Source organism: Streptomyces sp. NPDC055013 (assembly GCF_053608645.1).
In genome coordinates this window covers 54171-165725 of record NZ_JBSGVW010000005.1, presented here as the reverse complement: position 1 = coordinate 165725, position 111555 = coordinate 54171, and the positions used below count along the sequence as shown (strand labels likewise).

The window sequence follows — 111555 nt, the reverse complement described above, 5'->3', positions numbered from 1 at the left end:
GCGATCTCGCTCGTGGGCGAGCCGCCCTCCACCGACACCCCGTAGTCGTTGACGACGACCCGCGCACCCTCGGCGGCAGCCGCGACCGCGACCGCCCGGCCGATGCCCCGCCCGGCGCCCGTGACGGCGACGACCTTGCCTGCCAAGAAGTTCCCCATGCCCCGGCCCCTTCCCGCAGTTTCTGACGGTCCGTTAGATTCGACTTGATTCTACGACCCGTCAGATACGCGGAGACAAGCCCCCGGGGAGGACTCATGTCACTGCCGGACGCGTTTCACGAGATCGCCAAGCGCGTGAACAACTGGGGCCGTTGGGGCGCCGACGACGAGATCGGCACCCTGAACCTGATCACCGACGAGGTGGTCCGCGAGGCCGCCGCCTGCGTCCGCACGGGCCGTCGCATCCCCCTCGCGCTACCCCTCCAGCAGGACGGTGTGCAGACCGGGATGATCCCCGGACGCATCAACCCGCTGCACGCCATGGTGCAGATCAACCAGGAGATCTTCGGTCCGGGAACCGTCGCCTGCAGCGACGACGCCGTGACCATGGGCCTGCAGGCCGCCACCCACTGGGACGCGCTCACCCATGTCTCGCACTCGGGCCGGCTCTACAACGGCCGCCCCGCCGACACCATCACCCCGCACGGCGGCGCCGAGTTCAGCGGCATCGACAAGGCGCGGCACATCGTCTCGCGCGGGGTGCTGCTGGACGTGGCCCGGGCGCGTGGCGTCACGCGGCTCGACGGCGGACACGCGGTCACGCCACAGGACCTGGAGGCGGCCGAGGAACTCGCGGGCACGCGCGTGCGTGGCGGCGACATCGTGCTCGTGAGGACGGGGCAGGTCCAGGTCTATCTCTCCGGCGACAAGCACGCGTACGGCTATCCGTCGCCCGGTCTGTCGATCCGGACACCGGAGTGGTTCCACGCGCGCGATGTGGCGGCCGTCGCGAACGACACCCTCACGTTTGAGATATTTCCGCCCGAGAAAGATGATTTGTGGCTGCCCGTGCATGCGCTGGACCTGGTGGAGATGGGGATGATCCAGGGTCAGAACTGGAATCTCGAAGAGTTGTCCACAGCCTGTGGACAAGAGGGCCGCTATGCGTTCCTGCTGTCGGCGATGCCCGAACCCTTCGTCGGCGGCACGGGGACTCCGGTCGCACCCGTGGCCGTGCTCTGACGAGGCCGGTTGGCGGCGCGGCTTCCCCAATCGGCTCCACCCGAGCGGGAGGTGCCCCCATCCGCCCCGAGCACGGCACCGCGCGCCGCCATCCGACTCCGGCGCGCCCGCCCCTGCCCTCCTGGCCCCCGGGAGAACCGACGCCGAATCACGACCCACACTCGGCAAGGGCCTCCGTCACCGAAGCCCTCGTCGTCCCCTCGCGGCGAATCGCTGACCACCAGCGTGATCAACCGAATACGCGGCGTCAACACCCAGTCGGGGATTTGTTACTTACGCCCTATTTGCAGGAGACGCGCATAGGAGCATGTCCAGGCGCATCGATGCCCGCCCGAGCTGGAGGTGCAGCGCGTTCTGCAACCGTGCACCGGATTCGGCGAAATTGCAGCCCTGTGCGCCGTCACACCGCTTCGTAGGCGAACCCTTCGTAGGCCGAGGCCCCGCTCCCGTAGGCGGAGGCCGCCCCCTGCGCCTTCGCGCCACGGTCCAGTTCGCACCAGATCCGCTTGCCGGCACCTTCGGAGCTCCAGCCCCAGCGATCGGCGAGGCCGTCGACGAGGGCGAGTCCGCGGCCGCCCGTCGCGTCGCCGTCGACACATCGGGGCACGGGCGCACGGTCACTGCGGTCGGCCACCTCCAGCCGCACGGTGGCGCAGCCCTGGGCCGCCCCCTGCAGCGACAGCCGGAGCACGGCCGGACAGCCGGTGTGCACCACGGCGTTGGTGACCAGTTCGGAGACGAGCAGGATCAGCGTCTCGGCGAGCGGTTCGTCGGCCTCTATCCCGGAACCCGCGAGCCGCGAGCGGGCCCACCGCCGGGCTCGTCCCACCTCAGCGGGATCGGGCCGGATCTCCAGCTGCACTTGAAGCACCTGCACCGCTCACACCATCCGAACCGGCGGACACATAGCCCCGCGCCTCACGAGGGCCACGATCCTAGCCATTCTTTTCATGGCCAGAACAATGGCCAAAGCCAGGGTCACGCAACGTGAATCCCTTAGCTGACAGCATGGTTGACGTACAGTCACCCCAACAAGCGCTTCGGGCATATTCCAGCGCGAAGGAGTACCCCTGCGGCATACTGTGCGACGCTTGTCGTGGGGAGTCGAACAGGCGGGGACAGAGCGCCCTCCCGCCCCGCAAGCAGCGGCGAGCACCGCCGGATCCGGGGCCGCCTCAAGGGCAACTCCGGGATGGCTCGTGCTCGGAACCACTCGCATCTCACACAAGGTACCGGAGCGGACGGCCGACTCCAGGCCGTGACGAGTCACACGTAGGACACAACCCGATATCAACGCTCCGTAATTCCGGTATGCCACAATCCGCGACATCCGTGCAGGCGCCTTGGGCGATGCCGCAGACCAGGGGCTCTTAGATCGGCTGTGCGAGGAGTTCGGCGGCCAGACTCTCCTCACTCTCCGTAGTGTCGCCCGCACGGTGTGTCCGGACCCAGGCGCGCTTGAGATGCAGGTGGAGCTCGAACTCCCAGGTGAACCCCATGCCGCCGTGCACCTGGAGGCAGTCGCGGGCGCCGCGCACAGCGGCGTCGTCGGCGAGCAGCCGGGCGGCGTGGATGTCGGCCGGGTCGGCCGTGACGGCCGCCGCGTAGACGGCGGCACGGGCCGTCTCGGTGCGCACGAGCATCTCCGCGCACAGGTGCTTGATCGCTTGGAACGCTCCGATCGGCTGCCCGAACTGCTCACGTGTCCGGGCGTGTTGCACGGCCAGCTCGCACGCGCGTGTGGCGCCGCCCAGTTGCTCGGCCGCGGTGAGGAGGACGGCGACGGGGTCCACGGCGCCTGCCCCGGGCACCCGGTGCAGGGGCGTCAGCGGGTCCACCGACCGCAGGGGTACGGCCCCCGCCGCGTCCCCCCGTACGACGTCAGCCTGCTCCAGCCACTCCACCAGCCCGTTGCCGACGGCCGCCACGACCGCCTCCCCGGTGGCCGCTCCGGGCACCGTCCCGGCGGCGAGGTGCGTCGCCACGAGGGGCCCGGGCAGCAGCGTCCGCCCCGCCTCCTCGAAGGCCAACACCGACTCGGGCAGCCCGAGTCCGACGCCGCCTTGCGCCTCCGGCAGCCGTAGCGCGAAGAACCCGGCCGCGCCCAGCTCCCGCCACAGGGCCCGGTCCAGGCGGCGGGGCTCGTCGATGGCGGCCCTGAGCTGCTGCGGCCCGAAGCGCCGCGCCAGCAGCTCGCGCACGCCGCCCCGCAACGCGAGCTGGTCCTCGGTCAGTTGGAAACGCATCCGTCACCGCCCCTTCGGCAGTCCGAGGATCCGCTCGGCCACGATGTTCCGCTGGATCTGCGAGGTGCCGGCGGCGATCGTGTACGACAGCGAGGACAGCCGGTCGAGCACCCATGACCGGTCCAGGTCCAGTGAGTCCGGGCCCAGTACGTCGGCCGCGCTGTCGTAGAGCTCCTGACGGGCGTGCGAATACCTCAGTTTGAAAACCGAACCCCCGACTCCGGGCACCCCACCCGTCCGCTCCGCCTCGCTCACGTTCCACTGCGTCAGCCGCCACAGCGCCCGGAACTCGGCGTTCAGCCGCCCCAGGCGCCGCCGGAGCACCGGATCGTCCCAGCGCCCGTTCTTGCGGGCCTCGACGGCGAGTTCGCGCAGGACGCGTCGGCACGCGACGACCTCGCCGACGAAGGCCGTACCGCGCTCGAAGGAGAGGGTCACCATCGTCACGCGCCAGCCGTCGTTCTCGGCCCCGACCCGGTTGACGACCGGCACCCGCACCTCGTCGAGGAACACCTCGGCGAACTCGGCCGACCCGGCGAGGGTCTTCAGCGGCCGTACGGTGATGCCCGGCGCGTCCATGGGCATGGCCAGCCAGCTGATCCCGCGGTGCTTGGGCGCCTCGGGGTCGGTGCGCACCAACAGCTCGCACCAGTCGGCCACTTCGGCATGGGAGGTCCAGATCTTGGACCCGCTCACCACATAGTCGTCGCCGTCCCTGCGCGCGCGCGTGCGCAGTGCCGCGAGGTCGCTTCCGGCGTCCGGTTCGCTGAAGCCCTGGCACCAGACCTCGTCCCCGCGCAGGATCGGCGGCAGCCAGCGGGCCCGCTGCTCGGCCGTTCCCTCGGCGGCGATGGTCGGCCCCGCGTGCAGCAGCCCGACGAACCCGGCCCCCACATAGGGCGCGCCCGCCTTCTCGGTCTCCTCCAGGAAGATCAGCCGTACGGTCGGGGAGGCGCCCCAGTGGACGTCCCCGTACCCGGCGTCGTGGAGTCTGCGCTGCCAGCCGAGGTCGTAGGCACGGCGCCCCGGCCAGTCATCGGGGGACGGCTTCGGCGGCAGCGTGGGCAGCACCTGGCGCAGCCACTCCCGCAACCGGGCGCGGAACTCCTCTTCCTCGGGCGTGTACGCCAGATCCACGGGCCGGTCCCCCTTCGCCGGAAGAGCACATACCTGACGGTGCGTCAGATCACATTGCCACGGGAAGGCTAGACCCGCACCCCTGGACCGACAAGGCGGTGAGGCCTACGCTCTGCCCACGATCTGACTGACCGTCAGCTGATGCAGGGGGCTGTCATGAACGACACCGCTCACGCCCTGAGTTCCTCGCGCACCCTCTGGGACCTGGTCACCGGCCGCGCCGACCGCACCCCCGACCGCCCCGCCCTCCTCCAGGAGGACCGCACGCTGTCCTTCGGCGCCCTACGCGCGCGTGCCGAGCGGGTGGCGGCCGGCCTGTACGACATGGGCGTACGCCCCGGCACGGTCGTCGCCTGGCAGCTGCCCACCCGTATCGAGACGGCCCTGCTGTCCTTCGCCCTGGCGCGTCTCGGTGCCGTGCAGTCGCCGGTCATCCCGTTCTACCGGGACCGCGAAGTGGGCTTCGCGCTGCGGGAGTCGAAGGCGGAGTTCTTCGCGGTGCCGGGCGAGTGGCGGGGCTTCGACCACACCGAGATGGCGCGGCGACTGGGCGCGAAGGGCATCTTCGAGGCGTACGACACCCTGCCCGACGGCGATCCCGCGGTCCTGCCCCCGCCGCCCGCCGAGGGCACCTCGGTGCGCTGGATCTACTGGACCTCGGGGACGACGTCCGACCCGAAGGGCGTCCTGCACACCGACCGTTCACTGATCGCGGGCGGCTCCTGCCTGGCGCACGCCCTGCGCCCCACGTCCGCCGACGTGGGCTCGATCGCCTTCCCGTACGCCCATATCGGCGGCCCGGACTACATGGTGATGCTGCTGCTGTACGGCTTCCCCGCGGTGATGTTCGAGCAGTTCGCGCTGCCGGACGCGCTGGAGGGGTACCGCCGGCACGGGGTGACGATCGCGGGCGGGTCCACGGCGTTCTACTCGATGTTCCTGGCGGAGCAGCGCAAGCTCCCGGCCGGTGCGAAGGCCGTCCCCTCGCTGCGGCTGCTGGCGGGCGGCGGGGCCCCGAAGCCGCCGGAGCTGTATCACGCCGTGGTGCGTGAGATGGGGGTGCAGCTCACCCACGGGTACGGCATGACCGAGGTGCCGATGATCACGATGGGGGCGCCGGACGACACGGCGCACAACCTGGCGACTACCGAGGGACGGCCGCCGCGGGAGATGGAGATACGGATCCTGGACGGCGAGGTGCGGCTGCGCGGGGAGGCGGTCTGCCGGGGCTATCTGGACCCGGCGCAGACGGCGTCGGCCTTCGACGAGGACGGGTTCCTGCGGACCGGTGACCTCGGGCGGCTGACGGACAGCGGGCATCTGGTGCTCACCGGCCGCCTCAAGGACGTGATCATCCGCAAGGGCGAGAACATCTCGGCGAAGGAGATCGAGGACCTGCTGCACCGGCATCCCGCGGTCGGGGACGTGGCGGTCATCGGGCTGCCCGACGCGGCGCGCGGGGAACGCGTGTGCGCGGTCGTGGAACAGCCGCCCGGCGCCGCCGGGCTGACCCTGGAGGCGCTGACGTCGTATCTGCGCGGGGAAGGGCTGTCGACGCACAAGCTGCCGGAGCAGCTGGAGGTGGTGGACGCCCTTCCGCGCAACGACACCCTGCGCAAGGTGCTCAAGTACAAGCTCAGGGAGCGCTTCTCGAAGTCCGTCTAGAGGTCACTCGGGGACGGTGAAGTAGCGGGCGAACGCGGTGACGGTCTCGTCCTCGGTCACCTTGCCGTCGCCGTCCGTGTCCAGGGAGCCGGCGGCCGCCTGGGCGACGTCCTGCGCCACACCGAGGCAGCCGAGCACGCGCGCGGTGTCGGTGACGGTGGCGGACCCGTCGCCGTCGGGGTCGGCCACGGCGAGGGCGGCGTGCAGGAAGGGGCGGGCGATCTCGGCGAACCGGTCCGGGTTGTCGCGCAGCCGCTTGACCGCGCCGTTCACGAACTCCTCGCGGGTGATGCGCTGGTCGCCGTCCCGGTCCGCGATCCCGGCCATGCCCTGCCAGAACGCCTCGGCGCCGATGTAGAGCGCCTGGCCCTTGTCGGAACGGGCGGCGGTGTCGAACTCGGCGAGCACGGCCTTGGCCGCCGCGTTGAAGTCCTCGCGGTCGATGTAGCCGTTGCCGTCCTGGTCGAAGCCGGCGAACCGGGCCGCGATCCTGCGCTCGTACTCGCTGCTGACCATGTCTTATCAGGCCGCCTTACGTCATGTGGGGTGCATCTGCCACGGAGCGTACGACGCCGGGAGCCGTCCGGGCGCCGGAAAGCGGCGGTTGTGCCAAGACCGGGGGAATTTTGGGACAACGGTGTGGCACTTGCGAGGGTTCCGGGTCTTTCGGGGGACCGACCGCAGGGAACCGGGGCTGTTCAGGCCGACAGTGGCCGGGCGTCGTCCGCGACCGCCGCCGCCACGTCCGGGTACACCTCGAAGAGCCGACGCACACCCAGCGCCCCCAGCACGCGGTTCACGTGCGAGCCGTCCACCGCGCCCTGCGCCGGGAGTATCAGCCGCAGGCTGCCCTGGCAGGAGCGGATCAGCCGGCGGGAGGCGATGAGAACGCCGACACCGCTGGAGTCGCAGAACAGGACCTCGGAGAGGTCCAGGACGAGACTGTGGCGCCCCTCGGCCACCACGTCATGGATGTGCTGACGCATCACCGGCGAGGTCACCAGATCCAGCTCGCCCGACACCTGGAGCACAGCCCAGTCGCCTCGCTCGCCGCCGGTCACTTTCAACGTCACCACCATGCCCCTCGCTCGCCGAACCGGAAGCGATACCTACGCTTCCTTGCAGCGCGGCTGCCCAGCGGCTGTTCCCTGAAACACCGTCCAGAAAACGGTCACCGATCAGAAAAGGCTTGTTTCAATCGCATTCGATCCTGTTCGATCGAGTCTGATCGCACGATGGTCGGGTAGCCGAGCGGGTGCGAGGGCGGGCGCGAGCTCCTCTATCACGAGTGCGAGGTACGTCACCAGCCATGACTGTTCAAGGGGCGCACATTGCGACAAAGGGGCGTGCGCTGTCGGACGTGCCGACTACATTCGGGGGGACGAAGGACGCACGCTGGACGGGGCGGACCGGTGAGGGGGGCCTGATGGCGAAGAAGGACGCACTGCCCCGCTGGGACCGCAAGATGCAGCAGCGCCTGGCGCGCGGCGAGGCGGCCGCCCTCGGCGAGCTCTACGACCGGTTCGCCTCGCTCGTGCACGGCCTCGCCCACACCGTGCTGGGCGACGAGCGCGCCGCCGACCACATCACCCGGGACGTCTTCGCCCACGTCTGGGAGCACCCGGACAGCTACGACCCCAGGCAGGGCCCGCTGCGCTCCTGGGTCGCCACGCTGACCCACCGCCTGGCCGTGCAGCGGCTGCGCGCCACCGAGACCGCCGCCCTCGTCCAGGCCGGCCGGGGCTCCACCGAGGAGCTGGAGCGCAAGGTGCGGCACGCCTCGGTCGCCGCCCGCGCCGACTACATCGTCCAGTCCATGCCCGTCCCGCTGCGCGCCGCCCTGGAGCTGGCCTACTTCCAGCGCCGCGACTACCGCCAGACCGCCGCCGACCTCGGCGTCACCGAGGACGAGGCCCGCCGCCGGCTGCGCCTGGGCCTGCAGCTGCTGTCCACCGCCCACGACGCGGGAGCCGCCCCCGGGACGCCACCGGGATACGGGGGTGCGGTGTGAACGAGGCGCACGACAACTCCTCCCATGACCCCACCCCGGACAAGGATCATGAAAAGCACCAGGAGGAGAACGGCTCCGGAGAGTTCCCCCAGGGAGCCTCCGGCATGAGCAGCGGCAACGGCGACGACCAGCACCCCACCCCGAAGCCGACCCCCGGCCAGCCGCCCCGCATACCGCTCCCGCGCGCCTCCGTCGAGGACACCGGACGCCCCCTGCCCGCCCTGGCGGACCTCGGCGACCCCACATACCGCCCGGCCGCCCCGCTCGTCCTCGAGCACCGCGTCCTGAAGGCACTCCTCGGCGCCTGGGCGCTGGCCGCGTGCTCGCCGGAGGAGACGGCGGCCGTGGAGGAGCACCTCGGCGACTGCGGTTCCTGCGCGGACGAGGCACGGCGGCTGCGCGAGGCCGTGGGCCTGCTGCACCCCGCCGAGAGCCTCGACCTGGACCCGGCCCTGCGCACCCGTGTCCTGCAGGGCTGCCTGGACCGCCGCCCGCCGCGCATCCCGGTGCCCGAGTGGGCGTCGCCGTACGACGCCGAGACGGCCCGCCTCGACGCCCTGCTGCAGGACTTCGGGGACGCCGAGTGGCACGCGCCCGTGCGGCTGCGGTGGTTCGAGAAGGACGAGCCGACGAGCCGCCGTACGACCGTCGCGGGCGTCATCGCGCATCTGCTGACGGTCGACGGGCTGGTGGCGCTCGCGCTGGGCCTGCAGGATCCGATGGGCGACGTCGCCGCGGACCGGCCGACCCCGTCCGGGCGCACGGAGGCGTACTGGCGGGCCTCGCACTTCCCGCCGACCCGCGCCGTGCGCGCACCCTGGCGCGAACAGACCCACGCCCTGGTCCGCACGGTGTCCTTCGCGGGCGGTGGCACCGGCAAACTGTCCGTGGCCTACGGCGACTTCGAGCTGCCGCTGCGCGACGCGATGCTGGACCGCGCCTTCGAGTGCTGGGTGCACGCGGAGGACATCGCCGACGCGGTGGACTATCCGTACGAGGCGCCGGTCGGCCGCGATCTGCACCACATGGTCGATCTGGCGGCCCGCATGCTGCCGACGGTGCTGGCCGCACGGCGGCGGGCCGGGTTTGCGGCGCCGCCGCCTCCCGGCCCACACCGCCGCCTCGTGCCCGCCGGCGAGCCCGGCCGCAGCCTGCGGCTGGAGATCGAGGGTTCGGGCGGCGGCCAGTGGCTGATCCCGCTGGACTCCCCGGCGGCGGTGGGCTCCGCCGAGCATGAGGTGGCCCATGTCGCACTGGACGGCGCGGAATTCTGCCGACTGGCGGCCGGGCATGTGCCTCCGGCGGAGGCGGCGGCAGGGCAGGTCGGTGACCGGGAGGCGATCAGGGATGTGCTGTTCGCTGCGGCGAGCTTGAGCCGGATGTAGGGGTGGGTTGCGGATTCGGTGGCGGCCGCGGGTGGGTGGGGGCTGGTCGCGCAGTTCCCCGCGCCCCTAAAAGGTGCGTCCACTGCACGTGCCTTTAGGGGCGCGGGGAACTGCGCGAGGAACCACGAACTACCCGCAGCCGCCCCCGGACAGATGAACCCGAGCTACTAGGCGAACACGACCGTCCGCCGCCCGTTCGGCAGAATCCTCCGCTCGGCATGCCACTTCACGGCCCGAGCCAACGCCTGGCACTCCACATCTCGCCCGATCGCCACCAGCTGGTCCGGCGTGACGTCATGCCCCACCCGCTCGACCTCCTGCTCGATGATCGGCCCCTCGTCGAGATCCGCGGTGACGTAATGAGCCGTGGCACCGATCAGCTTGACGCCCCTGGCGTGAGCCTGGTGATACGGCTTCGCGCCCTTGAAGCTCGGCAGGAAGGAGTGGTGGATGTTGATGATCCGCCCGCTCAGCTGCTTGCACAGGTCGTCCGAGAGGACCTGCATGTAGCGGGCCAGCACGACCAGCTCCACACCCTCCTCGCGCACGAGCTCCAGCAGCTGCGCCTCGGCCTCGGACTTGTTGTCCTTCGTCACCGGGATGTGATGGAAGGGGATGTCGTACGACCCCACCAGCTCCGCGAAGTCCGTGTGGTTGGACACCACCGCGGCGATCTCCACCGGCAGCGCGCCGATCCGCGCCCGGAACAGCAGGTCGTTCAGGCAGTGCCCGAACTTGCTGACCATCAGCACGACCCGCATCTTCTCCTCGGCCCGATGGATCTGCCAGTCCATCTGGAAGGAGTCCCCGATCGCCGCGAAGCTCGCCCGCAGCTTGTCCACCGTCACCGGCGACTCCGCCGAGAAGTGGACGCGCATGAAGAACAGTCCCGTGTCGTGGTCACCGAACTGCTGGCTGTCCTCGATGTTGCAGCCGGTCATGAAGAGGTAGCTCGACACGGCGTGCACGATGCCCTGCTTGTCGGGGCACGACAGGATGAGGACGTACTGGTCGGCGGGGACCGCGGCTCGGGTGGACTGCTGGTTCATGCAGCACAGGGTCCCATATCCGGCCCCCTGGGCGGGCAGTCGTCCCGTTGCGCGGACCGCTCACCGGGCCCGGACAGGATCCTCACGCGGAGCGCGTCATGATCCGCAGCACCTCGAGGGTGCGCGGCGGGGCGTCCGGGTCCTCGCCGTCGGCCGTGGCCATCCGGACATGCGCGTCCCGCGCCGCCCGCACCGCCTCCGGCCACCCCTCGTTCTGTACGTACGCGGAGACCGCCGCGTCCGGGCCGACCTGGTGCATGATCCGCAGCACACGCAGCACGGCGGTGTCGACGAGCGCCGCCTCCTGCGAGTCCCGGAAGATCGTGCCGACGTACTTCTCGGCGGACCAGTTGTCCAGCCAGGTGTCCTCGACGAGGCGGTACACGGCGTCGGTGACGTCGCCGTACCCGTCGACACCGGCCAGCCAGACGTCCCGCTGGAACGTCTGGTCGGAGAGCATGTGCAGCGCGGAGCGCACATTGCTGCGCCAGCGCCACCACGGCATGTCGTTGAGTGGCATGCCGCCCATGGTGGAGGAGCGACGGGCGCGACGGGAAGAGCTATCCGAACCTTGCACGGTCATCGATCGTACGTTCTCCGCCACAGTGGCCTCACCAGCCCCCGTAATTCACCTTCCGGTCACCCCTTGATAACCATGGGTGATGCCGCGGTTTGTTGTGTGGCGGAATCGTGCGTGTCCATGACCGGCAGGCGACGCACCCGCAGCACGCTCCTCCCCACGATCACCGACCGGCCCGTCAGAGCAGCCACCCGCTCTGCGGCTGCCGTGGTGGCGTGTGCGTCGCTGGCAGTCGGATGCGGGGTCATCCCCGGTGCCACGGGGGGCTCCGGGGATGACACGATCACCGTCATGACCTGGGCCCCGGAGGGCACCAAGGCGACCAACAAGCCCGGCATGCCCGCCTTCGCGCAGGCGTACGCCCGCTGGATCAACGCCCACGGCGGCCTCGGCGGCCGCAAGCTCGAGGTCCTCACCTGCAACGACCGCAACGACAGCGTGGCCGCGGCCCGGTGCGCCGACCGCGCGGTCGAGGAGAACGCCGTCGCGGTCATCGGCTCCTACAGCCAGTTCGGCGAGACCTTCCTGCCCTCGCTGGAGAGCGCCGGAATCCCGTACATAGGCGGCTACGGCGTCACCAACGCCGAGTTCACCAGCCCGCTGTCCTACCCCGTCAACGGCGGCCAGCCCAGCCTCCTGGCGGGCCTCGGCAGGGAACTGGCCCGCTCGTGCGGCCCCGTGGCGCTGGTCCGCCCCGACAGCATCGCGGGCGACGAGCTGCCGCCGCTGCTCGACTCCGGCCTCCGGGCGGGCAGGCACTCGTCCTCGGCCGACCAGCTGGCCGCGGAGGACGCCACCGAGTACGGGAGCCAGTCGGAGCGGGCGCTGGAGTACACCACCACCGACCTGGTGGAGAAGGGCTGTGTGGTGCCCGCCCTCGGCGACCGCACCAGCACCTTCATGGACTCCTTCCGGCGCTCCCGCGCGGACTACCCCGACGTGCGCACCGCCACCGTCCTCGGCAGCGTCGACCAGACCGTGATCAACACGACGGGCGGGGCGTCGGTGTACGACGGCTCGTACATCTCCGGCTGGTACCCGGTCACGAGCGACCCGCGCTGGGACGCGATGAAGAAGGTGATCAGCGAGCAGGCCTTCGGCGACAACCGCATCGACCCCGCGGACGCCGGCGTGCAGACCACCTGGATCGCCTACACGGTGTTCAAGAAGGTCGTCGAGTCGCTGGGCGACGGCGAAGTGACCGCCAACTCCGTACGAGGGGCGCTGAACAAGGGCCTGAAGGTCTCCACGGGCGGGCTCACACCGGCCCTGCAGTGGAAGTTCCAGGACGTCCTCGCCACCGTCGGCTACCCCCGTCTGGTCAACCGCAAGGTGACCCTCCAGGTCGTCCGGGACGGTCAGCTGGTGGCGGCCCGCAAGGGCTTCATCGACGTGACGAGCACGCTGCAGAACGCCGACGTGAACTGACCGCCCGGCCCTTCCGGGCGGTCGACGTCCCCGCCCCGTACTACAGCTGGGTGGGCTGGCGCTCGGTCAGGCCGTACTTCTTGGCGATCGTGTTCCACAGCTGCGCGGCCGTCTTCTTCTCCGTGCTGGCGGTGCCGCTGGCGCGGTTGCCGGCCTGGGTCTGGCCGGTGGAGCGGGCCTGGCCCTTCTTGCAGAGCTGCCCCTTCTTGGCCGCCACCTGGTCCGCCCACGCCGCGTAGTGGTTGTCGGCGGACGCCGAGGCCTGCCACGCCTTGTTCAGCGCGGTGGTCAGCTCGGTGTGGCTCGGGAGCTGGTCGACGGAGAGCTTGGACAGGTCGGTGACCAGCTGGTTGCGCTGCTTGGCCGCGCCCCGCAGGTCCGTGGCGGCCTGAGCGAGGTTGCCGCAGGTCTTCACCGCGGCCACCGCGTTGATCACGGCGGTACGGCTGTCACCGCTGTCTGCCAGCAGCTTGTCCAGGGCGACCGCCTGCTGCTCGGCCGGATCGTCGGACGGTGACGCCGAACCCTCGGTCGCCGGGGCCGTGGCGGAGACGGGCTTGTTGTCGTCGCCCTTCGGATCGTCCCCGCCCCCGGCGGCGAGCATGGCACCCGCACCGATACCGACGACGACGATCCCGACACCGATGGCCGCGATGAGCGGCACCTTGGACCCCGTACGGCCGCCACCGCGTCCTCCGTGGCCGACGTCGTCGGTGCCCCGGCCGGACGGGCCGGGCGGGAAGTACCCCGACTCGTGCCGGCCCTGCGGCTGCGACTGGGGCTGCTGGATGCGCGGCATCTGCTGGGTGGCGCCGGCGGGGGCCGCACCGGCCGGCTCGCTGCGGAAGAGGTTGTCGAATTCGGACAGTGGCTGCCGGCCCTGTCCCGCCTGCGGCGCCCCGCCCGGCTGACCCGTCACGGGCGGGATGTACTGCGTGGCGTCGGCATCGTTCCCGGCAGCGGCCGGCATCGGCCCGGCGCCGCCGCCCTGCCGGGCCCGCCCCAGGACCTGCGTGTGCTCACTGGGCGCCTCGGGCGGCAGTGCCCCGGGCCCCACCGGCGGGATGTACTGGGTCGCCCCTTCGTCGGCGGCAGGCGCGGCGACGGGCGGTATGTAACGGGTGGCCTGGTCGTCCGCGCCCCCAGGGGCGGCGGCGACCGGCGGTATGTACTGAGTGGCGCCCTCGTCGGCCGCGGGCATCGGGGCGGCGTAGCCTCCCGAACCGGCCTCGGGGAAGGGCGGGTTGGAGCCCGGGGCTCCGTACTGCGCGCCCGGGTCACCGTGCCCGGCGGACGGCAGTGCGCCGCCCTGGCCGGGAGCGCCGTACGCCTGCGCACCGGCGGACGGCAGCGCCCCGTGCGTGCCGTGCTGCCCCTCGGGCGGCAGCGGCGCGCTCGCGTACCCCTGACCGCCCGCGGGCGGCAGCGGCGTCGGCGACGGACCGCCGTGCCCGTACGGCTGCTGCGGCGCGGGCATCTGCGACCCGGCCGGGTCGCCATGGCCGTACGACGGCGCGCCCTGCACGCCCCCGGCGGCGTCCGGCGCGGCGCCCCACTGCTGCGGGGGCGGCGACTGGTACTGCTGTTCCTGCCCGCCCCAGGACGGGTCGGGCGGGGTGCCCCAGGCCTGGCCCGGCGCGGCCGGCGGCGGGGCCGGGTGCTGGTTCTGGTCGGGTCCCCAGGGGGTGCCCCAGGCCTGCCCGCCGGGCGGTGCCGAGGGCGGGGGTGCGGTCGGCGGCGTGGCCGGTACCGACGTCGGCCGGCCGGCCTGCGCGCCCGTCATACCCGGCAGCAGCGGCTCACCACCGTCCGAGGGCAGCACGATGCCTTCGCGCGCGGGTCGCGCCGAGGGCTCCTCGCCCCGTCCACTCTGCGTCACCGGGACTCCTACCAATGGGGGACCTTGTGAATCGTCGGGTCACGCTACCGGCTCCGCCGAGCCGGGTGCCACGCCGCCCAGGACGTGACCTGGGTCCCTGTGACCGCCGTAACAATTCCGGGCCCCCATCCGCTATATACGTCCCCCTTTCGTCACCGTCGCCTTCATTTCCCTGCCGTTCACGCCCTGGTACCCCGCGGTTTCACGCCGCCGCCGGAAGGTCCAGCCGCGCCCCGAACTCCCTGACCACCGGCTCGTCCCGATACGGCTCCAGGCGCTGCTGGAAGTCCTCCAGATACTCGGCGCCCCGGTTGGAACGCAGGGTCCCCAGCAGCTCCACGGCCTTCAGACCGGTGTGGCAGGCCTGCTCGACCTCGCGCTGCTGCACCTGCGCTGTGGCAAGCAGCACATAGCCGATCGCCCGGCGCCGCGCCTTCGTCTCCGGGAGGCCGGCCAGCGACTCCTCCGCGCGCCGCGCCGCCGCCTCGGCCTGGCCGAGGTCGCGGTGGCAGTGCGCCAACTCGTCGGCGAGATAGGCCTCGTCGAAGTGCGCGATCCACGCCGGGTCGTCCCCCGACTCCGGATCCGCCGTCTCCAGCGCGGTCACGGCGCGTCCGGACGCCACCTGGGCGGCGCGCGCGTCGCCCATCAGCGCATGCCCTCGCGCCTCGGCCGCGTAGAACATGGCCTCGGCGCGCGGTGTCACGCGCCCCCGCGCCCCCTCCTGCGCCGCCCTCGCGAGCTGCGAGATCTCTCGCGGGTTCCCGAGCTGCGCGGCGAGGTGGCTCATGGAGGCGGCCAGCACATACCCGCCGTACCCCCGGTCTCCCGCCGCCTGCGCCAGCCGCAGCGCCTGGATGTAGTACCGCTGGGCCAGCCCCGGCTGGCCGGTGTCGATCGCCATGTACCCGGCGAGTTCGGTCAACCGCGCGACGGCGGCGAAGAGTTCCCGCCCGATCGCCTCCCGGTACGACCCGGCCAGCAGCCCGGAGACGACACTGTTGAGGTAGTGCACGACGACCGGGCGCACATGCCCGCTGCCGTACTGATGGTCCAGGTCCACGAGCGCCTGGGTCATCGCGCGCACGGCCTGCACATCGGACTGCCCCACCCGCGGCCCCGCCGAGCGCGCCACCTGTGAGTCGGGCGACGAGATCAGCCAGTCGCGGCTGGGCTCGACCAGCGCGGACGCGGCGACGGACGAGCCGGACAGGAAGTCCCGGCGCCCGACGTCGCTGCGCCACAGCTCGCAGACCTGCTCGATGGCTCCCAGTACCGTCGGCGAGAACTGGAGACCGACGCCGGACGCGAGGTTCTTGCCGTTGGCCATACCGATCTCGTCGATCGTGACCGTACGGCCCAGCTTGCGGCCGAGCGCCTCCGCGATGATCGCCGGCGCCCGTCCCCGCGGCTGCTGTCCGCGCAGCCAACGGGCCACGGACGTCTTGTCGTAGCGCAGATCGAGACCGTGCTCGGCACCGCACATGTTGACCCGGCGGGCCAGCCCGGCGTTCGAGCAGCCCGCTTCCTGGATGAGCGCCTGCAGCCGTTCGTTCGGCTGTCGCGCGACGAGAGGCCTTGCGGCCATGGCGTACCCCCTGTGGCTGCGGTGCCTGCCCACGCACCGAGTTGATGTGTCCTCCACCACCGAATCCGGCCCGGGGCACTGGCTGTGCACCGCAGGATTCCGGCCGTGAAGATCAATGCCCCGTCGGCGTACCGAAAATGCGAGGCTTGTGAGGATTGCCGGGGTAAAGGCGGAAGCCGACCCCACAGTGGGCTACCCAGCTCCGGCCACCGATCCTCCCGCGCGCCCCCACACGTGCACCCATGCGCCCCAGATGAGGAATCAATGCTCCTCCCCCGCGCGCGCGACGCCCGTAACTACAGGTGGGTGCGGGAGTTGTGTTGGGCGTGGAAGAGACGATCCCGGCCACCGAAGCCGCACAGATTCCGAAGCAGCGCGGCGAAACGCTGCTGGAGACCGCCGTTCGCTATGCCGAGGAGCGTCACTGGGACGTGTTCCCCGGGACCTGGCTGGAGGCCGTGGACGGCGTGCAGCTCTGTTCCTGCGACGACACCGCGTGCCCCGCGCCCGGCGCGCACCCCGCACGCCCGGACTGGGCTACGCAGGCGACCGGGAGCGCGACGGTCGCCCGCCGGATGTGGCAGAAGCAGCCCAACGCGTCGATCCTGCTGCCGACGGGACGCACCTTCGACGCGATCTCCGTCCCGGAGACGGCCGGGTTTCTCGCACTTGCCCGGATGGAGCGGATGGAGTTGACGCTGGGGCCGGTGACGCTGACGCCGGACCGTCGGATGCACTTCTTCGTGCTGCCGGGGGCGTCGGTGAAGGTGCCCGAGCTGGTGCGCAAGCTGGGATGGTCGGTCGGGTCGCTGGACCTGGTCGCGCTGGGCGAGGGCGCGTGGGTCGCCGGGCCGCCGACTCGGTTCGGGTCCCGGGGAGCTGTGCAGTGGGCCTGTCGGCCTACGCCGGCCAATCGGTGGCTGCCGGATGCGGAGGAGTTGATCTCGCCGCTCGCGTATGCCTGCGGCAGGGATCGGTAACGCCTGCTCGGCCGCCTGATTGAGGTTCGTCGGCGGCTGCGGGTTCGTCCTGGCCGGTCGCGCGGTTCCCCGCGCCCCTTAGGGTTGGCGTTCATGACGTCGGCCGTGAGTGTGCGTGGGCTCTGGAAGCGATTTGGGCAGCAGGTCGCTGTCGCCGGTATCGATCTGGATCTGCCCGCTGGGAAGTTCATCGGGCTCGTGGGTCCCAATGGCGCCGGGAAGACCACGACCCTCTCCATGGTGACCGGGCTGCTCAGGCCCGATCAGGGGTCCGTCGAGGTCGTCGGGCACGACGTGTGGCGGGACCCCGTCGAGGTGAAGGCGCGGATCGGGGTGCTGCCCGAAGGGCTTCGGCTCTTCGAGCGGCTCTCCGGGCGGGAGTTGCTCGCGTACACGGGCCGGTTGCGCGGACTCCCCGGCGCCGAGGTCGACAAGCGGGCCACCCAACTGCTGGACGTGCTCGACCTGGCGGGGGCCCAGCACAAGCTGGTCGTCGACTACTCGACCGGTATGCGCAAGAAGATCGGCCTCGCGGCTTCGCTGCTCCACAATCCCGAAGTGCTGTTCCTGGACGAGCCGTTCGAGGGCGTCGACCCGGTCTCCGCCCAGACCATCCGGGGCGTCCTGGAGCGCTACACCGCCTCCGGCGCGACCGTCGTCTTCTCCTCCCACGTCATGGAGCTCGTCGAGTCACTGTGCGACTGGGTCGCCGTCATGGCCGCCGGGCGCATCCGGGCCCACGGCCCCCTCTCCGAGGTCCGCGGCGACGCGACCTCGCTGCAGCAGGCGTTCCTCGAACTCGTCGGCGCGAACGCCCGCGACACCGGGTCCGACCTCGACTGGCTGGGCGGGGCCCGATGAGCGCCGACGTGACCGGCGTCGTCGTACGGCTGAAGCTGTCGCTGCTGCGGAACGGCCTGCGCCAGTCCGGTGGCCGGCGGGCCGCCTACATCGCCTCGGCCGTCGTGGTCCTGCTCTTCGCGGCGCTGCAGCTGCTCGGCCTGATCATGCTGCGCGGCACAGCGCACGCCGACTCGGTGGTCGTGCTCCTGGTGGCCGTCCTGGCGCTCGGCTGGGCCGTGATGCCGCTGTTCTTCCCCGGCGGCGACGAGACCCTCGACCCGACCCGGCTGGTGATGCTGCCGCTGCGCCCCCAGCCCTTGGTGCGGGCGCTGCTCGCGGCCTCCCTCGTCGGCATCGGCCCCCTGTTCACCCTGTGCCTGTTCACCGGATCGGTGATCGCGCTCGCGCGGGGCGGCTGGGCGTACGTCGTCGCGGTGATCGCCGTCGTGCTGGCCCTGTTGGTGTGCGTGGCGCTCGCGCGGGCCGTCGCCGCGGCCAACATCCGGCTGCTGACCAGCCGAAAGGGACGCGATCTGGCGGTGCTGAGCGGGCTGGTCATCGCGATCGGGGCGCAGGTCGTGAACTTCGGGGCGCAGCGCCTGGGTTCGTCGGGGCTCGCCCAGCTCGATCCGGCGGCGGATGTGCTGCGGTGGGTGCCGCCGGCGTCCGCGATCGGGGCGGTGGAGTCGGTGAGCGAAGGGGCGTACGGGACAGGCCTCCTCCAACTCGCCCTGAGTGCAGGCGCGTTGGTGGCCCTGATCGCCGTATGGTCACGCCACCTGACCAAGCTGATGACATCCCCCGACGGCTCCACGCTCCAGGCGGCCACGGAGTCCGCCGTACGCGAACGGAACTCGACGGGCCTCGCCCGCCTGCTCCCGCCCGGCCGCACCGGCACCGTCATGGAACGCAGCCTGCGCTACGTCTGGCGCGACCCGAAGACGAAGGCGGCCTGGGTGACCTCGCTCGCCATCGGCCTGATCGTGCCGTTGTTCAACGCCCTGCAGGGCACCGGCTCGATCTACTTCGCCTGCTTCGCGGCCGGGATGCTCGGCATCCAGATGTACAACCAGTTCGGGCAGGACACGTCCGCGTTCTGGATGGTCGCGATGACGATCTCGTCCACCCGGGACGCCTACGTCGAGCTGCGCGGCCGAGCCTTCGCGCTGCTGCTGATCACTCTCCCGTACGCCGTCCTCGTCACCGTCCTGACGACAGCGCTCCTCGGCGACTGGCCCAAGCTGCCCGAGGTCCTCGGCCTGTCCTTCGCCCTCCTCGGCGCCATGCTGGCGACCGGCGCCTGGACCTCGGCCCGCTTCCCGTACTCCATCCCCCAGGAGGGCTACAAGAACGTCGCCCCCGGCCAGACGGGCCTCGCGTGGATCTCGATCTTCGGCGGCATGGTGGCGGCGGCCCTCCTGTGCGCCCCCGTGATCGCGGTGACGATCTGGCTCAACGTGAGCGACGGCGGGGACGACTGGACCTGGCTGCTGCTGCCCGGCGGGGCGGTCTACGGGGCGGCGATCACGCTGCTGGGACTACGCCTGGCGGCACCGCGCACGGCGGCCCGCCTCCCGGAGATCCTGACGGCGGTGAGCAAGGGATAGCGGGCCCTGCTCGGGGGCGCGGAGAACTGCGCGACCAGCCACGAACTACCCGCAGCCGCCGTCGCTCAGCACGCACCGAGCTCACAGGCGCCCGGCGTCACCCCGTGCGCACCGCGTCCAAAAAGGGCTCGATGGCCCCCCGCCATCCCTCGGGCTGGTCGTAGTGCACAAGGTGACCCGCGTCGGCCACCTCCGCATACTCCCCCCGAGGCAGCACCCGCACCATCTCCTGAGCCTCGGCCCGCCCCAGCTCGCCATCCAGTCCACGCACCACCAGCGCCGGACACTGCACCTGGGCAAGCTCCTCCCAGTGCGCGTCGAACACCCACGTCTCCCGGGACCTGAGCATCTGGTCCGGATCGAAAACGGGCCGCCACCCGTCCTCGCACTCGTGCATCGCCTCGGCGTAGAACTCGCCCCGCGCGGGATTCGGCCGCTCGACCCAGGGGTCGTCCTCGCCGAACCACTTGCGCACATCGGCCAGCGTGGCGAAGGGCACGGGCCAGGCCTTGAACCAGTCCGCCCACTCCCGCTGCGAGGCCGAGCCGAGCGCGGACGCCCGCATGTCGCAGATGATCACGCCCCGCACCAGGTCGGGCCGCCGGGCGGCGAGCTGCCAGGCGGTGAGCGCGCCCATGGCGTGGCCGATGAGGACGACGGGGGCGAGGTCCAGCTGCTCGAGGGCCGCCTCGGCGTCGTCGACGTACGCCTCGCGCGTGAAGGAGGCCTGCGAGGGCTTTTCGCTACGGCCGTGGCCGCGCTGGTCCAGCGCCACGGCACGGTGCCGCTCGGAGAGCCAGCGGGCGGTGGACGTCCAGTGCGAGGCGCGGCCCATCAGGCCGTGCAGTAACAGCACACCGGGCGTGCGCTCATGTTCCCTGGCGGGGTCGGTCTTGGGAGGGTCGCCGAACTCCCAGGCCGCGAGACGTACGCCGCCCGCGCCGGTCACGTCGATGCGCCGCACCATTGGTCCTGGCACCCCCCTAGCTCCGCTCGGACCGCTCGAGCCGACCGGTCCTGTGAACCGTGTCCTGCTTGCCGTATCTGTCGTGCCTGCCGTATCTGCCGCGATGTGCATGTCCTGTGTGTCTGACGTGATCTTATGCGCACACTTCTGAAGCGCACGTTCCGCCTGACCCGTCACCGCAGACTATCGAACCCCCATTCGAAAATGCGGCGCTCGCGGCCAACACCCCTCATTCGAGTGACCCCCCTCAAGGATTGATCGCCGGCGTCGAGGGGAGATCTTCAGCGGGAGGCGGACCGCTCGGGGAAAACGGTCCGAGGGGAATGACCCTGGGAGCTCGGGGCTCCGGGTCAGCACAGGGGAGGACAGGCCCCGGCGCCGTATGGCGCCGGGGCCCTCTCCACACTCACGGCACATCGTCGCGCCCCCTCCCCGGCCGGACGCATCGCTGACGATGCCGGCCCAGAGATCTCAGGTCATATGCCTCACGCGACAGCCTCGCACGCGAATCGCCGGAGCGCTGCGATTCGACCTACTGGATCTTGGAATGGGCGAGATCCAGAATCGCCACAACTCCCGCTCGTTCACCGGGAGTTGCACACACGAGAAGCGGGGACGACCTGTCGTCAGCGCTTGGCGACGAACACATGGGAGGCGACGTCCGCCTCCAGCTCGGCCGCCTCGCCGCCGCTGCCCACCAGTACGCCGCCCGCCGACTCGGTCACGCTCACCACCGAGCCGGGCTGCACGCCGGCCCGACGCAGCGTGTACATCAGCTGCGCGTCCGTCTGGATCGGCTCACCGATCCGCCGGACGACGACCGTCTTGCCCTCGACGCCCGGGTCGAGGTCGGCCAGCGAGACCATGCCCTCGTCGAGGAACGGATCGGCGCCGTCCTTCTCGCCGAGCTCCTCCAGACCGGGGATCGGATTGCCGTACGGCGACTCGGTCGGGTGCCGCAGCAGCTCGAGCACGCGCCGCTCCACGGCCTCGCTCATCACGTGCTCCCAGCGACACGCCTCGGCGTGCACCTGCTCCCACTCCAGCCCGATCACGTCGACGAGCAGACACTCGGCGAGGCGGTGCTTGCGCATGACGCGGGTGGCCAGCCGCCGGCCCTCGTCCGTCAGCTCCAGATGCCGGTCGGTCGCCACGGACACCAGCCCGTCACGCTCCATCCGCGCCACCGTCTGGCTGACGGTCGGCCCGCTCTGGTCCAGCCGCTCGGCGATACGGGCGCGCATGGGGACCACACCTTCCTCCTCCAGCTCGAGGATGGTGCGGAGATACATCTCCGTGGTGTCGATCAGTCCGGACATACGTGCCCCTCGATTAGCTCTGCGATTAGCTCAGCCGGAAGCGAGACAGCTCCACGGCGCGTGCGCTGGCCCTGTAGTCAATTCTGCCGGATACCACGGACAACCGTGCCGCGCCGTTGAAACCAGCGGGTTACACGAGGGTATGCACCCGGCCCGGCCACCGGCGGCACACCGTATTGACACCACACTGGTCCAGACCGCACGGTGATCCGCAACACACCCCCACCCCCGAAGGGGCCCCGCATGAGCGACAGCACGCCGGCCGACCAGTTCTTCGACGCCGCCATCGCCCTGCTCCAGCGGGCCCGCGACGAGGAGGCCGAGAACATCGAGGCGGCCGGCACCCTGCTCGCCGACACCGTCGCCGGCGGCGGCCGCCTCTTCGCCTTCGGCGCTGGTCACTCCTCCCTCGCCGCCCAGGACATCGTCTACCGCGCGGGCGGCCTCGCCCTGATGAACCTGCTCGCGGTCCCCGGCGTCGTAGGCGTGGACGTCATGCCCGCCACCCTCGGCTCAGCCCTCGAACGCGTCGACGGCCTGGCAAGCGCGGTCCTGGACAGCTCCCCCCTCCGGGACGGCGACGCGCTCGTCGTCATCTCCCTCTCCGGCCGCAACGCCCTGCCCGTGGAGATGGCCATGAAGGCCCGCGCCCTGGGCGCCAGGGTCCTCGGCGTGACCTCGGTGGCGTATGCCTCGGAGACGAGTTCCCGCCATGTCTCCGGCACCTACCTCAAGGACCACTGCGACATCGTCCTCGACTCGAAGATCGCGATCGGCGACGCGGAGCTCACGCTCGACACCATCCCGGCCCCCTTCGCCCCCGCCTCCACGGTCGTCACCGCGGCCCTCCTCCAGGCCGTCATGGCCACGGCGGCCGCCTCCCTGGCAGACCGCGGCATCGAGCCCCCGCTCCTGCGTTCGGGCAACGTCGACGGCGGTCACGACTGGAACGGCAAGGTGTTCGAAAAGTACGGCGACCGGATCTTCTACCGGCAGTAGCGGCCCGCGGCCCGGGTGCGTCCTAGCCCCGCCCCACAACCCCCGCCAGATCCAGAGCGGAAGCGATCCGCACCGCCACATCCTCGGCATACACCGCGTCGCTCCGCTCGAACGCACTGCGCCCGGCGCCCCGCAGGAACGTCACGACCCCCACCGTCCGCCCCCGACTCCGCAGCACCGCACACAGCGCGTGCACCGAGTCCGCGGGCCACTGCCGCCCCACAGCCCACTCACGCGCCCGCTCGGTCGGCATCCGGCCCGCATCGGCCCGCACCGATCCGGCCCGCGCCACGCACTGCAACGCCGGATGCCCCTCGGCGTAGCGCACCGGCAGGCCGGCCTCCCCGCCGAGCAGACTCGGCCCGGGCGCGCCCGAGGGTGTCACGGCGACCCGAACGAGTCGTACCGGCTCCGCGGTCTCCGCATCCGGCACCGCCCCGCCCGCGACCCGGTCGATCAGCGCGTGATCGGCGAACCCGGCCAGCGCGAAGTCCAGGTGCACGGTCGCCGCGTCGGCGGGGTTCTCGCACTCCGCGGCGGCCCGCGCGGCCCGATGCAGCTGGTTGGTCCGGAACCTCAGCAGCGCGGCCTCCTGCTCCGCCTGCTTGGCCTCGGTCATGTCCTGGAAGAGCCAGCCCACCCCGAGCGGCACCGGCTCCTCCGCGAGCGGGGAGGCCAGCCGCACGAAGCCGCACCGCCAGCACCGGCGCCGCTCGCCCTCCGGCGTCCGCACGCTCACCCAGATCTCGGCCGGCGCGGGCGGAGCACCCTCCGCCAGCACATGCGTGAGCGCGCTCTCCAGCTCCTCGACGCCCTGGGCGAGCAGTTCCCCGAGGGGCCGCCCGAGCACGGACGTACGGCCGATGCCCAGTGCCCGAGCCGCATGCGCGTTCACCACCGCGGGCCGCAGATCGGCGTCGACGAGTACGACGCCCCACGACGCGTCCTCGAACAACGCCTCGCTCAGCGCGATCGACCGCTCGAGATCGATCTGCGTGTGCACCTCACTGAAGGCGCAGTACACCCCGGCGGGCTTACCGTCGGGCCCGCGGACGGCCGCCGACTGCGTCCGTACGAGAACCCGCCCGCCGTCCTTGGTCAGCAGGGCGAACTCGTGCACCTGCCGCCCCGGAGCGTGCATGGCGGACATCAGCCGCCCCTCCACCTCCTCGGCGTCGGCCTCGCGCACCGCCCACCCGGCGAACCCGTGCCGCCCCACGGCCTCGGTCGCACTCCACCCGAGGATCCGCTCCGCCTCACGGTTCCAATGGGTGACGACCCCGTCCGCGTCGAAGGCGCACAGGGCCGCGTCCATCCCGTCCAGCAGCGCGGCCAGCAGATCGGAACCGCCTGCCGAACCCTCGGAACCGGCCGACGAACCCTCCGGACCGTCCCGCTCGGGTTCGTCCGGTCCCAGCTCGTCGGTGGTCCCACTACGCCGGGAAGCACTCACCTGGACCCCCTGCCAAGCTGCGTCCGCACGTACGACGCGTCGGTTCGCTCACTCGCAATCATCTAACTGGAACGTGACGCAGCACACACCGAGTTCCCACAAGATTGAAGGAATCGTTGTGTGGCGGAAATCGGAAGATCAGACATGAGCCACGCATCCCCTCCTCGCGTCCACCTCAATCTCGATCTTCATACGAGGATCCGCGAGCCCGCACACCATCATCGTCGCCGCCGGCCGCACGTCCCCGAAGTAGCGCCGCAGCACGGGCCAGCACGGCTCGAAGTCGGCCCGCTCGGGCAGCAGGTACCGCACCCGCACCACTTCGCCGAACGAACAGCCGGCCTCCTCCAGCGCGGCGCCCACGTTCCGCAGACATTGCTCGGCCTGCTCCACCACGTCCTCGGCGATCGTCATCGTCGCGTAGTCGAACCCGGTCGTCCCCGACACGTGCACCCAGTCCCCGTAGACCACGGCACGGGCGTACCCGATCTGCTCCTCGAAGGGCGATCCACTGAGGATCGCCTGCCGCCCCGGCTGCTGCTTTGTCATGCACGGAACGCTAGGTGACCAGCGCAAACAGGTACAGGGAAAAAAGAGGTTGATCGGGGGCCGCGGTGCTTCCTAGGGTGTGGAGCACACGAGAAGGGAGGTGGTTCGGCAGATGTATGAGAACCGGACGCGTGAGGTGGCTGCGGGCTAGCGGCCCGTCACCCCACCCAGTGCGGTGCCGGACCAGCACGTGACAGACGCGTGCAGCCGGCCCAATCCCAGCAGTCACCCGACCCGCGAGCTCGCCGGTACGTCCGGCCGGCTCCTCCGCCACGGCGGAGGAACCCGAGCTCGCGGGTCGTCTGCGTTCAGGGCAGGCGTGCCGGCCTCACGGACTCAGCCGCTCGACCCGCCAGCTCCCGTCCCGCTCCGCCACGTACCGCAGCCGGTCGTGCAGCCGGTTCTCGCGCCCCTGCCAGAACTCCACCGCCTGCGGTGCCACCCGGAAGCCGCCCCAGTTCGGCGGCACCGGCACCTGATCGCCCTCGGGATAGCGGGCGGACAGTTCGGCGTACGAGGCGTCGAGGTCGTCGCGGGTGGCGATGACGGAGGACTGGGCGCTGGCCCAGGCACCGAGCTGGGAGCCGTGCGGGCGGCTGCGGAAGTACACGGCCGTCTCGTCGCGCCCGGTGCGCCGCGCCACGCCGGTGACGATGACCTGGCGGGCCATCGGATGCCAGGGGAAGAGCAGGGAGAGGTACGGATTCCCGGCGAGGTCGCGGGCCTTGCGGGAGTCGTAGTTGGTGTAGAAGACGAAACCCTGCTCGTCGAAGTGCTTCAGCAGCACCGTGCGGGAGCTGGGCCGCCCCTCGGCGTCCGCGGTGGAGACGATCATCGCGTTCGGCTCGAAGAGGTGGGCCTCGGACGCGGCCTGTTTGAACCAGCGCGCGAACTGTTCGACCGGCGTGGCGGCCAGGTCGGTCTCGGCGAGGCCCTCGGCCCGGTACTGCTTGCGCATCGCGGCGGGGTCGAAGGGGACGGCGTCTCGGTCGGTCACGCGGTCATCCTGCCGTATGTGGCGGACGCCGTACGGCGCGGTGCCTCCCTTCGGCGCGCATGGCACTGAGTGCCGCAAGACCCTCCCGAAGATGACACTCAGGGACTATCGTGCTGTTGTCGTCGCGGTTGGGTGACCGCCGGCCGCACGGGGCATCACAGGGGTACACCCCGGACCGCGAGTCCCCGTGACCGTGGATCCGACGGGGCGTATGTCCATCTCCGCCGAGTGACACCTGGTCGTCCCACCCACAACCCCATCCGTCGCACACATCACGAGGAGCCGCCTGATGTCCGACTTCGTACCCGGACTCGAGGGAGTAGTCGCGTTCGAGACGGAGATCGCCGAACCGGATAAGGAGGGCGGCGCTCTGCGGTACCGGGGCGTCGACATCGAGGACCTGGTCGGCCATGTCTCGTTCGGCAACGTCTGGGGGCTGCTCGTCGATGGTGCCTTCCGGCCCGGTCTGCCGCCCGCCGAGCCGTTCCCGATTCCCGTGCACTCCGGCGACATCCGCGTCGACGTCCAGTCCGCGCTCGCCATGCTGGCCCCGGTGTGGGGGCTGAAGCCTCTCCTGGACATCGGTGAGGAGCAGGCCCGGGACGACTTGGCCCGAGCCGCCGTCACGGCCCTCTCCTACGTCGCCCAGTCCGCGCGCGGTCAGGGCCTGCCCATGGTGCCGCAGCGCGAGATCGACAAGGCGCAGTCCGTCGTCGAGCGCTTCATGATCCGCTGGCGCGGCGAGCCCGACCCCAAGCACGTGGCCGCGGTCGACGCGTACTGGACGTCCGCCGCCGAGCACGGCATGAACGCCTCCACCTTCACGGCCCGCGTGATCGCGTCGACCGGCGCCGATGTGGCCGCCGCGCTCTCCGGTGCCGTGGGAGCCATGTCCGGCCCGCTGCACGGCGGTGCCCCGTCCCGGGTCCTGCACATGATCGAGGAGATCGAGCGCACCGGCGACGCCGAGGCGTATGTGAAGCAGACCCTCGACAAGGGCGAACGCCTGATGGGCTTCGGCCACCGCGTCTACCGCGCCGAGGACCCCCGCGCGCGGGTGCTGCGCCGCACCGCCCGGGAGCTGGGCGCGCCCCGCTTCGAGGTCGCCGAGGCTTTGGAGAAGGCCGCCCTGGAGGAGCTGCACAATCGGCGCCCGGACCGGGTCCTGGCCACCAACGTGGAGTTCTGGGCCGCGATCATGCTGGACTTCGCGGAGGTCCCGGCACACATGTTCACGTCCATGTTCACCTGCGCCCGTACGGCGGGCTGGTCGGCGCACATCCTGGAGCAGAAGCGCACCGGCCGCCTCGTGCGCCCGTCCGCGCGCTATATCGGCCCGGGCCCGCGCGACCCGCGCGCGGTCGAGGGCTACGCCGACATCGCGCACTGAGCCGCGCATCGGTCCAGGCACCGATCCATGCACTGATCCACTGATCCCGAACGGGCGTCACGCGGAGCCGATCAGCTCCGCGTGATGCCGCTCGGCCGCCGGGGATGCCGGCATTCGGCATACGGACCGTGACTGATCCACTCCGCCAGTATGCTGGGGCGGCTGCGGCGCCTTCCACCATCACCCTTTCCCACGGGGTGAGTTCATGCCTGCGGCGATCGAGACGTCCCACGGCATGAGGATGAGACAGGTGCTGATAGCGGGCCGTTACCGGCTGAGCGAGTCGATCGGGCGCGGTGGGATGGGGGAGGTCTGGCGGGCCCACGACGAGACGCTCGGCCGGGCCGTGGCCGTCAAGCTCCTGCTGCCCCAGGACTCCGATCCCACCGCCACCTCCCGGTTCCGTCTCGAGGCGCAGACGGCGGCGCGGATCGCCCATCCGAACGTGGTCGGCGTCCGGGACTTCGGCGAGCACGAGAACCGGCTCTACCTGGTGATGGAGCTCGTCGAGGGGGACAGTCTCGCGCGGGTGGCGTCGCAGTTCGGCGCCCTGCCCGCCGAACGCGTCGCCCGCATCGCCGCCCAGGCCGCCGCGGGGCTGGCCGCCGCGCACCGGCAGGGCATCGTCCACCGGGACATCAAGCCCGGCAATCTGCTCCTGGACGCCGACGGCACCCTCAAGATCGGCGACTTCGGGATCGCCCGCTTCCTCGACGACCCCGGCGCTGCGCTGACCGCCACCGGGCAGATCGTGGGCACGAGCCTCTATCTCGCCCCCGAGCGGGCGCTGGGGAAGCCGGCGGGCCCGGCCTCCGACGTCTACGCGCTGGGCTGTGTGCTCTACCAACTCCTCACCGGACGCCCGCCGTTCCACGCCGACACGGCCGTCGCGATCCTTCACCAGCATCTGGACGCCGTGCCCGTACCGCCCCGTGAACTGGGCGTCCCGGGGCTTCCGCCCGCCTTCGAGAGCTACCTCCTCGGCCTGCTCGCCAAGGATCCCGAGCACCGGCCCGCCGCCCAGCAGGCCGCCGACTGGTTCGCCGACGGTGCCTGGTTGGGACGCCCCGAGCCACTGCCCGACGCCACGTCACCGTCCCGGCCTGCGGTCGCGTCGGCGGCGGCCGCCGCGTCGCAGGTGGGCGACACCAGCAGTCCGACCACGTACATGCTGCCCTCCGCCCAAGGGCCGGCCTCCACCGGACGATCGGGATCCCGGTCCCGGTCCCGGTCGCAATCCCGTTCCCGGTCCGCCTCCCGGGCAGCGAGCCCTGCGCGGCCCGGGTCCCTCGCGCTCCTCGTGCGCCGGCCGCGGGTTGCGGCCACGGCGGCCGCGGCGGTGCTCTTCGCGGCCGCGATGCTCCTGGGCATGCTGTGGTTCTCGCCCGACGACACCGCGACGGAGGGCACGAACTCCGAGGCCCCGCCGAGCCCGCCCGCCTCCGCATCCACATCCCCTCCGGTCTCGACCCCGTCCCCGGCCGCCTCCCCGATCCCGGCGGCGGAGACGGGCAGACCCCTTGCCGAAGAGCAGGAAGAGCAGGAAGAGCCGGACGGGGCGAGGCGGGAGGAAGGGAAGCAGGAGCAGCAGGAGCGGGAGCGGGCCAGACAGGAGCAGGAAAGGCTGGAGCAGGCCGAGCGCGAGCAGCAGGAGCTGGAACAGCAGCAGCGCGAAGTGCCGCAGGACGACGACGGTGGCGACGACGACGGGAGCGGCGACGACTGACGGGCGGCGGGGCGCCTCAGCCCAGCGCCTCCTCCAGCAGCACCGCCCACTGCGTCACCACGCGGTCGCGGCGGGCCGCGTCGTCGGTGAGGAGGTTGGCGAGGCCCAGGCCGCGGGCCATGTCGAGGAGGCCCTGGACGGTCTCCCGTACGCCGGGGCGGGCTTCGTCCGCGCCCAGCAGGTCAACGGCTATCCGATGGGTCTCGCGGCCGACTCGGGCCTCCAGCTCCGTGACCCGCGGCCGTAGCTGATCCTCGTTGGAGGCGGCCACCCACAGGTGCAGGGCCGCGCGGAACAAGGGGCCCGTGTAGAGGTCCACGAGGGCGGAGACGACCGCGCGCCGGTCGCCCGCCGCGCCCTGCGGGAACAGGGCGCGCAGGGCCGTCGAGCGTTCCTCGGCGACGTACTCGACCGCCGCCGTGAAGAGGTCCTCGCGGGTCGGGAAGTGGTGCTGGGCGGCGCCCCGGGAGACACCCGCGCGTTCGGCGACGACGGAGACCGTGGAGCCCGCCCAGCCGTGTTCGGCGAGGCAGGCCACGGCGGCTTCCAGGAGACGTTGCCGGGTGGCGCGGCTGCGGTCCTGCTTCGGAACGCGGTCGGCGCGGTCCGCGCGGTCGCCGACTGTGGTCACACCACCCATGCGGGATCCCGTCTTTCGAGGAAGGCCGTCATCCCCTCACGGGCCTGGGCGGAGGAGAACAGCCGGGCCGAGAGCGCGGTGAGGTCCGCCGCGTCCCGGTCGAAGGCTTCCAGCACCTTAGCCGTGAGCAGCGCTTTCGTCTCGGCCAGGGCCTGGGGGGAGGCCCGGCGCAGCCCGTCCAGGAGGGGGGTCAGTGCCTCGTCGACGTCCTCGCCCGCCGTGGTCAGGAGGCCGATGCGGGCCGCCTCCGGCGCCGTGAAGCGTTCGCCGGTGAGGTAGTAGCGGGCCAGGGCGCGGGGGTCCGTGCGGGGCAGGAGGGGCAGCGAGATCACCGCGGGGGCGACGCCGATGTGGACCTCCGTGAAGGCGAAGGTGGCCTGCGCGGAGGCGGCCGAGATGTCGCAGGCCGCCAGCAGGCCCAGGCCGCCCGCGCGGACGTGGCCGGTGACACGGGCGACGACGGGTTTGGGCAGTTCGACGATCTGCCTCAGCAGCGCCACCAGCCCGTCCGGCGGCGGCGGGTCGCGCAGGTCCGCTCCCGCGCTGAACGTGTTGCCGGTGTGGGTGAGGACGATCGCGCGTACGTCGGCGTCCTTGGCGCAGTCCGTCAGCGCGTCGGTCAGCTCGCCCACGAGGGCCGCCGAGAGCGCGTTGCGGTTGTGCGGGGAGTCGAGGGTGAGGGTCTCGACGCCCCGCGCGCGTGTACGGACGATCAGCGTCACATGTCCTCCCTGAGTGCCCGCAGTTCGCGGCGCAGGATCTTGCCGGAGGCGGCCCTCGGGACGCCGTCTATGAAGGTGACCTGGCGGACGCGCTTGTAGGGGGCGACCTGTTCGGCGACGTACATCATGACCTCCCCTTCGGAGAGGTCGGTGGCGGTCGGCTGGCGGACGACGTACGCGCGCGGGACCTCGTTGCCGTCGTCGTTGTAGACGCCGATGACCGCCGCGTCGGCGATGCCGGGGTGGGTGAGCAGGAGGGCCTCCAGTTCGGCGGGGGCCACCTGGAAGCCCTTGTACTTGATGAGTTCCTTGACGCGGTCCACGACGAACAGCCAGCCGTTCTCGTCCGCGTGGCCCACGTCGCCGGTGTGCAGCCAGCCGTCGGTGTCGATCATCGCGGCGGTGGCGTCGGGGCGGCCGAGGTAGCCCTTCATGACCTGGGGGCCGCGGATGAGGATCTCGCCGGACTCGCCGGCGCCGAGGTCCTTGTCGGGGTCGTCGAGGGAGACGATGCGCATCTCGGTGCCGGCGATGAGCTTGCCGACGGTTCCGGCGGGCGCGTCGTGCATGGCGGCCAGGGGGACGACGTGGGTGCCGGGGGACAGTTCCGTCATGCCGTACGCCTGGCCGACCGGCGGCAGGCCGAGACGCTGCGAGCAGGCGGCCGCGAGCTTCGCGTCCAGGGGTGCGGCGGCGCTGACGATGTACTTCAGCGACGACAGGTCGTAACTCGCGACCAGGGGGTGCTTGGCGAGGGCCAGCACGATGGGCGGGGCCACGTACAGGCCGGTGATGCGGTGGTTCTGGATGGCTGCGAGGAAGGTCTCCAGGTCGAAGCGGGGCAGCACGACGACCGTCGCGCCCAGCCTCAGGGGCGCGTTCATCAGGGCGGTCAGGCCGTAGATGTGGAAGAAGGGCAGCACGGCGAGGATGCGGTCGCCGGGGCCGGCGGATATGGCGGGTTCGAGCTGGGCGAGGTTGGTGGCGATCTGGCGGTGCGTGAGCATCACGCCCTTGGGGATGCCGGTGGTGCCGGAGGAGTACGGCAGGGCCGCGACGTCCTCCGCCGGGTCGACGTCGACCTGCGGTTCGGGCGCGGCGGACGCCAGCATGTCGATGAGCGACCGGTGTCCGGGCGCGCTGTCGCACACGAAGATCTCCTGCACGCCGCCCGCGAGTTCGGCGGCCCGGCGTGCCGTCTCCAGCAGCGGTGAGACGGTGACGATCCAGCGGGCCGCCGAGTCCTTCAGCTGCTTGGCGAACTCCTCGGGCGTGGCGAGCGGGTGCACGGTCGTGACGGAGGCACCCGCGCGCGTGGCGGCGTAGAACGCGGTCGGGAAGGCGACCGTGTTGGGGCTGTGCAGGGCGAGGACATCGCCCTTGCGGACGCCCGCCTCGGCCAGGCCGGCGGCCACGCGCCGGTGGAAGCGGTCGAGTTGCCCGTACGTGAGGGTGGTGCCGTCCGTGCCGTCGATGAGCGCGGGTGCGTCACCGAACTCGGCCGCCCGGCCCAGTACGAAATCGTGGATGGGGAGTGCTACGGCCGGGACGTCTGCGTACTCGCTGCGGAACACGGTTCCTCCTCGCGACACGGTGCCGACAGGGTGCCCCGTCAGTACGACTTGGGCAGGCCCAGGGTCTGGTGGGAGACGTAGTTGAGAATCATCTCCCGGCTCACCGGAGCAATACGAGACACGCGCGCCGCGGTTATCAACGAGGCGAGGCCGAATTCGCGGGTGAGCCCGTTTCCGCCGAGGGTGTGCACGGCCTGGTCGACGGCCTTCACGCAGGCCTCCCCGGCCGCGTACTTGGCCATGTTGGCGGCCTCGCCCGCGCCGACGTCGTCGCCCGCGTCGTACAGGTAAGCCGCCTTCTGCATCATCAGGCGGGCCAGTTCGAGGTCGATGTGTGCCTGGGCGAGGGGGTGCGCGATGGCCTGGTGGGCACCGATGGGGGCCTTCCAGACGGTGCGGTCGCGCGCGTACTCGACGGCACGCGCGAGGGCGTACCGGCCCATGCCGATCGCGAAGGCGGCCGTCATGATGCGTTCGGGGTTGAGGCCGGCGAAGAGCTGGAGCAGGCCCGCGTCCTCGTCGCCGACCAGGGCGTCGGCGGGGAGCCTTACGTCGTCGAGGGTCAGCTCGAACTGCTTCTCCGCGGCGTTGAGTTCCATGTCGATCTGTCGGCGTGTGAAGCCTTCGGCGTCGCGCGGGACGATGAACAGGCAGGGCTTGAGGTTGCCGGTGCGGGCGTCCTCGGTGCGGCCGACGATGAGGGTCGCGTCCGCGATGTCGACGCCGGAGATGAAGACCTTGCGGCCGGTGAGGAGCCAGTCGGCGCCGTCGCGGTGGGCCGTGGTCGTGATGCGGTGGCTGTTGGAGCCGGCGTCCGGCTCGGTGATGCCGAAGGCCATGGTGCGGGTGCCGTCGGCGAGGCCGGGGAGCCACTCCTGTTTTTGGGCTTCCGTGCCGAAGCGGGCGATGACCGTGCCGCAGATGGCGGGCGACACGACCATCATCAGCAAGGGGCATCCCGCGGCGCCCAGTTCTTCGAGGACGATGGAGAGTTCGGCGATGCCGCCGCCTCCGCCGCCGTGTGCCTCCGGCAGGTTGACGCCGAGGTAGCCGAGCTTGGCTGCTTCGGACCAGAGCTGTTCTCGGTCGTAGGTGCGGCCGTGGCGTTTGCCGAGGGCGGCTACCGCCGATCGGAGGGCCTTGTGTTCCTCGGTTTCGATCGTGGCCATGTGACTCCTTCGTCGTGGCTGATCGCGCAGTTCCCCGCGCCCCTAGGTTTCTTGCACTACCGCCAGCAATGAGCCGACCGTTACCTGCTGGCCGGGTACTACATGCAAGGCGCTCAGCGTGCCTGTGGCCGGCGCGGTGATCTTGTGTTCCATCTTCATCGCCTCCAGCCACAGCAGAGGCTGTCCGGCCTCCACGGCCGTCCCCTCGGTCAGGCCGTCGGCGACGCGTACGACCGTTCCCGGCATCGGCGCCAGGAGGGAACCGGGTGCGTGCTGGGCCGTCGGGTCGGGGAAGCGGGGCAGGGCGGTGAGGCGGGTGGCGTTGACGTGGATCTCGTCGCCGTACCGGGCGACTTCGAAGTTCCTGCGTACGCCGTCCACTTCGAGTACGACCAGGGCGGCGTCGGCGTGTACGACGCGCACCCCGTCCGCCTCCAGGCCCGCGCGGGTGTGGCGGTAGTGGACCTCGATCTCCTCGCCGGCCGCCTCGTAGCGCTTGGTCTGCGGCCGTGAGGGCACGTTGCGCCAGCCGCCGAAGCGGGAGCGGCCGTGGGCGTCGGCGAGGGCGGCGGCCAGGGCGGCGTGCGGGTCGGGGGCCGGCTCGGTGAGGTCGGTGAGGTGGCGGTCGTAGAAGCCGGTGTCCATGCGGGCGGACGTGAACTCCTCGTGGCGCAGGGAGCGTACGAGGAGGTCCCGGTTGGTGACCGGGCCGTGCAGCGTCGCCCGGTCCAGAGCGCCGGCGAGCTTGCGGACCGCCTCCGCGCGCGTGGGTGCGTGGGCGACGAGCTTGGCGAGCATGGGGTCGTAGTGGACGCCGATGTCGTCGCCGTCGGTGAAGCCGGTGTCCAGCCGGACGCTGCCGGGTACGGCGAACCGGTGCAGGGTGCCGGTCTGCGGGGCCCAGTCGCGGGCCGGGTCCTCGGCGTAGAGGCGGGCTTCGACGGCGTGGCCACGCGCGCGGGGCGGGTCGTCGGCGAGGGCGTGGCCTTCGGCGACGCGGACCTGTTCGGCGACCAGGTCGATGCCGAAGACGGCTTCCGTCACGGGATGCTCGACCTGGAGGCGGGTGTTCATCTCCAGGAAGTGGGCCTTGTCGCCGGCCACCAGGAACTCGACCGTGCCGGCGCCGACGTAGTCGACCGCGCGGGCGGCGCGTACGGCCAGCGCGTGCAGTTCGTCGGTGAGCTGCGCGGACAGTCCGGGCGCCGGGGACTCCTCGATCACCTTCTGGTGGCGGCGCTGCAGGGAGCAGTCCCGGGTGCCGAGGGCCCAGACCGTGCCGTGGGTGTCGGCGAGGACCTGGACCTCGACGTGACGGCCGTTCTCGACGTACGGCTCGACGAAGACCTCACCGTCACCGAAGGCGCTCGCGGCCTCGGAGCGAGCGCTCTCCAGGGCGGCGCTCAGGTCCTCCAGGCGGCGCACGATCCGCATGCCGCGCCCTCCGCCGCCCGCGGCCGCCTTCACCAGGACGGGGAGATCGGCCTCGGTGACCTCCCCCAGGGGGGCCAGCCCCATCAGCTCCTTCGCCCGCGTCTTGGACGCCATCGCCTCGATGGCCTCCGGCGGCGGGCCGATCCAGACCAGTCCCGCGTCGAGGACGGCGCGTGCGAAGCCGGCGTTCTCGGAGAGGAAGCCGTAGCCGGGGTGCACGGCGTCCGCGCCGGACGCCACGGCCGCCTTCACGATCAGTCCGGCGTCCAGATACGTGTCGGCCGGCGCCGCTCCCGGCAGCCGTACGGCCGTGTCGGCCATGCGCGCGTGGAGGGCGTTCGCGTCGGCGTCCGAGTACACGGCCACCGTCCGGATTCCCGACTCGCGGCAGCTGCGGAAGACGCGGCAGGCGATCTCGCCCCGGTTCGCCACCAGAACAGAAGTAATCATTGCCTCACATCCGGAAGACGCCGAAGCCACCGCGTGCGCCCTCGTAGGGGGCCGTGTGGATGGCGGACAGGCACATACCGAGGACGGTGCGGGTGTCGCGCGGATCGATGACGCCGTCGTCGTACAGCCGTCCCGACAGGAACATCGGCAGCGACTCCGACTCGATCTGCTGCTCCACCATGGCGCGCAGCGCGGCGTCCCCCTCCTCGTCGTACGGCTGCCCCTTGGCGGCCGCGGACTGCCGGGCGACGATCGACAGCACGCCGGCGAGCTGCTGGGGGCCCATGACGGCCGACTTGGCGCTGGGCCAGGCGAACAGGAAGCGGGGGTCGTAGGCGCGGCCGCACATGCCGTAGTGGCCGGCACCGTAGGACGCGCCCATGAGGACGGAGAGATGGGGCACGCGGCTGTTGCTGACCGCGTTGATCATCATCGCGCCGTGCTTGATGATGCCGCCCTGCTCGTACTGGCTGCCCACCATGTAGCCGGTGGTGTTGTGCAGGAAGAGAAGAGGGATGTCGCGCTGGTTGGCCAGTTGGATGAACTGGGCCGCCTTCTGGGACTCCTCGCTGAACAGGACCCCCTGGGCGTTCGCCAGCACGCCGATCGGATAGCCGTGCAGGGCCGCCCAGCCGGTGGTCAGGCTCGTGCCGTACATCGGCTTGAACTCGTCGAAGTCGGAGGCGTCGACGATCCGGGCGATGACCTCGCGCGGGTCGAAGGGGGTCTTGAGGTCGCCGGGGACGATGCCGAGGAGTTCGTCGGCCGAGTACTTGGGTGGTTCGGCGGGGCCCGGATCGCCGTACGCCTTGCGGTGATTGAGCCGGGCGACCACGCGTCGCGCCTGCCTCAGCGCGTCCGGTTCGTCGACTGCGAAGTAGTCCGCGAGGCCCGACACGCGCGCGTGCATCTCCGCGCCGCCCAGCGACTCGTCGTCGCTCTCCTCGCCGGTCGCCATCTTCACCAGGGGCGGGCCGCCGAGGAACACCTTGGCGCGTTCCTTGACCATGATCACGTGGTCGGACATGCCGGGGACGTACGCGCCGCCCGCCGTCGAGTTGCCGAAGACGACCGCGACGGTGGGGATCCCGGCCGCCGACAGCCTCGTCAGGTCCCGGAAGATGGCGCCTCCGGGGATGAAGATCTCCTTCTGGGACGGCAGGTCGGCGCCGCCCGACTCGACGAGGTTGACCACGGGCAGCCGGTTGGCGAGGGCGATGTCGTTCGCCCGTAGGGCCTTCTTCAGCGACCAGGGATTGCTCGCCCCGCCGCGCACGGTCGGGTCGTTGGCGGTGATCAGGCACTCCACGCCCTCGACGGTGCCGATGCCGGTGACGAGGGAGGCGCCGACGGCGTAGTCGCTGCCCCAGGCGGCCAGCGGGGACAGCTCCAGGAAGGGCGTGTCGGGGTCGAGGAGCAGCTCGATGCGCTCGCGGGCGAGCAGCTTGCCGCGCCCCCGATGCCGCTCGACGTACTTGGGGCCGCCGCCGGCGAGGGCCTTGGCGTGTTCGGTTTCGAGGTCGGCGAGCTTGGCGAGCATGGTCTCGCGGTGGGCCCGGTGGTCGGGGCCGTTGGTGTCCAGGGTGGAGGGCAGGACGGTCACAGCAGACTCTCCGGGATGTCCAGGTGACGGGAGCGCAGCCATTCGCCGAGGGCCTTGGCCTGCGGGTCGAAGCGGTGCTGGGCGGCGACGCCCTCGCCGAGGATGCCCTCGACGACGAAGTTGAGGGCGCGGAGGTTGGGGAGCGTGTGCCGGGTGACCTTCAGCTCACGGCTCTCGGGAACGAGCTCCTGGAACCGCTCGACCGTGAGCTCGTGCGCGAGCCAGCGCCAGGCGTCGTCCGTCCGCACCCACACACCGATGTTGGCGTTCCCGCCCTTGTCGCCGCTCCGGGCGCCGGCGACGAGGCCGAGCGGGGCGCGACGGGTCGGCTCCGCGGCAAGTGGCGTCTCGGGCAGCGGTGGTTGCGGCGCTTCCTCCAGTACGAGGGTGTCGTGGGCCGGCGGCACGGGGATACGGCGGCCGTCGTGGAGGACGGCCACATGGTCGACGCCGCCATGGGGGACGTACACATCCTCGAAGACCCCATACGGGGTGCCCTTTCCCGGTGGCGACAGCACATGGAAGCCGGGGTAGCTGGCGAGCGCCAGTTCCACGGCGGCTCCGCTCAGCACCCGGCCGACCTTCTCCTGGTCCTGGTCCCGGACGACCAGCCGGAGCAGCGCGCTCGCGGTCTCCTCGGTCGAGGCGTCGGGCCGGTCGGTGCGGACGAGCTCCCAACGGACGTCGGCGGGACGTGACTTGGCGAACGCCTCGCTCATCTGCCGCCGCACAAGAGCGGCCTTCGCCTCGATCTCCAGTCCGGTCAGCACGAAGACGACCTCGCTGCGGAAGCCGCCGAGGCGATTGAGGCCGACCTTGAGGGTCGGGGGCGGGGCCTCACCCCGTACGCCGTCTATACGGACGCGGTCGGGGCCGTCCTGGGTGAGGCGTACGGTGTCCAGCCGGGCGGTGACGTCCGGTCCCGCGTACCGGGCGCCGCCCGTCTCGTACAGCAGCTGGGCCGTCACCGTGCCGACGTCCACGAGGCCGCCGGTGCCGGGATGCTTGGTGATGACGCAGCTGCCGTCCTCGTGGAGCTCGGCGAGCGGGAAGCCGGGGCGGGTGGCGCCGGCCTCGTCGAAGAAGGCGTAGTTGCCGCCGGTCGCCTGCGCCCCGCACTCCAGCACATGTCCGGCGACGACGGCACCCGCGAGCCGGTCGTGGTCGCCGGGGCCCCACCCGAAGCGGGCGACCGCGGGCCCGGTGACCAGGGCCGCGTCCGTCACCCGCCCGGTCACCACCACGTCGGCGCCCTCGCCAAGACAGGCCGCGATGCCGAAGCCCCCGAGGTAGGCGTGGGCGGCGAGGCTGTCCGGATACCGGTCCCTGAGGTCGTCTCCCTCGACATGGGCGACGCGTACGGGGATGCCGAGCCGGCCGGCCAACTTCCTCACGGCGTCGGCGAGTCCGGCCGGATTGAGCCCGCCCGCGTTGGCGACGATCCGGACGCCCCGCTCGTGCGCGAGCCCCAGGCACTCCTCCAGCTGGCGCAGGAAGGTGCGGGCGTATCCGGCGCCGGGGTCCTTCAGCCGGTCCCGGCCGAGGATCAGCATGGTCAGTTCGGCGAGGTAGTCGCCGGTGAGGACGTCCAGTTCGCCGCCGGTGAGCATCTCGCGCATGGCGTCGAAGCGGTCGCCGTAGAAGCCGGAGGCGTTGCCGATGCGCAGGACCGGCCCGGCCGGTGGCGAGGTCACTGGGCCGCCCCCTTGGGTGCGCGGCCCGCGCCGGGCGGACCCGCGAAGACCTGGGCGATGTCGAACCAGCGGTCGGCGTCGGGGCCTTCGGCGCGCAGGTCGAGGTCGCGGCGGTGGGCGCGCTGGGTGACCAGGAGGCAGAAGTCGAGGGCGGGGCCGGTGACGCGCTGCGAAGCGTCTTCGGGGCCGTATGCCCACACCGCACCGGAGGGCGCGAGGAGTTCGACACGGAAGGGGTCGGGAGGCGCCGGGAGCCCGTGCACGCCGAAGGCGAAGTCGCGGGTCCGTACCCCGATCCACACCACATGTCTGAGCCGGTCGGTGGGGGTACGCACCACACCCAGCGCTTCGGCGACATCCAGACCGTGGGCCCAGGTCTCCATGAGCCGGGCTGTGGCCATGGAGGCGGCGGACATAGGAGGGCCGTACCAGGGGAATTTGGTGCCGTGCGGTGCCTCGCGCAGCGCCGTGTCGAGGGCGGCCCGCCCTTCCCGCCAGCGCGCCAGCAGCTCGGCGGGCGGCAGCGCGGCGCCCTCGTCCGCGCCTTCGTCGACGAACGACCCCGGCGTCACCAGCGCCTTCTCCACCAGCGTGTGGAACGCGTCCACGTCGGTCACGGCCAGCAGTGCCGAGTGGTCCGTCCAGGCGAGGTGCGCGATCTGGTGGGCGACGCTCCAGCCGGGCGCCGGAGTCGCGAGCGCCCACTGCTCGGGGCGCAACTCGGCTACCAGCCGGTCGAGTTCCTCGCTCTCCTCGCGCAGATCGTCGAACACGGGCGTCGGATCGGACACGGGGCGCTCCCCTCGGGGCACGGCGGTGTGCGTGGGTGGTGCGGCGGTGTGCGTGGTGCGGCGTGGTGAGGAGCATGGCAGCGCTCACGAAAACAAGCAAGCATGCTTGCATTAATTGAGAAGTGTTCACCGGGGGAAGGGTGTCCGTGCGGTGTGCGATCAATACACTCGGCCGTCGCGCGTGTTGCTTCAGCAACGCATCGCTCACACCTCGGGGGAATCACAAGTATGAGCAACTGGAATCCGGGCGGGCAGCCACCCTTCAACCCACAGGGCCGGCAGCCGCCCCCGCCGCCGCCGGCCGGAGGGTATCCGCCCCACGTCCCGCACCCTTACGCTCCGCAGCCCAACGCGCCGTACCCGTACCCGCCGCAGCCCCACGCGCCGTACCCGTATCCGCCGTATCCGTACCTGCCGACCGCCCCGCCCGGGCCCCTCACGCGGCTGTGGCGGCGGATCGGTCCCGTCCCCGTCGCGCGCAGGGTGTTCAAGCCGTCCAGGCCGGGCATCGTCCAGGATCCGGTCGTGGCCCGCATGCAGCGGATCCGCACCTTGGTGGGACTGGCCGCGGTGGTGTGGATGTCGGTCACCTACAAGATCGCCGACTCGGTCCGGGTCGCCGACTCGGTGGGCAACGTCGCGAGCGACCGTCTGAACCAGTCCTGGATCAGCGTTCTGGTGCTCTGCGTGACCTTCCCGGTCGTCGTGGGTGTCCTGCTCGCCCTGGCCGCCGCCTCGGCCCGGCGGGAGCTGCTGCGTCGGGCGGCGAAGTGCTTCGGCGCGATGGTCGCCCTCGTGGCCGCGGTGTTCGTGTTCCCGGCCTCCGTGCTCACGGGCTTCGTCGAGGGCCGTTTCGCGACCAACCTGGTGATGACCGTCCTCACCTACACCGGCATCCTGCTCACCTTCGTGTGGGTGCTGCCCTTCGTCATCGCGGGCATCGGCCTGGCCCTCCTCCACGTGTTCCGCACCGCCGACATCCACGAGACGATGCCGCCGCTGCTGGCCATGACGCTGGTCTGGGAGATGGCCCTGATCGACCTCTTCACGGGCGCCTACACGGGCGTGCCGGTAGCCGTCCGGATCGCGTTCATGCTGGGCGCCCCCGTCTCGGTGACGGCGGTGGGCCTGTGGGAACTCCACCGACTGCGCACCCGGCACGGCATCGGCCTGCAGGGACTGCTGATGCGCCAGGGCCAGGACCCGGCGTGACGGTCGGGCCGCAAGCCGGCCCGGGGGACCGAGGGGCGCCGAGCCGCGACCCCGCCTAAACCCTTCTCTCCCGGGGGCACTTCCCTCACCACGCTGGCGCCCGCACGGCGCCCATGCACCCCGCCCCACCCCAGCGACGGCCACCGGCATACGGGAACTGCACCGACCGCGCACCCAACACGGCATCGGCTGCAGGGACCACCGATGCGCCACGGCCACGACCCGGCGTGACGACGGGGCCGCCAGCCGGCCCGGACGGCTGAGGGTCACGGGGTCGCGACCCCGCCCCACCCTTCTCCGCCGGGGCACCCTCCCCCACCGCACCGCCACCCGGACCGCACCCGTGCACCCCGCCCCACCCCAGCGACGGCCACCGGCATACGGGAACTGCACCAACCGCGCACCCAACACGGCATCGGCTGCAGGGACCGCCGATGCGCCACGGCCACAACCCGGCGTGACGACGGGGCCGCAAGCCGGCCCGGACGACGAACGGCCGCCGTGTAGCCCTTCTCCGCCGAAGCCCTCCCCAGCCGCGCCAGCGCCCGCACCCCACCCATGCGCGCCGTCCCCTCTCAGCCACAGTCGTCGGGACTGCTGATGCGCCGAGGCCAAGGACAGACATGACGGCCAAGCCTCAAGCGGGCCCGGGCCACGAACGGCCGACGTGTGGCCCTTCGTCGCCGCTGCCTTCCCCAGCCGCGCCAGCGCCCGCACCACACCCATGCACCCCGCCCCCTCTCAGGCACGGCCGTCGGGGACTGCCGATGCGTCGAGGCCAGGGGCAGACGTGACGGCCAGCCTCAAGCGGGCCCGGAAGGTGAAGGGCCGACGCGTCGCGACCCCGTCTAGACCTTCTCCGCCGGTGCTTTCCCTCGCCGCACCTGCGTCCGTACCGCGCCCATGCTTGCCGCGATGACCAGGGCGATGGCCAGGGCCTGCAGGGCGGAGAGGGACTGGTTGAGGATGAGGAAGCCGGCGGCGGCGGCGACGGCCGGTTCCAGGCTCATCAGGATGGCGAAGGTCGCTGCGGGGAGGCGGCGCAGGGCGAGGAGTTCGAGGGTGTAGGGGAGGACCGAGGAGAGGATCGCCACGGCTGCGCCCAGGCCGATGGTCACGGGATCGAGGAGCTTCGTGCCCGATTCGGCGAGGCCCAGGGGGAGGAACAGTACGGCTCCCACCGCCATCGCCAGCGCCAGGCCGTCGGCCTGGGGGAAGCGTCGGCCCGTGCGGGCGCTGAAGATGATGTAGGCCGCCCACATGGCGCCCGCAGCCAGGGCAAAGGCGACACCTACGGGATCGAGGCTGCCGAAGCCTCCGCCGCCGAGGAGGAAGACCCCGGCGAGGGCGAGTGCGGCCCAGACGACGTTGACCGCCCGGCGCGAGGACAGCACGGACAGGGCGAGCGGGCCGAGCACCTCGAGGGTGACCGCGGGGCCCAGCGGGATGCGGGCGACCGACTGGTAGAAGAGGCCGTTCATCGCGGCCATCGTGATGCCGAAGACCACCACCGTGCCCCAGTCCGTGCGGGAGTGGCCGCGCAGCCGTGGGCGGCAGATCAGCAGCAGGACGACCGCCGCGACCAGCAGCCGCAGCGCCACCACACCGAGCGCCCCGGCCCGCGGCATCAGGCTCACCGCCAGGGCGCCGCCGAACTGCACGGAGATCCCGCCGGCGAGCACCAGCCCGACGGGCCCGAAGGAGCCCCAGCGGCGCGGGCCGCCGGCCGTCGGCTCGGGGACGGCCCGGCCGCGGGTCGGCGAGGACGTGGCGGCTGCGGCGGCGACGGCTGCGGCATCAGGGGTACTCACGGGCGTTCCAGTGCTCTGCTCGGGGGGCTGGGTTCTGTTCAGCGGGCTGTACTGTCCAGTCCAAGGTAGTGGACATCGTCAGGTGTGTGAACCTGTTATGCCACTGTCCCAGAGTGTGGACGGGCTGGCTCCGCCGACCCCGCGCGAGCTACCGCCGGGCCATGTACAGATCCAGCGCCTTGTGCAGCAGCCGGTTGAGCGGGAAGTCCCACTCCCCCAGGTACTCGACGGCCTCACCGCCCGCCCCCACCTTGAACCGCAGCAGACCCAGCAGATGGTTGGACTCCTCCAGGGTGTCCGTGATGCCGCGGAAGTCGTAGACGGCGGCGCCGAGCTCGTGGGCGTCGGACATCATGCGCCACTGCATGGCGTTGTTGGGCTGGACCTCGCGCTTGTGGCTGGTGGAGGCGCCGTAGGAGTACCAGATGTGGTCGCCGACGGTGAGCATGGTGGCGGCGGCGAGGGTGTCGCCGTCGTGATGGGCGAGGTAGAGCCGCATCCGGTCGGGGTGCTCGGCGGTGAGCGCGGTCCACATGCGCTGGAAGTAGGGCAGGGGGCGCGGGATGAAACGGTCGCGCTCGGCGGTCTCGGCGTAGAGCTCGTAGAAGGCGGGCAGGTCCTCGTAGCCGCCGCGCACGACCTTCACCCCGGCCTTCTCGGCCTTCTTGATGTTGCGCCGCCACTGCTGGTTGAGGCCGCGGTGGAGGTCGTCCAACGACCGCCCGGCGAACGGCACCTGGCACACGTACCGCGGCTGCCCGGCCGCGAAGCCCTCCTCACCGCCCGGCTCGGTCTGCCGCCAGCCGGACCGCCGCAGCCGTTCGGCGATGTCGAGGGCGTCCTGTTCGTACGACGTCGGCTCCGCGTCGCGCAGCCGCACGGCGGCCGGGTCGGCGATGGCCGCCTTCACCGCCTCGGTGGTCCAGCGGCGCACGACGACGGGCGGGCCCATCTTGACCGAGAAGGCGCCCTGCCGCTTGAGGTGGGCGAGCAGCGGTTCGAGCCAGCGCTCGCACAGGTCGGGGGCGTACCAGTCGACGAGCGGGCCCTCGGGGAGGTAGGCGAGGTACTTCCTCAGCTTCGGCAGCGGGCGGTAGAGCACGAGCCCGGCCCCCACCTGCCGTCCCTCCTCGTCGAACCATCCCAGGCTCTCCGCCCGCCAGTCCGGCTTCACATCTCCCCAGGACGGGACCTGCATATGGCTCGCGGACGGGCGGGCCGCGACGAACGCGAGATGGTCGTCGCGGGAGATGGACTGAACGCGGAGGGCCATGTCCGGGCTCCCTGTGGGCGGCAGTATCGGTGTCCGGCCAGCGTATGCAGCCGTCCCCGGCCCCGCGCGCCCAGCGCGGCGCGGCACGTGCGGGCCGCCACACTCCCGCGTCCAGCCCAGGAGGCCGACCTACCGGCACCACCGCCCCCGGCCGGAGAGCACCCGCGGTCCCGGCCGGAGCGCACCCAACTCCCCGGAACACCCGCCCCCGCCCCCACGCCCAGCACGCACACCGACCCGGACGAGCCCTCAGGCTCCCGCCTCCAGCCCAGGACGCCGACCTACCAGGAGCACCGCCCCCGGCCGGAGAGCACCCGCCGCCCACGGGCCCGAGCGGACTCACTCCCGCCGGGTCACCCGTCCGCGTCCAACCTCTCCGCCAGCACCTCCGCCAGATGCCGCCCCGGCACACCCGCCAGCTGCTCCAACTGCGTCCGGCAGGAGAACCCGTCCGCCAGCACCACGGCGTCCTCCCCCGCTCCCCGCACGGCCGGCAGCAAGCGCTCCTCCGCACACGCCACCGACACGTCGAAGTGCCCCTTCTCGAAGCCGAAGTTGCCCGCGAGTCCGCAGCAGCCGCCGCTCAGGTCCCCGGCGAGCCCGGCGGCCTCGCGCAGCCGGCGGTCGGCCGCGTCGCCCAGGACCGCGTGCTGATGGCAGTGCGTCTGTCCGACCGCCGGCCGGTCCACGCGGGGCGGCGTCCAGTCGGGAGCATGGCGCTCCAGCGTCTCCGCGAAGGTCAGGACGCGGTCGGCGAGGAGGCGGGCCCGTGGGTCGTCGTGGAGGAGCTCCGGGAGGTCCGCGCGCAGGGCGGCGGCACAGCTGGGTTCGAGGACCACGACCGGGGCGTCCGTCGTCAGCACCGGCTCCATGAGGTCGAGCGTGCGCCGCAGCACCGCGCGGGCGCGGTCGAGCTGCCCGGTCGAGAGGTACGTCAACCCGCAGCAGACCCGCTCCCGGCCCCGTAGGAGGGACACCGGATCCAGCGCCACGGTCACCTCCGCACCGCCGCTCCCGGGCGGCGTCCGCAGCCGTACCGTCGGCGGCAGCGCCACCCGCAGCCCGGCCGCCTCCAGCACGCGTACGGCCGACCGGCCCACGGACGGCGCGAGGTGCTCGGTGAAGGTGTCCGGCCACAGGATGACCAGGTCGCCGTCCGAGCCGGCGTGAGGCTTCTCCCGCCGTTCCCACCACCGGCTGAACGTCCGCGCCGCCAGCCGCGGAATCCCCCGCTCGGGAGCGATCCCGCCGAGCCGTTTCGCCACCCACGCCAACGGCCGTACGGCGGCCAGGGCGTTGACCGGCGCCGCGGTACGCGTGCGTGCCACGACGCGCAGCCACTGGGGCAGCCGCCCCATGCTGTGGTGCGCGGCGGGGCGGCGCCGTCCTTCGTAGTGGTGGTGCAGGAACTCCGCCTTGTACGTGGCCATGTCGACCTCGACCGGACAGTCGGACCGGCACCCCTTGCAGGCCAGGCACAGATCGAGCGCGTCCCGCACCTCCGTCGAGCGCCACCCGTCGGTCACCAGTTCCCCGGCGAGCATCTCGTGCAGCAGCCGGGCGCGCCCGCGCGTGGAGTGCTCTTCGGCGCCGGTGGCCCTGAAGGACGGGCACATGACCGCGGGGCCGGTCGCCGACGTCGTACGGCACTTGGCGACCCCGACACACCGCCGTACGGCCGCCGAGAAGTCCCCGCCGTCGGCCGGGTAACCGAAGGCGACGTCCACGGGCTTGCCCGGCAGTACGGAGAAGCGCAGGTTGGAGTCGAGGGGGGCGGGGCGCACCAGCATCCCCGGGTTGAGCAGATCATCCGGGTCCCACACCCCCTTGGCCCGCTCGAAGAGCGCGACCATCTCCGCCCCGTACATCTTCGGCAGCAGCTCGGCGCGTGCCTGCCCGTCGCCGTGCTCCCCCGACAGTGAGCCCCCGTGCGCCACGACGACCTCGGCGAGTTCCTCCGAGAAGCGCCGGAAGCGACCGACGCCGGCCTCGGTCAGCAGGTCGAAGTCGATACGGACGTGGATGCAGCCGTCCCCGAAGTGCCCGTACGGCGTGCCGTGCAGCCCGTGCGCGGTCAGCAGCGCGCGGAAGTCCCGCAGGTACGCCCCGAGGCGCTCGGGCGGCACCGCACAGTCCTCCCAGCCGGGCCAGGCCTCCCTGCCGTCCGGCATCCGGGTCGCCGTGCCGCTCGCGTCCTCCCGGATGCGCCACAGGGCCCGCTGCCCGGCCGGATCGGTGACGACGACCGCGTCGACGACATCGGCGGCCCGCACGATCCCCTCCGCACGCGCGCGTGCCTCGCTCTCCGACTCGCCGCCCGTCTCCACGAACAGCCAGGCCCCGCCCCGCGGCAGTACGGCGGAGGCCGACTCCGGGACCAGGTCCCGCGCCATGCCCTCCACGGTCAGCGGCCCGTACGGCAGCAACCCGGCGGCCGCTTCCGCGGCGGCGCTCTCGTCGGGGTACGCCAGCACGGAGAGCGCACGCGCGCGGGGCGCCTCCACCAGCCGTACGACCGCCTCGGTGAGGATCCCGAGGGTGCCCTCGCTCCCGCAGAAGGAACGGGCGACGTCGGCGCCCTTCTCGGGCAGCAGGGCGTCGAGCGCGTATCCGGAGATACGGCGGGGCAGTTCGGGGAAGCCGGTCCGCAGCCGGGTCAGGTCCCCCTCCACCAGCTCCCGCAGCCCCTGCGGCGCGCCGGCCCACCCCTGCCCGAGCCGCAGCCGCTCCCCACGCCCGCTGATCACGTCCAGCTCCCGCACGCTGTCCGCCGTCGTCCCCCATGCCACCGAGTGCGAGCCGCAGGAGTTGTTGCCGATCATTCCGCCGAGCGTGCAGCGGCTGTGGGTGGAGGGGTCGGGGCCGAAGCGGAGCCCGTGCGGGGCGGCGGCGTCCTGGAGCCGGTCGAGGACGAGGCCGGGCTGGACGACGGCGGTACGGGTGTCCGCGTCCAGGGACACGAGCCGGTTCATGTGGCGGGTGAAGTCCAGCACGACACCGGTGCCGGTGGCCTGTCCCGCGATCGAGGTACCTCCGCCGCGTGCCACGACCGGCACCCTGTGGTCCCGGCACACCTCCAGCACGGCGGCGACGTCGTCGGCGTCATGTGGCGCCACCACACCCAGCGGGACGCGTCGGTAGTTGGACGCGTCCATGGTCGTCAACGCCCGGGAGGTGACATCGAACCCGACCTCGCCCCGGACGACGATACGCAGCGCAGCTTCGAGATCCGTCATCCCTCCAGCAAACCAGCCGCCGTCCGGCATTCCAGCCCGTCCGGCGTTTGAGGACGAGGCCGTTCAGGCCGAAGCGGGGGTCTGGGGGCGGCAGCCCCCAGGTCAGACGCCCGCTGAAACGCCGTCTCACCCGACGGACGAGGTTTCACCAAGGTTTCCCGAAACAGCTACGCTCCCCCCGTGGCTGAGATCCAGATTCCCGCTGACATCAAGCCCGCCGACGGACGTTTCGGCGCGGGCCCCTCCAAGGTGCGGACGGAAGCGCTGGACGCGCTGGCCGCCACCGGAACCTCTCTGCTCGGCACCTCCCACCGCCAGGCCCCGGTCAAGAACCTGGTCGGCCAGGTGCGCGAGGGCATCAGCGAGCTCTTCCAGCTCCCCGACGGCTACGAGGTCGTCCTCGGCAACGGCGGCTCGACCGCCTTCTGGGACATCGCGACGCACGGCCTGATCGAGAACAAGTCGCAGCACCTCACCTTCGGCGAGTTCAGCTCCAAGTTCGCCAAGGCCGCCAAGCTCGCTCCCTGGCTCGCCGAGCCGGACGTCATCTCCGCCGACCCCGGCACGCACCCGGAGCCGGTCGCCGCGGCGGGCGTCGACGTCTACGCCTTCACCCACAACGAGACCTCGACCGGCGTCGCCATGCCGATCAAGCGCGTGGCGGGTGCCGACGAGGGCTCGCTGGTCCTGGTCGACGCCACCTCCGGCGCCGGCGGCCTCCCGGTGGACGTGTCCGAGACGGACGTCTACTACTTCGCCCCGCAGAAGTCCTTCGCCTCCGACGGCGGCCTGTGGATCGGCGTCTTCTCCCCGGCCGCGATCGAGCGCGCAGAGCGCGTCCACGCCTCCGGCCGCCACATCCCGGAGTTCTTCTCGCTGCCCACGGCGATCGACAACTCCCGCAAGAACCAGACGTACAACACCCCGGCCCTCGCCACCCTCTTCATGCTCAACCAGCAGCTGGAGTGGATCAACGGCCAGGGCGGCCTTGACTGGGCCGTCCGCCGCACCGCCACCTCCGCCCGCACCCTGTACGGCTGGGCCGAGGACATCAAGTACGCCAACCCGTTCGTCACCGACCCGGCCAAGCGCTCGGCGGTCATCGGCACGATCGACTTCACGGACGAGGTCGACGCCGCAGCCGTCGCCAAGGTCCTGCGCGCCAACGGCATCGTCGACACCGAGCCCTACCGCAAGCTCGGCCGCAACCAGCTCCGCGTCGCGATGTTCCCGGCGATCGACCCGGCGGACGTCGAGGCCCTGACGAAGTGCGTCGACTACGTCATCGAGAAGCTGTAGTCGTTCTCCTACGACGACGAAGGGCGCCCGGCGAACACCGGGCGCCCTTCGTCGTACTCAGGCCGCGCCGAGCTCGCCGAACAGGCGGAAGGTGAGGGCGTCGACCGGACGAGCGGCGGTCTCGGTCTCCTCGCCGAAGGTGTTCACCATCATCACCACCGCCGTGCCGCTCTGCCGGCTGAACGCGGCACAGGTGCTGAATCCGCCGGTGCCGCCGTTGTGCCAGGTCATGGTGCGGCCGTCGGGCAGCCGGCTCAGGTGCCAGCCGAGCCCGAGCCGCAGGTTCCGGTCGACCGTGAACCGGGGCCGCTGGGTCAGTTCGATGGCGTCCCGCAACGGCGAGCGCTCGGGCCGGAGTTGGGAGCGCAGGAAGCGCACCATGTCGTCAGCGGTGCTGTACATCGACGTCCCGGCCGCGCTCAGAACCCGGTCGTGCCAGTCAGGAACGGGCTCTCCCTCGAGATGCCCGACAGCCTTGCGGGACGCCATGTCCGGCCGCAGGGTCGTCGTCGTGTCCACCATCCCGAGCGGCGCCGCCACCCGGTGCCGCAGCATCGAGTCGACGTCGTCGAAGGCCAGCGCCTGGCCGAGCAGACCGAACCCCAGGTTCGAGTACGCGTGGACCGCACCCGGCTCGGTGCTCAGCTCCGTGCTGCGCAGTCCGGTGGCCAGGTCGTCGAGCGTGTAGTGCGCGTATGGGTCGTACGGATCCGCTTCCGCGAGCAGGTTCGGCGGCAGGGAGGGCAGACCGGAGGTGTGGGTCGCCAGATGGGCCAGGGTGATCCGCCGAGCCCCCTTGCGCGGGATCGGGAACCGGGCGGGCAGCACGAGCGGCGCGTCCAGGCGGGCCGCGTCCGTGCCCACGGCGCGCGCGAGTGCCGTGGCGGTGAGCGTCTTGGCGATGGAGCCGAGTTGGAACACCGTCCTGCCGTCCGGCGCCGGCCGCCCCGCCGCTGCGCCCGCGCCCTCGACGTGTGTGCGCCGCCCCTGGATGACGCCGCAGATCACACTCGGACTGCCGGCGGACAGCGCCTGGTTCAGGTACCGCCTGACGAGCTCGGGCAGTGCGTCGTCGGCGGCTGCGGCGTTACCGGGCAGCAGCGACGCGCCTGCCGCCGTCGTCGCCACGCCAAGGAACTTCCTTCGGTCCATGGATTGCTCCCCCGTTGAGATCACCAGTCGTTTCCACGAGATTACGTCATTACGTAATCCCAATTCAAGCGCGATGATCCGGACGACGAAGGGCACCCGGCCATCACCGAGCGCCCTTCTCGCATGCGGCCACCTCCCCTATGCGGCCGTACAGTTCACGCTCGGCACACCCCCGCCCCCGGGCGCGCCCGCGAACCCGAAGCTCGCCGAACCGCCCGCCGGGACCGCCCCGTTGTGGACGGCATTGGACGCCGTCACGGTCGCCCCGGTCTGGGTGTACGTCGCGTTCCACATGGAGGTCACCCGCTGGGATCCGCCCCAGGTCCAGGTCACCTTCCAGGAGTTGGCCGGCGCCGTGCCCGTGTTGGTGACCTTCACCTCGGCGTTGAAGCCGCCACCCCAGTCGCTGCTGACGGTGTAGACGGCGCTGCAGGCGGCCGTGCCTCCGCCGGGGTCGGGATCCGGGTCCGGGTCGGGGTCGCCCCCGCCGCCCGGGAATCCCGGTGCCTTGATGCTCGCCAGGTAGCCGTCCTTCACGGTGTCCACCGTCTGCCAGTCGTCCTTCAGGATCCCGCCCGTGTCACCGGAGTTGGGGTTCCAGGACCAGAACGTCCAGTGAAAGGCGTCCGCGCCGTACGTCGACGTCGACCGCAGGTACGTCACCAGCGCGGCCAGCCACTTCTGGTCCACCGGCGACTGGAGGGTCGTACCGAACTCGCCGAGCCACACCGGGGCGATGTTCTGCTTGAAGATGTAGCCCCAGTACCTGTCCCAGACGTCCGGCATGTTCCCGGGGAACGACGGGTCGCTGAACCAGGGCTGCTGGGCCACGCTGGTTGCGTAGTCGTGGGCCGAGTACACGAGCCGGTTCGGGACGTCCAGCTGGACCGGGTACCGGGCCACGCCCATCAGGTTGCCGCCCCACCAGCCGCTGACACCCTCGTACGACTGGACACCCTCGACCATGATCAGCAGCTGCGGGTTGGCGGACAGGACGGCGTTCCCGGCCCGTTGGGCCGCAAGGCGCCAGTCCCTGGTCGTGTCGCCGCAGCCCCAGCAGGCGGGGTCGTGCGGCTCGTTGTGCAGGTCGACGCCGACGACGGTCGGGTTGCCGGCGTAACGCGCCGCCAGCGCCTTCAGGTTGGCGATCCACGTCGACTCGGGCACGGACGCCGTGTACCAGAGCGCCGACTGGCCGGCCGCGTCGGGACGATGCCGGTCGAGGACGATCTTCAGGCCGGCCTGACCCGCGTACGCCACGATCCGGTCCAGGACCTGCAGGGACGAAAGCCCCTGGAGGTCGGCGTTCTTGCCGTCGGCGAAGTTGATGCTGTCCGGCATGGTGCCGGGCTTGAGGATGTCGTCGCTGAAGGGCAGGCGCAGGGTGTTGTAGCCCAGCGACCTCATCTGGTCGAGCATGCTCTTGTAGTCGCGCGTCCACAGGCCGTGGACGACGTGGTTGCCGGTCTCGAAGCCGAACCAGTTGATCCCGGCGATACGGACCGGCTGCCCGGCCGCGTCCAGGATCTGCCGGCCGCTGGTGTGCCAGTAGCCGGCGCCGGCCTCGGCGGTCACCGAAGCACCCGCCGAACCCGCCGCACCGGCCGACTGCACACCGGCGCCCAGCGGTAACAGCAGAGCCACCGCGGCAGCGCACAGCGCTCTTCGCAAGCTGCGGAACATGTCCCTTGTTCCTCTCGGGAAGGCGCGGTCCCGGAACGGTTGGGAGCGCTCCCACGCACCGCGCACCTCCCAGGAAACTAACGCGCCATGGGCACGTCAAGGAGGTGCGCGGCATCCGCCCGTCCGGCTCAGCGGCTCAGCGGCTCAGCTTCTGGAACCTCCGCACCGCCAGCGGCAGGAAGATCGCCGTCAGGATCACCGGCCACACTCCCGCCATCAGCAGCGCGTGCTGCTCCACCCAGGAGTCCCCGCTCCCGGCCGGCGTCCCGAACAGCTCACGGCTGGCCGCCGCCGTGGACGAGATCGGGTTCCAGGCGGCCACCCAGCCCAGCCAGTCCGGCATCAGCTGCGGCGCGACGAAGATGCTGGAGATCATCGTGAGCGGGAAGGCGACGGCGAACAGACCGCCCGCGGCCTCCGGGTTGGGCACGAGCAGGCCCAGCCACACCCCGATCCAGATCAGCGCGAACCGCAGCCACAGCAGCAGCCCGAACGCACCGAGGAAGCCGAATCCGCCGTCCGGGCGCCAGCCCATCGCGAAGGCGGTCAGCATCATGATCGCCAGCTCCGCGCAGGCGGCCAGCAGATCGGTGATCCCGCGGCCGGCGACGACCGCCGACGAGGCCATGGGCATCGAGCGGAAACGGTCGATGACGCCCTTCGTCGAGTCGTAGACGACGAGCGTCGCGGTGTTGATGAAGCCGAACGCCATCGTCATCACGAACATGCCCGGCATCAGGAAGTCCTTGTAGTCCCCGCCTCCGGGCACCTTCATGGCGCTGCCGAAGACATAGCCGTAGAGCAGGACGGACAGGATCGGGAAGCCCAGCTGCCAGGCGATGTTGACCGGTTGGCGCTGATAGTGGGTCAGACCGCGGCGGACGATGTTCCAGACGTCGGCGAGGGTCCAGTACAGCCGGCCGCGCGTGGCCGGGACGGTCAGGTCTGCGGCGGTCATGCGACGGCCTCCTTCTCGGTCTTCTCGGTGCGGTGTCCGGTCAGGCGCAGGAAGACGTCGTCCAGGCTCGGCCTGCGCAGCCCGATGTCCTCGACCTGGACGCCCTCGTCCTGCAGCGTCCGCGCGACCTCCGTCAGGGCGGACACCCGGTCGGTGACCGGGGCGTGCACCCGCGACTCCTCCTCGTCCGCCTCGGGTTCGCCGTCCGAGACACGGGCGACCACCTTCACCACGCGGGGGATGTCGGACCGTTCGGCGACGACGACCTCGATACGGTCGCCGCCGACGAGGTTCTTCAGCCCGTCGGGGGTGTCGTCCGCGATGGCCCGGCCCTGGTCGATGACGGTGATGTGCGAGGCGAGCTTGTCGGCCTCCTCCAGGTACTGGGTGGTCAGCAGTACGGTCGTGCCACTCGCCACCAACGCCCTGACGGAGTCCCAGACTTCACCGCGGCTGCGCGGGTCCAGTCCCGTCGTCGGCTCGTCGAGGAAGAGGACGGCCGGGGCGAGGATCATCGAGGCGGCGAGGTCGAGGCGGCGCCGCATGCCGCCGCTGTACTTGCCCACGCCCTTGTCGCCCGCGTCGGTCAGGTCGAACTGCTCCAGCAGCTCGACGGCCCGCAGCTTGGCCCGCTTGCCGCCGAGGTGGAAGAGCCGGCCGAACATCTCCAGGTTCTGCCGGCCGGTGAGCACCTCGTCCACGGCGGCGTACTGCCCGGTCAGCCCGATCCGGGCGCGCACGTCGCGCGGCTGCCGGGCCACGTCCAGTCCGGCCACCCTCGCCCGGCCGCCGTCCAGCCTGATCAGCGTGGACAGGATGCGTACGGCGGTCGTCTTTCCGGCGCCGTTCGGGCCGAGCAGGCCGTGCACCGTCCCCTCGCGGACGGCCAGGTCGAAGCCGTCGAGGGCGCGTTTCTCGCCGTACCGCTTCTCCAGCCCCTCGGCCCGCACCGCGTATCCGTCTCCGCCGTGTCCGTCGTCGCCCATGGGTCCCCCTCTCGATAGCCGAGCACCAGTAACTGAGTACACCGTACCCGATTACGCGTACACCGTACCCAATTTTTTTCGGAGGACTTAAGCTGACGTGCATGACGAGCGGCAAGGGCGGCACCAGCGGTACGGAGACCAGCGGCAGCGGTGACATCGCCCGCACCATGGAGCTGCTGTGGGACACCGGCCGACGCCCGAGCCGGGGGCCCAAGCCGACCCTCACCCTGGACCAGATCGTGGAAGCGGGCGTCCGGGTCGCGGACGCCGAGGGCCTGGAGTCGATGTCCATGCGCCGGGTCGCCACCGAGCTCGGCACGGGCACGATGTCGCTGTACCGCTACGTCCCCGGCAAGGCCGAGCTGCTCGACCTGATGCTGGACCGCGTCCAGCGCCCCTCGGAGAACCCGGCGGAGCTCGGCGACGGCGGCTGGCGCTCGGCCCTGGAGGCCCTGGGCCGCGCCACCCTCGACCTCTACCGCCGACACCCCTGGCTGCTCCAGGTCAACCAGTCCCGCCCCATCCTCGGTCCGAGCGCCCTCGACGGCATGGAGAAGGTCCTGGACCGTATCAAGCCGATGGGCCTGACCGACCCCGAACTGATCTCGGCGATCATCATGATCGACGGCTACGTCGTCGGCGCCGCGCGCACCCAGCTGTACGCACAGGAGGCGGAGCACCGCACGGGCCTGACCGACGCGGAGTTCTGGCAGGCCCAGACCCCGATGCTGGAGAAGGTCATGGCCTCCGGCCGCTACCCCCTGCTCGCCTCACTCGACGAGAACTCCTGGGGCAACGAGTTCGACCACTTCGAGTTCGGCCTGCAACGGATCCTGGACGGACTCGAGGTCTTCGTCACCCGGCGCGCGGGAACGGCCGGCGAGACCGGCAGCGAAGTGACGGGACAGCTCTGAGGACGCGCCGTCGACGACTCCGGCAGGGCTTCGTGTCCGGCGAGGCCGAGCCTGACGCGGGTGTGGTCCTCCGCCCTGACGAAGACCTGTTGCCCCCTGGTCGGCGATCCAGTTGCCGAGTTCGCTGGGGCGAGACTAGGGCGACGGCTCCACGAGCATGGCGATGAAGCTCAAGAGGCCCACGGGGACGGCGACCAGGACGGCGTACCCGACCCGGTCGGCCACCCGCTGCCGCCGCGAGGGTTCCCGGCGGCGCGCCTCGCCTCGTCGGTCCGCCCCGCGCGGCTTGATCGCCTGGTACGCGAGGACCGCCAGGACGGTCACGCAGATCGACACCTGCCAGAGCTCACCCACGACGCCCCAGAACCCGACCCGCTGGACCGTGTCCGGCTCGAAGCCCTGGCGGGCGTCGAACTCGGTGCCGTCCGGGTAGTCGTGCCCGGTGTCCTCGAGCGGCACGTAGGAGGCGTCGGCGGCGGTGCCGCCGTCGGGCGTGAAGTCCCCGTGGCAGTCGTAGTCGGAGTTCTTACGGGTGTGGTCGGTGTCGTAGCAGCGCTCCACCTTGTACGTGCCCGGCGTGCCGTAGACACCGGCGGACAGGGCCATGTCGGCGGTCGCGGTGACGAACCAGAAGCCGGCGACGAGGGCGAGGAGGACGCCGCACACCCAGCCGAGGACGCGCTTCATCCGAGCACCATTCCGCGGAACTCCTTCAGCTCCAACAGCCGGAATATTCCGGCCTGTTCGGCAAGCTCCCTGCGCTGCGGACCGGCCTGCGCGCGCTCCTGCTCGTACGCACACACCCTGAGCCGTGACCCCCTCCCCAGCCGAAGCGGCAGGAAGGTCAGCACGAACATCCCGGCCGGAACGCCGAACACGGGCAGCGCGGCGTCATAGCCGCCCCAGTGCGCCACGAACGGCACCGCGAACAGCCCCGCGGCAAGCGCGAGGCGCGCGGCTGTGTGGCGGGAGCGCAGCGTGCGGTTGTGTTTGAGCACTTGGGCGACATCGGGGGCCACGGGTGGAGTGTCCATGCTGGGCGAGAGGGTCCTTGGAGCAAGATCGGCGGTTGGGACCGGGTGACGTTATCAGGGCCGGTCTGCCCGTTCACCGATCGTGCACGCTCTCCGCTCATCCCCTCCGCAAGAGCCGCCGAAGACCGAAGACGACCACACACGCGACGACCACGGCGATGGCGCCGACCTTGAGGTCGCCGGTTGTGCCGTTGTCGCCGCCGTCGTCGGAGGAGGCCGAACTGCCGCCGCCGGAGGAGGAGTCGGAGGGGGCGGCGTCCCCGGGGGCGTCCTCCGCGATGACCGAGCTGCCGGCGCCCTCGCTGCCGAGCATGAGCTTGGTGCCGTCGGTCGAGTAGCTGGCGGACTCGCCCTGCCCGAGGGGCACGCTGATGCGCTCCAGCCGCTTGAGCCTGCCGCCGTTCCAGTCGTAGGCGACGCCGCCGAAGTAGCCGCGAACGGCGAGGGTCCTGCCGTCCGGGGAGAAGGCCGCGTCGGTGGCCCACATGTCGACGGGGACGGTGGGCTTGAAGACGTTCGTGCCGGAAGCGGAGAGCTCGGCCGGACCCTCGTACAGGTGCCCGCCGTCCTCCTGCTTGTCGATGATGTAGACGCGGCCGGTCTTGGGGTGCACGACGAGCGACTCGGCGTCGCGGGTGCCGTCGGAGTACTTCACCACGTACTGCGTGGCACGGATCGTCTGATCCTTCAGCGTCCTGGGCTCGGGGAGGCGGTAGACCCACACATAGGGCCACTGCACACCGTCGTTGTCGCCGATGTCGCCGACGTAGAGCTGGTTGTCCGGGCCCATGGAGATCGCCTCCACGTCCCGCGGGGTGCCCACCCCGGTCATGGTGATCGTCGCGACCGTCTCGCCGGTCCGGCTGTCCACCGCGTAGAGGTAGGCGCCGGTGTCCTGGTCGTTGTGCGTCCAGTAGATGCCGGGGTGCTGACGCGACGCGGCGAGGCCGCTGGACTCCGTGATGCGCGGGTCCTTGATCGTGAAGTCCTCGTCGCCGTCGGCGGCTGAGGCGGGCAGGGTGAGCGCACCGGTGAGGAGGACCCCGGCGAGGATGGCGAGCGGTCGACGCATGCCCCAAGCCTGCCATTCGGCCGGGCGGTTCGGAGGCCGGGTCGGTGGGGGCGGCCCCGGGACGTGGGGGCGTGTCGGGCTTCACACCCCGCCCGGCCATACCGATGGATAGCGATCGTCCATCATGAGCGGATGCTCAGGTTCATGCCCGTCGGCGACTCCCAGACCATCGGCAGCGCCGGCGAACACACGTGGCGCTACCGCATGTGGCAGCACCTGCGTGAGACGTACGGCGGCCCGTTCGCCCTCGTCGGCCCGCGCGAGACGCTGCACGACAAGGCGACGGACTCCCCCACGTCGTACGAGTACGCCGACCCCGACTTCCCCCGTGCGCACCTCGCCGGCTGGGGTGAGGGCTGGCTGCACATGGCGCCGGTGATCGGCGAGGCGGTGCGGTCGTGCCGGGCGGACGTGCTGCTGGTGTCGCTGGGCCTGATCGACCTCGGCTTCTACACGAACGCCGAGCAGACGGCGGAGAACGCCCGGACCTTCGTGGCCGGGGCGCGATCCGCGAACCCCCGGGTGCGGATCGTCGTCCTGCCGGTGATCCCGAACGTCCGCGCCGCCTCGGAGGAGGTCTTCGCCGCGGAGGTCGGCCGCTTCAACGAGCTGCTGGCGAAGGCGGTCGCCGACCTGGACGAGCCGCGCTCACCGCTGCTCCTGGCGTCGCCTCCCCCGTCGTACGACATCAACCTCGACACGTACGACGGCACCCACCCGAACGCGAGCGGCGAGCACAAGATCGCGGAGGCCTTCGCGGAGGCGATGTACCAGGCGTGGGACCTGGGCGAGCCCTACGAGGTCTGACGCCCGATCGCCCGGACCAGGTGGTCGGCGCAGGGGCGCACGCCGGGGAGCGGGTCGTCACCCCAGCGCTCGTCCGCGTCGCCCAGATAGACGGCACGGGCGTGCGCGAGGACGGGGCGGTGTTCGGCGGGGCGCCGGGCGAGCGCCCAGTCGGCGGCCGCGTCCTTCGAGCGGATCGCCCCGGTGGCAAGGGTGGTCCAGATCCGGGCGAGGGTGAGCAGGACGTTGTGGGTGTCGGTGTCCAACTCGGCGAGCAGGTCGGCGGGTGCAGGGCCGTACAGCGGGGCGTCGGCGAGAAGGACCATGGTCAGCAGGGGCGCGAGGTCGGGCATGGGCTCGGGCCCGGGGACGGTCCCCCGCTCGTACTCGTCCCGCGGCCACTCCCCGTACAGGAACTCGCAGGTGGGCGGATAGCGCCACGGCCGTACGTCGTCCTGTACGACGACGATGAGCTCGACGGGGCGGGCCAAGCCGCCGGACACCTTCAGCAACTCCTCTACGGGGGCACGGCGTTGGGCGTGGGTGGTGGTTCGCTCACGACGACCAGGACGAGGCCCTCTGGGCCTGCATGTGAGCTTCATCTCCGTGTCACGGTCACTGTGCGTATCGTTGTACTGCGCGGCTGCACCTGCCCGTGGGGCAGCCGGGGAGGAACGCCACGATGACCGTCCTTGAAGACAGGATCAAGATGGCCGACGCGAACACCGAGCGCCTGGACCAGTGGTTCGAGCGCCTTGAGCGGATGCCCGTCCCCGAAGGATTCAGGGTCGAGATCGTCGGGGGCAACGTTTTCATGACGCCGCAGCGGGACACTCACTGGGAAATCATCCGCCGGATCGTACGCGCCATCGAGGACAGGTTCGGGATGGACGTCCGGGTCCTCTCGGACGTTCGCATGGACTTCCCCGGTCACGAGAACGGCTTCTGCCCCGACGTGGTCAAGCTGCGCGACTCCGCGGAGAAGGACCCCGAAGGCCGCTGGCGCTACGAGGACGCGGAGTTCGTCGCCGAGGTGATTTCCAAGGGCACCGCCGCCAACGACTACGGGCCCAAGAAGGCCGCTTATGCGACCGCCGAGGTCCCCGTCTACCTCATCGCCGACCCGTACCAGGGCCGCTGTCGCATCTACACGCACCCCAAGAACGGTGACTACGCCACCGAGACGAAGGCCGACTTCGGCGACGACCTCGACCTCGGTGACACAGTCGTCGACCTCACCCTCAAGACCTCTGACTTCCCCCGGGACCGATGAGAGGGTGTGGCCATGGCCGTCATCCACCACACCACCCTCAAGCCGACCAAGCTCGAACTGCTCGCCTCCTGGCTGCCCACCCGCCCCTGGTACGTCGGCGGCAGCGCACCGGAGTTGACCAAGGCCGGCGGATTCCGGCTGGACGACCCCGCGGGCGAGGTCGGCATCGAGATCATGGTCGTCACGGATGACTCCGGCGCCCGTCCGGTCCACTACCTCGTGCCGCTCAGCTACCGCGGCGCCCCCCTCGACGGCGCCGACCACGCCCTCGTCGGCACCATGGAGCACGGCGTGCTGGGTCAGCGCTGGGCCTACGACGGCTGCCACGACCCCGTGCTGGTCACCCAGTTGCTGGCCCTGATCGAGGGCCGGGCCCAGGCGCAGGACCAGAGCACCAGCGACGCGCCCGACCGGGAGGTCACCCGCGCCTACACGGGTGAGGGCTCCCCGTCGGCAGCCGCCCGCACCACCACGGCAACCGACGACCGGGACGGCACCGAGCTGCGCCCGTCCGACGGCATGGTCGTGCTCCGCCTCAGCCGGGTCCTGCGCCCCGCCGCGGAGGCACCCCAGGACGCGGACGGCCACATCACCGGCGCCTGGCAGCTGCCGGACGGCACCCGGGCCCGCGCCGTGTTCGCCGCCCTGCACCCCACCCCTCGGGACCTTGCCTAGAGCGCACTCCACGCGGCTAGCGTGCACTTCATGAAGTACACGCAGCTCGGACGCACGGGACTCAAGGTCAGCCGGCTCGTCCTCGGCACCATGAACTTCGGTCCGCAGACGGACGAGGCGGACAGTCACGCGATCATGGACGCGGCGCTGGACGCCGGCATCAACTACTTCGATACAGCAAACGTGTACGGCTGGGGCGAGAACAAGGGCCGTACCGAAAGCATCATCGGCACCTGGTTCGCGAAGGGCGAGCGGCGCGACAAGGTCGTCCTCGCGACCAAGGTGTACGGCAACATGGGCACCGAAGGCGAGCCGTGGCCCAACCACGACAAGCTGTCGGCCCTCAACATCCGGCGTGCCGTGGACGCCTCGCTCAAGCGGCTGCAGACCGACTACATCGACGTCTACCAGTTCCACCACATCGACCGCGCCACCCCCTTCGAGGAGATCTGGCAGGCGATCGACGTCCTCGTCCAGCAGGGCAAGATCCTGTACGTCGGCTCCAGCAACTTCCCGGGGTACAAGATCGCCCAGGCCAACGAGATCGCGGCGAGGCGCCACGGCACCATCGGCCTCGTCAGCGAGCAGTGCCTCTACAACCTCTTCGAGCGCCGCGCCGAGATGGAGGTCATCCCGGCCGCACAGGACTACGGCCTCGGCGTCATCCCCTGGTCGCCGCTGCACGGCGGGCTGCTCGGCGGCGTCATCAAAAAGGAGGTCGAGGGCGGGCGGCGCAGCTCCGGCCGGGCCGCCGAAGTCCTCGCCGACCCGGCCGTACGCGCGAAGATCCAGGCGTACGAGGACCTGCTCGACAAGCACGGCCTGGAGCCCGGCGAGGCCGCCCTGGCCTGGCTGCTCACCCGGCCGGGCGTGACCGGCCCGATCGTCGGCCCGCGTACCGCCGGGCAGCTGGAGTCGGCGCTGCGGGCGTCCGAGCTCGACCTGAGCGAGGAGCTGCTGGCGGGGCTGGACGAGATCTTCCCGGGTCCGGGGCCGTCTCCGGAGGCCTTCGCCTGGTAGCGGTCACGGGAGCGCGGCGGCGCTGGGCCTCCCAGGCGTATCGCCTACCTGCCGAGCGCCGCCGCCAGCGCCACCACGACGAACATCAGCACAAGCACACCGGCCATGATCCGGTTCCGGGTTTTGGGGTTCACGTGTCCGAGCCTAACCGGCGCCCGTGAGCGGCCGGCGGGCGACCGCCTCGTACCGGGGCTGCTCGCCCGCCACCCCGGACGTGGGCAGGTGGCTGCGCACCAGTGCCAGCTCGTCCACCGTCCACGTGCGGCTCGTGAATGCGTCGAGCGCCGCGACGTACGGCCGTACGTCCACCGCCGACCGGCTCCTCGCGACCGTCAGGTGAGGCTTGTAGCGCCGGTGCTCCCCCATCGGCACCCCGGCCTTGCGCGCCGCCGCCTCACTCCGGTCCGCCAGCAGCCGCAGGGTCGCCAGGTCCCCCTCCGCGCCCGCCCACAGCGCCCGCCCGTGCCCGAACTGGCCGCCGCCGCGCAGCGCCAGCCGGAAGGGGGCCGTACGGTGCGCGACGCGCTCCAGACGGGCCGACAGGTCGGGTACGAGGTCGTCGTCGACCTCGCCGTAGAAGGCGAGCGTGAAGTGCCAGCCGGGGCGGCCGGTCCAGCGCAGGGCGTCCGCGCCAGGCAGCTTCTTCAACTCGGCGACCTCGGTGGCCAGTTCGCGGGCCACGTCCTCGGGCGGCAGCACGGCGGCGAAGAGTCTCATGGGTCCAGCCTGGCACCATGACCGGATGACGATCACCATCAGAGAAGGCGGACCCGACGACATCCCCGTGATACTCGGCATGCTCGACAGCTGCGTCGAGTGGCTGGTCTCACAGGGGCGCACGGGGCAGTGGGGGACGAAGCCGCTGTCGGAGAGCGCGCGGACCGTGGAGTCGGTGACGCGGAGCACGGCAGGTGGCGAGGTCTTCATCGCCGAGGTGGACGGCGAGCCGGCCGCCACCCTCACGCTGGCCGACTCGCCCGGCCCCTCCCTGGCCCATCTCGCCTCGCCCGGCGAGCCCGAGCGGTACATCCACTGGCTCGCCTCCGACCGCCGCTTCCAGGGCCACGGCGCGGGCAGCGCCCTGCTCGCCCACGCCGCCGAGGTGACCCGACGGGCGGGCGTCTCGCTGCTGCGGGTGGACTGCTACGCGGGCGACGACGGCAAGCTCGTCCGCTACTACGAGAGCCACGGCTTCGCCCGCACCGAGACCTACCGGGGCACGGACGACTGGCCGGGGCAGGTGCTGGCCCGCCGGGTCTGACCCCTGAAGGGGCGGGGCCCGCAGGCACCCGCCCCTCAAGTCGCGCCGGGCGGCCCTCAGGCAGCCGTGGCCAACTGCTCCCGCTCCCGCGGCACGAACCGCACCTGCGGATGCCCGTGGTTCCAGCCCACCGACAGCCGCAGGCCGCCGACCCGCGCCAGGACCAGGCCGATCGTCACGGCGGCGGCAGTCGTGATCGCGCCGCCCACCGCCAGGCCCGCCCGGACGCCGTACGCGTCCGTGACCCAGCCGGCGATCGGTGCGCCCAGCGGTGCGCCGCCCATGAACACCATCATGTAGAGGGCCATCACCCGGCCTCGCATGCTGGGGTCGGTGGCCATCTGGATGCTGCTGTTGGCGGTGACGTTGACCGTCATGCCGAACATTCCTATCGGGGCCATGAGCAGGGCGAACAGCCACAGCGACGGGGCGAACGCGGCCACGATCTCCATCGTGCCGAAGGCCAGCGCGCCCGCCACCAGCACCCGCATCCGGGCCGTGCCGCGCCGGGCCGCGAGCAGCGCGCCGGCCAGGGAGCCGACCGCCATCAGGGTGTTGAAGAGGCTGTAGGAGCCGGCACCCGCGTGGAAGACGTCGTCGGCGAAGGCCGACAGGTAGACGGGGAAGTTGAAGCCGAAGGTGCTGACGAACCCGGCGAGGGCGATGGTCCACATCAGCTCCGGCCGCCCGGCGACATACCGCAGTCCCTCCCGCAGCTGCCCCTTGCCGCGCGGCGCGCGCTCGACGACGTACAGCTCACGGTCCCGCATCAGCAGCAGGCCCGCGAGCGGCGCGACGAAGGACAGGCCGTTGGCGAGGAACGCCCAGCCGGTGCCGACGCCGGTGATCATCAGGCCGGCCACGGCGGGGCCGACCAGACGTGCCGACTGGAAGTTCGCCGAGTTCAGGCTGACCGCGTTCTGCAGCTGGTCCGGGCCGACCATCTCGGAGACGAACGACTGCCGGGCCGGGTTGTCGACGACGGTCGCCAGACCGACGACGAAGGCGGCCAGGTAGACATGCCAGACCTGGACGTGCCCGGAGAGGGTGAGGACGGCCAGCGCGATGCCGGTGAAGGCCATCGACGTCTGGGTGACGAGCAGCGTGCGGCGCTTGGGCAGGCGGTCGACGAGGACGCCGCCGTAGAGGCCGAAGAGCAGCATCGGCAGGAACTGCAGGGCCGTCGTGATGCCGACGGCGGTGGCGGAGCCGGTGAGGCTGAGCACCAGCCAGTCCTGCGCGATGCGCTGCATCCAGGTGCCGGTGTTGGAGACGACCTGGCCGAGGAAGAAGAGGCGGTAGTTCCTGACCTTCAGCGAGCTGAACATCGAGGACCTGCGGGGCCCCGGGGCGGGCGGGGAGTCGTGGGTGGTCGGTGCGGGGGCGGAGTCTGCTCCGGATCCCGTACTCAAAAGGGTTCGCCTCCTCTTGGCTGCTTACAGGTGTGCGAGCTTCTCCAGCACGGGGGCGGCGGCGCGCAGTTTCGCCCACTCGTCCTCGTCCAGACCCTCGACCAGGGTGGCCAGGAAGGCGTTGCGCTTACGGCGGCTCTCCTCGAGCATCGCCTCGGCCTGCTCGGTCTTCGTGACGACCTTCTGGCGCCGGTCCTCCGGGTGCGGCTCCAGCCGGACCAGTCCCTTGGCCTCCAGCAGGGCGACGATACGGGTCATCGACGGCGGCTGGACGTGCTCCTTGCGGGCGAGCTCACCAGGGGTGGCCTTGCCGCAGAGGGAGAGGGTGCCCAGCACCGACATCTCGGTGGGGCTCAGCGACTCGTCGACCCGCTGGTGCTTGAGCCGGCGCGACAGTCGCATGACGGCGGAGCGCAGGGAGTTCACGGCGGCAGCGTTGTCGCCATGGGTAAGGTCCGACATGTTCTTTAGCGTAACTCATTACCCTCGCTAAAGACCACTAGGGACACGCATGGATGCCCGTGAGCCGGGCCACTGAAGCGCAACATCACTCATATGGGTGATCTGGCAGCGGAACGTGACACACCGCACCGAAGAGTGCCGCGACCCTCGTGGTCATGGGGACCAGCGTGCTCAGCCTGCGAATAGACCATGAGCTGCTCGAACGGCTCCGCCGGCATGCCGCGAAAAGAGGAATGAGCGTCCAGGACTATGTCGTCCGAACGCTCATCCGCGATGACTTCGACGAACGGTTCCAGGCCGCCGTGGAAGAGACAGAGAAGTTCTACGGGCGCACGTGAGCAACGGGCCCACGTGAGAGACCGCCTTACGTGAGGCCCAGCGCCGGCATCAGGTAGTAGAAGCCGAACACCGCCGCCACGACGTACATCGCGATCGGCACCTCCCGGCCCCGCCCGGCGGCCAGGCGCAGCACCGCGAAGGCGATGAAGCCCATGCCGATGCCGTTGGTGATCGAGTAGGTGAACGGCATCATCACCATCGTCACGAAGGCCGGGATCGCGATCGTGTAGTCGGCCCAGTCGATCTCCTTGACGGAGTTCGCGAGGATCAGGAAGCCGACCGCGAGCAGGGCAGGGGTGGCCGCCTGGGACGGGACCATGGTGGCGACGGGCGTCAGGAACAGCGCCACACCGAACAGGGCGCCGGTGACGACGTTCGCGAATCCGGTGCGGGCACCCTCGCCGACGCCGGCCGTGGACTCCACGAAGGCCGTGGTGGCCGACGAGGAGCTGGCGCCGCCCGCGGCGACGGCGAGGCCGTCGACGAACAGGACCTTGTTGATGCCCGGCATCTGCCCCTGGGCGTCGGTCAGCTTCGCCTCGTCGCTGACGCCCATGATCGTGCCCATGGCGTCGAAGAAGCAGGACAGCAGGACGGTGAAGACGAAGAGGATGCCGGTCAGCGCGCCGACCTTGTCGAAGCCGCCGAACAGGCTGACCTCGCCGATCAGGCCGAAGTCGGGGCTGGCGACGGGGTTTCCGGGCCACTTCGGGGTCGTCAGGCCCCAGGACGGCACGTCCGCGACGGCCTCGATGACGACCGCGAGCACGGTCATCGCGACGATCGAGATGAGGATCGCGCCGGGGACCTTGCGCACGATCAGCGCGAGGGTGAGCAGCGCGCCGAGGATGAAGACCAGCACCGGCCAGCCGTTGAGGTGGCCGTCGCCGCCGAGCTGGAGCGGAACCGTGGTCTGGGCGGCGTCCGGGATGCGGGAGACGAAGCCGGAGTCGACGAGGCCGATCAGCATGATGAACAGGCCGATGCCGATGGCGATGGCCTTGCGCAGGCCGTAGGGCACGGCGTTCATGACGCGCTCGCGCAGTCCGGTGGCGACGAGGAGCATGACCACGAAGCCGGCCAGGACCACCATGCCCATGGCGTCCGGCCAGGACATCCGGGGCGCCAGCTGGAGCGCGACGACCGAGTTCACGCCGAGACCGGCGGCGAGCGCGATCGGCACGTTGCCGATGACACCCATGAGGAGGGTGGTGAACGCCGCCGTCAGCGCCGTCGCGGTGACGAGCTGTCCGTTGTCGAGCTGATGCCCGTACATGTCCTTCGCGCTGCCGAGGATGATCGGGTTCAGCACGATGATGTAGGCCATCGCGAAGAAGGTGGCGAGGCCGCCGCGGATTTCACGGGGCAGCGTGCTGCCGCGTTCGGAGATCTTGAAGAAGCGGTCGAGTGCGCCGTAAGTGGGCCCGGCTCCCGGCTGTTCAGGGGTGGGGGCCTTGGCAGGAGCCGAGGTGGGCATGCTTTTGGTTGTTCCTACGAAGAGAAGTGGTCAGACTCAAACCGTTTCAGTATGAACATATAAAGGCTGGAACTGCTATCTCCGCGCGTAGATGCGCGTGTGGATCCGCGTGGAGCGATCGCTTCGTACCGGGATCCGATCGCCTCGTAAGCTGTCCCCCATGGCCGGTCTTTTCTCGGGAACCCCCAAGCACGAGGCGCCGGAGCCCCTGGAGGGCCCCGTGGTCGCCACCATCACCGGCGGCACGATCCTCTGGTTCGTCCTCTTCGTCGTCCAGCTCCCCTTCTACGGCTGGTTCGACGACCGCGGACAGGCCTGGTGGGTGTGGACCTGTCTGGCCGGCGGCGGGCTGGGGCTCATCGGCATCTGGTACGTCCGCAGGCGCGACGCCGCCCTCAAGCGCGCGGCGGCCCCTCAGGAGCGCCGGGAAACCACGGGCGAACCCCAGTCGTCCTGAGGTACCGCGGCGTACGACCACGGCACGACGCCGGTCCTACCCAGGTCGGAACTTCCGTGCACTCGGCGGGTGAAGGCGTAGCTCCGCACGTACCGTCGAAGGCATGACGCATACCGACGCGGGCGCCGAAGTGGACAACCCTGTGCACCCCGTTCGCGCCCCGGTGGCGACGGGCGGGCTGACCGCCGCCGAGGTGGCCGAGCGGGTCGCCCGGGGTGAGGTCAACGACGTTCCGGTGCGCAGCAGCCGGTCGATGACCGACATCGTGCGCGCCAACGTCTTCACCCGGTTCAACGCGATCATCGGCGTGCTCTGGGTGATCATGCTGTTCGTCGCGCCCATCCAGGACAGCCTGTTCGGCTTCGTGATCCTCGCCAACACCGGCATCGGGATCGTCCAGGAGTGGCGGGCGAAGAAGACCCTCGACTCGCTCGCCGTGATCGGCGAGGCCCGGCCCACCGTGCGGCGCGACGGGGTCGCCGGCGAGGTCAGCACCTCGGAGATCGTGCTCGACGACCTGATAGAGATCGGGCCGGGCGACAAGGCCGTCGTGGACGGCGTGTGCGTCGAGGCGGACGGGCTGGAGATCGACGAGTCACTGCTCACCGGAGAGGCCGACCCGGTCGTCAAGCAGCCGGGGGACCAGGTGCTGTCCGGCAGCTTCGTCGTCGCCGGGGGCGGCGCCTTCCAGGCCACCAAGGTCGGGCGCGAGGCCTACGCCGCGCAGCTCGCCGAGGAGGCGTCCCGCTTCACGCTGGTCCATTCCGAGCTGCGCTCCGGCATCTCCACCATCCTCAAGTACGTGACCTGGATGATGATCCCGGCCGCGACCGGCCTGATCATCACCCAGCTCGTCGCCAAGGACAACGCGCTCGACGACTCGATCGCCCGGACCGTCGGCGGCATCGTGCCGATGGTCCCCGAGGGGCTGGTGCTCCTCACCTCGGTCGCCTTCGCCATCGGCGTCATCCGGCTCGGCCGCAAACAGTGCCTCGTGCAGGAACTGCCCGCCATCGAGGGCCTCGCCCGCGTCGACACCGTCTGCCTCGACAAGACCGGCACGCTCACCGAGGGCGGCATGGACGTCACCGAGCTGCGGCCCCTGGCCGGCAACGACGAGGAGTACGTACGCAAGGTGCTGGGCGCCCTCGGCGAGTCCGACCCCCGCCCGAACGCCTCCCTCCAGGCCATCATCGACGCCTACCCCGACGCCGACGACTGGCGCTGCACCGAGTCCCTCCCCTTCTCGTCCGCCCGCAAGTACAGCGGCGCCACCTTCAGCGAGGGCAACGGCGAGGCCAGTTCGTGGCTGCTGGGCGCGCCCGACGTCCTGCTCGGCGGCGACGATCCCGCCCTGGCCGAAACCGATCGGCTGAACGAACAGGGCCTACGGGTCCTGCTGCTCGCCCGGGTCGGCCGCGACCTCGACGATCCCGAGGTCGCCGAGGGGGCCAAGCCCGCCGCCCTGGTCGTACTGGAGCAGCGGCTGCGGCCCGACGCCGCCGACACCCTGCACTACTTCGCCGAGCAGAACGTCCGCGCCAAGGTGATCTCCGGGGACAACGCGGTGTCGGTCGGCGCGGTGGCGACCAAGCTCGGACTGACCGGCGCGACGATCGACGCGCGCCGGCTCCCGCAGGACCGGGACGGGATGGCTGCGGCCCTCGACGAGGGCACGGTGTTCGGGCGGGTCACCCCGCAGCAGAAGCGGGACATGGTGGGCGCGCTGCAGTCCCACGGGCACACCGTCGCCATGACCGGCGACGGCGTGAACGACGTCCTCGCGCTGAAGGACGCCGACATCGGTGTGGCCATGGGATCCGGGTCCGAGGCCACCCGCGCGGTCGCGCAGATCGTGCTGCTCAACAACAGCTTCGCGACGCTGCCGTCGGTGGTCGCCGAGGGGCGTCGGGTCATCGGCAACATCACGCGCGTGGCGACGCTGTTCCTGGTCAAGACCGTCTACTCGGTGCTGCTGGCGCTGATGGTGGTGTGCTGGCAGGTGGAGTACCCGTTCCTGCCGCGCCATCTGACGCTGCTGTCCACCCTCACCATCGGCGTCCCCGCCTTCTTCCTGGCCCTCGCGCCCAACAAGGAACGCGCGAAACCCCACTTCGTACGGCGGGTCATGCGGTACTCGATCCCGGGCGGGGTGGTGGCCGGGGTGGCGACTTTCGCGACGTATCTGATCGCCCGTCACTACTACACCGGTGAGGGCGCGCTGGACGCGGAGACCAGCGTCGCCACGCTGACGCTGTTCCTGATCGCGATGTGGGTGCTGGTCATCATCGCCCGGCCGTACACGTGGTGGCGGGTCGCGCTGGTGGCGGCGATGGGGCTCGGATTCCTGGTGGTGCTGGTGGTGCCGTGGCTGCAGGAGTTCTTCGCGCTGCGGCTGGTGGGCATGACGATGCCGTGGATCGCGGTGGGTATCTCGGCGGTGGCGGCGGTCACCCTGGAGTTCGCGTGGAGGTGGGTCGACCGCCGCGTCCCCGCCTAGCCGCTGCGCTCGGCTCCGGCCGGGGCGAGATCGCCGTGGGTCACTGCGCGACCGTTGTGGCTGGTCGCGCAGTTCCCCGCGCCCCTGGGGGTTGTCCTACCGGACGTCGACGAAGTCGCCCGTGGCGTTGATGGCCGGGGTCGTGCTCGTGCCCGCGAAGCTGTAGCGGAAGTAGCCGTCCTGCGACGCGGTGACCGTGGTCTTCAGGTTGCCCGTCGAGTTGGACTTGATCGTCTTGACGGTGCTGTAGGTGGTGCTGCCCTTCTTGCGGAACTGCAGCTTCACCGACTGGTTCGTGTAGCCGTGGTACTTGTTGTCCTCCCAGTTCGCCCGGGAGAGCTTGCCGGTGACCGTGATGGTCTTGCCCTTCTTCACCGGCTCCGGCGAGGCGTTGACCGTCAGCTGGGAGTTGCGCTGGATCAGGGTGGTGGCGAGGCCGCCCTTGTCGGCGTATCCGACCTTGGTGATGTCGAAGTTGTCGGCCGAGGGGTCCTGGTCGTTGAAGGCGATGGCCATCGCGCCGGCCTTCCAGCTGCCCGCGTCCGCGTTCCACAGCTCGCCGTCGGCCGGGTAGACGTCGATCGTGCCGGAGCAGTTGGCCGTGGTCGACGAAGTCGGCGTGCACTTGCCGTAGTTGTTGCCGAACAGCATGTTGTCCGGCGCGTCGAAGGCGCCCTTGTAGAGGTAGGGGTCGGTGTAGAAGTCGTAGGCGGTGATGTCGAGGTCCGCACCGTGGGTCAGCTTGTACGTCACCTTGGTGGAGACGTGGTTGGTCGTGCCGACCTTGACCGCCTTGGCGACCTTGAAGTCGGAGAAGGTGACGTCCAGGGCGTACGGCTCGTCCTCCCCGGGGGCGCGGGTACCGAACGCGCTCTTGCCGGACGCGGCGTGCGCGGCCTCACGGATCTTCGCGACGTCCGCGCGGCTCACGGTGTCGTCGGCCTGCGCGGCCGGCACGGCGAGGGCGGAGAGGGCCAGGGCGCCGGAGACGGCGGCCACAGTGGCTCGTATGCGCATGCGTTCTCCACGTGGAGAAGGGCCCCGGTGGATCGCCGAGCACCGTGTCTCGCGATCACACCGGGGCCGAGTGATCGTTGGAGTCTGTTGACTCACAAGATCAGATAAGCGGCACGAGTGAAGGGTTGTGCCGCTGGTGTGGATGTTGCGTAAGCGTTACTGACGCTGAGTGAACGTGGGGCGATTGCCCGGTTTCAGCGGACGTCGACGAAGTCGCCCGTGGCGTTGACCGCCGGGGTCGTGCTCGTGCCCGCGAAGCTGTAGCGGAAGTAGCCGTCCTGCGACGCGGTGACCGTGGTCTTCAGGTCGCCCTTCGAGTTGGTCTTGATGGTCTTGACGGTGCTGTAGGTGCTGCTGCTCTTCTTGCGGAACTGCAGCTTCACGGACTGCGTGGCGTAGCCCGAGTAGGTGCCGTTGTCCCAGTTGGCGCGGGTCAGCTTGCCGGTGACCGTGATGGTCTTGCCCTTCTTCACCGGCTCCGGCGAGGCGTTGACCGTCAGCTTCGAGGCGCGCTGCACCTGGAAGCTCTTGGCGTTGTCCTTCTGGACGTAGTCGGCGTCGTTGCCCGCCGCGATCGCCCAGACCTTCCAGCCGCCGGCCACCTTGTTGATCAGGTTGTAGCCCGGCTCGAGGTCGAAGGTCGACTTGCAGGTCGACGTGGTGGCGTTGACCACCGTGCAGGTGGCACGGCCGTCGCTGCCGTTGGCCACGGCAGCGGAGTCGGCGCTGTCGATGTTCGCACCGTGGTACAGGATCGCCTGGGCCCAGTCGACGCCCGAGTTGTCCTTGACGGTGAAGGTCACGCTGATGGTCTTCTTCGCGGTCGACCCGGCGACCGCCGCCTTGCCACCGTTCACCACGACGTTCGAGATCGCCGTGTCGCCCTCGACCTCGTCGGCCTGGGCGGCCGGGACGGCGAGAGCGGAAAGGGCCAGGGCGCCGGTGACGACGCCGAGGGTGGCACGCATGCGCATGTGTTGTTCCCCCACGTTGCAAAGGGGCCCCGCCCGGTCACACCCAGCGGCTCGCGGGTGCGTACGGGGCCCAAGTGATCAGGGAGTCGGGTGACTCCGATGATCAGATGCGCGACGCATACGAAAGGTTGTACGACTCGTGAGAGATTTGTGCGAGAAATTTCAAGATCGGCCGGAAGGAAGCGACATGGGGTTCCTCCTCACCCGCTACACCAAGGACGAGGACACACCGGAGTCGGAGACCGACGTCTCGTCCGTGGCCGCGGAGGCGTTCGGGGCGCTGCTGGCGATGCCGGCCGCTCAGCTCGCCGACGTGTATCCGCTGGGCCCGGAACACGCGGACGGTTTCCGCGACCTGACCGGCATCACCCTCGACCTGGACCGCTTCGATTACTTCCTGGAGGCGGTGGCGGACTGAGCGCCGGGGAACGGTCAGGCCCCGCCCCTCAGTCGAACCACCGGTCCCGGGCGAGCTCCTCCGTCCGCGACGGATCCTCCAGCAGCGCCGCCACCTCGAACCGACGCGGCCACTGCCCCGCCGCCCACGCCAGGCCCGCGGCGACGCCCTCCAGGGTCGAGGCGTGCAGGGTGCCGTCGTTCGTGTGGCGCCAGTCGATCTCCACGCCGTCGACGACGAGTTCCTCGTGCTCGACGTACGACCGGGGTGTCCGCGCCCCGAGCAGCACCCGCACCGGCTCCGGTACGTCGTGCTCGGTGCCCTCGGAGTCCACGTCGCCGGTGACGGACTCGCTCAGCCGCCGCACCTGGAACAGCTCGGCCAGCTCGGCGGCCCGCGAAGGCCGTACGGGAAGCAGCGGCACACCCTCCGTGAACGGCAGCAGGTCGGGCGAGTCCACGACCACCGCGTCCGCCGCGTCCACCACCTCGACCCGCCCGTCGATCACGGCCCGCAGCTCGTCCGGCAGGGTCACCTGCTCGGGGTCGAGGTCGGCCAGAGCGCCGTACAGGGCGTGCAGTTGGGCGGAGGTGACGCGGCGGTCCGGGTCGGCGAGGCGGTCGAGCAGCTCGGCGGCGCCGCCCGGCTCGTCCAGCAGCGCGGCGACGGAGGTACGCACTCCGAGCGCCCGCAGCACCTGTTCGTCCTCGAAGCCGGTCGCGTCGGCCTCGTCGTACAGGCCGCGCAGCAGCGGGTCGCCGCCGGAGGCGAGGAGCCCGGCCGGGCGGCGGCCGTCCAGCACCGGGTGACCGCGCAGCCACCAGGCGGTGTACGGCCGTACGACCTCGTGCGTGCCGTCGGGCAGCAGGATCCGCACCTGCTGGGTCAGCGCGTCCCGCAGGGGCGGCTGGGCCAGCAGCGCGAGGGCCTGGGGCCACTTGTCGTCGTCCACCAGGTCCAGGTCGCGTACGGCGATCAGCTCGGTGGCGACCGGCGGTACCGGTGTGTCCGGGAAGCGGTCGAGGATGTCCTCGCTCCAGACGTCCACGGCGTCCAGCAGACCCGCGTCGTCGGGCTCGGCGAAGTCGCCCTCGCGCGGCTCCAGTTCGTCCGGGTCGAGGACGACGTCGGTGGCACGCACGAGCGCGAAGTTCGCGAGGACACCACATGCCGCGAGCGGCTGCTCGCCCCACTTCTCGGCCAGTTCGGCGTCCACGGTGGCGAGTTCGCCGTCCCGCATGACCTGGTGGAAGGGACTGCCGGGGAGGACGAGTTCGCCGGCGGGCGCGGGCTCGCCCTCCTCGTCGGGCAGCGCGAGGGCGCCGAGCCAGGGCTCGTCACCGGGCTCCAGGCCTGCCTCGCGCACCAGGGCGAGGACGGTGTCCGCCAGTTCCTCGGCGTCGGGAGTGTCCTCCTCCCAGCTGAGCGCGCCGTCCTCGTCCAGGGAGGCGGCGACCGCGGCGCGCACCTGGGGCGTGGTGAGGACCGCGCGCGCCGTGGCCGGGAGGGCGCCGAGCTTCTCCAGGAGCGGGTGGGCGGCGTCCGGGTGGGCGACCTTGAGGCCGAGGCGGGCCAGGATCTCCGGGTCGACGGGGGCGCCGTCGGTGGTGGGGAGCAGGATCTGCCGGGGGCCGATGGTGGTGCGCCCGTCGGCCAGCGGCACGGGGAGGCCGGACAGCCGGTCCGGGTCGACCCCGGCAAGGCTGTCGTAGAGCCGCCGCCACCAGCCCGGCTCCTTCTCCAGCCCGGCGAGCCGGTCGATCGCGTCGGTCAGCGGAACCCGGGCGACGCCCAACGTCCGCAGCTCCACACGTCGTTCGAGCCCGGCGGGGAGAAGGGTGGGCAGGACCTCGGCGAGGACCTGCACGGTGTCGGCGCCGGCGCCTTCGACCACCTCGGCGTCCCGGGGCCGCAGGGACTCGGGCAGCTCGGAGTCCTGCTCCTGCGGCTCGACGGCCGGCGGCAGGAAGGAAGTGCGGGGCAGACGCTCCAGGATGGCCTGGCGCAGGGCGCCGTCGAGTTCGCCCTTGCCGAGCGGGCCGGGCACGAGGCCGATGATGCCGTCGCTCACCGGGCGCCAGTCGGCGAGCAGTTCGGCGTACGCGTCCGCCGCCCGCTGCACGAGGAAGTCGGTGAGCGGGCCGGGGGCGGCGTGCCGGCGGGTGGTGTCGAGGGGGAAGGAGGCGATGAGGAGGGCGGGGACGCCGAGTGCCTCGTCGCTGGGCGTCGGCGCGTGCACGACGGGGGCGGTGCGGGGCCGGGCGGGCGTGCTGTCGCCGGCGTTGACCGGGACGGCCCAGGTGAGCGACCAGTGGGGGCGCAGCCGCTCCTCGACCGGGCGGTCGGCGAGCAGTTCGGGCGTGAGCGGGCCGTGGGCGGCGGCCGTACGCCAGTGGGTGACGCCGTTGGTGGAGTCCTCCACCACCGTGAAGGGACCGTCGGTACCGCGGCGCAGGGTGCGCGGCTCGGCGTCGCCGACCTCGATCACGACCTCCGCGAGGCCGGGCAGGGCGAGGAGCAGGGCGTCGTCGACGGAGTGCAGCAGCCGCTCGGCGAGGTCGGCGGCCGCGGTGTCGCGCAGGGGGAGGATGACGACCGTGTCGTAGGGGTCCGGGGCGGTGCCCTCGGCGGCGAACGGCAGCCGCAGCAGCGGCACATGTCCGTCCCGCCGCCGGATCTCGTCACCCAGTCCCGGGCTGTGTGCCGCGGTCTCCCGGGCCAGTTCGCGGGCCTCGGCGAGGGACCATCGGACACCGCCGTGCCGCCCGACGACGGCGGGTTCGTCGGTGACCGCGATCACGGACGCGAAGCCGACACCGAACCGGCCGACGGAGGCCGAGTCCCGCTTGGCGGAGGCGCGCAGGGTGGCCAGCGACTCGACGCCGCCCGCGTCCAGCGGAGCACCGGTGTTGGCGGCGACGAGAACACCCTCGCGGAGGGTGAGCCGGAGCTTTCCGGGCACCCCCGCCCTGGCGGCGGCGTCGGCGGCGTTCTGAGCGAGCTCGACCACGAGCCGGTCCCGGTACCCGCCGAGGACGAGGTCCTCCTCGGCGTTGGCGTCCTCCCGGAAACGGGCGGGACTGGTGGCCCAGGCGTCCAGGACCCCGCGGCGCAGACGGGCCGTACCGAAGGGGTCGGCACCTTCGGCCGCGGGCCGCACGAACTTGCTCACGTTGACTCTCCTCATCGGCTGACGATGAAGGTACCGCTCATGGGACGAGCGCGCGCCGCCCGCCCGCGCCACCGGGGACGCGCGTTCCGACCTCCCTGGCCGGTTCACGCGACTGCCGTCTCACAACTCCCTTGCCGCACCGGCGATCGGCTGCCTAGCATCGCGTTCACTATCGCGAATCGAATGTTGTTCCGGTGCATCGGGGGCCTGGCGTGACGTTGGTGATGGCGGTGGCGGCCGTCTGGGGCGTACTGCAGCTTTTCGCGATTTCCTCACCGACGCGTTCGGTGCGCCTGTCGACCGTGCTGCTGGCGCTGGCGGTGGGCGTGTACGGGTGCGGCGTGGCGACGGCGTTGGTGGAGTTCGCCTACACCCGTGTCTACGCGGAGCAGTCGGGCCGGTCGCTGGTGACGGTGGTGAACACCACCAGCTACACGGTCGCTCCCTGGGTGGAGGAGTTACTCAAGGTTTCCCCGTTGCTGCTGGCGGGGCTGAGCCCGCGGGTCCGCCGCCAGTGGGGGCTGACCGACTTCGTCGTGGTGGGCGCGGCTCTCGGGGCGGGTTTCGGGCTGCTGGAGGCGGTTCTCCGGTTCGGCCTGGACGCGGACCGGGCGATCCCTCGCGGCGAGGGCTGGATCGTCCCCGACAGCCTGTCCCCGCCGTACGTGCCGGGCCTGGGGCAGGTGCTCACGTCGTGGCTCCCGGCCCCGTTCAGCCAACTGGACCTGGGCGGCCCTCCGGTCACGGAAACGTTCACGCACCTGGTGTTCACGGCCGTGGCCGGCTTCGGGGTCGGGCTGCTGTGGCGCGCGCACGGCTGGATACGCCTGCTGTCGATCCTCCCGATCGCAGCCGCCGCCGCGCACCACACGGTGAACAACTACGCGGTGCAGGAGCACGCCGCCGGGGCCAGGGAATGGCTGGAGTCCCTGAACGGACTGGCATGGGCCGCGCCACTCGTGTGCCTGGCCATCGCCATGGCCGCGGACCTGCGCCGGCTCCACCGCGCCAAGGGCACCATGCCCGACGTACTCCTCGCGTCCGAACGTGCCGACGGCGACAGCCTGGGAGCACTGCTGCGGTACGCGGCCTGGCGTCTGCCGTGGAGCCTGCTGATCGTCCTTCGTTACGTCAGGCTGCGGCGCTCCTTGCTGTACGCGGCCGCCGAGTCGACGCCCCCCGGCGAAACGAGGGACCTGCGTCGGGTGGTCGCCGGGATCACGGCCCGGATGGACGCGTCCGACAACGGGCATGCCTGGCGGGCGCTCAACATCCGCGCGTGGCTGAAGGCGACCCGAGCGGCCCGCCGCTCCCGGGAGCGCTGGCTCCTGCTGATCCCGTGCGTGCTGATGCTCCCCGCGTTGCTGTTCCTGGGCGTCGGCTCGTTCACCTCCACCGCCGGTCTCCAGGAGTTCTTCAGCACCGGTGCGGGGCCGAAGATCCTCATGGGCTTCGGCATCGCCGCCCTGGCCTGGATCGCCTACCAGCTGGTCACCCTCTTACGCACCTGGCACCGGGCATCGGCCCAGCCCCTGGGGGAAGTGCTGGCAGCGCACCGCTTCCGTCTCGGAACGGCACTGGGGGCGGCGACCACCGGCGTCCTCCTCCTGTGGCGCGGCCTGGGCGACGCGGGCCCCGACGGCCGGGCGATCCGCAACCTCCACCTCCTAGACGCCCTGAACACGTTCCTGGTCTACCTCGGCTTCGCCCTCCTCCTGCTCTCCCTGCTGGCCCTGTTCCCACCGGGCGGCTTCGCGCTGGCCGGCGGCGGGATGGTCGGCGCCCTGACAGCCGAGGCGGCGCTCAGTGCCGGGGTGCTGGGTACGGCCGGGGTCGTGCTGATGGCGGTCGGTTCCGGGGGAACGGGCACGAGTCAGCCGGGCGGCGGCAAGAGCGACGGCCTCCCGCAGTGGCTGCGTGACAAGTGGAAGGCAGGGCGGGAATTCAACACGCAGAACTGGCCGCGCTACCCGACCAACGAGGTATACCTGGAAAACGGAAAATACCTCGACTCGTATCGCCCCGGAAAAGAGATCGTTTCCCGCAAGCAGACTCAGATAGCGAAGATCAAACCAGAGTCACTCAAGGACTATCTTCGAGAGATCAACCAGAAGTACAAGGCAGGAACAAAAATACCGGACACGCCAAAAGCGCGCGCAGAATACCCGCAGTTGATCGGGAAACCTCTGAAGGGTAAGTACTATCTGGAAGTCCCCATCCAGTCACAGCCTGTGCCAGAATGGGCGCTGCGGGAAGCAGCGAATCACGGCGTGATAATCCGAGACGTACAGGGTTTCGTCTACCGGCTACCGAAGGGTACGGGCTGAACCAGTCATGATCTGGACCTACTGCGAGCAGTGGAACAACCTCGCCGAAACGCCCATGAACCCCTTGACTCCCGAGCAGGCTCAAGCCCGGCACGGCCGGGGCGAGTTGTACACCGCAGTCGCCGCATCCGCCGGACAGTCCGCACCGGCCCTGCGAGTGGAAATGCGACTGGAGACCGGTTACGCCTCTGTCATCTTCATGGACGAATACGGCCGTGACACACTGGACTACACATTCACGCTCATCGACGGCTCCTTCTTTCTGGAGACAGCGACCTCGTACAGTTATGGCGATTCTCAGGAGCGAGGCGGGTACGCAGACGCGGACCGCACTGAGACGTACGAATTCACCACTGGTGGCGTCATTCAGCGCGCGATCGAGGACGAGGGTGGCGAATCCATGGAAAACCGTCATGGAGTCGATGTTTCCTCCAACTGGGAGCCGGTTCCCGAATTCGGCGCATACTCCTCATTGAGTAGACGCGAACGCTAGAGTCATTGCTGGACCAGCCCAACGGAAATTCAGTGGGCCGGAACGTGGCGGAGCCCGGGAGTCATATCCAGCTCCCGGGCCCCTGGGGATGCCACCCAATTGCGCACGCCGGCGGCGTTTAAGAGGTCGGATCAGTCATCATGCCGTCGTGTTCTTCCTTTGAACTACCGCACCGCGCAAGAGGTGCAGGCGAGAGTCGAACTCGCATCCGACGGCGTTCGTCCGGCCTCGGTCGATCCGGCGATCGGCGGCAATGCTGAGACTGGAGCGAGAGTCTGAGATTGATCGCGGCTGCCTCTGCCATGTTGGGCTACCCCGGCCCGGATGAATGTCGTAGTGCCGGGGGAAGGACTCGAACCTTCACTGTCACCGCGTCTTTCAGGCTGAACTTCAGTGTCAGCTTGCGCTCATCGCGCGAACCGGTCCTCAGTCCGGCCCGCGCCTGTTGCGCACCCCCGCGCTCGCACGCGGGGGCGATCATGGAGGCTACCCGTGACCGGCGTCAGCCGAACAGGTGGCCGAACACGGCGTCGCCGACCCGCTGATCGGTGACCTCGGCACCGTTGGCCTCCTCGCGGGCGAACTTCACGGCCTGCTGGAGCTTCTCGACCCGCTCCACCAGCTCATTGACCCGCCGCGCCGGAAGGGCGCCGGAGAACTTCACGGTCGTCCAGTACCCGATGGGCACGTCCTCGTAGTACACCTCGACCTGCGCCGGGTGCTTCTCCGTCGCCTCCGCCTTCACGTGGTTGCGCGGAACCTTCTTCGTACGGATCGTGCGGACCTGGTCCGTCTTCCACCAGTCCGTGGACGGGTCGTGGGACCAGGACTCGGCGGCATCGAGGGTGGGAAGCTTCTTCACGAAGGTGTGCAGGTCGGTGAGCTGCTTCTCCAGGAACAGGAGGTAGCTGACCGGAACGTCGGCGACGACCGTGCGCCCCTCGACCGTGACGTCCGCACGCGCCGAGCAGTTGGCCCAGTCCTTCGTCGCGGTCACGTCGAACAGCCGGGTCAGCGAAGCGGACATCTCCCGCAGCACGTCCTCCGCCTGCACCTGTACCCGCGTGGACTCCGGCGGCAGTTGCTCGCCCTCCTCGTCCTTCGGCTGGTACGTACGCGAGATACCGGCCAGCAGCGCGGGCTTCTGCACCTTGTGATGCGCCGCGGTGATGTCCTGGAGCGACTTGCTCTTGACACCCTTTTCGACAGCGATGATCTGATTCAGCTTCGCCACGTCGTCCCCCTTCGAACAGGCAGGAACGTATCCCACCGGCTCGAACAGGCGCACTCCCTTTTCAGGGGGTCAGCCGTTGACTCACCAGGCGTGAGAGTCTGATGTGCGGTTGATCATGCACACATCTCATCCGCACGGGAGTGCCGCACAATGCTGGACTTGATCAAGGAGACCCTCGGCGAACTGGCCTGGGGACTCTTCGCGATCGTCGTGTTCCTCTGGTGGATCGGCGGTCCAGGGATGACAGCCTTCATCTGGAGCAACGGCGACAGGAGCTTCGCACTCCAGTTCCTGGCGGCCTGGGCGGCAGTCACCGCCCTGTACCTCACCGCGTCCCGACTGATCCGCCGCGCCCGCAGGAGTTAGGCGCGAGAGTTGGCCGCGTACGACACGAAGTCGGCCCAGGCCTGCGGGGCGAGCGCCAGTCGGGGGCTGGTGTGGCGGTACTTGGAGTCGCGGACGTGGATGGTGCGGGGTGCCATCGCGACCTCGACGCAGGAGTCGCCCTCGCTACTGCTGCTGTAGCTGCTCTTGAACCACGCCAGTTCGGAGGCGCCCATTCGGACCTCAGCCCTCGGACGCGTAGGCGACGAAAGCCGCCCAGCTCTCCGGAGTGAGGGCGAGTTGAGGGCTGGACTCACGGTACTTGGAGTCGCGGACGTTGATGGTGCGGGGCGCTATCGCAACCTCGACGCAGGACTCGCCGTCGGTGCCGCCGCTGTAGCTGCTCTTGAACCACGCCAGTTCGGAAACATCTCCGACGGAGGCCTTGCCGATCATGTTTCTCCCAGCAGTCTCTCGATGAAGGCCAGCGACTCCCGCGGTGGGAGAGCCTGCGCCCGGATGGTGCCATACCGCAGCTCAAGGATGCGAAGCTGCTTCGGATCGGTGATCGGCCGCCCGCTAAACGCCCCGTCGGAACGCCCCACCGCCGTACCGTCCGCAAACTTCAGCAACTCGATCCTGCCGTCCAGGCCCGGGTGAGCGTCGGTGTTTGTCGGCATGACCTGAAGCGTGACGTTGTTCAACCGCCCCACCTCCAGCAGACGTTCGAGCTGGCGTCGCCACACCATTGTGCCCCCGACCTGTCGGCGCAGCGGGGCCTCTTCCAGGACGAAGTGGATCGAAGGGGCCGGATCACGTTCGTAGACCGACTGCCTGGCCAAACGAGCCGCCACCATACGTTCCACATCGTCCGGCGCGTAGGGCGGTTGCGCTGCCTCGATCACGGCCCGCGCGTGCTCCGGCGTCTGCAACAGCCCAGCGATGATGTTGCACTCGTACACGCCGATCTCGACCGCCTTGGCCTCCAGCGTCCCCAGCTCCCGCACCTTCTTCGGATACAGGACCTTCTGCACGTCCTCCCACGTCGCCGCAATAAGCCCCCCGGCCCCCAACACCTCATCGGCCTTGACCAGATACTCCTGCCGAGGAATCCGCTTCCCACCCTCGATCTTGTAGACCAGGTCCTCCCCGTACCCGACCGCCCTCCCGAACTCCGCGGCCCGCATCCCCACCGCCTCCCGCCGCAGCTTCAGCTGCCGCCCGACCGTCGCGATGACCGCCACGCCCCACTCGTCGTCAGGATCCACCTCCCAACCCGGCTCGTCCGCCTCCGTCTTGAGCCGTCCGGTGTCCGCCTCGACCGACATCCCGTACCCCTCCGTCGTACCGCCCCCGTGCTGCTGCGCCCTACCCGCACCCAACGCCCCGACAGCCCGGACACCACCGGACAAGCTCCGGACAGTCACCGTACGCACCCGCTGAGTCACTTGTTCACGGTAAGCACGCACGACCACGCTGAGTGAGGTGAACAGGAAATCCCCCGATCTCGTCACCCCCGTCCGCCACTTCAGCGTCCAGCTGTCCCCCACCCCGCGCGGCGCCCGCCTCGCCCGTCTCCTGGCCGGCGAGCAACTCCGCAGCTGGGGCATGCCGTTGGACCCGGCGACGCACATCGTGGCCGAGCTGGCGAACAACGCCGCCACACACGGCCGCGTCCCCGGCCGGGACTTCCTGCTGCTCCTGTACGTCGTCGGCGGCACCCTCCGCATCGAAGTCACCGACACGTGTGGCGATCGGCCACCGAACCCCCAACACCCCACCCCCGACGCTGAGTCCGGCCGTGGACTCACCATCGTCGAGGCGTTGGCCGACCGCTGGGGCACCTCACCGGGGCTGCCTCCGCGCAGGACGGTCTGGGCCGAAGTCGCCTTGCCACCGGACCACAGAAACCCGTTCTCCGGTGGCACGCGCGGTCTCCCTCAAGGAACAGACCAGTGAAAGAACCCCACCAAGCCCCACCCCTCCCGCCCACGGCGTCGCAAACTCACCCAACCGGGTGAACATCATCAACTCGGCTGGATTCGGGGCAGGTTGCCTGCCTTACGCTCGCCGCAACACAACCGCAGACATACGACGGCCCTCGCCGGGACGGCAATCCCAGTGCGAGGGCCTGACCACCAAGGAAGTAGCAGCCTTCCCGATGGACACTCAAAACCCTAGCGCGCCCCTGCGCGCCCAGTCCCCTATCGCGGGCAAAAACCACCCCCACGCGGGCGGTCTCATCCACGACAACGCCCGCCACACCACCCGCTTCACCGTGATCGGCAATCACCTCGCCCAGCACCCGGAGCTGTCCGGCCTCGCGATCGGGCTCGGCGTCTACATCCAGTCGCTTCCGGCGGGCGCCCGCGTCGACATCAAGACCCTCGCCGCCCGCTTCCCCGAGGGCACGACCCGTATCGCCGCAGCCCTGCGCGAGCTGGAGACCCACGGCTACCTGCGCCGCGAACGCCAACGCACCTCCGCCGGCCGCATCGTGACCCGCACGGTCTCCTGCAACCAGCCAGGTCACCGCCGTACGCAGGACCACCAGGCCGCGCCGCCTCGGAAGAAGCGAACCCCGGGACCCCGCAAGCCCCTGCCTGCCGTACCGCAGCCCGCCTACCCGGCCCCCGCCCTCCTCCAGACGGCCACGGACCTCCTCGCGGACCTCCGCCACCACGATCCCCGTCTCCTGCTCAGCGAGCGCGACACAGCCCACCTGGCCCCTGGTGTCGCCGCATGGCTGGAACGCGACATGACCCCCACCGCCGTACGCCACGCCCTGACCGCCGACCTACCGGACCCGCTGTGCCGCCCGGCAGCCCTCCTTGCCCACCGCCTCACCGCCCAGCTACCGCCCCCACCCCCGTACCGCGCCCCAGCGCCACCGCCGACCGTCCGCCACCCGCTCCAGACCTGCGAAGGTTGCGACCGCGCCTTCCGCTCACCCACCTCAGGAATCTGCCGTGACTGCCGCCATGCCCTTGCCACCGCCGCCTGAGCCCATCGCATCCTGTTCCCCGCGCTCCGGCCGGATACTCTGGCCGGGGCACCCTCCGGAGGACACCATGAGCACTCAGGCCGACCACGGAAGCGAACTGATCCCTCGTCCCGAACAGACCCCTGATGCTCTGCGTGCAGCCCTTGCCATCGTCGCGCCAGGCCGCCTGGACGAGATGCAGACCATGAAGGACGAGGCCTTCGCCAAGGCGGTCGAGTGGCAGTCTGTGAGCCCGGTGAAGGGCTGGGTTCTGGCCTGGGCCAGGGATATCGAGATCGCCCGTCGGCCGGACCTGTCCGCCCGCTACGCCTGGGCACAGGACAACTTGGAACACGAGGACTCCGCCATTGCGTGGGAGGCTCTTCGCGAGTTGAGTGCGGTCCTCGACGAGGCGTTGAAGGCAGTTCGCGAGTGAGCTGGAAATGGGAGTACGCCTTCGGCGCCGAAGAGTCGGCCCGTACCGCTCCCGCAGATTTCCTCGCCGCTGTGGCACGCAAGGCCGACGAGCTGGTCAGGGCGGCCGAAGCTCTCCACGTCCACGGCCGAGCCCACGACGGAGTCGACCCGAAGGGCGGCATCGTGAACGTCACCGGCGGCATGTTCACGTACCAGGTCGTCGTGCGCAGCGAGCGGATCTATGTCGTCCAGATCACGTTCCTGGGTTTCTGAACGGTTCCGGAGGCAACCGGATTGAACTCGCACCGGTACCGGGCCATGCGCGACCTCGTGCAGTCCATTGACGACACCGTTCCCGGCAAATTCGAGATCACGAAGGAGGGGCTCGTCCACGACCCGGTGGCGCCCAACGGCCGCCACGAGCTCACCAGAGCACAACTCCGTAGGCGCCTGGAGAAGGTCATGCCTGAGGAGATCGTGGCCCACACGGGCGAACCCGACGTCGAGATGGCGCCGGAAGGCATCATGCGCCGCCCCGACGTAATGGTGATCACCATGGCGGACATGGAGGGAGACGGGTCCTTCGACCCACACACACTCATCGCCGCCATTGAGATCGTCTCTCGCTCCAACCCCGACAACGACTGGGTCACCAAGATGCGCGACTACCCCCTGATCGGCATCCCCGTCTACGCGGTCTTCGATCCTCGCACCGGCACAGGCGCCGTACTCACCGACATCCACGCAACCCCCGAAGGCCCTCGCTACGCGACCCGCAAGGACTTCGTGTACGGAGAGGACGTCACCATCGCGGAATGGACGATCTCAACCGAGGACCTGCCGCGGTACAAGCGCGAGGACGAGGGTGAAACAGGCGCGCCGCCGGCGTCCTGACCGCTACGAGTGCCCCAGCTCCCCCGAGTCCCCGTCCGCCCCCACCGACACCGATCCCGAGTCCGGTGCCGGGCGCAGCGGGAAGGGGTCCACGCGGGTCTCGTCGATCACCGGCGGAGCCGGGCGCGGGGGCTTGGGCATGATCGCGGCCTCGGAGTGGCCGCCGCAGCCGTACGTCAGGGACACCACACGGCCGTCGGCCGGAGCGAACTCGTTCGCGCAGACGCCGAAGGCCTGGCCCAGGGAGCCGCCGATCGGGGCCAGGAAGCCGCAGGTGACGCAGGAGGCCGGGGCCGCCTGGGCCATGGGGGTCTTGGCGCCGTACGTCTCCTCCCAGCGGTCCGCGGCGACGTGCAGGCCGTAGCGGGACAGGACGCGGGCGCGGCGCATGCCGAGTTCCTCGGCGACGGCGGCGATCGAGCCGCGGGAGGGCGCCGCCGGCAGGTTGGCGGGGGCGGTCGCGGTGAGGTCCGCGTCCTCCGCCTCGACGAGTTCCGCCATCTCGTGCGAGACCGGCGAGTTCGGTCCCGGTTCGTCCTCGCCGGTGTAGCCGGGCTCCAGGCGGAGGTCCTCGGCGTCCGTGGGGAGCAGGTCGCCCGGGCCCATGTCGCCGGGGCGCAGGCGCTCGCTCCACGGCACCCACTCGGGCGCGAGGAGGGCGTCCGGGCCCGGCAGGAGGACCACCTCGTCGAGCGTGACGACCTTCGCGCGTGAGGCGCGGGTCACCGTCACCGCCCAGCGCCAGCCGCGGTACCCGAGCTCCTTGCACTCGAAGAAGTGCGTGACAACGCGGTCGCCCTCGGAGACCAGACTCGCGTGCTCGCCGACCACGCCGGGCGCGGCGGCCTCCTCGGCGGCACTGCGGGCGAGGTCGACCGCCTCGGCGCACAGACGGTCGGGGGTGCGGCTTCGCGTTGTCGCTGCGCTCACAGGTATCGCTTCTCTCCTACGCCGTCTCTCGGGTGCGGTGCCTTGAGGCGATCGAGCAGACGGAGCGGACCTGTGGGCCGCGTCGACGTCCGCGTCCGAATCACGCTCGGGCGCACCTACGTCATCCATTGTGCGGGATGGCTGAGATACGCACGCTACCTGCTCCGGGGCGCTGGGCCTACACCGACGGCCCTTTCACCGTGCGCGGCGGGATACGGAACCCTTGCCACCGGGCCATGAGTTGCCCCGTACGAATCCGAGTCGCTGCCCTCCATACGCGCCGTAACCGCGATAGCCACCCCCATCTCGGGGCACTATTGCGTCGTGGCAACCGCGAGGCAGCCCCAAGGAGCCACCGGCATCGGTGGCGCCAAGGGCGGCCGTGATCGAGGTGGCGGAACGGGCCGAAGGCGCGGCTCCCTCCGCGCGCTCGGCCGTGCCCTGCACCTCCCGTTCACCGGCCCGGCACGCGGCATCCGCAAGGCCACCCACGCGCACGGTGCCGGCGAGTCCGGTCTCGGCAAGCTGATCGAACTGCACGCGGTGAACGGCGCCGGGGACATGATGATCACCGTCGCCCTCGCCTCCACCGTCTTCTTCTCCGTCCCCACCGACGAGGCCCGCGGCCGGGTCGCCCTCTACCTCGGCATCACCATGGCGCCGTTCACGGTCCTCGCGCCCGTGATCGGCCCCCTCCTCGACCGCATCCCGCACGGCCGCCGCGCCGCGATGGCCGGCGCCATGTTCGCCCGGGCGATGCTCGCGCTGGTGCTGGCCGGGGCCGTCGCCACCGGCAGCATCGAGCTGTATCCGGCCGCGCTCGGCGTCCTGGTCGCGTCCAAGGCCTACGGCGTCGTCAGAAGCGCCGTGGTCCCCCGGCTCCTGCCACCCCGCTTCTCCCTGGTGAAGGCCAACTCCAGAGTCACCCTCGGCGGCCTCCTCGCGACGGGCATCGCCGCCCCCATCGGCGCCGGACTCCAGGCGCTCGGGCCGCGCTATCCGCTCTACGGCGCCTTCCTGATCTTCGTCGCCGGCACGATCCTGTCCTTCACCCTGCCGCCGAAGGTCGACTCGGCCAAGGGCGAGGACACCGCCCTGCTGGCGGCCGACGAGCAGCATCTGCACGGGCCGCACCGCCAACCCGTCAAGCGCCCCGGGCTGCGCACCGTCGGCATCGCCGTCACCCACGCCCTCGGCGCCAACGCCGCCCTGCGCTGCCTCTCCGGCTTCCTGATCTTCTTCCTCGCGTTCCTGCTGCGCGAGCACCCGATGTCCGGCCAGAGCGCGGCCGTGTCGCTGGGCATAGTGGCCGTCTCGGCCGGGGTCGGGAACGCCTGCGGTACCGCGGTCGGCGCATGGCTGCGCTCGCGGGCGCCCGAGATCATCATCGTCACGGTCGTGGGCTTCGTGCTGCTCGCGGCGATCACCGCCGCGATCTTCTTCGGTGCGATCGTGGTGGCGTTCCTGGCGGCGACCGCCGGGTTCGCCCAGGCGCTGGCCAAGCTGTCCCTGGACGCGCTGATCCAGCGGGACGTGCCCGAACTGGTCCGTACGTCGGCCTTCGCGCGCTCCGAGACGCTGCTGCAGGTGTCCTGGGTGCTCGGCGGCGCCATCGGCATCGTGCTGCCGCTGAAGGGCTCCCTGGGGCTGCTGGTCGGCGCGACGATCGTCGCCATCGGCTGGCTGACCACCATCAAGGGTCTGATCGGTTCGGCGCGGCACGGCGGCCACAGCCACCCGCGCGTGAGCTGACACGATCCGTCCGCCGGCAAGGCCCCACGGCACACCGCCCGCGCGTACCGCCATCGGCAGCGTGCCGCCGCTCAGTGGCTCCCCGGGCCCACCGGCCGGCTGACCACCATCAAACGCCTGATGGCCCGACAGGCGTCGAGGACATGATCGACTCGACCCCGCACGACGGCCACAGCCACCCGCGCGTGACCTGAGGCGCGGTCCCCCGGCCCGGCCCACGGCACGCCGCCCCCCGCGTAGAGAGAGCGTCACACGCGCCCGATAACCTTCGCCCATGACCACGCTGCAATCCGAAGTGCGACGCCGCCGCGCGCTCGCCGCAGCCGGCGCCGTTTCCGCCGGACTGCTCGTCCTGTCGGCCTGCGACAAGCCGACGCCGCTGGCCACGGTCACCGTCGGCAGCTCCTCCGTCCACTCGCAGGCCACCTGCGGCGGCGAGGGCAAGGCCGTGAAGACCGCGGACCTGGCCGGCTGCCTGAAGGACAAGGGCATCGAGTCCATCAAGGTGGACCCGGACGAGACCGTGCGCTTCGGTGTCGACCCGGAGATCGCGGACGAGGGCTGGACGATCCTCATGAACGGCCAGCCGCTCACCGACTCCAGCACGAAGACCTACCGCACCGTCCCGGGCAGCGTGTTCTTCAACGCCCAGTACGGCGCGAGCGGCGACTCCACGCTGGTCTCCATCAAGGAGGGCGAGCAGGACGTGACGGGCCTGTGGTCCTTCAAGCTCGAGAAGGACAGCTGATCCCTGCCGCTGGGCTGCACGTGCTGGTGGCCACCGCCGTCCCCGTGGAGAGGGACGCGGTGGCCCAGGCGTTCGCGGCAGCCGCGGACGAGGGGCGGGTGCTGCTGGGGTCCGCCGACCCGGCACCCGACGCGACCGGCCGCGGTCGGCCGGTCATCGACCTCGTCGCCGTCGGAGTGGGCCCGGCCCGGGCCGCGGCCACCACCGCGTCGGCCCTGACCACGGCCGCCCGCGACGGCGCGCCCTACGGCCTGGTCGTCTCCACCGGCATCGCCGGCGGCTTCGCGCCCCACGCCCCCGTCGGCTCGCTCGTCGTCGCCGACGAGATCACCGCTGCCGACCTGGGCGCCGAGACCCCCGACGGCTTCCTGCCCGTCACCGAGCTGGGCTTCGGCACCGTCACCCACCGTCCGCCCGAAGCACTCGTACGGGAAGCGGCGGCCGCCACCGGCGCACGCTCCGGCGCCGTCCTCACCGTCTCCACCGTGACCGGCACCGCCGTCCGCGCCGCGCGGCTGCGCGAGCGCCACCCCAGCGCCCTGGCCGAGGCCATGGAGGGCTTCGGTGTCGCCGAGGCCGCCGCCGCGCACGGCACGCCCGTGCTGGAGCTGCGCGCGATCTCCAACCCCGTGGGCCCGCGCGACCGCGCCGCCTGGCGCATCGGAGACGCGCTGGCGGCCCTCACCGAGGCCTTCGGGAAGCTCACGCCCGTCCTGGAGAGTTGGCAATCACATGACCGGTGAACAGCAGCGACAGTCCCTGCGGATCGCGTACTCGCCCTGCCCGAACGACACCTTCGTCTTCGACGCCCTCGCCCACGACCGGGTGCCCGACGCCCCCGCGCTCGACGTCACCTTCGCGGACATCGACATCACCAACGGCATGGCCGAGCGCGGCGAGTTCGACGTGCTGAAGGTGTCGTACGCCGTGCTGCCGTACGTCCTCGACGAGTACGCCCTGCTGCCCTGCGGCGGCGCGCTGGGCCGGGGCTGCGGCCCGCTGGTGCTGACGCGCGAGCCGGACGTGGACCTCGGCGGCCGTACGGTCGCCGTGCCGAGCGAGAAGTCGACGGCGTATCTGCTGTTCCGCCTGTGGGCCGCCGACACGCTGCCCTCCGGGGTGGGCGAGATCGTGGTCATGCCGTTCCACGAGATCATGCCCGCCGTGCGGGACGGGAAGGTCGACGCGGGGCTCGTCATCCACGAGGCGCGCTTCACGTACCAGAATTACGGGCTGCACAAGCTCGCGGACATGGGCGAGCACTGGGAGGACACCACGGGGCTGCCCATCCCGCTGGGCGCGATCATCGCCAAGCGCTCCCTGGGCGCACGGCGGCTGACGCTCCTGGCCGACTCGATCCGCAGCTCCGTGCGGGCCGCCTGGGACGACCCGGAAGCCTCCCGTGCCTACGTCATGGAGCACGCCCAGGAGATGAACCCCGCCGTCGCCGACCAGCACATCGGCCTGTACGTCAACGAGTTCACGGCGGACCTCGGCGACGACGGCTACGCGGCCGTGCGGGGCCTGCTGACACGCGCGGCGGCGGAGGGGCTGACCCCCGCGCTCGGACCCGAGGCGCTGTCGTTCCCCTGAACCTCACCCGGCCGTGCACGGGCTGCTCACACGTGCCGCGGCCGAGGGGCTGGTGCCGCCCCTCGGCCGGGATGCGCCGGATTCCCCCAGGAAATCCAGGGGTGCGCGGGAGCTATACGTCGAGCTGGTCGGCGACCGCGCGGAGGAGGCCGGCGATCTTCTTGCCGGCGGTCTTCTCGGGATAGCGGCCCCGCTCCAGCATCGGCGTGATGTTCTCGAGGAGGGTCGTCAGATCCTGGACGATGGACGCCAGTTCGTCCGGCTTCTTTCGCTGGGCCGCCGCGACCGAGGGGGTCGGGTCGAGGATGGTGACCGAGAGGGCCTGGTCACCGCGCTGACCGGCGACCACCCCGAACTCCACTCGCTGTCCCGGCTTGAGTACGTCGACTCCGGCGGGGAGGACCGAGGAATGGACGAAGACGTCACCGCCGTCGTCGCGGGAGAGAAAGCCGAAGCCCTTCTCGCTGTTGAACCACTTGACCTTGCCGGTAGGCACGTCTGTCCTCGTCCTCGTACTCGTCGGAAAACTGCTTCTGAAAACGGCTCTTGATAGCACTCAGCGGGTCGACCATGACCCGCCGCTACCAAGGCTAATGCTCCCGGAGCCGGTGACAAGACGTCGCCCGGTTGTTCCTTCGCGCAGGGAACTACCCTGGTCCGGTGCGTGACAAAACCCAAACGAATTCCGCCGCTCCCGGCGACCGACTGATCCGTGCCGGTGCGGTCCTGTTCTTCATCGGTGCCGTGGCCACTCTGGTCACGGTGGCCCCGTTTTTGCTCGATACGACGCCATTTCCGACCTACATGTTCGGACTGAGCATGCTGATGGGCGTCGGATTCCTCGTCGCAGGTATCGGCGTGCTGCAGTCGGCCGCGGCCGGACGACGTCAGGCGCGGGGTGCTTCGAGGTAGCGGGCCAGCCAGCCCGGGAACTCCGTCAGGTCCGTGAGGACCACGTCCGCGCCGAGCGCGCCCAGCTGATCCGTGCTGAACGGCCCCGTCGCCACCGTGACCGACAGGGCGTCGGCCGCGCGGGCGGCGCGGACGTCGCCCTCGTGGTCGCCGACGTAGACCCCCGCGTCGTGCTCACGCAGGGCCACCGCCTTCTGCTCGGCCCAGAGATTGCCGATCACCGCGTCCGGCTCGATGCCGAGGTGCTCCAGGTGCAGCTTGGCGTTCGGCTCGTACTTGGCGGTGACGACGATCGCGCGCCCGCCGGCGGCCCGTACGGCGGCGATCGCCTCACGCGCGCCCGGCAGGGCGGGGGTCGCGGTGATGGCGATCGTCGAGTACATCGCGCGGTACCGGTCGGCGATGGCCGGAACCTGCTCCGCCGGGAACCAGTTGACCAGCTCCTCCTCCAGCGGCGGCCCGAGCCGTGTGATCGCGAGGTCGGCGTCTATGTACGTCCCCGTGCGCTCGGCCAGCGCCGTGTAGCAGGCGTGGATGCCGGGGCGGGAGTCGATGAGGGTCATGTCGAGGTCGAAGCCGACGGTGAGCCGGGGCGGGGTCGAGGAGGCCATATGCGCCATTGTGCCCAGGCCGGGGGCGGGGCAGACACCGGGTGGGTGTGACCTGCATCCACCTGGCGCCGCACCTCGCGGACGCCTACTTCGCCCGCTGTGACCGCCAGACGATGAACAGCGCCGACGCCACCGCCGCCCCGCGCAGCACCCAGGGCCAGGTGTCCGAGAGGGCGGCGTTCATGTGGCCCTCGGCGATGGGGTCGCCCCAGCGGCCGTCGGTGCGGCCCCACAGCCAGGCGACGCCGGCCGTGAGGGCGAGGCCGGGCAGGATCACGACCGCCCACTTGGTCTCGGCGTCGCTCAGGCGCCGGGAGCCCCAGGCGATGAGCCAGCCGAGCAGCAGGACGACGAGGTTGCCGAGGACGGCGCCGGCGACGAGGAGGCCGGCGGAGAGCAGCAGGAGGGGGTTGCTCCAGCGGCTGGTGGGCAGCGTCGGGCGTCGCGGGATGAAGCGGCGGCGACGGGGGGCGGGGTCCGCTTCCGGAACGTCGGCCTCCGCGGCGGCGGCCTCCTCGGGCTCCTCGACGGGTGCCTTCTTGCGGAGCAGCGCCTCCTGCTCCTTGGTGGGCGGACGCCTGAGCATCTCCGGGATCTCGACGCCGCCGACGAAGCCGGGGACGTCGTCGCCGGGCCCGAAGGCGCTGCTGTCCACCCGCCACCAGTCCGGTTGGAGCGCGCTGCCCCCGAGGTCGGCCGTGCTCGCGAGGTGGGGCGGCGGGGGCGCGTCGTCGGGTGCCGTCGGGGCCTGCGCGGGGCGAGGGCGCGGCACCAGCCGGCGCAGGCCCTTGGGGCGCTCCTCCTCGGCGTGCTCGTCCCGGCCCTGCGGCTGTACGGGCACGGAGGCCACCGGTGCCTGCGGTACGGGGGCGGTACCCCCGGCGGCCGCGACGATCTCGTCCGGTGTGCCGAGCCGGGCGATGATGCGGCGGACGGCGGCGGGGCTGTCGACGGCTGCCTTGGCACGGCGCCGGTCGATCTCGCCCCGCAACTCGTTGACCAGACGCATGCGGGTGGCCGACGGCAGCTGACGCTGCTGAGCCACGTCACCGACGCGGCTCAGATACTCGTAGACGACCTGGTCGCTCTCGATCCCCACGAAGTCCCCTCCGGGGTGGGTGTGCTGAAGCCCCGTGGGGACGACGTTAGCGCAGCGCAGGGTGTGCGGGGCGGGTCAGACCGGCCGGCACTCCCCCGCGTCCTGCGCCTCGGAGCACAGGCCGTGGCCGTGCTCGTGAAGGATGTCGCGCCCGCTCTGCTGGGTGAGGAAGTTGAGGAAGGCCGCCGCGACGGAGCCGGCCGGGGCCTCGCCGTAGGTGTAGGCGAACTCGGTCTGCCAGTAGGGATAGTTGGTGTCCTCGACGCCTTCCGCCGTGGGCTCCCTGCCGTCGATCTTCAACTTGACGAGCCGGTCGGCGGCCTTGTGGCCGGCGACTCCCGCGGCCTCGCTGTAGCCGATGGCACCGGGCGTCGAGGCACTGGTGTTCAGCATGGTGTCCGTGCTGGTGACCTCGCAGCGGCCGTACCGGCCGGACTTCAGGGCCGCGCAGTCGGTCACCGTGAACTGGGGCGGTTCCCTGCCGTCCAGGACCTTGGCGACGAGGGTGCTGCGGGTGCCGGAGCCCGGGTCGCGGTTGATCAGGTGGACGGGGACGTCGTTGCCGCCCACCTGGGACCAGTTCGTCACCCGGCCGGCGAAGAGGTCGCGGATCTGGGCCAGCCTCAGGTTCTCCACGCCCGCGTCCTTGTTGACGACGAGGGTGAACACGGAGAAGGCGACGGGCTTGGGGACCAGCCGGGGGTGGCCGTCGGAGGCGAGGCCGTCGGTGAACGCGATGTGGTCGGCGAGGCCGTCGCCGACCTGGACCCCGGCGTTCTTGCCGGCCTGGTCCAGGTCGGTCACACCGTCGGTGCTGCCCTTGAAGGTGTCGTCGGCGAGCGGAATCGACACGCCCGCCCCCTCGCACCGCTTGAGGTAGTCCTCGGCGGCGGCCCGCACGGCGGGTGCGAAGGCGGTGGAGCCGTGCAGGCGGAGGGTGCCGCCGACGCAGTCCAGCGGGGGCCTGCGGTCCTCGCGCAGGAACAGCGTGAAGAACGCCTGGAGGGCCACGGCCGCCGTCAGGAACGCGATGGCGAACCAGGCCGGCCGGGAGGCGAACAGATGGCTCTCGGTCCTGGCCAGCTTGAACCGGAACACCTTCAGCAGCGGGTCGAACCAGCGCCGGTCGGTGCCGACGGCGCCGACGATGTCCGGCTTGGGAAAGGGCTCGGCGCTGTCGTCGCCCTGCCAGCTCTCCAGGATCACCAGCACCTTGTACTCGGCACCCCGGGGCAGCTTGACCTTCGGCAGTTCGATGACGCCCTCGCGCCTGGCCGGGTTGTTGCGGAAGCCGAAGCCCGGGGCCCCGCGCCTGAAGAACCGGCGCAGCTCGCGCTGGCTCAGCTCGGTGACCACCAGCCCCGCGACCTGCCGGCGGCGGAAGGTGACCCATATGCCGCTGGGGTCGTTCTCGTCGGTCAGGTAGTCACTGGCCTCGATGGGGGCGGATCCGGCGTTCTCGATGCGCAGCAGCACGAAGGAGGGATTCTTCAGCCGGTGGCCGTCGCGCTGCAACTGCTCCAGGATCTCGGCGTGCTCGGACTGCGTGTCGTCCGCGGCGAGGGTGTCCATCTGCACCCGGTAGCCGAGCCGCTTACGGCCGACGATGGCGAACTCCCACAGGAATGCCGCGACCGGGAACGTGAGACTCAGGATCGCGATCCACTGCTCGACCTGCTCGCTCACCGCTGGAACCCCCAATTCCATTGAGCCGTGAAGTAGTTGACCGGGAGCCCAGGGTGACGAGTGGGGATGACATGGTGCCAGGGGTGCCGGATTCCTCCGGATGATGTTCATCCGGAGGCCATTTGCGAAACGTTCCGTTCGCCGTCCGGGCGGCGGTCCGGGCGGTCGGCACACCCCCTGCTCCGGCCCCCACCCGCTAGATTTGGTCGGATGAGCGACCCGGCTGCACCGCCCCGTTCCCTCGCGGAAGCCCTCCGCGTGCGGGACGACGCCTCCCTGGCCGTGCTGCTGCGCAGCCGGCCCGATCTCATCACCCCGGTCCCCACCGACCTCACGCAGCTGGCGACGCGGGCCGGCACCCGGGCCTCCGTGGTGCGCGCCCTGGAGCGGCTGAACCGGTGCGCGCTGCAGACGGCGGAGGCGCTGGCGGTGGCGGCGGATCCGGCGACGTACGACGAACTGCTCGCGCTGATGGCCGGTGACGAGGGCGATCCGGCGGTCGCCGGGGCGCTGCCGCACGCCCTCGCGACCCTGCGCGACCAGGCCCTGGTCTGGGGCGCCGACGACCGGCTGCGGCTCGTGCGCACGGCACGTGAGCTGCTCGCGCCCTCGCCGCAGCACCCGTCCCCCACCGGACTGGGCCCGACCGTGCAGGAAGCCACCGCGGGCATGTCGCCGGGCCGCATCCAGGAGATCGTCACGACGGCCGGGCTGCCCTCGACCCACGACGCCGTGTCCGCGGTGTCGTCACTCACGGCCCTGTTCGGCGACCGGCGGCGCATGGCGGCCCTGCTCACCGGCGCGCCGGAGGAGTCCCGGGAGGTCCTGTCCCGGCTCGTGTGGGGTCCGCCGTACGGCCAGGTCACCGCCGACCCCGCGCCCCGCCTGCGCTGGCTCCTGGACCGCGGCCTCCTCCTGCCGACGGCGCCCGGCACGGTCGTACTCCCCCGCGAGGTGGCCCTGCATCTGCGGGCCGGCCGGGCGCACCGCACCACCGAGCCGCTGCCGCCGCCGGTCGAGGCGAGCTCGACACACCGTCCACAGGTTGTGGACGCGACCGCCGCCGGGCAGGCGTACACGGCGCTGGCGACCGTCGAGGAGCTGCTGAAGGACTGGGACGAGGGCGGTCCGACGGTGCTGCGGGCGGGCGGCCTGAGCGTGCGCGACCTCAAGCGCACCGCCGTCGCCCTCGACATGTCCGAACCCCTGGCCGCCTTCTGGGTCGAGCTCGCCTACGCCGCCGGACTGCTGGCCTCCGACGGCGAGGCGGACGAGCGGTACGCGGCGACCCCGGCCTACGACGAGTGGCTGGAACAGCCCGCCGCGCAGCGCTGGGCACTTCTCGCGGAGACATGGCTGACGGCGACGCGCACGTCGGGGGTGATCGGCGGGCGGGACGCCAAGGACCGCACGTTGTCGGCGCTGGGCCCGGGCCTGGACCGCTCCGCCGCGCCCGAGGTACGCCACCGGGTGCTGACCCTCCTGGCCGGACTGCCGGAGGGCGCGTCGCCGTCCGCCGAGTCGGTACTGGCCCGGCTGCGCTGGGAGCGGCCGCTGCGCGGGGCCCAGCGGGACGACGACCTGCGCGGCCGCCTCGCCCGGTGGACGCTCGGCGAGGCGGAGATGCTGGGGATCACGGGGCGCGGGGCGCTGTCGGCGCAGGGGCGGGCGCTGCTGGGCATGCCACTGCCGGAGCCCTTGCCCGAGGAACCGGCCGGTCCCGGCGACAAGCTCCCCGTGCATCACCGCCCGGCCCCGCCGCCCGAGCCCCTCTCCCCCGCCGAGCAGGCCACCGCCTCGGCCACCGCGGCCCGGCTCCTCGCCCCGCTCCTGCCCGAGCCGCTCGACCACGTGCTCCTCCAGGCCGACCTGACGGCCGTGGCGCCCGGGCCGCTGCAACGGCCGCTCGCCGCCATGCTGGACGTGCTCGCGGACGTGGAGTCCAAGGGCGGCGCGACGGTGTACCGGTTCACGCCCGGGTCGGTGCGGCGCGCCCTGGACGCCGGGCGCAGCGCCTCCGACCTGCACGCCTTCCTCGCCGAGCACGCGCGTACGCCGGTACCGCAGCCGCTCGCGTATCTGATCGACGACGTGGCCCGCAGGCACGGGCATCTGCGGGTGGGCGCCGCGTCGGCGTACGTCCGCTGCGACGACGACGCCGTGCTGAACGAGATCCTCGCCGACAAGCGGGCCGCGGGCCTGCGTCTGCGCCGCCTGGCGCCGACGGTGCTGGCCGCCCAGGCGGACCCGGCCGCGCTGCTGGAGGGCCTGCGCGCGATGGGTTTCGCGCCGGCCGCCGAGTCGGCCGAGGGCGACGTCCTGATCACCCGCGCCGACGCCCACCGCACCCCGCCGCGCACGGCGCCCGAGCCGGTCCCGGACGGCCCGCCGACGCCGGACGCCACCCTGCTGACGGCCGCGATCCGCGCCATCCGGGCGGGCGACCTCGCCTCCACGGCACCGCGCAAGCCCGCCGCCACCGGCGACTCCGCCGCGATGACCGGCGGCGAGCTGCCCCGCACCACCTCCGCCGAGACCCTCGCCACCATGCAGGCCGCCGTCCTGACCGGCGAGGCGCTGTGGATCGGGTACGTCAACGCCGAGGGCGCCGCGAGTCAGCGGGTGATCGCGCCGGTGCGGGTCGAGGGCGGGTTCGTGACGGCGTACGACCACACCGCGGACGAGGTGCGGACGTATCCGCTGCACCGGATCACCGGGGTCGCCGAGCTCGCGGACGACCAGGTCTGAGGCCGGGCCCGGCGGCTCACTCGTTCGGGGGTACGCGGCCGTTCATGCACGCCACGCCGGGTTTTTCCAACTCCTGGGGGACCTTTCGGGTGTGTCCGCATCGCGCCGGGTGGCGCAGGGCAGCCACCTCGTGTCCTGATCACGCTCAAGTGAGCGCAACAGAGAGGTAGTTGTCCATGCGCACAGCTCGTCGTCTTGCCACCGTCCTGGCCGCCGCAGCCCTGATGATCGGCGGTGCCCTCACCACTCAGGCCGCGGCGATCGGCGTCGACGTGGCCGGGCTGGTCATCGAGACGCCGCAGGTCTGACGCGACCGCAGCGCAGCCATCGGGCCGGCCCGGCGCACAGGGCCGGCCCGCCCGCCGGTCGCCCCGCCGCCTCCGTACGTGAAAGGCCCTGACTCCCCCATGCCTGCCAAGCGCCCCGCGCGCGCCCGTTCCGCAGCCGTCGCCGCCCTCGTCTCGGCGAGCGCGCTGGTCACCGTCCTCGCCCCGGAGGCATCGGCCGCCGCCTCCGCTCTCCCCCTGCCCCTGCCGGCCCCCGCCGGCGAGTCCCTGATCACCGAGGGCCTCACCGTCGAGGGACCGCTGATCAACAACGTCAGTCTGCCCACGCTGCGGTAGGGCGGCGCAGCCGATAGCTGTCGCCGTCGATCCGTACGACCTCGGCGTGGTGGGCCAGCCGGTCCACCATCGCGAGCGCGGAGGGGCCGCCGAAGATCTCCTCCCAGCGGCCGAGCGGGCGGTCGCCGGTCACGATCAGCGAGGCCCGCTCGTAGCGGTGCGCGACCAGCTGGAAGAACAGCGGCGCGGTCCCCGCCTCGAAGGGGGTGTAGCCGACCTCGTCGACGATCAGCACGGCGTGCTCGTCGAGCGCGGCCAGTTCCTCGGCGAGCCGTCCGGCGTCCCGTGCGCCGGCCAGCCGGGCGGCCCACTCCGCGGCGGTCGCGAACCGCACCGAGTGGCCGGCCTGGCAGGCCCGTACGCCGAGGCCGACGGCCAGATGCGTCTTGCCGGTGCCGGGCGGTCCGACGAAGACCACGTTGCGGCGGGCGGCGACGAAGTCCAGCTTGCCGAGCCGGGCCACGGCCTCCCGGTCGAAGGAGTGCGGGTGCTCGGAGTCGAACTCCTCCAGCAGCTTGCGCGCGGGGAAACCGGCGGCACGCACCCGCTCCTCGGCGCTCGGCTCGTCGTCACGTGCCGGGGCCTGCGCCGGGACGAAGACCTTCGCTGCGGGTTCCTCTGGGACGTGCGTCTGGTGTGCGTGCCCAGCGAGCCGCTCACTCTGCGCGGCCATCGGCCCCGACATGTACGCCAGGATCGCCGCCGAGGCGATGAACGCCATGTGGATCACCGTGCCCCACAGCAGTGCGTGCCGCGAGGTGTGGTGGACGTCCACGAACATCTGGAGCAGATGGACGGAGGAGATACCTACGATGGCCGTGGCGAGCTTGACCTTCAGCACGTTGGAGTTGACGTGCGAGAGCCATTCCGGCTGGTCGCGGTGGCCCTGGAGGCCGATGCGGGAGACGAACGTCTCGTAGCCGCCGACGATCACCATGATCAGCAGGTTGGCGATCATGACGACGTCGACGAGCTTGAGCACGGCGAGCATGACGTAGTTCTCGGTCGCCTGCCCGGTCACACAGCGGAGGATTAAGGTCCACAGCTCGTTGAAGAACTTGTAGACGTACACCCCCTGGGCGGCCACGAGGCCGAAGTAGAGCGGGGCCTGCAGCCAGCGGGTGGCGAACAGGGCGTACCCGAGGGTGGTGGTCGTGGGGGACGGATCACGCGAAGTGGGCTGCACGGTCGGCATTCTTCGCAGCCACCGCCGTACAGGTGAAACCACGCCACTCACAGGAATGAAAAGACATCCTGTAGGACTCCGGATTCGATCAGGAATCGATCAGGCACACTGGACGTTTGGTCGGGTGGCCGAGCGGAAGGACATACGCACGTGAACGGACCACTGATCGTCCAGTCGGACAAGACCCTGCTCCTGGAAGTCGACCATGAGCGGGCCGATGACTGCCGTCGGGCGATCGCCGCGTTCGCGGAGCTGGAGCGGGCACCCGAGCACATCCACACCTACCGGGTCACGCCGCTCGGCCTGTGGAACGCCCGCGCGGCCGGGCACGACGCCGAGCAGGTCGTGGACGCGCTGGTCACGTACAGCCGCTACCCCGTGCCGCACGCGCTGCTCGTCGACATCGCCGACACGATGGACCGCTACGGCCGTCTGACCCTCTCCAAGCACCCCACGCACGGCCTCGTCCTCACCACCACCGACCGCCCGGTCCTGGAGGAGGTGCTGCGCTCGAAGCGGGTCGCACCGCTCGTCGGCACCCGCATCGACCCGGACACCGTCGCCGTGCACCCCTCCGAGCGCGGCCAGATCAAGCAGACCCTGCTGAAGCTGGGCTGGCCGGCCGAGGACCTCGCCGGTTACGTCGACGGCGAGGCGCACCCGATCGAGCTGAACGAGGACGGGTGGGCGCTCAGGCCCTACCAGAAGCAGGCGGTGGAGAACTTCTGGCACGGCGGCAGCGGGGTCGTGGTGCTGCCCTGCGGCGCCGGCAAGACCCTCGTCGGCGCCGGCTCCATGGCGCAGGCGAAGTCGACGACCCTCATCCTCGTCACGAACACCGTCTCGGCCCGGCAGTGGAAGCACGAGCTGATGAAGCGCACGTCGCTCACCGAGGAGGAGATCGGCGAGTACAGCGGTACGAAGAAGGAGATCCGCCCGGTCACCATCGCCACGTACCAGGTGCTGACGACGAAGCGGAAGGGTGTCTATCCGCACCTGGAGCTCTTCGACTCCCGGGACTGGGGCCTGATCCTCTACGACGAGGTGCACCTGCTGCCCGCCCCCGTCTTCAAGTTCACCGCGGACCTCCAGGCCCGCCGCCGCCTGGGCCTGACCGCGACCCTGGTCCGGGAGGACGGCCGCGAGTCGGACGTCTTCTCCCTGATCGGCCCGAAGCGGTTCGACGCGCCCTGGAAGGAGATCGAGGCGCAGGGGTACATCGCGCCCGCCGACTGCGTCGAGGTCCGCGTCAACCTCACCGACGCCGAGCGGCTCGCGTACGCCACCGCCGAGCAGGAGGAGAAGTACCGCTTCTGCGCGACGACCGACACCAAGCGGAAGGTCACGGAGGCCATCGTCCGCCGGTTCGCCGGGCAGCAGATCCTGGTCATCGGCCAGTACATCGACCAGCTCGACGAACTGGGCGAGCATCTGAACGCCCCGGTCATCAAGGGCGAGACCTCCAACGCGCAGCGCGAGAAGCTCTTCAACGCCTTCCGGGAAGGCGAGATCAGCGTCCTCGTCGTCTCCAAGGTCGCGAACTTCTCCATCGACCTGCCGGAGGCCACGGTCGCCATCCAGGTCTCGGGCACCTTCGGCTCCCGCCAGGAGGAGGCCCAGCGCCTCGGCCGCGTCCTGCGCCCGAAGGCCGACGGCCACCAGGCCCACTTCTACTCGGTCGTCGCCCGCGACACCATCGACCAGGACTTCGCCGCCCACCGCCAGCGCTTCCTGGCGGAACAGGGGTACGCGTACCGGATCATGGACGCGGACGAGATCCTGGCGGAGGGGTAGCAGGCCAGGAGGGCGAGGCCGAGCAGCGCACAGAGCGGGTACGGCGACGCCGCCGGCTGCTGCCACCAGGGCAGTCGGAGGTCCCGGGCGCCCTCGTGCGGGAGCAGCCATATCGTGCGGGCCGTGAAGAGGAGGGCCGTTGCCGCCGCGAGGCGGGAGCGGCCCTCCGTCAGCAGTACGGCGGTCAGCGGGACGCACCACACCCAGTGGTGGGACCAGCTGATCGGCGAGACGAGCAGGGCGGTGAAGGCCGTCAGGAGGATCGCGTGGCTCTCCTCGGCGGCCCGCGCCGCCAGCCACAGCCCCATGGCCGTGACCGCGGCGGCCGGGAGAGCCCAGGCGAGGCCCGGCGCCGGGTCGCCCAGGGCCCGGGCGACCATCCCCTGCAGTGACTGGTTGTCGACGATCCAGACCTTGCCCACGCGATCCGTCTCGTAGAGGCGGCGGGTCCAGTAGTCGAGGCTCGCGGAGGGCAGGGCGAGGGCCCCGAGCGCGACCGTCCCCGCGAGGGCCGCGGCAGCCGTGCCCGCCTCCCGGCGTCGCCCGCGCAGCAGCAGATACGCGATGAAGATCGCCGGAGTCAGCTTGATCCCGGCGGCGATGCCGACCGCCGCACCCTTCCAGCGCGCGCCCGTCGGCCGCGTGAGGTCCCACAGCACCAGGCAGACCAGGGCGAGGTTGATCTGGCCGAAGAGCAGCGTCTGGAGGACCGGCTCCAGCCAGAGGGCCACTGCGGTGGCGGCGCACAGGGCGGGCGGGCGGAGCTTCGCAGGGCCGCCTGCCAGCCGGGCGGAGAGGTGGACGAGTACGGCGAGCATGAGCGCGTTGCCCGCCAGGAAGGCCGCCTTGAGGGTGGCGAGGGGAATCAGCGCCGTCGGGACGAAGAGGAGGGCCGCGAAGGGCGGGTAGGTGGCGGGGAGCTGCCACCGCGTGACGGTGAAGCCGTAGAGATCCTCGCCGCGGAGGACGGCTTCGCCTTCCGCCCGGTAGACCAGCGCGTCGGCCATCGGGAGGGGCTGGTGGGTGCAGAGTGCCGTGAGAGCGAGTAGGGAAACCGCCAGAAGGCAGTAGGGAGTTGCGGAATGTGATCGGCGGGTCACTCAGTGACCCTAGGCGTCACTTACGGCGGACGCCCGCCTCCTCGCCGTACTCACCGAGGACGATCACGTCGAAGGCCGCACCTGCGAACACCTTGACGGCACGCAGGGCTTCACCGAGGCGATGACGGTGGTGCCCCTGAAGCGCTGTGGCTCCACGGGGGCCCACGGGTGCTGGATGGATGGTTGCTGCGCTCATGTCTCCATGATGGATTCGCGGACATAAAGACGACATCGGCCTGTGGACCGAAGCGGCGCACCGCCTCCGTCCGTCTCCGGGCGGATGCCGTCCCCCAGGGAGGGAGACGGCGTCCCCTAGGGGTCGGAGGGGGTCGGAATATTCGTTGGCGATTGCCTTTCCCCTTCGCCTAAAATCTCCGCTCTTGCCCGCCTCCCCCGCGGAGTGCCGCCGCCCGGACGGAAACCGGTCGGCTCTCTCGATCACCTACCTGTAGGTCCCTCCGGAGGCACCCCCTTGTCCACGCCCGCCGACGACCCACTCGCCCCGCTCTCGCGAGAGCGCTCCCACCTGTCCGTGTCCCGTGCCGCCCTGCGGGCCATGCGCGAGGACGTCGAGTCCCTCGACATCAGCGATGTCACCGCGAACTGGGTCAACGCCGAAGTCCTGGCCCACCAGATCGACGAGCGCATCAAGGCCCTGGCCGACCTCAGCGACACCCCGCTGTTCTTCGGCCGGCTCGACTACCTGCACGCTCCCGGCGCCTCCGAGGCCGAGGGTGCGGAGGGTGAGCGCTTCTACATCGGGCGCCGGCATGTGCACGATGCCGAGGGCGACCCGATGGTCATCGACTGGCGGGCGCCGGTGTCCCAGCCGTTCTACCGGGCGTCCAAGAAGGACCCGATGGACATCGCGCTGCGCCGCCGCTTCGGTTACACGGGCGGTGACCTCACGGCGTACGAGGACGAGCACCTCTCCGACCCGGCGGAGGCCGCCCGCACCAGCAAGCTGCTCCAGCAGGAGATCGAGCGCCCGCGCGTCGGCCCGATGCGGGACATCGTGGCGACGATCCAGCCGGAGCAGGACGAGATCGTACGGTCGGGGCTCGGCGGCACGGTGTGCGTGCAGGGCGGTCCGGGCACGGGGAAGACGGCGGTGGGCCTGCACCGGGTGGCCTATCTGCTCTACGCCCACCGCGAGCGCCTCGCCCGCACCGGCACACTCGTCATCGGGCCGAACAGGTCCTTCCTGCACTACATCGAGCAAGTCCTCCCGGCGCTCGGCGAGTTGAGTGTCCGGCAGGCGACGGTGGACGACCTCGTGGCGCACGTCGAGGTGCGCGGTACGGACGACGCGGCGGCGGCCGTCGTCAAGGGCGACGCGAGGATGGCGGAGGTGCTGCGGCGCGCGGTGTACGCGCACGTGACCATGCCGACGGAGCCGGTGGTCGTCGTACGCGGATCGCGGCGGTGGCGTGTCCCGGCGTACGAACTCGAAGAGATCGTCCGTGAGTTGCTCGCCCGCGACATCCGCTACGGCGCCGCCCGCGAAGCCCTCCCGCAGCGCATCGCGCACGCCGTGCTGGTGCAGATGGAGCGGTCGGGAGAGGCGCCGGACGACCGGGTGCAGGACGCGGTGGCCCGCAACAGTGCGGTGAAGGCCGCGGTCAAGGCCATCTGGCCGCCGGTCGAGCCGGCGAAGCTGGTGCTGCGGCTGCTCGCCGACGCGGACTTCCTGGCCGAACACGCGGCCGGGGTCCTCGACGAGGACGAGCAGAAGACGATCCTGTGGGCGAAGCCGGCCCGGTCGGTGAAGGCCGCCAAGTGGTCAGCGGCGGATGCGGTGCTCATCGACGAGGCGAACGACATCGTGGCGCGTACGTCGTCCCTCGGCCATGTCGTGCTCGACGAGGCGCAGGATCTCTCGCCGATGCAGTACCGGGCGGTGGGCCGGCGTTGCACGACCGGTTCGGCGACGGTGCTGGGGGATCTGGCGCAGGGCACGACCCCTTGGGCGACGCGGAGCTGGGACGAGGCGCTGGCCCACCTCGGCAAGTCGGAGGGGGTCATCGAGGAGCTGACGGCCGGATTCCGCGTCCCGACGGATGTCATCGCCTACGCCTCCCGCCTCCTCCCCCACATCGCGCCCGGCCTGACACCGGTGGCGTCGATCCGTGAGAACCCGGGGTTCTTCGAGGTCCGCAAGGTGTCGGAGGCGTCCGAAGTCATCGCCGCGTGCGGGGAGTTGCTGCGCCGGGAGGGGTCGATCGGACTGATCGCCGCGGATGCGCGGGTCCCGGTGCTGACGGAGGGGCTCGCGGCTGCGGGGATCACCTATCTGGCGCCCGGCGAGGAGACGACCGAGCGGACCCGCTTGACGCTGGTACCGGCGTCGCTCGCGAAGGGTCTGGAGTACGACTACGTCGTCCTGGACGAGCCGCAGGCGGTGGTGGACGGGGAGCCGGATGAGCGGACGGGGTTGCGGCGGTTGTATGTCGCGCTGACTCGGGCGGTGTCGGGGTTGGTCGTCGCGCATGGGGGGTCGTTGCCGCCACAGCTCTCCTGACCAGTCGTACCCGGCGTCCCGTCTTTCAGCGTTCAACGAAACTGCCGCCAAAAGGCCCTCACTGAAAAGAGCTTCACCGAGTACATTGGTAATAAGAGGGACAAAACGGGGTTGATGACGATGGATGCACTCATATCGTCGGCAGCCACGGCCTTGGTGGGGGCCATGACCACCGACGCATGGCAGCAGGCCCGCGCGGCCTTCGTCACCTGGTGGCGTCGGATACGTCCCCGACAAGCGAGCCGGGTGGACTCGGCGCTCGTCGAGTCCAGGAATCGCGTGCTGACGGCCCGTCGGGCGGGGGACGACGACGCGGAATCCCACCTTGTGGCGGCCTGGGGCTCCCGCCTGACCGCACTGCTGCGGGATGAACCCGCACTGGCGGACGATCTGCGGCAACTCATCGACGAGGAGATCGCTCCGCTACTGCGCCACAAGGACGGCGACCGTACCGGATCACATGAGTTCCGGGCCGAGGCATCCGGACACGGCCGGGTGTACCAGGCCGGGCGCGACCAAAACATCCACGGGTCATGACTCCCGCCCACCGACAGCCCGCGCGCGGAGAGACGATCCGCCAGGAGGCCCACGCATCGGACCGGGCCAGGATCTATCAGGCACGCCGGGATCTGTACGTGTCCGAGCGCGACCTGCACCTTCACTACGAGGACGGCGTGCGCACGGCACATCGCGTGCAGACCACCGTGGTCTCCCAGGAGTGTCCGTATCCCGGACTGGCCGCTTTCAGCGCCGAACAGGCCCAGTGGTTCTTCGGGAGAGACGCGCTCGTGGCGAAGCTGCTGGTTCGGCTGGACGCCTGCCTCGCCGTGGGCGGGGCACTGGTCGTGGTCGCACCGTCCGGAGCCGGTAAGTCGTCGCTGCTCCGGGCGGGACTCCTGCCCGAACTGGCCCGGGGGGCCCTGCCGGGCTCGTCTCACTGGCCCAGCCTGTGGCTGACCCCGACCGCGCATCCGATGGCTGCCCTCGACGCTCAGTTGTCGACGGTGGCGTCCAGGACCCGGGGAGCATCGGGCAACGGAGCAAGCGGACCGGTGTGGCGGCCGGCCGTGCTGCGGCGCGAACTCGCCTCGGTTGACGGCGAAACCAGCGCGGAACCCCATTTGGTGCTGGTCGTGGACCAGTTGGAGGAGCTGTTCACGCTGTGCACCGACGAGCGGGAGCGGCAGGACTTCCTGAACGCGGTCCTGCCGCTGGCGGAACTGGGCCCGGCCGGCGAACCACCCGTCGGCCTGGTCGTCTTCGGCCTGCGCTCGGACTTCTACACCCACTGCGCTGCCCATCCGCAGCTCCTCGAAGGGGTGGAACGCAACCAGGTGATCGTGGGACCGCTGTCCCGGACCGGTGTGCGCGAGGCGATCCTTCATCCCGCCCACGCGGTCGGCCTGGACGTCGAACCGGGCCTCTTGCCTGTCCTGTTGCGTGACCTCGGCGCAGCGGAACCGGGCGGCACGCATCCAGAAACGGACGAGGCCGACGCCTACGAGATCGGTCGGCTACCACTCCTCGCCCACGCTCTGCGGGCCACGTGGCTGTGCCGGTCCGGCCATGTCCTCACGGTGGACGGCTACGAGTCAACCGGCGGCATCGCGCACAGTGTGACAGCCGAGGCAGACCGGTGCTTCGACCGGCTGGACCCGCAGGCGCAGCGAGCGGCACAAGACGTGTTCCTACACCTCGTCAAGTTCGGAGACGGTACCCACGACACTCGTCGCCCGGTCCGCTACGCCGAACTTACGGGCCAGGGTCGGTATTTCAACGAGACGGCCAAGGTCGTCGAGGCGTTCACCCGAGGACGCCTGCTGACCCGGGAGCAGGACACGGTCACCATCACCCACGAGGTGCTGCTGCGAGCCTGGCCGCGGTTGCGGCAGTGGATCGAGGCCCACCGCGCCCATTACATGGCCCGTCAGAGGCTGGAGGACACGGCCGCTGCTTGGCGGGAGGCCGACCATGACCCGGGGCTGCTGTACCGGGGCCACCGTCTGGACGAGGCGTGCGCCCTGGCGGACGGCAAGGAGACAGGCGAGCTCGATGCGGACGTGTCCGCGTTCGTTTCGGCTTCGGTCCGACAACGGCACCGCACGCGCCGGATCCGTCAGGGTGTCGTGGCCGGGCTGACCATACTGGCCCTCCTCGCAGCACTTTCCGCCGTCCTCGCGCTCCAGCAACGCAATACGGCACAACAGGAGCGCAACACCGCCATCCTCGGCGAGATCAGGGCCCAGGCCGACCTGGCTCGCACCACGGACGCTTCGCTGGCCGCCCAGCTGGACCTCGTGGCGCATCGGATGTCAGCGGCCGCGTCAACAGAGACGAACCTGCTCAGCGCTCAGAACGTGCCGCTGGCCACCGCACTGAACGGCCACTCGGACCGGGTGAACGCCGTGGACTTCAGCCCGGATGGACGCGTGCTGGCAAGTGCCGGCAGCGACGGCTCGGTCAGGCTGTGGAACACGGCCCGCGCGGGTCACCCGACCCCCCTGGGCGATCCGCTGCGTGGCCCCAAGGGCGCGATACTGACGCTCGCCTTCAGCCCTCAGGGACAACTTCTGGCCGGCACAGGGGACGACGGCGCGGTCCATCTGTGGGACCTCGGTGACCCCAGCCACCCGGACAGCTTGGGCACGGCGGCCAGTGACGGTGCCGGCGCCCTGAGGACACTCGCCTTCAGCCCGGACGGAGACTCCCTGGCCGTGGCGGGCGACAAGGGGCGCGTCCACCTGTGGGACATCACCGATCCACGACGCCCCCAGCCCCTGGCCAAGCCGTTCCAGGGTGCCGCGGGCCAGGTGAACGGGGTGGCCTTCAGCCCGGACGGCAAGCTGCTGGCATCCGGCGGGAGCGATGCGACCGTGCGCTTGTGGCGGGTGACGGACCCGCGGCATCCGTCGGCTGTCGGCCGGACGTCCGAGATCGCCTTCAAGGCCGGGCGGCCGGGGTCCGTCCGGGCGGTCGTCTTCAGCCCCGACGGCCGCACCCTGGCCGCGGCCGGGAGCGACCACGTCACCCACCTGTGGGACATCACCGACCCCGCCGAACCGAACCGCTTTCCGGGCCTGGAGAGCAGTACGAACGCCGTCAACACCGTCGCCTTCTCGGGCAGCGGCCGCCTCATGGCCTACGGCGGGGACGACAACACCATCCATCTGGGGAACGTAATGGCGCCGGGCAAGGTCTGGAACCTGACCCAGCCCCTGAACGGGCACACCGGACATGTATCGGCCCTGGCCTTCGACCCGAAGGGAACCATGCTGGCCAGTGCGGGCGCCGACCACACCGTCCGCCTGTGGACGATTCCCCGCACGATCCTGACCGGACACACGAGTTTCGTCGACACCGTGGCCGTGCGCCCCGACGGCCGTCTGCTCGCCTCGGGCTCCGAGGACAACACCGTCCGCCTCTGGGACCTCGCGAACCCGGCCGACCCCCGCCCGCTCAGCGCGTCGATCCGCGGCTACACGCGGTACGTGAACCACGTGTCCTTCAGCCCCGACGGAAAGACGCTCGCCGTCGCGGCCGGGCCGGACGTCCAGATGTGGGACGTCACCGTACCGGGCAGGCCCAAGCCGCTGAGCGGGCCGCTCCACAACCCTCGGAACAGCTTCGTGGACGCCGACTTCACGCCGGACGGCCGCACCCTGGTGGCCGCCAACGCCGATGGCACGGTCAGCCTGTGGAACGTCTCCGATCCAGCCCGCCCGACATCCCTCGGAACGCCGCTGGAGACCCGCGCCGGTCCAGTCTGGAACGTCGCCATCGGTCCGGACGGCCGCACGCTCGCAGCCGTGGCTGAGAACGGCACCCTCCGCCTGTGGGACATCACCGTGCCCTCGCGGCCGACCGCGCTGGGCACCCCCCTTCAGGCCAGCCCGGAAGCGCTCAGGGCTGCCGAATTCAGCCCGGACGGCCGTACCCTCGCTGTCTCCGGCAACGACGGCGACGTCCGTTTGTGGAACGTCGCCGAGCGCGGCCGGCCCACACCGGCGGGCACACCGCTCTCGGGTCACACGGGCACCGCCTACACCCTGGCCTTCAGCCCGGACGGGCGCACCCTGGTCAGTGGCAGCTTCGACACGACGCTCCGACTGTGGGACGTCGACGAGCGAGGCCACGCACAGGCCAGTGGACGGCCGGTGACCGGCACCTTGGACTACGTCAACGCCCTCGCGTTCACCCCGGACGGGCGCTTCCTCATCGTCGGCGTGGGCGAGACAACGGTGCGGATCCTGCCCTGGTCCGTCCAGGCCGCCGTCGACTACGTGTGCCGAGCCACCGGGAACCTGCTGACCCCCGCGCTCTGGGACAAGTACATCCCGCAGCAGCTGGACTACGACCCGCCGTGCGCCCGGGGGTGACCTGCCGGGAACAGCGGTCAGGGAGACACCACCACGTCGCGGGACAGCCCGTCAGCCAACCGCATCCACCGTCCTTCGCCACTCCCCCACGGCCTCCGCCGAAACCGGCTCCGACCAGCCCCCGGGCCGCGCCGCCCCACCGATGTGGAACGCTTCGATCCCGGCGGCCAGCAGCGTCGGCAGGTGGTCGAGGCGCAGCCCGCCGCCCACCATGATCCGCGGCTCGTAACCGGGCTCCCCGCTGCTCGCCGCCTCGGCAAGCAACGTAGGAAGCCCGTCGTCCACCCCCGCCGCCGCCCCGGCCGTGAGATAGGCGTCCAAGCCCGGCATCCCGTCCAGCTGCTTCCGCAACGCATCCCTGTCGCCGGCCCGGTCGATCGCCCGGTGGAAGGTCCACCGGCACCCGTCCAGGGCCCCCACCACCCGCTCGACGGCCGCGAGGTCCAGCCCGCCGTCGGCATCGAGGAACCCGAGCACGAACTCGTCGGCCCCGGCGTCCCGCAGCTCGTGGGCCCGTCGCACCACCTCGTCGACGTCCCCCGCCGCGAACCCGTCCGCCAGCCTCAGCATCACGCGCAGGTCGATGTCGACGGCGGCCCGGATCCCGGCGAAGGTCTCGACCGGCGGGGTGAGCCCGTCGGCGGCCATGTCGGTGACCAGTTCGAGCCGGTCCGCACCCCCGGCCTGGGCGGCGACCGCGTCCTCGACACCGAGGGCGATCACCTCCAGGACTGCACGCTTGCTCATGGGACCCCATTCCTCGGCATTCGACGACGACTACAGGTCTAGTCCAATCCAAGAGTACGGGGTGGAGCGGGGTGGCGGCTCGCCCGAGGACGATCAGGGTCACCCGAAGATGTTCAGCTCCCCCGCCTCCGCCCCCGCCGGCTCGTACGACGCCCCCTCCGCCGGCCGCCCCGCATACAGCCGTACGAGGGTGGCGGCGTCCCCGATGTACCGCGCCGGGGGACTCGGGGCCGTCGGGTCGCCCCCGCGCAGGGGCTCGTCGACGTCGTCAAGATCGGCATGGAGCGGGATGCCGCGCCGCTCCCGGGACAACCGGACCAGCAGCCGCAGCGCATCCGACAGCCCGGCCCCGCCATACGCCCCCCGGCTCCCCGAGCCCCGGGTCCCTTGCAGGCAACGGCACCCGCAACCCCCCTCAGGGGCGCGGGGAACTGCGCGACCAGCCCCCACCCACCCGCACCCCGACACCAACCGCCACCACCCCCGGGCCTCCCGTACCTACGCCCGCCGACTCCCGGGGCCCCTGGTCGGCCACGCCACCCGCAACCCCCTCAGGGGCGCGAGGAACTGCGCGACCAGCCCCCACCCACCCGCACCCCGACACCAACCGCCACCACCCCCGGGCCTCCCGTCCCTACGCCCGCCGACTCCCGGGGCCCCTGGTCGGCCACGCCACCCGCAACCCCCTCAGGGGCGCGGAGAACTGCGCGACCAGCCCCCACCCACCCGCACCCCGACACCAACCGCCACCACCCCCGCCCCCCGAAAACCCCCGCCCCCGCAACAATGACCCCATGGCCGACCTCCACACCCCCACCGCCCTGAAAGAACTCCGCACCCGCTTCACCCAAGCCCTGAACGCGACCCGCTCCCCCACCACCACCCCCGATCCCGCCCCCTACGCCGAAAGCCTCCTCACCCGCTGGCAGGAACCGCAGCGGCACTACCACACGCTCACCCACCTCACCGCGGTCCTGGACCGCATCGACGAGCTGGCGGGGCACGCCCGCGACGCGGACGTCGTGCGGCTCGCCGCCTGGTTCCACGACGCGGTGTACCTCCCGGACCGCTCGGAGAACGAGGAGCGCTCGGCCCACCTCGCCGAACGCGCCCTCGTGGAAGCCGGTGTCCCCGCGGAGCGGACCGCCGAGGTGGCCCGCCTCGTCCGGCTCACCGTCACCCACGCCCCGGCGCCGGACGACCCCGACGGCCAGGTCATGTGCGACGCCGACCTCGCGATCCTCGCGGCGCCGCCGTCCGTGTACGCCGCGTACACGGCCGCCGTCCGCGAGGAGTACCACTTCGTCCCGAACGTCGCCTTCCGCGAGGGCCGCGCCGCGATCCTGCGCCAACTCCTGGACCTGCCAAGCCTGTTCAGCACGCCGTACGGAAAGGAGAAGTGGGAGGCCACCGCCCGCTACAACCTCGCCGCCGAGCTGGAAATGCTGTCGCTCTGACGAGCCCCGCCGCCGTAGCCTGCACGGCATGCGAGACATGGGCGGGGAACGCGTACAGGAAGCCGTGGCGAGCAGCGTGGCGCTGCTGCGGACGGCGGTGGACCGGGACTGGGGCGGGGCGAAGGCCGGTCGGCTGGAGTGGAGTTGCCACGAGACGGCGTTCCACATCGCCGAGGACCTCATCGCCTACGCCGCCAACCTGGCCGGCCGCGCCCAGGACGACTACGTCCCCTTCGAGATCAGCCTCGACGAGGGCACCGGCAACGAAGGGCTGATCCACGTCATCGAGACGACCGGCGCCCTCCTCACCGCCGCCGTCCGCACCGCTCCCCGCGAGGTCCGCGCCTTCCACCCGTACCCCTTCCGCAGCGCGAACCGTGAGGGCTTCGCCGCGATGGGCGTCACCGAAGTGCTGCTGCACACGCACGACATCGCCGAGGGACTCGGGGTGACGTACGAACCGCCCGCCGAACTGCCCGGGTTCGTCCTCACGACGATCTTTCCGCACGTCCGGCCCGGCTCCGACCCCTGGCGCACGCTGCTCTGGGCCACCGGCCGTGGCGACCTGCCCGGCCGCGCGCCGGTCACCGAGTGGCGCTGGCGCAACAACCTCGTCCTCCCCACCGACCGTCTCACCCTCCAGGGCGTCACGCCCGCGGCCGCCGCCGACCTGAGCGCGGGCGGCGACGGCGGGTTCACATGGGTCGTCGGCGGCCCCTTCGAGGGGACCCGGGAGGCCGCCGGAATGACGTCGAAGGCGTACGAGGAGGGGGTGCACCGCCCCGAGTTCGGCCTGTTCGTCCTGGTACGGCGGGAGGACGGCCTCGCGGTGGGCGGCATCGGCTTTCACGGCACCCCCGGCGAGGACGGCACGGCAGAGGTCGGCTACGACCTCGTGGAGGGCGTCCGCGGACGCGGCTACGCGAGCGAGGCGCTGAGCGCGCTGTCCGAGTGGGCCCTGGCCCGGGACGACGTACGCCTTCTTCGCGCGGCAATCGACGACGACAACGTCCCGTCACAGCGCGTCGTCTCCCGCGCCGGATACGTACGCACGACCGCCGAGGAGGAGCGGGCGGTCCAGGAGCAGCACGACATGGACCACTCCCTGCGGCTCTACGTCCGTCGCGGGCACCCCTCGGCCGCCTAGCCTGGGCCGGAGCCGACCCGCACCGCCGCAGGGAGCCGCCATGTCGTTCACCGCCGAGGAGATCGCCTACCTCACCTCGAACCCTCTGGCCCGTCTCGCCAGCCTCTGCGCGGACGAGCAGCCCGACGTGGTGCCGGTGGCCCTGGAGTTCGACGGGACCCACTTCTGGGTGGGCGGCCCCGGCGAGGAGGTCCTCGGCACCCGCAAGTTCCGCAATGTCGCCCGTGGCCGGGACAAGGTGGCCTTCGTCGTGGACGACATGGTCTCCGTCGAGCCGTTCATCGCCCGCGGCATCCGGGTGTACGGCGTCGCGGACGGTCCCGTGGAGCGGGTCGGCATGGTGGGACCCGGCCACTACCTGCGCATCACGCCGACGCTGTCATGGAGCTGGAACCTGTCGGACCCGCCCTCGCCGGCCGGGGAGTCCTGGTACCCCATGCGTCGAGCAGAGCACTCCACCCCACCCCCTCAGCCGTGATCCAGGTCACACTCACGCATGTCACATCCCTCCGCGCCGGTCCGTCATAGCTGTGTAACCACCGACGAACGGCAAGGGAGTTGGCCATGAGCGCCCGACTGAACATCTTCGGAATCCCCAGCGCCGGCAAGATCATCAAGCACATCACCTCGGCGAGCAAGGTGGTGCACGACTCGACACTGCCGGTCACCACCCAGCACCTGGTGACGCTCCGCGCCAGCCAGATCAACGGCTGCGGCTTCTGCACCGACATGCACAGCAAGGACGCCGTCGCCGCGGGCGAGGACTGGCTGCGCCTCAACATGGTCGCGGCCTGGCGCGAGGCCACCTGCTTCACCGAGGCCGAGCGCGCCGCCCTCGAGCTGGCGGAGGCGGGCACGCGCATCGCGGACGCGGCCGGCGGGGTCTCGGACGAGGTCTGGGACAACGCCGCCAAGCACTACGACGAGGATCAGCTCGCCTCTCTGGTGTTCCTGATCGGCCTCATCAACGCCTACAACCGGATGAACGTCCTCATCCAGCAGCCCGCCGGCGACTACCAGCCCGGCCAGTTCGCGTAGCCGGGACCCGTCCCGCCGGCCCAGGGGCGGTCAGGGGGCGTCAGCCCGCCCCCCGCCCCTTCGGCCTGCGCAACCCCGCCCCCTGCAGCAGCCGCACCACCTCACGACTGCTGACCTCCACGGCACCCGCCCGCACCGCGTCGGCATAGCGGTGGGACGGGACGTCGTAGTGGTCCCGCTCGAAGGCCCGCCTCGGTACGCCCAAACCGTCTGCGAACGCGTGCAGTTCGTCGTACGACAGGTCGCTCACGAGGTGCGACCACATCCGACCGTGCCCCGGCCAGGTCGGCGGGTCGATGTAGATCGTCACGCGCTCTCTCCCGAGGGCCGCGCCCCGCCCGCGCCCGCCGCCCCCAGCGACCCCACCGCCGCGACCTTCACACCCGCCTTGTGGCACACCCAGTACGGATCTGGGCCCAGCTCCGGCTCGACCTCCAGCGCATGCGGATCGCCGGCGCCGCACACCGGGCACAACGGCCAGCGCCCGAACCGGTCCAGCAGCCCGTCCTGCACGTCCTGGGCGACCAGCCCGGCCACGAACTCCACGCCGTCCGGCCACTGCTCCACCCACCAACGCCGTTGTACGACCGACTCCTCGACCAGCGACACGACGTCCGCCTCGGCGACCTCGCCCGCGACCAGGTCGGCGAGCACGAGGGCGCGGGCCGTGTGCAGGGCCTGTTCCAGCGGGCTGAGCGGACTGATGGGTTCCATGGTCCTATTGTGCGCACTCTTGACCACGGCACGGGGTGGAAATATTTTTCAAAGGTGACCAATGACGTGAAGGAAACTTTCGGGCGTGCGGGGCCGACCGGTCCGGCCCCGGCGCCCGCCGCCCTCGCGGCCAAGGTGCGCACGCTCGCCCCGTCGATGACCCGCTCCATGCAGCGCGTCGCCGAAGCGGTCGCGAACGATCCGGCGGGATGCGCCGCCCTCACGGTCACCGGCCTGGCCGAACTCACCGGCACCAGCGAGGCCACCGTCGTGCGCACCGCCCGCCTTCTCGGCTACCCCGGCTACCGCGATCTGCGCCTCGCCCTCGCCGGCCTCGCCGCCCAGCAGCAGTCGGGCCGCGCCCCCGCCATAACGACCGACATCGCGGTGGACGACCCGATCGCGGACGTGGTGGCCAAACTCGCCTACGACGAGCAACAGACCCTCGCCGACACGGCCGCCGGCCTCGACACCGCCCAGCTCGGAGCGGCCGTATCGGCTGCCGCCGCCGCCCGCCGGATCGACGTGTACGGCGTCGGGGCGTCCGGGCTGGTCGCCCAGGACCTCGTCCAGAAGCTGCTGCGGATAGGGCTCATAGCCCACGCGCACAGCGATCCGCACCTCGCCGTGACGAACGCGGTGCAGCTGCGCGCGGGTGACGTGGCGATCGCCATCACCCACTCCGGGTCGACCGGGGACGTCATAGAGCCGCTGCGCGTGGCGTTCGAGCACGGGGCGACGACCGTCGCGATCACCGGGCGCCCGGACGGGGCCGTCACCCAGTACGCCGATCACATCCTCACGACGTCCACGGCGCGGGAGAGCGAGCTGCGGCCGGCGGCGATGTCGTCCCGGACCAGTCAGCTGCTTGTGGTGGACTGCCTGTTCGTGGGGGTGGCGCAGCGGACCTACGACACGGCGGCGCCCGCGCTGGCCGCGTCCTACGAGGCGTTGGCGCACCGGCACCGCAGATAGACCGTGGGCCCGACGGTTCCCCACCACCCTTTGCCTTTGGGCCGGAACAGCACACCGGAAACTGGAAAGAGCCGCCTCCGCCATGACCTCTCCATCCAACCCCCGTGATCTCCGCGCCGAGTTGGAGACCCTGACCACCGAGGCGTTCCGCCCCGAGCTCGCCGAGATCGACCGTCTGCCCACCCTGGACATCGCCCGGCTCATGAACGGCGAGGACG

At 71.1% G+C, this 111555-nt stretch carries 103 protein-coding genes and 3 pseudogenes (2 of these 106 running past the window's edge); 49 read left to right on the top strand and 57 right to left on the bottom strand.

Annotation, left to right across the window (positions count from 1 at the left end):
* Nucleotides 1-158, bottom strand: the 5' end (the start) of a protein-coding gene (locus tag ACWGDB_RS08845; RefSeq protein ID WP_453821785.1) for an SDR family NAD(P)-dependent oxidoreductase. It extends 754 nt beyond the left edge of the window; 158 of the gene's 912 nt are visible here — the first part of the coding sequence; it begins with the start codon at nt 156-158; the stop codon falls past the left edge of the window.
* Nucleotides 159-254: 96 nt separating this feature from the next.
* On the opposite strand from ACWGDB_RS08845, the gene ACWGDB_RS08840 reads away from it, so the two are divergent.
* Nucleotides 255-1181, top strand: coding sequence for a cyclase family protein (locus ACWGDB_RS08840; RefSeq protein ID WP_453821784.1), 927 nt, complete (start codon nt 255-257; stop codon nt 1179-1181).
* Between the two features lie 400 nt (nt 1182-1581).
* Here ACWGDB_RS08840 and ACWGDB_RS08835 read toward each other — a convergent pair whose 3' ends face one another.
* The 3 genes from ACWGDB_RS08835 to ACWGDB_RS08825 form a co-directional block, all read right to left on the bottom strand.
* On the bottom strand, nt 1582-2058 hold the full coding sequence (locus ACWGDB_RS08835; RefSeq protein WP_453821783.1) for an ATP-binding protein: 477 nt from the start codon (nt 2056-2058) through the stop codon (nt 1582-1584).
* A 493-nt stretch (nt 2059-2551) separates the two neighbouring features.
* Complete coding sequence (locus ACWGDB_RS08830; protein WP_453821782.1) at nt 2552-3427, bottom strand: acyl-CoA dehydrogenase family protein; 876 nt, start codon at nt 3425-3427, stop codon at nt 2552-2554.
* Nucleotides 3428-3430: 3 nt separating this feature from the next.
* A complete protein-coding gene (locus ACWGDB_RS08825; protein WP_453821781.1) occupies nt 3431-4564 on the bottom strand; it encodes an acyl-CoA dehydrogenase family protein in 1134 nt (377 codons plus the stop codon).
* Nucleotides 4565-4720: 156 nt separating this feature from the next.
* Between ACWGDB_RS08825 and ACWGDB_RS08820 the strand changes: the two genes are divergently transcribed.
* Nucleotides 4721-6229, top strand: coding sequence for a class I adenylate-forming enzyme family protein (locus tag ACWGDB_RS08820; RefSeq protein WP_453821780.1), 1509 nt, complete (start codon nt 4721-4723; stop codon nt 6227-6229).
* A 3-nt stretch (nt 6230-6232) separates the two neighbouring features.
* Here ACWGDB_RS08820 and ACWGDB_RS08815 read toward each other — a convergent pair whose 3' ends face one another.
* Nucleotides 6233-6745: an EF-hand domain-containing protein gene (locus tag ACWGDB_RS08815; RefSeq protein ID WP_453821779.1), complete on the bottom strand. Its 513-nt coding sequence runs from the start codon at nt 6743-6745 to the stop codon at nt 6233-6235.
* A 182-nt stretch (nt 6746-6927) separates the two neighbouring features.
* Nucleotides 6928-7308, bottom strand: coding sequence for an STAS domain-containing protein (locus ACWGDB_RS08810; protein ID WP_362387936.1), 381 nt, complete (start codon nt 7306-7308; stop codon nt 6928-6930).
* A 347-nt stretch (nt 7309-7655) separates the two neighbouring features.
* On the opposite strand from ACWGDB_RS08810, the gene ACWGDB_RS08805 reads away from it, so the two are divergent.
* Together ACWGDB_RS08805 and ACWGDB_RS08800 are read left to right on the top strand one after the other, a co-directional pair.
* Nucleotides 7656-8240, top strand: coding sequence for a sigma-70 family RNA polymerase sigma factor (locus ACWGDB_RS08805; protein WP_453821778.1), 585 nt, complete (start codon nt 7656-7658; stop codon nt 8238-8240).
* 104 nt (nt 8241-8344) lie between these two features.
* Nucleotides 8345-9625, top strand: coding sequence for a zf-HC2 domain-containing protein (locus ACWGDB_RS08800; RefSeq protein ID WP_453821950.1), 1281 nt, complete (start codon nt 8345-8347; stop codon nt 9623-9625).
* Nucleotides 9626-9792: 167 nt separating this feature from the next.
* On the opposite strand, the gene purU is transcribed toward ACWGDB_RS08800, so the two are convergent.
* Together purU and ACWGDB_RS08790 are read right to left on the bottom strand one after the other, a co-directional pair.
* Nucleotides 9793-10674 (bottom strand): formyltetrahydrofolate deformylase, encoded by an 882-nt coding sequence (gene purU / locus ACWGDB_RS08795; protein ID WP_383606698.1) that lies wholly within the window; start codon nt 10672-10674, stop codon nt 9793-9795.
* A gap of 82 nt (nt 10675-10756) precedes the next feature.
* Nucleotides 10757-11257 carry an SCO4402 family protein gene (locus ACWGDB_RS08790; RefSeq protein ID WP_383606701.1) on the bottom strand — a complete coding sequence of 167 codons (501 nt, stop codon included), beginning with the start codon at nt 11255-11257 and terminating at the stop codon, nt 10757-10759.
* 117 nt (nt 11258-11374) lie between these two features.
* Between ACWGDB_RS08790 and ACWGDB_RS08785 the strand changes: the two genes are divergently transcribed.
* Nucleotides 11375-12682: an ABC transporter substrate-binding protein gene (locus tag ACWGDB_RS08785; RefSeq protein ID WP_453821777.1), complete on the top strand. Its 1308-nt coding sequence runs from the start codon at nt 11375-11377 to the stop codon at nt 12680-12682.
* A gap of 40 nt (nt 12683-12722) precedes the next feature.
* On the opposite strand, the gene ACWGDB_RS08780 is transcribed toward ACWGDB_RS08785, so the two are convergent.
* Both ACWGDB_RS08780 and ACWGDB_RS08775 read right to left on the bottom strand, forming a co-directional pair.
* Nucleotides 12723-14561 (bottom strand): hypothetical protein, encoded by a 1839-nt coding sequence (locus ACWGDB_RS08780; protein WP_453821776.1) that lies wholly within the window; start codon nt 14559-14561, stop codon nt 12723-12725.
* 202 nt (nt 14562-14763) lie between these two features.
* A complete protein-coding gene (locus tag ACWGDB_RS08775; RefSeq protein WP_427845440.1) occupies nt 14764-16149 on the bottom strand; it encodes a transcriptional regulator in 1386 nt (461 codons plus the stop codon).
* Between the two features lie 317 nt (nt 16150-16466).
* Between ACWGDB_RS08775 and ACWGDB_RS08770 the strand changes: the two genes are divergently transcribed.
* From ACWGDB_RS08770 to ACWGDB_RS08760, 3 genes are all read left to right on the top strand, one after another.
* Entirely contained in the window at nt 16467-17129 is a 663-nt protein-coding gene (locus ACWGDB_RS08770) for a bifunctional DNA primase/polymerase (RefSeq protein ID WP_453821775.1), read from the top strand.
* Nucleotides 17130-17222: 93 nt separating this feature from the next.
* Entirely contained in the window at nt 17223-17990 is a 768-nt protein-coding gene (locus ACWGDB_RS08765) for an ABC transporter ATP-binding protein (RefSeq protein WP_453821774.1), read from the top strand.
* Entirely contained in the window at nt 17987-19579 is a 1593-nt protein-coding gene (locus ACWGDB_RS08760; protein WP_453821773.1) for a transporter, read from the top strand. Before ACWGDB_RS08765 ends, ACWGDB_RS08760 begins: the two co-directional genes overlap by 4 nt.
* A gap of 97 nt (nt 19580-19676) precedes the next feature.
* Here the strand turns inward: ACWGDB_RS08760 and ACWGDB_RS08755 are convergent, their stop codons facing one another.
* Together ACWGDB_RS08755 and ACWGDB_RS08750 are read right to left on the bottom strand one after the other, a co-directional pair.
* The gene (locus tag ACWGDB_RS08755) at nt 19677-20546 is read right to left on the bottom strand and encodes an alpha/beta fold hydrolase (RefSeq protein ID WP_453821949.1); all 870 of its coding nucleotides are present in this window, start codon (nt 20544-20546) and stop codon (nt 19677-19679) included.
* Nucleotides 20547-21172: 626 nt separating this feature from the next.
* Nucleotides 21173-21865, bottom strand: coding sequence for a metal-dependent transcriptional regulator (locus tag ACWGDB_RS08750; RefSeq protein WP_062703554.1), 693 nt, complete (start codon nt 21863-21865; stop codon nt 21173-21175).
* A 243-nt stretch (nt 21866-22108) separates the two neighbouring features.
* Here ACWGDB_RS08750 and ACWGDB_RS08745 point away from each other — a divergent pair, with 243 nt between their 5' ends.
* Nucleotides 22109-22864 carry an SIS domain-containing protein gene (locus ACWGDB_RS08745; RefSeq protein WP_453821772.1) on the top strand — a complete coding sequence of 252 codons (756 nt, stop codon included), beginning with the start codon at nt 22109-22111 and terminating at the stop codon, nt 22862-22864.
* Nucleotides 22865-22886: 22 nt separating this feature from the next.
* Here the strand turns inward: ACWGDB_RS08745 and ACWGDB_RS08740 are convergent, their stop codons facing one another.
* The 3 genes from ACWGDB_RS08740 to pdxH form a co-directional block, all read right to left on the bottom strand.
* Nucleotides 22887-24317, bottom strand: coding sequence for a PAS domain-containing protein (locus ACWGDB_RS08740; protein WP_453821771.1), 1431 nt, complete (start codon nt 24315-24317; stop codon nt 22887-22889).
* A 138-nt stretch (nt 24318-24455) separates the two neighbouring features.
* A complete protein-coding gene (locus tag ACWGDB_RS08735) occupies nt 24456-24866 on the bottom strand; it encodes a RidA family protein (protein WP_453821770.1) in 411 nt (136 codons plus the stop codon).
* A gap of 328 nt (nt 24867-25194) precedes the next feature.
* Nucleotides 25195-25863, bottom strand: a complete 669-nt coding sequence (gene pdxH / locus ACWGDB_RS08730) for a pyridoxamine 5'-phosphate oxidase (protein ID WP_453821769.1) — start codon at nt 25861-25863, stop codon at nt 25195-25197.
* Between the two features lie 289 nt (nt 25864-26152).
* On the opposite strand from pdxH, the gene ACWGDB_RS08725 reads away from it, so the two are divergent.
* A complete protein-coding gene (locus ACWGDB_RS08725) occupies nt 26153-27253 on the top strand; it encodes a citrate synthase 2 (RefSeq protein WP_453821768.1) in 1101 nt (366 codons plus the stop codon).
* A gap of 301 nt (nt 27254-27554) precedes the next feature.
* Nucleotides 27555-28979 carry a serine/threonine-protein kinase gene (locus tag ACWGDB_RS08720; protein WP_453821948.1) on the top strand — a complete coding sequence of 475 codons (1425 nt, stop codon included), beginning with the start codon at nt 27555-27557 and terminating at the stop codon, nt 28977-28979.
* A 16-nt stretch (nt 28980-28995) separates the two neighbouring features.
* On the opposite strand, the gene ACWGDB_RS08715 is transcribed toward ACWGDB_RS08720, so the two are convergent.
* From ACWGDB_RS08715 to ACWGDB_RS08680, 8 genes are read right to left on the bottom strand one after another with little or no spacing between them, the layout of a single operon-like run.
* On the bottom strand, nt 28996-29619 hold the full coding sequence (locus ACWGDB_RS08715; protein WP_383626909.1) for a TetR/AcrR family transcriptional regulator: 624 nt from the start codon (nt 29617-29619) through the stop codon (nt 28996-28998).
* Nucleotides 29607-30341 carry an enoyl-CoA hydratase family protein gene (locus ACWGDB_RS08710; protein WP_453821767.1) on the bottom strand — a complete coding sequence of 245 codons (735 nt, stop codon included), beginning with the start codon at nt 30339-30341 and terminating at the stop codon, nt 29607-29609. Before ACWGDB_RS08710 ends, ACWGDB_RS08715 begins: the two co-directional genes overlap by 13 nt.
* A complete protein-coding gene (locus ACWGDB_RS08705) occupies nt 30338-31915 on the bottom strand; it encodes a 4-coumarate--CoA ligase family protein (RefSeq protein WP_453821766.1) in 1578 nt (525 codons plus the stop codon). The genes ACWGDB_RS08710 and ACWGDB_RS08705 overlap by 4 nt, the downstream gene beginning before the upstream one ends.
* Nucleotides 31916-31953: 38 nt before the next feature.
* Complete coding sequence (locus tag ACWGDB_RS08700) at nt 31954-33084, bottom strand: acyl-CoA dehydrogenase family protein (RefSeq protein ID WP_453821765.1); 1131 nt, start codon at nt 33082-33084, stop codon at nt 31954-31956.
* A 42-nt stretch (nt 33085-33126) separates the two neighbouring features.
* Nucleotides 33127-34968 (bottom strand): ATP-binding protein, encoded by a 1842-nt coding sequence (locus tag ACWGDB_RS08695; protein ID WP_453821764.1) that lies wholly within the window; start codon nt 34966-34968, stop codon nt 33127-33129.
* 4 nt (nt 34969-34972) lie between these two features.
* Complete coding sequence (locus ACWGDB_RS08690; RefSeq protein ID WP_453821763.1) at nt 34973-36571, bottom strand: acyl-CoA carboxylase subunit beta; 1599 nt, start codon at nt 36569-36571, stop codon at nt 34973-34975.
* The gene (locus tag ACWGDB_RS08685) at nt 36568-38265 is read right to left on the bottom strand and encodes an acyclic terpene utilization AtuA family protein (protein ID WP_453821762.1); all 1698 of its coding nucleotides are present in this window, start codon (nt 38263-38265) and stop codon (nt 36568-36570) included. The genes ACWGDB_RS08690 and ACWGDB_RS08685 overlap by 4 nt, the downstream gene beginning before the upstream one ends.
* Entirely contained in the window at nt 38262-39056 is a 795-nt protein-coding gene (locus ACWGDB_RS08680) for a TIGR03084 family metal-binding protein (RefSeq protein ID WP_453821761.1), read from the bottom strand. Before ACWGDB_RS08680 ends, ACWGDB_RS08685 begins: the two co-directional genes overlap by 4 nt.
* 228 nt (nt 39057-39284) lie before the next feature.
* Between ACWGDB_RS08680 and ACWGDB_RS08675 the strand changes: the two genes are divergently transcribed.
* Complete coding sequence (locus tag ACWGDB_RS08675; protein WP_453821760.1) at nt 39285-40268, top strand: hypothetical protein; 984 nt, start codon at nt 39285-39287, stop codon at nt 40266-40268.
* 848 nt (nt 40269-41116) lie between these two features.
* Here ACWGDB_RS08675 and ACWGDB_RS08670 read toward each other — a convergent pair.
* From ACWGDB_RS08670 to ACWGDB_RS08660, 3 genes are all read right to left on the bottom strand, one after another.
* Complete coding sequence (locus tag ACWGDB_RS08670; RefSeq protein WP_453821759.1) at nt 41117-42079, bottom strand: EamA family transporter; 963 nt, start codon at nt 42077-42079, stop codon at nt 41117-41119.
* A gap of 148 nt (nt 42080-42227) precedes the next feature.
* On the bottom strand, nt 42228-43352 hold the full coding sequence (locus tag ACWGDB_RS08665; protein ID WP_453821758.1) for a lipid II:glycine glycyltransferase FemX: 1125 nt from the start codon (nt 43350-43352) through the stop codon (nt 42228-42230).
* A gap of 353 nt (nt 43353-43705) precedes the next feature.
* A complete protein-coding gene (locus ACWGDB_RS08660) occupies nt 43706-46588 on the bottom strand; it encodes an FAD-binding and (Fe-S)-binding domain-containing protein (RefSeq protein WP_453821757.1) in 2883 nt (960 codons plus the stop codon).
* A gap of 180 nt (nt 46589-46768) precedes the next feature.
* On the opposite strand from ACWGDB_RS08660, the gene serC reads away from it, so the two are divergent.
* Entirely contained in the window at nt 46769-47887 is a 1119-nt protein-coding gene (serC, locus tag ACWGDB_RS08655; RefSeq protein ID WP_453821756.1) for a phosphoserine transaminase, read from the top strand.
* 57 nt (nt 47888-47944) lie between these two features.
* On the opposite strand, the gene ACWGDB_RS08650 is transcribed toward serC, so the two are convergent.
* The 4 genes from ACWGDB_RS08650 to ACWGDB_RS08635 all read right to left on the bottom strand — a co-directional run bounded on the left by ACWGDB_RS08650 (nt 47945) and on the right by ACWGDB_RS08635 (nt 52666).
* Entirely contained in the window at nt 47945-49039 is a 1095-nt protein-coding gene (locus ACWGDB_RS08650; protein WP_453821755.1) for a serine hydrolase domain-containing protein, read from the bottom strand.
* Between the two features lie 138 nt (nt 49040-49177).
* Nucleotides 49178-50722, bottom strand: coding sequence for a cellulase family glycosylhydrolase (locus ACWGDB_RS08645; RefSeq protein ID WP_453821754.1), 1545 nt, complete (start codon nt 50720-50722; stop codon nt 49178-49180).
* Between the two features lie 136 nt (nt 50723-50858).
* Nucleotides 50859-51680, bottom strand: a complete 822-nt coding sequence (locus ACWGDB_RS08640) for an ABC transporter permease (RefSeq protein ID WP_453821753.1) — start codon at nt 51678-51680, stop codon at nt 50859-50861.
* Nucleotides 51677-52666, bottom strand: coding sequence for an ATP-binding cassette domain-containing protein (locus ACWGDB_RS08635; RefSeq protein ID WP_453821752.1), 990 nt, complete (start codon nt 52664-52666; stop codon nt 51677-51679). The genes ACWGDB_RS08640 and ACWGDB_RS08635 overlap by 4 nt, the downstream gene beginning before the upstream one ends.
* A 101-nt stretch (nt 52667-52767) precedes the next feature.
* Between ACWGDB_RS08635 and ACWGDB_RS08630 the strand changes: the two genes are divergently transcribed.
* Nucleotides 52768-53580, top strand: a complete 813-nt coding sequence (locus tag ACWGDB_RS08630; protein WP_453821751.1) for a TetR/AcrR family transcriptional regulator — start codon at nt 52768-52770, stop codon at nt 53578-53580.
* Between the two features lie 135 nt (nt 53581-53715).
* On the opposite strand, the gene ACWGDB_RS08625 is transcribed toward ACWGDB_RS08630, so the two are convergent.
* The 3 genes from ACWGDB_RS08625 to ACWGDB_RS08615 form a co-directional block, all read right to left on the bottom strand.
* Entirely contained in the window at nt 53716-54267 is a 552-nt protein-coding gene (locus ACWGDB_RS08625) for a hypothetical protein (protein ID WP_453821750.1), read from the bottom strand.
* Complete coding sequence (locus ACWGDB_RS08620) at nt 54264-54614, bottom strand: hypothetical protein (protein WP_453821749.1); 351 nt, start codon at nt 54612-54614, stop codon at nt 54264-54266. The genes ACWGDB_RS08625 and ACWGDB_RS08620 overlap by 4 nt, the downstream gene beginning before the upstream one ends.
* 97 nt (nt 54615-54711) lie before the next feature.
* Nucleotides 54712-55686, bottom strand: coding sequence for a WD40 repeat domain-containing protein (locus tag ACWGDB_RS08615; protein WP_453821748.1), 975 nt, complete (start codon nt 55684-55686; stop codon nt 54712-54714).
* Between the two features lie 132 nt (nt 55687-55818).
* Here ACWGDB_RS08615 and ACWGDB_RS08610 point away from each other — a divergent pair, with 132 nt between their 5' ends.
* Entirely contained in the window at nt 55819-56493 is a 675-nt protein-coding gene (locus ACWGDB_RS08610) for an SGNH/GDSL hydrolase family protein (RefSeq protein ID WP_453821747.1), read from the top strand.
* Here ACWGDB_RS08610 and ACWGDB_RS08605 read toward each other — a convergent pair.
* Nucleotides 56481-57026, bottom strand: a pseudogene (locus ACWGDB_RS08605) (aminoglycoside adenylyltransferase domain-containing protein); the annotation flags it as partial. The gene ACWGDB_RS08610 and the pseudogene ACWGDB_RS08605 overlap by 13 nt on opposite strands.
* Nucleotides 57027-57154: 128 nt before the next feature.
* Here ACWGDB_RS08605 and ACWGDB_RS08600 point away from each other — a divergent pair.
* The 3 genes from ACWGDB_RS08600 to ACWGDB_RS08590 are packed head-to-tail and all read left to right on the top strand — an operon-like array spanning nt 57155 to nt 59440.
* On the top strand, nt 57155-57745 hold the full coding sequence (locus tag ACWGDB_RS08600; protein WP_453821746.1) for a Uma2 family endonuclease: 591 nt from the start codon (nt 57155-57157) through the stop codon (nt 57743-57745).
* 12 nt (nt 57746-57757) lie between these two features.
* On the top strand, nt 57758-58420 hold the full coding sequence (locus ACWGDB_RS08595; protein WP_453821745.1) for a maltokinase N-terminal cap-like domain-containing protein: 663 nt from the start codon (nt 57758-57760) through the stop codon (nt 58418-58420).
* Between the two features lie 30 nt (nt 58421-58450).
* On the top strand, nt 58451-59440 hold the full coding sequence (locus ACWGDB_RS08590) for an aldo/keto reductase (protein WP_453821744.1): 990 nt from the start codon (nt 58451-58453) through the stop codon (nt 59438-59440).
* 144 nt (nt 59441-59584) lie between these two features.
* On the opposite strand, the gene thpR is transcribed toward ACWGDB_RS08590, so the two are convergent.
* Entirely contained in the window at nt 59585-60157 is a 573-nt protein-coding gene (gene thpR / locus ACWGDB_RS08585; RefSeq protein WP_453821743.1) for an RNA 2',3'-cyclic phosphodiesterase, read from the bottom strand.
* Between the two features lie 25 nt (nt 60158-60182).
* On the opposite strand from thpR, the gene ACWGDB_RS08580 reads away from it, so the two are divergent.
* On the top strand, nt 60183-60701 hold the full coding sequence (locus ACWGDB_RS08580; protein ID WP_453821742.1) for a GNAT family N-acetyltransferase: 519 nt from the start codon (nt 60183-60185) through the stop codon (nt 60699-60701).
* A 56-nt stretch (nt 60702-60757) separates the two neighbouring features.
* Here ACWGDB_RS08580 and ACWGDB_RS08575 read toward each other — a convergent pair whose 3' ends face one another.
* Nucleotides 60758-62113: an MFS transporter gene (locus tag ACWGDB_RS08575; RefSeq protein WP_453821741.1), complete on the bottom strand. Its 1356-nt coding sequence runs from the start codon at nt 62111-62113 to the stop codon at nt 60758-60760.
* A 24-nt stretch (nt 62114-62137) separates the two neighbouring features.
* Entirely contained in the window at nt 62138-62575 is a 438-nt protein-coding gene (locus ACWGDB_RS08570) for a MarR family winged helix-turn-helix transcriptional regulator (RefSeq protein ID WP_328426930.1), read from the bottom strand.
* Nucleotides 62576-62730: 155 nt separating this feature from the next.
* Between ACWGDB_RS08570 and ACWGDB_RS08565 the strand changes: the two genes are divergently transcribed.
* A complete protein-coding gene (locus ACWGDB_RS08565; protein ID WP_453821740.1) occupies nt 62731-62913 on the top strand; it encodes a ribbon-helix-helix protein, CopG family in 183 nt (60 codons plus the stop codon).
* A 26-nt stretch (nt 62914-62939) separates the two neighbouring features.
* Here the strand turns inward: ACWGDB_RS08565 and ACWGDB_RS08560 are convergent, their stop codons facing one another.
* Entirely contained in the window at nt 62940-64391 is a 1452-nt protein-coding gene (locus tag ACWGDB_RS08560; RefSeq protein WP_453821739.1) for an NCS2 family permease, read from the bottom strand.
* Between the two features lie 160 nt (nt 64392-64551).
* Here ACWGDB_RS08560 and ACWGDB_RS08555 point away from each other — a divergent pair, with 160 nt between their 5' ends.
* On the top strand, nt 64552-64848 hold the full coding sequence (locus ACWGDB_RS08555) for a DUF2530 domain-containing protein (protein WP_453821738.1): 297 nt from the start codon (nt 64552-64554) through the stop codon (nt 64846-64848).
* Nucleotides 64849-64951: 103 nt separating this feature from the next.
* A complete protein-coding gene (locus ACWGDB_RS08550; RefSeq protein WP_453821737.1) occupies nt 64952-67348 on the top strand; it encodes a cation-translocating P-type ATPase in 2397 nt (798 codons plus the stop codon).
* A 96-nt stretch (nt 67349-67444) separates the two neighbouring features.
* On the opposite strand, the gene ACWGDB_RS08545 is transcribed toward ACWGDB_RS08550, so the two are convergent.
* Together ACWGDB_RS08545 and ACWGDB_RS08540 are read right to left on the bottom strand one after the other, a co-directional pair.
* Nucleotides 67445-68365, bottom strand: a complete 921-nt coding sequence (locus tag ACWGDB_RS08545) for a hypothetical protein (protein ID WP_453821736.1) — start codon at nt 68363-68365, stop codon at nt 67445-67447.
* A gap of 194 nt (nt 68366-68559) precedes the next feature.
* Complete coding sequence (locus tag ACWGDB_RS08540) at nt 68560-69339, bottom strand: calcium-binding protein (protein WP_453821735.1); 780 nt, start codon at nt 69337-69339, stop codon at nt 68560-68562.
* A gap of 187 nt (nt 69340-69526) precedes the next feature.
* On the opposite strand from ACWGDB_RS08540, the gene ACWGDB_RS08535 reads away from it, so the two are divergent.
* Entirely contained in the window at nt 69527-69757 is a 231-nt protein-coding gene (locus ACWGDB_RS08535) for a DUF7683 domain-containing protein (protein ID WP_453821734.1), read from the top strand.
* A gap of 28 nt (nt 69758-69785) precedes the next feature.
* Here the strand turns inward: ACWGDB_RS08535 and ACWGDB_RS08530 are convergent, their stop codons facing one another.
* A complete protein-coding gene (locus ACWGDB_RS08530; protein ID WP_453821733.1) occupies nt 69786-72908 on the bottom strand; it encodes a sacsin N-terminal ATP-binding-like domain-containing protein in 3123 nt (1040 codons plus the stop codon).
* Nucleotides 72909-73120: 212 nt separating this feature from the next.
* Here ACWGDB_RS08530 and ACWGDB_RS08525 point away from each other — a divergent pair, with 212 nt between their 5' ends.
* Together ACWGDB_RS08525 and ACWGDB_RS08520 are read left to right on the top strand one after the other, a co-directional pair.
* Nucleotides 73121-75235, top strand: a complete 2115-nt coding sequence (locus ACWGDB_RS08525; RefSeq protein WP_453821732.1) for an RNase A-like domain-containing protein — start codon at nt 73121-73123, stop codon at nt 75233-75235.
* Nucleotides 75236-75242: 7 nt separating this feature from the next.
* Nucleotides 75243-75728: a hypothetical protein gene (locus tag ACWGDB_RS08520; RefSeq protein ID WP_453821731.1), complete on the top strand. Its 486-nt coding sequence runs from the start codon at nt 75243-75245 to the stop codon at nt 75726-75728.
* A gap of 502 nt (nt 75729-76230) precedes the next feature.
* Here the strand turns inward: ACWGDB_RS08520 and ACWGDB_RS08515 are convergent.
* Nucleotides 76231-76962, bottom strand: a complete 732-nt coding sequence (locus ACWGDB_RS08515) for a DUF7873 family protein (RefSeq protein ID WP_453821730.1) — start codon at nt 76960-76962, stop codon at nt 76231-76233.
* 150 nt (nt 76963-77112) lie between these two features.
* On the opposite strand from ACWGDB_RS08515, the gene ACWGDB_RS08510 reads away from it, so the two are divergent.
* Nucleotides 77113-77328: a hypothetical protein gene (locus ACWGDB_RS08510; RefSeq protein WP_453821729.1), complete on the top strand. Its 216-nt coding sequence runs from the start codon at nt 77113-77115 to the stop codon at nt 77326-77328.
* On the opposite strand, the gene ACWGDB_RS08505 is transcribed toward ACWGDB_RS08510, so the two are convergent.
* Genes ACWGDB_RS08505 through ACWGDB_RS08495 form a run of 3 tightly spaced genes read right to left on the bottom strand, consistent with a single transcriptional unit; the run spans nt 77325 to nt 78614 of the window.
* On the bottom strand, nt 77325-77522 hold the full coding sequence (locus ACWGDB_RS08505; RefSeq protein ID WP_453821728.1) for a DUF397 domain-containing protein: 198 nt from the start codon (nt 77520-77522) through the stop codon (nt 77325-77327). The two genes, ACWGDB_RS08510 and ACWGDB_RS08505, sit on opposite strands and share 4 nt — an antisense overlap.
* A gap of 7 nt (nt 77523-77529) precedes the next feature.
* A complete protein-coding gene (locus ACWGDB_RS08500) occupies nt 77530-77742 on the bottom strand; it encodes a DUF397 domain-containing protein (protein WP_453821727.1) in 213 nt (70 codons plus the stop codon).
* Nucleotides 77739-78614 carry a helix-turn-helix domain-containing protein gene (locus ACWGDB_RS08495; protein WP_453821726.1) on the bottom strand — a complete coding sequence of 292 codons (876 nt, stop codon included), beginning with the start codon at nt 78612-78614 and terminating at the stop codon, nt 77739-77741. The genes ACWGDB_RS08500 and ACWGDB_RS08495 overlap by 4 nt, the downstream gene beginning before the upstream one ends.
* A gap of 157 nt (nt 78615-78771) precedes the next feature.
* Here ACWGDB_RS08495 and ACWGDB_RS08490 point away from each other — a divergent pair, with 157 nt between their 5' ends.
* The 5 genes from ACWGDB_RS08490 to ACWGDB_RS08470 all read left to right on the top strand — a co-directional run bounded on the left by ACWGDB_RS08490 (nt 78772) and on the right by ACWGDB_RS08470 (nt 81580).
* Entirely contained in the window at nt 78772-79245 is a 474-nt protein-coding gene (locus ACWGDB_RS08490; RefSeq protein WP_453821725.1) for an ATP-binding protein, read from the top strand.
* Between the two features lie 202 nt (nt 79246-79447).
* Nucleotides 79448-80290 (top strand): helix-turn-helix domain-containing protein, encoded by an 843-nt coding sequence (locus tag ACWGDB_RS08485; protein ID WP_453821724.1) that lies wholly within the window; start codon nt 79448-79450, stop codon nt 80288-80290.
* Between the two features lie 67 nt (nt 80291-80357).
* Complete coding sequence (locus tag ACWGDB_RS08480; protein ID WP_453821723.1) at nt 80358-80705, top strand: hypothetical protein; 348 nt, start codon at nt 80358-80360, stop codon at nt 80703-80705.
* A complete protein-coding gene (locus ACWGDB_RS08475) occupies nt 80702-80959 on the top strand; it encodes a hypothetical protein (protein ID WP_453821722.1) in 258 nt (85 codons plus the stop codon). The genes ACWGDB_RS08480 and ACWGDB_RS08475 overlap by 4 nt, the downstream gene beginning before the upstream one ends.
* 45 nt (nt 80960-81004) lie before the next feature.
* On the top strand, nt 81005-81580 hold the full coding sequence (locus ACWGDB_RS08470; RefSeq protein WP_453821721.1) for a Uma2 family endonuclease: 576 nt from the start codon (nt 81005-81007) through the stop codon (nt 81578-81580).
* 3 nt (nt 81581-81583) lie between these two features.
* On the opposite strand, the gene ACWGDB_RS08465 is transcribed toward ACWGDB_RS08470, so the two are convergent.
* Nucleotides 81584-82510, bottom strand: coding sequence for a DUF3027 domain-containing protein (locus ACWGDB_RS08465; protein ID WP_453821720.1), 927 nt, complete (start codon nt 82508-82510; stop codon nt 81584-81586).
* A gap of 324 nt (nt 82511-82834) precedes the next feature.
* On the opposite strand from ACWGDB_RS08465, the gene ACWGDB_RS08460 reads away from it, so the two are divergent.
* The 4 genes from ACWGDB_RS08460 to ACWGDB_RS08445 all read left to right on the top strand — a co-directional run bounded on the left by ACWGDB_RS08460 (nt 82835) and on the right by ACWGDB_RS08445 (nt 86603).
* Complete coding sequence (locus tag ACWGDB_RS08460) at nt 82835-84262, top strand: MFS transporter (protein WP_453821719.1); 1428 nt, start codon at nt 82835-82837, stop codon at nt 84260-84262.
* 274 nt (nt 84263-84536) lie between these two features.
* Nucleotides 84537-85010 carry a DUF2771 domain-containing protein gene (locus ACWGDB_RS08455; RefSeq protein ID WP_453821718.1) on the top strand — a complete coding sequence of 158 codons (474 nt, stop codon included), beginning with the start codon at nt 84537-84539 and terminating at the stop codon, nt 85008-85010.
* Between the two features lie 14 nt (nt 85011-85024).
* Complete coding sequence (locus ACWGDB_RS08450) at nt 85025-85753, top strand: futalosine hydrolase (protein WP_453821947.1); 729 nt, start codon at nt 85025-85027, stop codon at nt 85751-85753.
* Nucleotides 85743-86603, top strand: a complete 861-nt coding sequence (locus tag ACWGDB_RS08445) for a 1,4-dihydroxy-6-naphthoate synthase (RefSeq protein ID WP_453821717.1) — start codon at nt 85743-85745, stop codon at nt 86601-86603. The genes ACWGDB_RS08450 and ACWGDB_RS08445 overlap by 11 nt, the downstream gene beginning before the upstream one ends.
* A gap of 112 nt (nt 86604-86715) precedes the next feature.
* Here the strand turns inward: ACWGDB_RS08445 and ACWGDB_RS08440 are convergent, their stop codons facing one another.
* The gene (locus ACWGDB_RS08440) at nt 86716-87099 is read right to left on the bottom strand and encodes a cold-shock protein (RefSeq protein ID WP_328426909.1); all 384 of its coding nucleotides are present in this window, start codon (nt 87097-87099) and stop codon (nt 86716-86718) included.
* 164 nt (nt 87100-87263) lie between these two features.
* On the opposite strand from ACWGDB_RS08440, the gene ACWGDB_RS08435 reads away from it, so the two are divergent.
* Nucleotides 87264-87515 (top strand): hypothetical protein, encoded by a 252-nt coding sequence (locus ACWGDB_RS08435; RefSeq protein WP_453821716.1) that lies wholly within the window; start codon nt 87264-87266, stop codon nt 87513-87515.
* Here the strand turns inward: ACWGDB_RS08435 and ACWGDB_RS08430 are convergent.
* The 3 genes from ACWGDB_RS08430 to ACWGDB_RS08420 all read right to left on the bottom strand — a co-directional run bounded on the left by ACWGDB_RS08430 (nt 87491) and on the right by ACWGDB_RS08420 (nt 90911).
* Complete coding sequence (locus ACWGDB_RS08430; protein ID WP_453821715.1) at nt 87491-88135, bottom strand: HAD family hydrolase; 645 nt, start codon at nt 88133-88135, stop codon at nt 87491-87493. The genes ACWGDB_RS08435 and ACWGDB_RS08430 overlap by 25 nt on opposite strands.
* 76 nt (nt 88136-88211) lie before the next feature.
* Nucleotides 88212-89225 carry a hypothetical protein gene (locus ACWGDB_RS08425; protein ID WP_453821714.1) on the bottom strand — a complete coding sequence of 338 codons (1014 nt, stop codon included), beginning with the start codon at nt 89223-89225 and terminating at the stop codon, nt 88212-88214.
* A 75-nt stretch (nt 89226-89300) separates the two neighbouring features.
* Entirely contained in the window at nt 89301-90911 is a 1611-nt protein-coding gene (locus tag ACWGDB_RS08420) for a substrate-binding domain-containing protein (protein ID WP_453821713.1), read from the bottom strand.
* Nucleotides 90912-91121: 210 nt separating this feature from the next.
* On the opposite strand from ACWGDB_RS08420, the gene ACWGDB_RS08415 reads away from it, so the two are divergent.
* From ACWGDB_RS08415 to ACWGDB_RS08405, 3 genes are all read left to right on the top strand, one after another.
* The gene (locus ACWGDB_RS08415) at nt 91122-93659 is read left to right on the top strand and encodes a helicase-associated domain-containing protein (RefSeq protein ID WP_453821712.1); all 2538 of its coding nucleotides are present in this window, start codon (nt 91122-91124) and stop codon (nt 93657-93659) included.
* Nucleotides 93660-93835: 176 nt separating this feature from the next.
* Nucleotides 93836-93967, top strand: coding sequence for a hypothetical protein (locus tag ACWGDB_RS08410; protein WP_453821711.1), 132 nt, complete (start codon nt 93836-93838; stop codon nt 93965-93967).
* A gap of 99 nt (nt 93968-94066) precedes the next feature.
* Nucleotides 94067-94282 carry a hypothetical protein gene (locus ACWGDB_RS08405; protein WP_453821710.1) on the top strand — a complete coding sequence of 72 codons (216 nt, stop codon included), beginning with the start codon at nt 94067-94069 and terminating at the stop codon, nt 94280-94282.
* Here the strand turns inward: ACWGDB_RS08405 and istB are convergent.
* Nucleotides 94260-95477, bottom strand: coding sequence for an IS21-like element helper ATPase IstB (gene istB / locus ACWGDB_RS08400; protein WP_453821709.1), 1218 nt, complete (start codon nt 95475-95477; stop codon nt 94260-94262). The two genes, ACWGDB_RS08405 and istB, sit on opposite strands and share 23 nt — an antisense overlap.
* Nucleotides 95478-95618: 141 nt before the next feature.
* Here istB and ACWGDB_RS08395 point away from each other — a divergent pair, with 141 nt between their 5' ends.
* Complete coding sequence (locus tag ACWGDB_RS08395) at nt 95619-97262, top strand: DNA repair helicase XPB (RefSeq protein WP_453821708.1); 1644 nt, start codon at nt 95619-95621, stop codon at nt 97260-97262.
* A 284-nt stretch (nt 97263-97546) separates the two neighbouring features.
* Here ACWGDB_RS08395 and ACWGDB_RS08390 read toward each other — a convergent pair.
* Nucleotides 97547-98269: pseudogene (locus ACWGDB_RS08390) on the bottom strand (glycosyltransferase 87 family protein); the annotation flags it as partial.
* Nucleotides 98270-98378: 109 nt separating this feature from the next.
* Entirely contained in the window at nt 98379-98558 is a 180-nt protein-coding gene (locus ACWGDB_RS08385; protein WP_328880869.1) for a hypothetical protein, read from the bottom strand.
* A 276-nt stretch (nt 98559-98834) separates the two neighbouring features.
* Between ACWGDB_RS08385 and ACWGDB_RS08380 the strand changes: the two genes are divergently transcribed.
* The 3 genes from ACWGDB_RS08380 (at nt 98835) to ACWGDB_RS08370 (ending at nt 105259) form a co-directional block, all read left to right on the top strand.
* On the top strand, nt 98835-100883 hold the full coding sequence (locus tag ACWGDB_RS08380) for a HelD family protein (RefSeq protein ID WP_453821707.1): 2049 nt from the start codon (nt 98835-98837) through the stop codon (nt 100881-100883).
* Between the two features lie 165 nt (nt 100884-101048).
* A complete protein-coding gene (locus ACWGDB_RS08375) occupies nt 101049-101420 on the top strand; it encodes a hypothetical protein (protein ID WP_453821706.1) in 372 nt (123 codons plus the stop codon).
* Nucleotides 101417-105259, top strand: coding sequence for an nSTAND1 domain-containing NTPase (locus ACWGDB_RS08370; protein ID WP_453821705.1), 3843 nt, complete (start codon nt 101417-101419; stop codon nt 105257-105259). The genes ACWGDB_RS08375 and ACWGDB_RS08370 overlap by 4 nt, the downstream gene beginning before the upstream one ends.
* Nucleotides 105260-105310: 51 nt before the next feature.
* Here the strand turns inward: ACWGDB_RS08370 and ACWGDB_RS08365 are convergent, their stop codons facing one another.
* Nucleotides 105311-106006, bottom strand: a complete 696-nt coding sequence (locus ACWGDB_RS08365) for a copper homeostasis protein CutC (RefSeq protein WP_453821704.1) — start codon at nt 106004-106006, stop codon at nt 105311-105313.
* Between the two features lie 99 nt (nt 106007-106105).
* Nucleotides 106106-106378 (bottom strand): annotated as a pseudogene (locus ACWGDB_RS08360) (maleylpyruvate isomerase family mycothiol-dependent enzyme); the annotation flags it as partial.
* Between the two features lie 422 nt (nt 106379-106800).
* Here ACWGDB_RS08360 and ACWGDB_RS08355 point away from each other — a divergent pair.
* From ACWGDB_RS08355 to ACWGDB_RS08340, 4 genes are all read left to right on the top strand, one after another.
* Nucleotides 106801-107463 (top strand): HD domain-containing protein, encoded by a 663-nt coding sequence (locus tag ACWGDB_RS08355; protein WP_453821703.1) that lies wholly within the window; start codon nt 106801-106803, stop codon nt 107461-107463.
* Between the two features lie 28 nt (nt 107464-107491).
* Nucleotides 107492-108610: a GNAT family N-acetyltransferase gene (locus tag ACWGDB_RS08350; RefSeq protein WP_453821702.1), complete on the top strand. Its 1119-nt coding sequence runs from the start codon at nt 107492-107494 to the stop codon at nt 108608-108610.
* Between the two features lie 40 nt (nt 108611-108650).
* Nucleotides 108651-109088, top strand: coding sequence for a PPOX class F420-dependent oxidoreductase (locus ACWGDB_RS08345; protein WP_453821701.1), 438 nt, complete (start codon nt 108651-108653; stop codon nt 109086-109088).
* Nucleotides 109089-109174: 86 nt separating this feature from the next.
* The gene (locus ACWGDB_RS08340) at nt 109175-109648 is read left to right on the top strand and encodes a carboxymuconolactone decarboxylase family protein (protein ID WP_453821700.1); all 474 of its coding nucleotides are present in this window, start codon (nt 109175-109177) and stop codon (nt 109646-109648) included.
* Between the two features lie 40 nt (nt 109649-109688).
* Here ACWGDB_RS08340 and ACWGDB_RS08335 read toward each other — a convergent pair whose 3' ends face one another.
* On the bottom strand, nt 109689-109958 hold the full coding sequence (locus ACWGDB_RS08335) for a DUF4031 domain-containing protein (RefSeq protein WP_453821699.1): 270 nt from the start codon (nt 109956-109958) through the stop codon (nt 109689-109691).
* Nucleotides 109955-110353: a hypothetical protein gene (locus ACWGDB_RS08330; RefSeq protein WP_453821946.1), complete on the bottom strand. Its 399-nt coding sequence runs from the start codon at nt 110351-110353 to the stop codon at nt 109955-109957. Before ACWGDB_RS08330 ends, ACWGDB_RS08335 begins: the two co-directional genes overlap by 4 nt.
* A gap of 63 nt (nt 110354-110416) precedes the next feature.
* Between ACWGDB_RS08330 and ACWGDB_RS08325 the strand changes: the two genes are divergently transcribed.
* Both ACWGDB_RS08325 and murQ read left to right on the top strand, forming a co-directional pair.
* Nucleotides 110417-111337, top strand: coding sequence for a MurR/RpiR family transcriptional regulator (locus ACWGDB_RS08325; RefSeq protein ID WP_453821698.1), 921 nt, complete (start codon nt 110417-110419; stop codon nt 111335-111337).
* 82 nt (nt 111338-111419) lie between these two features.
* Nucleotides 111420-111555, top strand: partial view of an N-acetylmuramic acid 6-phosphate etherase gene (gene murQ / locus ACWGDB_RS08320; protein ID WP_453821697.1) — the beginning only. 812 nt of this gene lie beyond the right edge of the window; the window shows 136 of its 948 coding nt (coding positions 1-136); the start codon lies at nt 111420-111422; its stop codon lies beyond the right edge, outside the window.

Excerpts from the sequence above, each read along its gene's own strand:
- ACWGDB_RS08725 (WP_453821768.1), top strand. The coding sequence starts at position 26,153 with ATGTCCGACTTCGTACCCGGACTCGAGGGAGTAGTCGCGTTCGAGACG.
- ACWGDB_RS08775 (WP_427845440.1), bottom strand. The coding sequence starts at position 16,149 with ATGGCCGCAAGGCCTCTCGTCGCGCGACAGCCGAACGAACGGCTGCAG.
- ACWGDB_RS08660 (WP_453821757.1), bottom strand. The coding sequence starts at position 46,588 with ATGACGGATCTCGAAGCTGCGCTGCGTATCGTCGTCCGGGGCGAGGTC.
- ACWGDB_RS08350 (WP_453821702.1), top strand. The coding sequence starts at position 107,492 with ATGCGAGACATGGGCGGGGAACGCGTACAGGAAGCCGTGGCGAGCAGC.
- ACWGDB_RS08535 (WP_453821734.1), top strand. The coding sequence starts at position 69,527 with ATGGGGTTCCTCCTCACCCGCTACACCAAGGACGAGGACACACCGGAG.
- thpR (WP_453821743.1), bottom strand. The coding sequence starts at position 60,157 with ATGAGACTCTTCGCCGCCGTGCTGCCGCCCGAGGACGTGGCCCGCGAA.
- ACWGDB_RS08720 (WP_453821948.1), top strand. The coding sequence starts at position 27,555 with ATGGGGGAGGTCTGGCGGGCCCACGACGAGACGCTCGGCCGGGCCGTG.
- ACWGDB_RS08820 (WP_453821780.1), top strand. The coding sequence starts at position 4,721 with ATGAACGACACCGCTCACGCCCTGAGTTCCTCGCGCACCCTCTGGGAC.
- ACWGDB_RS08765 (WP_453821774.1), top strand. The coding sequence starts at position 17,223 with ATGACGTCGGCCGTGAGTGTGCGTGGGCTCTGGAAGCGATTTGGGCAG.
- ACWGDB_RS08375 (WP_453821706.1), top strand. The coding sequence starts at position 101,049 with ATGACCACCGACGCATGGCAGCAGGCCCGCGCGGCCTTCGTCACCTGG.
- ACWGDB_RS08410 (WP_453821711.1), top strand. The coding sequence starts at position 93,836 with ATGCGCACAGCTCGTCGTCTTGCCACCGTCCTGGCCGCCGCAGCCCTG.
- ACWGDB_RS08595 (WP_453821745.1), top strand. The coding sequence starts at position 57,758 with ATGGCCGTCATCCACCACACCACCCTCAAGCCGACCAAGCTCGAACTG.
- ACWGDB_RS08645 (WP_453821754.1), bottom strand. The coding sequence starts at position 50,722 with ATGTTCCGCAGCTTGCGAAGAGCGCTGTGCGCTGCCGCGGTGGCTCTG.
- ACWGDB_RS08340 (WP_453821700.1), top strand. The coding sequence starts at position 109,175 with ATGAGCGCCCGACTGAACATCTTCGGAATCCCCAGCGCCGGCAAGATC.
- istB (WP_453821709.1), bottom strand. The coding sequence starts at position 95,477 with ATGCCGACCGTGCAGCCCACTTCGCGTGATCCGTCCCCCACGACCACC.
- ACWGDB_RS08800 (WP_453821950.1), top strand. The coding sequence starts at position 8,345 with ATGAGCAGCGGCAACGGCGACGACCAGCACCCCACCCCGAAGCCGACC.
- ACWGDB_RS08805 (WP_453821778.1), top strand. The coding sequence starts at position 7,656 with ATGGCGAAGAAGGACGCACTGCCCCGCTGGGACCGCAAGATGCAGCAG.
- ACWGDB_RS08635 (WP_453821752.1), bottom strand. The coding sequence starts at position 52,666 with ATGGGCGACGACGGACACGGCGGAGACGGATACGCGGTGCGGGCCGAG.
- ACWGDB_RS08600 (WP_453821746.1), top strand. The coding sequence starts at position 57,155 with ATGACCGTCCTTGAAGACAGGATCAAGATGGCCGACGCGAACACCGAG.
- ACWGDB_RS08700 (WP_453821765.1), bottom strand. The coding sequence starts at position 33,084 with ATGGCCACGATCGAAACCGAGGAACACAAGGCCCTCCGATCGGCGGTA.
- ACWGDB_RS08675 (WP_453821760.1), top strand. The coding sequence starts at position 39,285 with ATGAGCAACTGGAATCCGGGCGGGCAGCCACCCTTCAACCCACAGGGC.
- ACWGDB_RS08430 (WP_453821715.1), bottom strand. The coding sequence starts at position 88,135 with ATGGCGCATATGGCCTCCTCGACCCCGCCCCGGCTCACCGTCGGCTTC.
- ACWGDB_RS08355 (WP_453821703.1), top strand. The coding sequence starts at position 106,801 with ATGGCCGACCTCCACACCCCCACCGCCCTGAAAGAACTCCGCACCCGC.
- ACWGDB_RS08445 (WP_453821717.1), top strand. The coding sequence starts at position 85,743 with ATGACCGGTGAACAGCAGCGACAGTCCCTGCGGATCGCGTACTCGCCC.
- ACWGDB_RS08650 (WP_453821755.1), bottom strand. The coding sequence starts at position 49,039 with ATGGACCGAAGGAAGTTCCTTGGCGTGGCGACGACGGCGGCAGGCGCG.
- ACWGDB_RS08760 (WP_453821773.1), top strand. The coding sequence starts at position 17,987 with ATGAGCGCCGACGTGACCGGCGTCGTCGTACGGCTGAAGCTGTCGCTG.
- ACWGDB_RS08610 (WP_453821747.1), top strand. The coding sequence starts at position 55,819 with ATGCTCAGGTTCATGCCCGTCGGCGACTCCCAGACCATCGGCAGCGCC.
- ACWGDB_RS08505 (WP_453821728.1), bottom strand. The coding sequence starts at position 77,522 with ATGGGCGCCTCCGAACTGGCGTGGTTCAAGAGCAGCTACAGCAGCAGT.
- ACWGDB_RS08830 (WP_453821782.1), bottom strand. The coding sequence starts at position 3,427 with ATGCGTTTCCAACTGACCGAGGACCAGCTCGCGTTGCGGGGCGGCGTG.
- ACWGDB_RS08365 (WP_453821704.1), bottom strand. The coding sequence starts at position 106,006 with ATGAGCAAGCGTGCAGTCCTGGAGGTGATCGCCCTCGGTGTCGAGGAC.
- ACWGDB_RS08555 (WP_453821738.1), top strand. The coding sequence starts at position 64,552 with ATGGCCGGTCTTTTCTCGGGAACCCCCAAGCACGAGGCGCCGGAGCCC.
- ACWGDB_RS08715 (WP_383626909.1), bottom strand. The coding sequence starts at position 29,619 with ATGGGTGGTGTGACCACAGTCGGCGACCGCGCGGACCGCGCCGACCGC.
- ACWGDB_RS08630 (WP_453821751.1), top strand. The coding sequence starts at position 52,768 with ATGACGAGCGGCAAGGGCGGCACCAGCGGTACGGAGACCAGCGGCAGC.
- ACWGDB_RS08565 (WP_453821740.1), top strand. The coding sequence starts at position 62,731 with ATGGGGACCAGCGTGCTCAGCCTGCGAATAGACCATGAGCTGCTCGAA.
- ACWGDB_RS08790 (WP_383606701.1), bottom strand. The coding sequence starts at position 11,257 with ATGACCGTGCAAGGTTCGGATAGCTCTTCCCGTCGCGCCCGTCGCTCC.
- ACWGDB_RS08665 (WP_453821758.1), bottom strand. The coding sequence starts at position 43,352 with ATGGCCCTCCGCGTTCAGTCCATCTCCCGCGACGACCATCTCGCGTTC.
- ACWGDB_RS08520 (WP_453821731.1), top strand. The coding sequence starts at position 75,243 with ATGATCTGGACCTACTGCGAGCAGTGGAACAACCTCGCCGAAACGCCC.
- ACWGDB_RS08485 (WP_453821724.1), top strand. The coding sequence starts at position 79,448 with ATGGACACTCAAAACCCTAGCGCGCCCCTGCGCGCCCAGTCCCCTATC.
- ACWGDB_RS08345 (WP_453821701.1), top strand. The coding sequence starts at position 108,651 with ATGTCGTTCACCGCCGAGGAGATCGCCTACCTCACCTCGAACCCTCTG.
- ACWGDB_RS08495 (WP_453821726.1), bottom strand. The coding sequence starts at position 78,614 with ATGTCGGTCGAGGCGGACACCGGACGGCTCAAGACGGAGGCGGACGAG.
- ACWGDB_RS08620 (WP_453821749.1), bottom strand. The coding sequence starts at position 54,614 with ATGGACACTCCACCCGTGGCCCCCGATGTCGCCCAAGTGCTCAAACAC.
- ACWGDB_RS08560 (WP_453821739.1), bottom strand. The coding sequence starts at position 64,391 with ATGCCCACCTCGGCTCCTGCCAAGGCCCCCACCCCTGAACAGCCGGGA.
- ACWGDB_RS08540 (WP_453821735.1), bottom strand. The coding sequence starts at position 69,339 with ATGCGCATGCGTGCCACCCTCGGCGTCGTCACCGGCGCCCTGGCCCTT.
- ACWGDB_RS08370 (WP_453821705.1), top strand. The coding sequence starts at position 101,417 with ATGACTCCCGCCCACCGACAGCCCGCGCGCGGAGAGACGATCCGCCAG.
- ACWGDB_RS08695 (WP_453821764.1), bottom strand. The coding sequence starts at position 34,968 with ATGATTACTTCTGTTCTGGTGGCGAACCGGGGCGAGATCGCCTGCCGC.
- ACWGDB_RS08510 (WP_453821729.1), top strand. The coding sequence starts at position 77,113 with ATGCTGGACTTGATCAAGGAGACCCTCGGCGAACTGGCCTGGGGACTC.
- ACWGDB_RS08570 (WP_328426930.1), bottom strand. The coding sequence starts at position 62,575 with ATGTCGGACCTTACCCATGGCGACAACGCTGCCGCCGTGAACTCCCTG.
- purU (WP_383606698.1), bottom strand. The coding sequence starts at position 10,674 with ATGAACCAGCAGTCCACCCGAGCCGCGGTCCCCGCCGACCAGTACGTC.
- ACWGDB_RS08455 (WP_453821718.1), top strand. The coding sequence starts at position 84,537 with ATGACCACGCTGCAATCCGAAGTGCGACGCCGCCGCGCGCTCGCCGCA.
- ACWGDB_RS08550 (WP_453821737.1), top strand. The coding sequence starts at position 64,952 with ATGACGCATACCGACGCGGGCGCCGAAGTGGACAACCCTGTGCACCCC.
- ACWGDB_RS08480 (WP_453821723.1), top strand. The coding sequence starts at position 80,358 with ATGAGCACTCAGGCCGACCACGGAAGCGAACTGATCCCTCGTCCCGAA.
- ACWGDB_RS08615 (WP_453821748.1), bottom strand. The coding sequence starts at position 55,686 with ATGCGTCGACCGCTCGCCATCCTCGCCGGGGTCCTCCTCACCGGTGCG.
- ACWGDB_RS08405 (WP_453821710.1), top strand. The coding sequence starts at position 94,067 with ATGCCTGCCAAGCGCCCCGCGCGCGCCCGTTCCGCAGCCGTCGCCGCC.
- ACWGDB_RS08745 (WP_453821772.1), top strand. The coding sequence starts at position 22,109 with ATGAGCGACAGCACGCCGGCCGACCAGTTCTTCGACGCCGCCATCGCC.
- ACWGDB_RS08470 (WP_453821721.1), top strand. The coding sequence starts at position 81,005 with ATGCGCGACCTCGTGCAGTCCATTGACGACACCGTTCCCGGCAAATTC.
- ACWGDB_RS08590 (WP_453821744.1), top strand. The coding sequence starts at position 58,451 with ATGAAGTACACGCAGCTCGGACGCACGGGACTCAAGGTCAGCCGGCTC.
- ACWGDB_RS08785 (WP_453821777.1), top strand. The coding sequence starts at position 11,375 with ATGACCGGCAGGCGACGCACCCGCAGCACGCTCCTCCCCACGATCACC.
- ACWGDB_RS08580 (WP_453821742.1), top strand. The coding sequence starts at position 60,183 with ATGACGATCACCATCAGAGAAGGCGGACCCGACGACATCCCCGTGATA.
- ACWGDB_RS08385 (WP_328880869.1), bottom strand. The coding sequence starts at position 98,558 with ATGAGCGCAGCAACCATCCATCCAGCACCCGTGGGCCCCCGTGGAGCC.
- ACWGDB_RS08735 (WP_453821770.1), bottom strand. The coding sequence starts at position 24,866 with ATGACAAAGCAGCAGCCGGGGCGGCAGGCGATCCTCAGTGGATCGCCC.
- ACWGDB_RS08500 (WP_453821727.1), bottom strand. The coding sequence starts at position 77,742 with ATGATCGGCAAGGCCTCCGTCGGAGATGTTTCCGAACTGGCGTGGTTC.
- ACWGDB_RS08810 (WP_362387936.1), bottom strand. The coding sequence starts at position 7,308 with ATGGTGGTGACGTTGAAAGTGACCGGCGGCGAGCGAGGCGACTGGGCT.
- ACWGDB_RS08755 (WP_453821949.1), bottom strand. The coding sequence starts at position 20,546 with ATGGTGCGGCGCATCGACGTGACCGGCGCGGGCGGCGTACGTCTCGCG.
- ACWGDB_RS08625 (WP_453821750.1), bottom strand. The coding sequence starts at position 54,267 with ATGAAGCGCGTCCTCGGCTGGGTGTGCGGCGTCCTCCTCGCCCTCGTC.
- ACWGDB_RS08840 (WP_453821784.1), top strand. The coding sequence starts at position 255 with ATGTCACTGCCGGACGCGTTTCACGAGATCGCCAAGCGCGTGAACAAC.
- ACWGDB_RS08640 (WP_453821753.1), bottom strand. The coding sequence starts at position 51,680 with ATGACCGCCGCAGACCTGACCGTCCCGGCCACGCGCGGCCGGCTGTAC.
- ACWGDB_RS08415 (WP_453821712.1), top strand. The coding sequence starts at position 91,122 with ATGAGCGACCCGGCTGCACCGCCCCGTTCCCTCGCGGAAGCCCTCCGC.
- ACWGDB_RS08545 (WP_453821736.1), bottom strand. The coding sequence starts at position 68,365 with ATGCGCATACGAGCCACTGTGGCCGCCGTCTCCGGCGCCCTGGCCCTC.
- ACWGDB_RS08750 (WP_062703554.1), bottom strand. The coding sequence starts at position 21,865 with ATGTCCGGACTGATCGACACCACGGAGATGTATCTCCGCACCATCCTC.
- ACWGDB_RS08815 (WP_453821779.1), bottom strand. The coding sequence starts at position 6,745 with ATGGTCAGCAGCGAGTACGAGCGCAGGATCGCGGCCCGGTTCGCCGGC.